At 50.7% G+C, this 115,343-nt stretch carries 106 protein-coding genes and 1 tRNA gene (2 of these 107 cut by a window edge); 52 read left to right on the top strand and 55 right to left on the bottom strand.

Annotated features, from left to right (window positions below):
• A protein-coding gene (locus ACEVG1_RS05585; protein ID WP_374742590.1) for a mechanosensitive ion channel family protein crosses the window boundary here: on the top strand, window positions 1–1,110 show its 3' portion. Its footprint begins 750 nt before the window's first position; the window shows 1,110 of its 1,860 coding nt (coding positions 751–1,860); its start codon lies beyond the left edge, outside the window; it ends in the stop codon at window positions 1,108–1,110.
• An 11-nt stretch (window positions 1,111–1,121) separates the two neighbouring features.
• Here the strand turns inward: ACEVG1_RS05585 and ACEVG1_RS05580 are convergent, their stop codons facing one another.
• Together ACEVG1_RS05580 and fsa are read right to left on the bottom strand one after the other, a co-directional pair.
• Window positions 1,122–1,583 (bottom strand): Fur family transcriptional regulator, encoded by a 462-nt coding sequence (locus ACEVG1_RS05580; protein WP_374742589.1) that lies wholly within the window; start codon window positions 1,581–1,583, stop codon window positions 1,122–1,124.
• Between the two features lie 52 nt (window positions 1,584–1,635).
• Window positions 1,636–2,295, bottom strand: a complete 660-nt coding sequence (fsa, locus tag ACEVG1_RS05575; RefSeq protein ID WP_374742588.1) for a fructose-6-phosphate aldolase — start codon at window positions 2,293–2,295, stop codon at window positions 1,636–1,638.
• 84 nt (window positions 2,296–2,379) lie between these two features.
• Between fsa and ACEVG1_RS05570 the strand changes: the two genes are divergently transcribed.
• From ACEVG1_RS05570 to ACEVG1_RS05530, 9 genes are all read left to right on the top strand, one after another.
• On the top strand, window positions 2,380–3,657 hold the full coding sequence (locus ACEVG1_RS05570) for an MFS transporter (protein ID WP_374742587.1): 1,278 nt from the start codon (window positions 2,380–2,382) through the stop codon (window positions 3,655–3,657).
• A 136-nt stretch (window positions 3,658–3,793) separates the two neighbouring features.
• Window positions 3,794–5,116 (top strand): Gfo/Idh/MocA family protein, encoded by a 1,323-nt coding sequence (locus tag ACEVG1_RS05565; protein ID WP_374742586.1) that lies wholly within the window; start codon window positions 3,794–3,796, stop codon window positions 5,114–5,116.
• A 1-nt stretch (window position 5,117) separates the two neighbouring features.
• On the top strand, window positions 5,118–6,035 hold the full coding sequence (locus ACEVG1_RS05560) for a sugar phosphate isomerase/epimerase family protein (RefSeq protein ID WP_374742585.1): 918 nt from the start codon (window positions 5,118–5,120) through the stop codon (window positions 6,033–6,035).
• An 834-nt stretch (window positions 6,036–6,869) separates the two neighbouring features.
• Window positions 6,870–7,148, top strand: coding sequence for a YdeI family protein (locus ACEVG1_RS05555; RefSeq protein WP_374742584.1), 279 nt, complete (start codon window positions 6,870–6,872; stop codon window positions 7,146–7,148).
• Window positions 7,149–7,285: 137 nt separating this feature from the next.
• Entirely contained in the window at window positions 7,286–7,810 is a 525-nt protein-coding gene (locus tag ACEVG1_RS05550; RefSeq protein ID WP_374742583.1) for a GNAT family N-acetyltransferase, read from the top strand.
• Window positions 7,811–7,853: 43 nt separating this feature from the next.
• Window positions 7,854–8,663 carry a class I SAM-dependent methyltransferase gene (locus ACEVG1_RS05545; protein ID WP_374742582.1) on the top strand — a complete coding sequence of 270 codons (810 nt, stop codon included), beginning with the start codon at window positions 7,854–7,856 and terminating at the stop codon, window positions 8,661–8,663.
• A 20-nt stretch (window positions 8,664–8,683) separates the two neighbouring features.
• Window positions 8,684–9,400 (top strand): class I SAM-dependent methyltransferase, encoded by a 717-nt coding sequence (locus ACEVG1_RS05540; protein WP_374742581.1) that lies wholly within the window; start codon window positions 8,684–8,686, stop codon window positions 9,398–9,400.
• Between the two features lie 20 nt (window positions 9,401–9,420).
• Complete coding sequence (locus ACEVG1_RS05535; protein ID WP_374742580.1) at window positions 9,421–9,984, top strand: pentapeptide repeat-containing protein; 564 nt, start codon at window positions 9,421–9,423, stop codon at window positions 9,982–9,984.
• Between the two features lie 21 nt (window positions 9,985–10,005).
• Complete coding sequence (locus tag ACEVG1_RS05530; RefSeq protein ID WP_374742579.1) at window positions 10,006–10,500, top strand: DUF1801 domain-containing protein; 495 nt, start codon at window positions 10,006–10,008, stop codon at window positions 10,498–10,500.
• Between the two features lie 4 nt (window positions 10,501–10,504).
• Here the strand turns inward: ACEVG1_RS05530 and ACEVG1_RS05525 are convergent, their stop codons facing one another.
• Window positions 10,505–12,145, bottom strand: coding sequence for a right-handed parallel beta-helix repeat-containing protein (locus tag ACEVG1_RS05525; protein ID WP_374742578.1), 1,641 nt, complete (start codon window positions 12,143–12,145; stop codon window positions 10,505–10,507).
• A 117-nt stretch (window positions 12,146–12,262) separates the two neighbouring features.
• Between ACEVG1_RS05525 and ACEVG1_RS05520 the strand changes: the two genes are divergently transcribed.
• The 4 genes from ACEVG1_RS05520 to ACEVG1_RS05505 all read left to right on the top strand — a co-directional run bounded on the left by ACEVG1_RS05520 (window position 12,263) and on the right by ACEVG1_RS05505 (window position 14,660).
• Complete coding sequence (locus ACEVG1_RS05520) at window positions 12,263–12,736, top strand: MarR family winged helix-turn-helix transcriptional regulator (protein ID WP_374742577.1); 474 nt, start codon at window positions 12,263–12,265, stop codon at window positions 12,734–12,736.
• 17 nt (window positions 12,737–12,753) lie between these two features.
• Complete coding sequence (gene arr / locus ACEVG1_RS05515) at window positions 12,754–13,179, top strand: NAD(+)--rifampin ADP-ribosyltransferase (RefSeq protein ID WP_374742576.1); 426 nt, start codon at window positions 12,754–12,756, stop codon at window positions 13,177–13,179.
• Window positions 13,180–13,282: 103 nt separating this feature from the next.
• Entirely contained in the window at window positions 13,283–13,810 is a 528-nt protein-coding gene (locus tag ACEVG1_RS05510) for a DNA-3-methyladenine glycosylase I (RefSeq protein ID WP_374742575.1), read from the top strand.
• Window positions 13,811–14,195: 385 nt separating this feature from the next.
• Window positions 14,196–14,660, top strand: a complete 465-nt coding sequence (locus tag ACEVG1_RS05505) for a DUF1572 domain-containing protein (protein ID WP_374742574.1) — start codon at window positions 14,196–14,198, stop codon at window positions 14,658–14,660.
• Window positions 14,661–14,918: 258 nt separating this feature from the next.
• On the opposite strand, the gene ACEVG1_RS05500 is transcribed toward ACEVG1_RS05505, so the two are convergent.
• Window positions 14,919–15,009: transfer RNA gene (locus tag ACEVG1_RS05500), tRNA-Ser, on the bottom strand.
• Window positions 15,010–15,082: 73 nt separating this feature from the next.
• On the bottom strand, window positions 15,083–16,474 hold the full coding sequence (locus ACEVG1_RS05495; protein ID WP_374742573.1) for an arginine decarboxylase: 1,392 nt from the start codon (window positions 16,472–16,474) through the stop codon (window positions 15,083–15,085).
• 208 nt (window positions 16,475–16,682) lie between these two features.
• Between ACEVG1_RS05495 and argS the strand changes: the two genes are divergently transcribed.
• From argS to ACEVG1_RS05455, 8 genes are all read left to right on the top strand, one after another.
• Window positions 16,683–18,467 carry an arginine--tRNA ligase gene (argS, locus tag ACEVG1_RS05490; protein ID WP_374742572.1) on the top strand — a complete coding sequence of 595 codons (1,785 nt, stop codon included), beginning with the start codon at window positions 16,683–16,685 and terminating at the stop codon, window positions 18,465–18,467.
• Between the two features lie 16 nt (window positions 18,468–18,483).
• Window positions 18,484–19,548, top strand: a complete 1,065-nt coding sequence (locus ACEVG1_RS05485) for an oxidoreductase (protein ID WP_374742571.1) — start codon at window positions 18,484–18,486, stop codon at window positions 19,546–19,548.
• Between the two features lie 52 nt (window positions 19,549–19,600).
• Window positions 19,601–20,794, top strand: a complete 1,194-nt coding sequence (locus ACEVG1_RS05480) for an NAD(P)/FAD-dependent oxidoreductase (RefSeq protein ID WP_374742570.1) — start codon at window positions 19,601–19,603, stop codon at window positions 20,792–20,794.
• 435 nt (window positions 20,795–21,229) lie between these two features.
• Window positions 21,230–22,810 carry a replicative DNA helicase gene (dnaB, locus tag ACEVG1_RS05475; RefSeq protein WP_374742569.1) on the top strand — a complete coding sequence of 527 codons (1,581 nt, stop codon included), beginning with the start codon at window positions 21,230–21,232 and terminating at the stop codon, window positions 22,808–22,810.
• 56 nt (window positions 22,811–22,866) lie between these two features.
• Window positions 22,867–25,137: an ATP-dependent helicase gene (locus ACEVG1_RS05470; RefSeq protein WP_374742568.1), complete on the top strand. Its 2,271-nt coding sequence runs from the start codon at window positions 22,867–22,869 to the stop codon at window positions 25,135–25,137.
• 28 nt (window positions 25,138–25,165) lie between these two features.
• Window positions 25,166–25,822, top strand: a complete 657-nt coding sequence (locus tag ACEVG1_RS05465) for a DUF4290 domain-containing protein (RefSeq protein WP_374742647.1) — start codon at window positions 25,166–25,168, stop codon at window positions 25,820–25,822.
• A complete protein-coding gene (gene murA / locus ACEVG1_RS05460; protein ID WP_374742567.1) occupies window positions 25,819–27,144 on the top strand; it encodes a UDP-N-acetylglucosamine 1-carboxyvinyltransferase in 1,326 nt (441 codons plus the stop codon). The genes ACEVG1_RS05465 and murA overlap by 4 nt, the downstream gene beginning before the upstream one ends.
• Window positions 27,145–27,261: 117 nt before the next feature.
• Complete coding sequence (locus ACEVG1_RS05455; protein ID WP_374742566.1) at window positions 27,262–27,894, top strand: YceI family protein; 633 nt, start codon at window positions 27,262–27,264, stop codon at window positions 27,892–27,894.
• Window positions 27,895–27,956: 62 nt separating this feature from the next.
• Here the strand turns inward: ACEVG1_RS05455 and ACEVG1_RS05450 are convergent, their stop codons facing one another.
• The 5 genes from ACEVG1_RS05450 to ACEVG1_RS05430 form a co-directional block, all read right to left on the bottom strand.
• Window positions 27,957–29,318, bottom strand: a complete 1,362-nt coding sequence (locus ACEVG1_RS05450; protein WP_374742565.1) for a pyridoxal-phosphate dependent enzyme — start codon at window positions 29,316–29,318, stop codon at window positions 27,957–27,959.
• 20 nt (window positions 29,319–29,338) lie between these two features.
• Entirely contained in the window at window positions 29,339–30,160 is an 822-nt protein-coding gene (locus tag ACEVG1_RS05445) for an AMP nucleosidase (protein WP_374742564.1), read from the bottom strand.
• Between the two features lie 45 nt (window positions 30,161–30,205).
• Entirely contained in the window at window positions 30,206–31,447 is a 1,242-nt protein-coding gene (gene clpX, locus ACEVG1_RS05440) for an ATP-dependent Clp protease ATP-binding subunit ClpX (protein WP_374742563.1), read from the bottom strand.
• A gap of 2 nt (window positions 31,448–31,449) precedes the next feature.
• A complete protein-coding gene (locus tag ACEVG1_RS05435; protein WP_374742562.1) occupies window positions 31,450–32,145 on the bottom strand; it encodes an ATP-dependent Clp protease proteolytic subunit in 696 nt (231 codons plus the stop codon).
• Between the two features lie 179 nt (window positions 32,146–32,324).
• A complete protein-coding gene (locus ACEVG1_RS05430; RefSeq protein ID WP_374742561.1) occupies window positions 32,325–32,780 on the bottom strand; it encodes a type I restriction enzyme HsdR N-terminal domain-containing protein in 456 nt (151 codons plus the stop codon).
• A gap of 37 nt (window positions 32,781–32,817) precedes the next feature.
• On the opposite strand from ACEVG1_RS05430, the gene holA reads away from it, so the two are divergent.
• Both holA and ACEVG1_RS05420 read left to right on the top strand, forming a co-directional pair.
• Entirely contained in the window at window positions 32,818–33,822 is a 1,005-nt protein-coding gene (gene holA / locus ACEVG1_RS05425; RefSeq protein WP_374742560.1) for a DNA polymerase III subunit delta, read from the top strand.
• A gap of 9 nt (window positions 33,823–33,831) precedes the next feature.
• Entirely contained in the window at window positions 33,832–34,389 is a 558-nt protein-coding gene (locus ACEVG1_RS05420) for a hypothetical protein (protein ID WP_374742559.1), read from the top strand.
• 10 nt (window positions 34,390–34,399) lie between these two features.
• Here ACEVG1_RS05420 and ACEVG1_RS05415 read toward each other — a convergent pair whose 3' ends face one another.
• From ACEVG1_RS05415 to rsmI, 3 genes are all read right to left on the bottom strand, one after another.
• On the bottom strand, window positions 34,400–36,022 hold the full coding sequence (locus tag ACEVG1_RS05415) for an ABC-F family ATP-binding cassette domain-containing protein (RefSeq protein WP_374742558.1): 1,623 nt from the start codon (window positions 36,020–36,022) through the stop codon (window positions 34,400–34,402).
• Between the two features lie 230 nt (window positions 36,023–36,252).
• A complete protein-coding gene (locus tag ACEVG1_RS05410) occupies window positions 36,253–37,260 on the bottom strand; it encodes a LacI family DNA-binding transcriptional regulator (RefSeq protein ID WP_374742557.1) in 1,008 nt (335 codons plus the stop codon).
• A gap of 28 nt (window positions 37,261–37,288) precedes the next feature.
• Window positions 37,289–37,954 (bottom strand): 16S rRNA (cytidine(1402)-2'-O)-methyltransferase, encoded by a 666-nt coding sequence (gene rsmI, locus ACEVG1_RS05405; protein WP_374742556.1) that lies wholly within the window; start codon window positions 37,952–37,954, stop codon window positions 37,289–37,291.
• A gap of 35 nt (window positions 37,955–37,989) precedes the next feature.
• On the opposite strand from rsmI, the gene serS reads away from it, so the two are divergent.
• Complete coding sequence (gene serS, locus ACEVG1_RS05400) at window positions 37,990–39,261, top strand: serine--tRNA ligase (RefSeq protein ID WP_374742555.1); 1,272 nt, start codon at window positions 37,990–37,992, stop codon at window positions 39,259–39,261.
• On the opposite strand, the gene ACEVG1_RS05395 is transcribed toward serS, so the two are convergent.
• A complete protein-coding gene (locus ACEVG1_RS05395) occupies window positions 39,258–39,623 on the bottom strand; it encodes a hypothetical protein (protein ID WP_374742554.1) in 366 nt (121 codons plus the stop codon). The two genes, serS and ACEVG1_RS05395, sit on opposite strands and share 4 nt — an antisense overlap.
• Window positions 39,624–40,164: 541 nt before the next feature.
• Here ACEVG1_RS05395 and ACEVG1_RS05390 point away from each other — a divergent pair.
• Genes ACEVG1_RS05390 through ACEVG1_RS05380 form a run of 3 tightly spaced genes read left to right on the top strand, consistent with a single transcriptional unit; the run spans window position 40,165 to window position 45,791 of the window.
• Window positions 40,165–43,431, top strand: coding sequence for a SusC/RagA family TonB-linked outer membrane protein (locus ACEVG1_RS05390; protein ID WP_374742553.1), 3,267 nt, complete (start codon window positions 40,165–40,167; stop codon window positions 43,429–43,431).
• A 20-nt stretch (window positions 43,432–43,451) separates the two neighbouring features.
• Window positions 43,452–44,891, top strand: a complete 1,440-nt coding sequence (locus ACEVG1_RS05385; protein WP_374742552.1) for a SusD/RagB family nutrient-binding outer membrane lipoprotein — start codon at window positions 43,452–43,454, stop codon at window positions 44,889–44,891.
• 30 nt (window positions 44,892–44,921) lie between these two features.
• A complete protein-coding gene (locus ACEVG1_RS05380; RefSeq protein WP_374742551.1) occupies window positions 44,922–45,791 on the top strand; it encodes a DUF1735 domain-containing protein in 870 nt (289 codons plus the stop codon).
• Between the two features lie 102 nt (window positions 45,792–45,893).
• On the opposite strand, the gene ACEVG1_RS05375 is transcribed toward ACEVG1_RS05380, so the two are convergent.
• The 4 genes from ACEVG1_RS05375 to ACEVG1_RS05360 form a co-directional block, all read right to left on the bottom strand.
• Window positions 45,894–46,592 carry a class I SAM-dependent methyltransferase gene (locus tag ACEVG1_RS05375; protein WP_374742550.1) on the bottom strand — a complete coding sequence of 233 codons (699 nt, stop codon included), beginning with the start codon at window positions 46,590–46,592 and terminating at the stop codon, window positions 45,894–45,896.
• Window positions 46,593–46,598: 6 nt separating this feature from the next.
• Window positions 46,599–47,762, bottom strand: a complete 1,164-nt coding sequence (pncB, locus tag ACEVG1_RS05370) for a nicotinate phosphoribosyltransferase (RefSeq protein WP_374742548.1) — start codon at window positions 47,760–47,762, stop codon at window positions 46,599–46,601.
• 100 nt (window positions 47,763–47,862) lie between these two features.
• The gene (locus ACEVG1_RS05365) at window positions 47,863–48,618 is read right to left on the bottom strand and encodes an SGNH/GDSL hydrolase family protein (protein ID WP_374742547.1); all 756 of its coding nucleotides are present in this window, start codon (window positions 48,616–48,618) and stop codon (window positions 47,863–47,865) included.
• A 139-nt stretch (window positions 48,619–48,757) separates the two neighbouring features.
• Window positions 48,758–50,134, bottom strand: coding sequence for a DUF6600 domain-containing protein (locus ACEVG1_RS05360; protein ID WP_374742545.1), 1,377 nt, complete (start codon window positions 50,132–50,134; stop codon window positions 48,758–48,760).
• Window positions 50,135–50,336: 202 nt separating this feature from the next.
• On the opposite strand from ACEVG1_RS05360, the gene ACEVG1_RS05355 reads away from it, so the two are divergent.
• Genes ACEVG1_RS05355 through ACEVG1_RS05345 form a run of 3 tightly spaced genes read left to right on the top strand, consistent with a single transcriptional unit; the run spans window position 50,337 to window position 52,863 of the window.
• Window positions 50,337–51,101 (top strand): MlaE family ABC transporter permease, encoded by a 765-nt coding sequence (locus ACEVG1_RS05355; RefSeq protein ID WP_374742544.1) that lies wholly within the window; start codon window positions 50,337–50,339, stop codon window positions 51,099–51,101.
• A complete protein-coding gene (locus ACEVG1_RS05350; RefSeq protein ID WP_374742543.1) occupies window positions 51,101–51,874 on the top strand; it encodes an ABC transporter ATP-binding protein in 774 nt (257 codons plus the stop codon). Before ACEVG1_RS05355 ends, ACEVG1_RS05350 begins: the two co-directional genes overlap by 1 nt.
• A gap of 2 nt (window positions 51,875–51,876) precedes the next feature.
• Window positions 51,877–52,863 carry an MlaD family protein gene (locus ACEVG1_RS05345; protein WP_374742542.1) on the top strand — a complete coding sequence of 329 codons (987 nt, stop codon included), beginning with the start codon at window positions 51,877–51,879 and terminating at the stop codon, window positions 52,861–52,863.
• Between the two features lie 20 nt (window positions 52,864–52,883).
• Here the strand turns inward: ACEVG1_RS05345 and ACEVG1_RS05340 are convergent, their stop codons facing one another.
• The 3 genes from ACEVG1_RS05340 to ACEVG1_RS05330 form a co-directional block, all read right to left on the bottom strand.
• Complete coding sequence (locus ACEVG1_RS05340; RefSeq protein ID WP_374742541.1) at window positions 52,884–55,325, bottom strand: TonB-dependent receptor domain-containing protein; 2,442 nt, start codon at window positions 55,323–55,325, stop codon at window positions 52,884–52,886.
• A 120-nt stretch (window positions 55,326–55,445) separates the two neighbouring features.
• Window positions 55,446–55,937, bottom strand: coding sequence for a helix-turn-helix transcriptional regulator (locus ACEVG1_RS05335; protein WP_374742540.1), 492 nt, complete (start codon window positions 55,935–55,937; stop codon window positions 55,446–55,448).
• 106 nt (window positions 55,938–56,043) lie between these two features.
• Window positions 56,044–56,256 (bottom strand): hypothetical protein, encoded by a 213-nt coding sequence (locus ACEVG1_RS05330; protein ID WP_374742539.1) that lies wholly within the window; start codon window positions 56,254–56,256, stop codon window positions 56,044–56,046.
• A gap of 146 nt (window positions 56,257–56,402) precedes the next feature.
• Here ACEVG1_RS05330 and ACEVG1_RS05325 point away from each other — a divergent pair, with 146 nt between their 5' ends.
• Window positions 56,403–58,340 (top strand): tetratricopeptide repeat protein, encoded by a 1,938-nt coding sequence (locus ACEVG1_RS05325; protein ID WP_374742538.1) that lies wholly within the window; start codon window positions 56,403–56,405, stop codon window positions 58,338–58,340.
• Window positions 58,324–58,986, top strand: a complete 663-nt coding sequence (locus ACEVG1_RS05320; RefSeq protein WP_374742537.1) for a response regulator — start codon at window positions 58,324–58,326, stop codon at window positions 58,984–58,986. Before ACEVG1_RS05325 ends, ACEVG1_RS05320 begins: the two co-directional genes overlap by 17 nt.
• Here ACEVG1_RS05320 and ACEVG1_RS05315 read toward each other — a convergent pair.
• The 17 genes from ACEVG1_RS05315 to ACEVG1_RS05235 all read right to left on the bottom strand — a co-directional run bounded on the left by ACEVG1_RS05315 (window position 58,969) and on the right by ACEVG1_RS05235 (window position 79,714).
• Window positions 58,969–60,936: a tetratricopeptide repeat protein gene (locus ACEVG1_RS05315; RefSeq protein WP_374742536.1), complete on the bottom strand. Its 1,968-nt coding sequence runs from the start codon at window positions 60,934–60,936 to the stop codon at window positions 58,969–58,971. The two genes, ACEVG1_RS05320 and ACEVG1_RS05315, sit on opposite strands and share 18 nt — an antisense overlap.
• 43 nt (window positions 60,937–60,979) lie before the next feature.
• Window positions 60,980–61,321: a hypothetical protein gene (locus ACEVG1_RS05310; RefSeq protein WP_374742535.1), complete on the bottom strand. Its 342-nt coding sequence runs from the start codon at window positions 61,319–61,321 to the stop codon at window positions 60,980–60,982.
• A 1-nt stretch (window position 61,322) separates the two neighbouring features.
• Window positions 61,323–62,393, bottom strand: a complete 1,071-nt coding sequence (locus ACEVG1_RS05305) for a hypothetical protein (RefSeq protein WP_374742534.1) — start codon at window positions 62,391–62,393, stop codon at window positions 61,323–61,325.
• A gap of 11 nt (window positions 62,394–62,404) precedes the next feature.
• The gene (locus ACEVG1_RS05300) at window positions 62,405–65,251 is read right to left on the bottom strand and encodes a CHAT domain-containing protein (protein WP_374742533.1); all 2,847 of its coding nucleotides are present in this window, start codon (window positions 65,249–65,251) and stop codon (window positions 62,405–62,407) included.
• A gap of 12 nt (window positions 65,252–65,263) precedes the next feature.
• Window positions 65,264–66,013, bottom strand: coding sequence for a hypothetical protein (locus ACEVG1_RS05295; RefSeq protein ID WP_374742532.1), 750 nt, complete (start codon window positions 66,011–66,013; stop codon window positions 65,264–65,266).
• Window positions 66,014–66,043: 30 nt separating this feature from the next.
• Window positions 66,044–66,982: a hypothetical protein gene (locus ACEVG1_RS05290; RefSeq protein WP_374742531.1), complete on the bottom strand. Its 939-nt coding sequence runs from the start codon at window positions 66,980–66,982 to the stop codon at window positions 66,044–66,046.
• A 79-nt stretch (window positions 66,983–67,061) separates the two neighbouring features.
• Window positions 67,062–68,111, bottom strand: a complete 1,050-nt coding sequence (locus ACEVG1_RS05285) for a hypothetical protein (protein WP_374742530.1) — start codon at window positions 68,109–68,111, stop codon at window positions 67,062–67,064.
• A 78-nt stretch (window positions 68,112–68,189) separates the two neighbouring features.
• Window positions 68,190–69,653 carry a hypothetical protein gene (locus ACEVG1_RS05280; RefSeq protein ID WP_374742528.1) on the bottom strand — a complete coding sequence of 488 codons (1,464 nt, stop codon included), beginning with the start codon at window positions 69,651–69,653 and terminating at the stop codon, window positions 68,190–68,192.
• Between the two features lie 94 nt (window positions 69,654–69,747).
• Window positions 69,748–70,758, bottom strand: coding sequence for a hypothetical protein (locus ACEVG1_RS05275; protein WP_374742527.1), 1,011 nt, complete (start codon window positions 70,756–70,758; stop codon window positions 69,748–69,750).
• An 18-nt stretch (window positions 70,759–70,776) separates the two neighbouring features.
• A complete protein-coding gene (locus tag ACEVG1_RS05270; protein ID WP_374742526.1) occupies window positions 70,777–72,306 on the bottom strand; it encodes a hypothetical protein in 1,530 nt (509 codons plus the stop codon).
• An 11-nt stretch (window positions 72,307–72,317) separates the two neighbouring features.
• On the bottom strand, window positions 72,318–72,998 hold the full coding sequence (locus tag ACEVG1_RS05265; protein ID WP_374742524.1) for a hypothetical protein: 681 nt from the start codon (window positions 72,996–72,998) through the stop codon (window positions 72,318–72,320).
• A 7-nt stretch (window positions 72,999–73,005) separates the two neighbouring features.
• Complete coding sequence (locus tag ACEVG1_RS05260) at window positions 73,006–74,205, bottom strand: tetratricopeptide repeat protein (RefSeq protein ID WP_374742523.1); 1,200 nt, start codon at window positions 74,203–74,205, stop codon at window positions 73,006–73,008.
• A gap of 107 nt (window positions 74,206–74,312) precedes the next feature.
• Window positions 74,313–74,801, bottom strand: coding sequence for a hypothetical protein (locus tag ACEVG1_RS05255; RefSeq protein WP_374742521.1), 489 nt, complete (start codon window positions 74,799–74,801; stop codon window positions 74,313–74,315).
• A gap of 1 nt (window position 74,802) precedes the next feature.
• Complete coding sequence (locus tag ACEVG1_RS05250; RefSeq protein ID WP_374742520.1) at window positions 74,803–75,642, bottom strand: hypothetical protein; 840 nt, start codon at window positions 75,640–75,642, stop codon at window positions 74,803–74,805.
• Between the two features lie 4 nt (window positions 75,643–75,646).
• On the bottom strand, window positions 75,647–76,384 hold the full coding sequence (locus tag ACEVG1_RS05245; protein WP_374742519.1) for a hypothetical protein: 738 nt from the start codon (window positions 76,382–76,384) through the stop codon (window positions 75,647–75,649).
• 3 nt (window positions 76,385–76,387) lie between these two features.
• The gene (locus tag ACEVG1_RS05240; RefSeq protein ID WP_374742518.1) at window positions 76,388–77,512 is read right to left on the bottom strand and encodes a hypothetical protein; all 1,125 of its coding nucleotides are present in this window, start codon (window positions 77,510–77,512) and stop codon (window positions 76,388–76,390) included.
• Between the two features lie 33 nt (window positions 77,513–77,545).
• A complete protein-coding gene (locus tag ACEVG1_RS05235) occupies window positions 77,546–79,714 on the bottom strand; it encodes an IPT/TIG domain-containing protein (RefSeq protein ID WP_374742517.1) in 2,169 nt (722 codons plus the stop codon).
• 142 nt (window positions 79,715–79,856) lie between these two features.
• Between ACEVG1_RS05235 and ACEVG1_RS05230 the strand changes: the two genes are divergently transcribed.
• Both ACEVG1_RS05230 and ACEVG1_RS05225 read left to right on the top strand, forming a co-directional pair.
• A complete protein-coding gene (locus tag ACEVG1_RS05230; RefSeq protein ID WP_374742516.1) occupies window positions 79,857–81,050 on the top strand; it encodes a hypothetical protein in 1,194 nt (397 codons plus the stop codon).
• Between the two features lie 82 nt (window positions 81,051–81,132).
• Window positions 81,133–81,570 carry a hypothetical protein gene (locus tag ACEVG1_RS05225; protein WP_374742515.1) on the top strand — a complete coding sequence of 146 codons (438 nt, stop codon included), beginning with the start codon at window positions 81,133–81,135 and terminating at the stop codon, window positions 81,568–81,570.
• 115 nt (window positions 81,571–81,685) lie between these two features.
• Here ACEVG1_RS05225 and mtaB read toward each other — a convergent pair whose 3' ends face one another.
• Entirely contained in the window at window positions 81,686–83,005 is a 1,320-nt protein-coding gene (gene mtaB / locus ACEVG1_RS05220; RefSeq protein WP_374742514.1) for a tRNA (N(6)-L-threonylcarbamoyladenosine(37)-C(2))-methylthiotransferase MtaB, read from the bottom strand.
• A gap of 38 nt (window positions 83,006–83,043) precedes the next feature.
• Window positions 83,044–85,671 carry a valine--tRNA ligase gene (locus tag ACEVG1_RS05215; protein ID WP_374742513.1) on the bottom strand — a complete coding sequence of 876 codons (2,628 nt, stop codon included), beginning with the start codon at window positions 85,669–85,671 and terminating at the stop codon, window positions 83,044–83,046.
• A gap of 580 nt (window positions 85,672–86,251) precedes the next feature.
• Between ACEVG1_RS05215 and ACEVG1_RS05210 the strand changes: the two genes are divergently transcribed.
• From ACEVG1_RS05210 to ACEVG1_RS05175, 8 genes are all read left to right on the top strand, one after another.
• Entirely contained in the window at window positions 86,252–87,115 is an 864-nt protein-coding gene (locus tag ACEVG1_RS05210) for an EamA/RhaT family transporter (protein ID WP_374742511.1), read from the top strand.
• On the top strand, window positions 87,112–87,729 hold the full coding sequence (locus ACEVG1_RS05205; RefSeq protein WP_374742510.1) for a YigZ family protein: 618 nt from the start codon (window positions 87,112–87,114) through the stop codon (window positions 87,727–87,729). The genes ACEVG1_RS05210 and ACEVG1_RS05205 overlap by 4 nt, the downstream gene beginning before the upstream one ends.
• A gap of 120 nt (window positions 87,730–87,849) precedes the next feature.
• On the top strand, window positions 87,850–89,202 hold the full coding sequence (locus tag ACEVG1_RS05200) for a family 16 glycoside hydrolase (protein ID WP_374742509.1): 1,353 nt from the start codon (window positions 87,850–87,852) through the stop codon (window positions 89,200–89,202).
• Window positions 89,203–89,211: 9 nt separating this feature from the next.
• Window positions 89,212–91,197, top strand: a complete 1,986-nt coding sequence (locus ACEVG1_RS05195; RefSeq protein WP_374742508.1) for a c-type cytochrome — start codon at window positions 89,212–89,214, stop codon at window positions 91,195–91,197.
• Between the two features lie 156 nt (window positions 91,198–91,353).
• Window positions 91,354–93,810, top strand: a complete 2,457-nt coding sequence (locus ACEVG1_RS05190) for a penicillin acylase family protein (RefSeq protein ID WP_374742507.1) — start codon at window positions 91,354–91,356, stop codon at window positions 93,808–93,810.
• 6 nt (window positions 93,811–93,816) lie between these two features.
• Entirely contained in the window at window positions 93,817–94,194 is a 378-nt protein-coding gene (locus tag ACEVG1_RS05185) for a hypothetical protein (protein ID WP_374742506.1), read from the top strand.
• A gap of 86 nt (window positions 94,195–94,280) precedes the next feature.
• Window positions 94,281–95,162: a DUF4412 domain-containing protein gene (locus tag ACEVG1_RS05180; RefSeq protein WP_374742505.1), complete on the top strand. Its 882-nt coding sequence runs from the start codon at window positions 94,281–94,283 to the stop codon at window positions 95,160–95,162.
• Window positions 95,163–95,275: 113 nt separating this feature from the next.
• Window positions 95,276–95,614, top strand: coding sequence for a hypothetical protein (locus tag ACEVG1_RS05175; RefSeq protein WP_374742504.1), 339 nt, complete (start codon window positions 95,276–95,278; stop codon window positions 95,612–95,614).
• 27 nt (window positions 95,615–95,641) lie between these two features.
• On the opposite strand, the gene ACEVG1_RS05170 is transcribed toward ACEVG1_RS05175, so the two are convergent.
• Complete coding sequence (locus ACEVG1_RS05170; protein ID WP_374742503.1) at window positions 95,642–96,577, bottom strand: sugar phosphate isomerase/epimerase family protein; 936 nt, start codon at window positions 96,575–96,577, stop codon at window positions 95,642–95,644.
• Between the two features lie 74 nt (window positions 96,578–96,651).
• Here ACEVG1_RS05170 and ACEVG1_RS05165 point away from each other — a divergent pair, with 74 nt between their 5' ends.
• Window positions 96,652–96,990 (top strand): tetratricopeptide repeat protein, encoded by a 339-nt coding sequence (locus ACEVG1_RS05165; RefSeq protein ID WP_374742502.1) that lies wholly within the window; start codon window positions 96,652–96,654, stop codon window positions 96,988–96,990.
• 48 nt (window positions 96,991–97,038) lie between these two features.
• Here ACEVG1_RS05165 and ACEVG1_RS05160 read toward each other — a convergent pair whose 3' ends face one another.
• The 7 genes from ACEVG1_RS05160 to ACEVG1_RS05130 form a co-directional block, all read right to left on the bottom strand.
• Window positions 97,039–98,175 (bottom strand): cysteine desulfurase family protein, encoded by a 1,137-nt coding sequence (locus tag ACEVG1_RS05160; protein ID WP_374742501.1) that lies wholly within the window; start codon window positions 98,173–98,175, stop codon window positions 97,039–97,041.
• Window positions 98,176–98,248: 73 nt separating this feature from the next.
• Window positions 98,249–98,824, bottom strand: a complete 576-nt coding sequence (locus tag ACEVG1_RS05155) for a hypothetical protein (RefSeq protein WP_374742500.1) — start codon at window positions 98,822–98,824, stop codon at window positions 98,249–98,251.
• A 102-nt stretch (window positions 98,825–98,926) separates the two neighbouring features.
• Entirely contained in the window at window positions 98,927–99,640 is a 714-nt protein-coding gene (locus ACEVG1_RS05150; protein WP_374742499.1) for an ATP-binding cassette domain-containing protein, read from the bottom strand.
• A gap of 7 nt (window positions 99,641–99,647) precedes the next feature.
• Complete coding sequence (locus ACEVG1_RS05145) at window positions 99,648–100,589, bottom strand: glycerophosphodiester phosphodiesterase family protein (RefSeq protein ID WP_374742498.1); 942 nt, start codon at window positions 100,587–100,589, stop codon at window positions 99,648–99,650.
• Between the two features lie 58 nt (window positions 100,590–100,647).
• Entirely contained in the window at window positions 100,648–101,160 is a 513-nt protein-coding gene (locus tag ACEVG1_RS05140) for a shikimate kinase (protein ID WP_374742497.1), read from the bottom strand.
• On the bottom strand, window positions 101,153–102,346 hold the full coding sequence (locus ACEVG1_RS05135; RefSeq protein WP_374742496.1) for a BT_3928 family protein: 1,194 nt from the start codon (window positions 102,344–102,346) through the stop codon (window positions 101,153–101,155). The genes ACEVG1_RS05140 and ACEVG1_RS05135 overlap by 8 nt, the downstream gene beginning before the upstream one ends.
• 10 nt (window positions 102,347–102,356) lie before the next feature.
• Window positions 102,357–102,905: a DUF1599 domain-containing protein gene (locus ACEVG1_RS05130; RefSeq protein WP_374742495.1), complete on the bottom strand. Its 549-nt coding sequence runs from the start codon at window positions 102,903–102,905 to the stop codon at window positions 102,357–102,359.
• A gap of 124 nt (window positions 102,906–103,029) precedes the next feature.
• Between ACEVG1_RS05130 and ACEVG1_RS05125 the strand changes: the two genes are divergently transcribed.
• Genes ACEVG1_RS05125 through ACEVG1_RS05115 form a run of 3 tightly spaced genes read left to right on the top strand, consistent with a single transcriptional unit; the run spans window position 103,030 to window position 104,569 of the window.
• A complete protein-coding gene (locus ACEVG1_RS05125) occupies window positions 103,030–103,473 on the top strand; it encodes a transposase (protein ID WP_374742494.1) in 444 nt (147 codons plus the stop codon).
• Between the two features lie 5 nt (window positions 103,474–103,478).
• A complete protein-coding gene (locus ACEVG1_RS05120) occupies window positions 103,479–104,123 on the top strand; it encodes an SCO family protein (RefSeq protein ID WP_374742493.1) in 645 nt (214 codons plus the stop codon).
• Window positions 104,123–104,569, top strand: coding sequence for a cytochrome c (locus ACEVG1_RS05115; RefSeq protein WP_374742492.1), 447 nt, complete (start codon window positions 104,123–104,125; stop codon window positions 104,567–104,569). Before ACEVG1_RS05120 ends, ACEVG1_RS05115 begins: the two co-directional genes overlap by 1 nt.
• 3 nt (window positions 104,570–104,572) lie before the next feature.
• Here the strand turns inward: ACEVG1_RS05115 and ACEVG1_RS05110 are convergent, their stop codons facing one another.
• From ACEVG1_RS05110 to ACEVG1_RS05100, 3 genes are all read right to left on the bottom strand, one after another.
• Window positions 104,573–104,956: a DUF3037 domain-containing protein gene (locus ACEVG1_RS05110; protein WP_374742491.1), complete on the bottom strand. Its 384-nt coding sequence runs from the start codon at window positions 104,954–104,956 to the stop codon at window positions 104,573–104,575.
• Window positions 104,934–105,722, bottom strand: a complete 789-nt coding sequence (locus ACEVG1_RS05105) for a HipA family kinase (RefSeq protein WP_374742489.1) — start codon at window positions 105,720–105,722, stop codon at window positions 104,934–104,936. Before ACEVG1_RS05105 ends, ACEVG1_RS05110 begins: the two co-directional genes overlap by 23 nt.
• A 69-nt stretch (window positions 105,723–105,791) precedes the next feature.
• The gene (locus tag ACEVG1_RS05100) at window positions 105,792–106,421 is read right to left on the bottom strand and encodes a helix-turn-helix domain-containing protein (RefSeq protein WP_374742488.1); all 630 of its coding nucleotides are present in this window, start codon (window positions 106,419–106,421) and stop codon (window positions 105,792–105,794) included.
• Window positions 106,422–106,645: 224 nt separating this feature from the next.
• On the opposite strand from ACEVG1_RS05100, the gene ACEVG1_RS05095 reads away from it, so the two are divergent.
• The 3 genes from ACEVG1_RS05095 (at window position 106,646) to ACEVG1_RS05085 (ending at window position 109,555) form a co-directional block, all read left to right on the top strand.
• On the top strand, window positions 106,646–107,875 hold the full coding sequence (locus tag ACEVG1_RS05095) for an MFS transporter (protein WP_374742487.1): 1,230 nt from the start codon (window positions 106,646–106,648) through the stop codon (window positions 107,873–107,875).
• A gap of 313 nt (window positions 107,876–108,188) precedes the next feature.
• Window positions 108,189–108,893, top strand: a complete 705-nt coding sequence (locus ACEVG1_RS05090; RefSeq protein WP_374742486.1) for a CoA transferase subunit A — start codon at window positions 108,189–108,191, stop codon at window positions 108,891–108,893.
• Between the two features lie 2 nt (window positions 108,894–108,895).
• The gene (locus ACEVG1_RS05085; protein ID WP_374742485.1) at window positions 108,896–109,555 is read left to right on the top strand and encodes a 3-oxoacid CoA-transferase subunit B; all 660 of its coding nucleotides are present in this window, start codon (window positions 108,896–108,898) and stop codon (window positions 109,553–109,555) included.
• On the opposite strand, the gene ACEVG1_RS05080 is transcribed toward ACEVG1_RS05085, so the two are convergent.
• Genes ACEVG1_RS05080 through ACEVG1_RS05070 form a run of 3 tightly spaced genes read right to left on the bottom strand, consistent with a single transcriptional unit; the run spans window position 109,550 to window position 111,830 of the window.
• Entirely contained in the window at window positions 109,550–110,206 is a 657-nt protein-coding gene (locus tag ACEVG1_RS05080; RefSeq protein ID WP_374742483.1) for a uridine kinase, read from the bottom strand. The two genes, ACEVG1_RS05085 and ACEVG1_RS05080, sit on opposite strands and share 6 nt — an antisense overlap.
• Window positions 110,193–111,104, bottom strand: a complete 912-nt coding sequence (locus tag ACEVG1_RS05075; protein ID WP_374742482.1) for a LysM peptidoglycan-binding domain-containing protein — start codon at window positions 111,102–111,104, stop codon at window positions 110,193–110,195. The genes ACEVG1_RS05080 and ACEVG1_RS05075 overlap by 14 nt, the downstream gene beginning before the upstream one ends.
• 18 nt (window positions 111,105–111,122) lie before the next feature.
• A complete protein-coding gene (locus tag ACEVG1_RS05070; RefSeq protein WP_374742481.1) occupies window positions 111,123–111,830 on the bottom strand; it encodes a DUF4905 domain-containing protein in 708 nt (235 codons plus the stop codon).
• A 205-nt stretch (window positions 111,831–112,035) separates the two neighbouring features.
• Between ACEVG1_RS05070 and ACEVG1_RS05065 the strand changes: the two genes are divergently transcribed.
• Window positions 112,036–113,394, top strand: coding sequence for a nodulation protein NfeD (locus ACEVG1_RS05065; RefSeq protein ID WP_374742480.1), 1,359 nt, complete (start codon window positions 112,036–112,038; stop codon window positions 113,392–113,394).
• A gap of 64 nt (window positions 113,395–113,458) precedes the next feature.
• Window positions 113,459–113,938 (top strand): Dps family protein, encoded by a 480-nt coding sequence (locus tag ACEVG1_RS05060; RefSeq protein ID WP_374742479.1) that lies wholly within the window; start codon window positions 113,459–113,461, stop codon window positions 113,936–113,938.
• An 85-nt stretch (window positions 113,939–114,023) separates the two neighbouring features.
• On the opposite strand, the gene ACEVG1_RS05055 is transcribed toward ACEVG1_RS05060, so the two are convergent.
• Window positions 114,024–115,343 carry the 3' portion of an OmpP1/FadL family transporter gene (locus ACEVG1_RS05055; RefSeq protein WP_374742478.1) on the bottom strand. It continues 237 nt past the right edge of the window, so the window shows 1,320 of its 1,557 coding nt (coding positions 238–1,557); its start codon lies off the right edge, out of view; it ends in the stop codon at window positions 114,024–114,026.

The following is a 115,343-nucleotide window of genomic DNA, read 5'->3' as shown; positions in this document are numbered from 1 at the left end:
GGAACTGTATTCAAAGGTATTAAGATAAGGGGTTATGAGCTCATTTCGGCCCAACGGCAGGTGAAAGCCGTATGGTTGGCCATTGATTTATTGAAGTGGGTGTTTATCCTGACGTTGATCTATCTTGCCTTGCCGCTGTTGCTGAATATTTTCCCGATGACGCGGGGATATGCTCCGGTACTGTTGGGTTATTTCCTGTCGCCTTTGAAAGAGATTGGCCTTGCCGTGATTGATTACTTCCCGAAGCTGATCACCATCGTGGTTATAGGGGTATTGTTCCGTTACCTGCTCAAGGTATTGAAATTTTTTGCTCATGAGTTACAGAGCGGTGCACTGAACTTGCCGGGGTTTTTCCCCGATTGGGCGTTGCCGACGTACCAGATACTACGCGTGTTGCTGCTCGCATTCATGGTGATCGTTATCTTCCCTTATCTGCCGGGTTCGGAGTCGCCTATTTTCAAAGGGGTTTCCGTGTTCATCGGTGTGTTGTTCACGTTCGGGTCGGCTGGTGCGTTGGGCAATATCGTGGCCGGGCTGGTGCTTACCTACATGCGGTCGTTTACGGTGGGCGACCGGGTGAAGATCGGCGATGTGGCGGGTGATATCATCGAGAAGTCGCTACTGGTTACACGCATACGGACCGTCAAGAACGAAGTGATTTCCGTGCCCAATGCGCAGGTGATGAACAGCCATACCATAAACTACAGTATGGATGCGCCTGAGAAGGGACTGATTATCCACACCAATATCACGATGGGGTACGATGTGCCGTGGCAGCGTGTTCACGAACTAGCGACGGCTGCCGCGCGGAAAGTGGAGTGGCTGGAGTCTGAACCGCCTCCCTTCGTACTACAAAACAGTTTGGACGACTTTTATGTGACCTATCAGGTGAATGCGTACACGAAAAGCCCGAATAAGCAAGCACTGATTTATTCGGAGCTGCATAAGCATCTGCTTGACGAATTCCATGCCGCAGGCATCGAATTATTGTCGCCCCATTTCAGGGCTGTGCGCGATGGTAGCGGACGGGAAATGCCCGCAGACAGCCGGAAAGATGAAGACAGGGTGCCGCCAATCCGAGTGGATATCCGCGACTCCACGGGCGCGTGAGCGGTGGGAAGTTATACCTTCCGGACCCTGCACTGCGCACAGAGCCCCACGGCATTGACGCCTATAGACTGAAGCTGGTAGCCTTCGGGCAGGTTGATTTTGGGCATCTTGAAATCTTCTAAGCAGTAGATGCGGTTGCATGCCGAGCAGATGAAATGCACATGCTCATCATGGTGGTGATGTTCGTCGCAATCCGTTGAGCAAAGGGCGTAGGTTGCCGTGCCGTGCAGGTCGAATATTTTGTGGAGGATGCCCTTCTCCTCAAAAGTGGCCAATACCCGGTAAAGCGTTACCCGGTCCACCGAGTCGCCGAGGAGTTTCTCCAGATCGGGTTGGGAAATGGCGGTTTCCTTTTCAGAGACAATTTGCAATACCCGTAGGCGGGGCTGCGTTACCTTGAGCTTGTTGCGGCGCAATAGCGGGGCGAAACGCTCGTTGGCTTCCTGTTCCTGTGTATGTGCGATGGCAGTCAATCGTGTATCGGATGAAAAGGCCCACACGTATTTGTATGGGCCTCAAAAGCATTTATTTGCCTGCAGCCTTGGCGTGGTCGGCCAAGAACTGTGCAAGTCCGTTATCGGTAAGCGGGTGCTTGAGCAGTCCCAATATGGCTGACAGCGGGCCGGTCATCACATCGGCGCCGATTTTGGCGCACTCCACGATGTGCATCACGTGGCGGATGGAAGCGGCCAATATCTGTGTTTCGTAACCGTAATTGTCATAGATCAACCGAATATCCTCAATCAATGCCAGTCCATCGGTCGAAATATCGTCCAAGCGGCCCAGGAAAGGGGATACGTAAGTGGCACCTGCCTTTGCCGCCAACAGGGCTTGGCCCGAAGAGAATACCAGGGTGCAGTTGGTTTTGATGCCGTTGCTGCTGAAATATTTGATGGCTTTTACACCTTCCTTGATCATGGGCACCTTCACCACGATGCGGTCATGGAGTTTGGCGAGTGCCTCGCCCTCTTTGATGATATTGTCGTAATCCGTGGATATGACCTCCGCGCTCACATCGCCTTCGACGATTTCGCAGATGGCTTTGTAGTGGTTGATGATATTCTGTTCGCCCGTGATGCCTTCTTTGGCCATCAAACTCGGATTGGTGGTTACGCCATCCAGCACGCCCAGGTCTTGGGCTTCTTTAATCTGTTGCAGATTGGCGGTGTCAATAAAAAACTTCATGTTTTTGAATGATATAAAATGATGTATTTGTAAACAGCTATAAATGTTAATATACAGCCTGTAAAATTAACGATAATAACCCGGATGACGAAAAATTATAGGTATGACTTTTGCGCGAATCGTAGGGTGAACATCTTCCGGGCACTCACGCATCGCAATTACCGGCTCCACTTCACCGGCCAAGCCATATCCCTGATGGGTACATGGATGCAACGCATTGCGGTGAGCTGGCTGGTTTACCGCCTTACCGAATCGGCATTGGTGCTGGGTGTTATTTCGTTCGTGTCGCTGATTCCTTCGTTGGTTTTATCGCCTTTTATCGGGAGTTTCGTAGATAAGCACCAGAAATACCGCATCGTATTGCTTACCCAAATCGGTTTGATGCTCCAAGCCGGGGCACTCGCTACAATGGTTTTTCTCGGCTATTACAATGTGTGGTGGATCGGCGCGCTCAGCCTGGTGCAGGGCGTCATCAATACGTTCGATGTAACTGCACGGCAGTCGCTCATGGTCGAACTGGTAGATAACAAGGCCGACCTGCCCAATGCCATTGCGCTCAACTCGTCGGCCTTCAATGCCGCACGCATGTTGGGGCCGGCTTTGGGCGGCATCTTGCTTAGCACGTATGGCGAAGCGGTGTGCTTCGGCATCAATTTCATCAGCTTCTTCGCAGTTATCGGGTCGTTGCTGCTCATGCAGTTGAAACCGCAGCGGGCCATTGCACGTAAGGAGAGTACGTGGCAAGGTCTTAAGGAAGGCTTCAGCTACCTGCGGCACTCGCCGCACCTGTCGTCGTTAATCATGCTGCTCACTGCATCCAGCCTGCTGGTGATACCCTACACCACGCTTCTGCCCGTCATTGCGCGCGAGATGTTCAATGGCGATGCCACCACCTTCAGCTGGTTTGAGAGTGCTGCCGGGCTGGGGGCCATGGTCGGTGCCATTTACATGGCCAAAACGCGCATGGGCACCAACCTGCGATTCCGGGTAATGAAAGCTTCGGGCTTATTGGCCGCGGGCATTCTTGCCCTTTCCTTTGCCTCGTGGTTACCGCTGGCGTTACTAAGTACACTGTTAGCTGCTATGGGCATGATGGTGCAGAATTCGAGCATCAATACCTACATACAAACCCACGCCATGCCGGCCTACCGCGCGCGGGCCATCAGCTATTATATCATGGCTTTCCAGGGAATATTCCCGCTGGGGAGCCTGTTGGTGGGGGCTATGGCCAGTGCCTGGGGTATCCATTACACGTTGCTTTTGCAGGGTGTGGCCGGAGCGCTTGTTGCCGTAGGGTTCATGGCGTATATCTGGCAGCACATCAACCGGAAATACGTGCCGGCACAGCGGGGCAATAAATAGAACAACCGATTGATTAAGCTCCAAAATAGGTTTATGCCGTTTTGTCCTTGTCGTCCAGTTTTATTTTTTTAATATTTGTGGTTGTGCCAATGGTTAGCAACTAACCAATAATCAATTATCTATTTAATTATTCATAATGAACTATTCAAGAAGACGGTTTTTAAAAACAGCAGGATTGACGACCATCGCCGGCGCGGTTGCCGCTGATTACGCGCTTGGATCCAATTCCATCTGGTCACTCAACTCAAACACCTTGAAGGTGGGCCTTATTGGTTGCGGTGGCCGGGGCACCGCCGCGGCCATGGAAGCGCTCAATGCCGACCCCAACGTAATCCTTTATGCGATGGCCGATGCGTTTGAGGACCAGCTGGAGCAGTCGCTTACAGCGTTGAAAGAGCAGTTCGGCAACAAGGTGAAGGTCCCCGGGCGGCGTCAACTGGTGGGGCTGGATGCCTACCAGCAATTGGTCGATCTCGACGTGGACGTGGTGCTGCTGGCAGCGCCACCGGCCTTCCGTGCGGACCACCTGGAGGCTGCCGTAAATGCCGGTAAGCATATTTTCTGCGAAAAGCCGTTTGCCGTTGACGGCCCGGGCATGCGCCGGGTCATCGCGGCTGCGAACCAGGCGAAGGCCAAGAACCTGTCGCTGGTATCGGGGTTCTGCTGGCGTTACCATGCTCCCAAACGCGAGACCTTCGGCCGTGTGCTCGACGGCCAGATCGGCCGGGTACTCACTGCCGAATGCAGCTACAACACCGGTGAACTGTGGCACAAAGAGCGGCAGCCCCAGTGGACGGACTTCGAATACCAGCTGCGCAACTGGTTGTATTACAATTGGATTTCGGGCGACCACATCATCGAGCAGGCCATCCATAGTCTAGATATGATGCAATGGGCGCTGGGTGATAAGCTACCGGTGAGCGTAACGGGCAGCGGCGGCCGACAGAAGCGGGTGGACCCCAAGTTTGGCAACGTGTACGACCATTTTGCCATGGTGTACCAGTACGACGACGGTACGAAGGCTTACTTCTCCTGCCGGCAGCAGAACGATACCGCGCCGGCCTATGCCGTAGAACTGGTAGGAGATCAGGGCCGGTGTGTGGTGGATTGCCGCACGGGTGGGCATGACATCACGGGAAAGAACCCGTGGAAATACGACGATACTACCAAGTTCACAGATGAGAATGCATATAAAGAGAGCAGTTCAAGAAGTATGTACCAACAGGAACATGATGAACTTTTTGCATCCATCAGGGCGAACAAGCCGATGAACGACGGTGACTGGATGGTGAAATCGAACCTCGTTGCCCTTGCAGGCCGGATGGCGGGCTATACCGGCCAGACCGTTTCATTGGAGGCCGCATTGGCTTCCAATGAGGTGCTTTTCCCCGGCAATGTATCGTGGGATATGAAATATGATTTACCCATCGCCATCCCCGGCGAAAAAACGACGATCTGATATGATGGATAGGAAAAACTTTATAAAATCGGCATCGCTGTTGGCGGGTGGCGCCGTGGTGGCCCCCGCGCTCGGTAGCAACAATCCGCTGATGGCCAAACCGATGGAAAACACATTGAAGTTGAAGAAAGGCGTCAGCTTTTACATGATCAAGGAGGAGCTTTCGTTGGTCGACAAGTGTAAGCTGGTGAAGGACCTGGGTTTCGACGGGATCGAGTTCAACAGTCCGGTCGACTTCGGTTTGGACGAATTACTTGAAGCCAAGGAGAAATCGGGCATCGAGATACCCAGCGTGGTCAATAAAGACCATTGGAGCAAGCCGTTATCCGATCCCGATCCAGAAGTACGGCAGTTTACCATCGATTCGGTGGCCAAGTCGCTGGCCGATGTAAAGGTACTCGGTGGCGACACGGTGCTGGTGGTGCCGGGCGTAGTCAACGAAAAGATTCCCTATGGCGTGGCCTACCGGAATGCACTGGATTCTGTGCGGAAGTTGATTCCCCATGCCGAAAAGACCGGGATGAAGATCGGCTTGGAGAACGTGTGGAGCAACTTCATTCTGAGCCCAGTGGAAGCACGGCAATTTGTGGACGAGATTAACCACCCTTTGGTGGGCTGGTATTTCGATATCGGGAACATCTTGCGGTACGGCTGGCCCGAACATTGGATAGCCGAACTCAACAGGCGTATTGTGAAGCTCCACGCCAAGGAATTCAGTCGCAGAAAGATGAACGACGAGGGGCTATGGAAAGGGTTTGGCGTTGACCTGTTGGCGGGCGACAATAACTGGCCGGTAGTGATGCAGGCACTCCGAGATATCGATTACCGAGGCGGGTGGCTCACCGTTGAGCTGGGCGACGGCGATCGCGAGTACCTGCAAAAGGTATCGAAACAGGTGGATGCTATCTTGGGACTTTAGGCTCCAAAATTGATGCGTGAATATACAGCCGACCCCATCGGGGTCGGTTTTCTGTTGTAATTACCCCCCCCAATTTATCTTACGTTTAGGGCTATTGAAAACCATCTGCCAATGAAAACCTCGCATTCTTCCGCAATTTGGGTAGCCGTGTTCGACGCCTCTACGCGACTAGTTTACGATTCAGAAGATGTGTACAGAAGCGCAGAAGCGGTGCTTGGCCAAGAAGCAGATTACTTGGTTGTTGAAACAATCCAAACCCTAAATAATTCGAAAATTTTGCGCCTCACAATACGACTTCGCAAGCGTATTTTTGGCAACTATCATTAATTCATGTTGACCCTTGACAAAGGATTGTCACCGAACAGGCTTACGTTTGCATCGTATTGGCTTTTAAGCAAAACAGATGGAAAATGTAATTAGCACTGAATTTATCCGCCCGAATTTCCAAAGCCTATTATGATTTGGTCTATTCAATAAGAACTTCCAATTGAAACAAATCAAGCGATTTTAAAATGGTTAGACCGAATATAATGCGTAGAAAGGGAAATAGAAACATACTGCCCTAAAAGTAGAACAGATTGGCGAAACTGGTTAGAAAAAAACCATTGTTCAAAACAGTCTGTTTGGCTTATTTATTCTAAGTCGTCAACCAACAATGCTTCCGTAAGTTGGAGTGAAGCCGTTGATGAGGCGCTTTGCTTTGGGTGGATAGATAGCACTAGAAAGACGATTGATGAAGAAAGGTATATACAATATTTCACTAAAAGAAAGCCTAATAGCATATGGTCAAAAATAAATAAGGATAAAGTAGATCACTTAATTTCAAATGGCCTTATGCAAAAAGCTGGTTATAAGTCTGTTGAGATTGCTAAGAAAAATGGATCTTGGTCTATTTTAGATGAAGCAGAAGCGCTTGTTGTTCCAGAAGATTTGAGAAAAGAATTTGACAAGAGAGCTGGCTCCTTCGAATATTACCAGCGTTTAAGTAAATCAGCAAGGAAAATCCTATTAAGTTGGGTTGTTCTTGCTAGAAGACCTGAAACCAGACAAAAAAGAATTGTTGAGATAGCAGAAAATGCAAGTAGAAAACTGAAACCGAAACAATTCAGATAGCGTAAAATGGGATACAACATTGTATAAGCATTGGCTTTTTTTATAAATTTAGCCATTGGCAGAAAAGTATTGGCTTTATACATCAATGGCGAGATGAGGTATAAAGCGGAATGACGATAGGTAATTGACAAATATGCATGAATATCAGAAGGGAAGACGCCAGCGACTACGAAGCTGTCTTTAACGTTGTCGAAAAGGCTTTTGAAAACGAAGAACACAGCGACCATCAAGAGCAATTGCTGGTAGAACGCTTAAGAAAATCAGCTGCATTTGTGCCAGAACTGGCACTGGTAGCCGAGCTGTATGGGGAGGTAGTGGGGTATATCTTGCTCACCAAGATCCGGATTGTAAATGAGCATGCCAACACCACGTCGCTGGCGTTGGCCCCGGTTGCGGTTTTACCCGCACATCAGGGGAAAGGAATAGGTGGTCGACTGATCGAAGCTGCCCACGTAAAAGCAACCGAATTGGGTTTCGGGTCTGTGGTTCTGCTGGGGCATGAAAATTACTACCCACGGTTTGGCTACGAGCCCGCCGGTAAATTTGGCATCATGCTGCCATTTGATGTTCCTGTCGAAAATTGCATGGCCATCGAACTGGCTGAAGGCGCGTTGACCAATGTGAGCGGAGTAGTGGAATACCCGCATGAGTTTAATGGCTAGAGGCGAATCACTGTTTTTTTTAATACGACAAAACCATCAGGAAATGAGCATAGAATCGAACTATCTGGCAATAAACCGCCAATCCTGGAACAGCAGGACTGACTCACATCTGAAATCGGAATTTTATGATGTGGCGGGTTTCATTAAAGGTAAAACTTCTTTAAATGATATTGAGCTGGCGTTGCTTGGCGATGTCAACGGAAAAACGATCTTACATTTGCAATGCCATTTTGGACAGGATACAATTTCGTTAAATAGGTTGGGGGCAGAAGTGACCGGTGTCGATTTGTCAGACAAAGCCATCGAAAGCGCGAAACAACTTGCAGCTGAAACAAACTCGACCGCAGATTTCATTTGCTGTGACGTCTATGATTTACCCAATCACGTAACCGGGCAATTTGATATTGTTTATACGAGCTATGGGACCATCGGTTGGTTGCCCGACTTGGAAAAGTGGGCGAAGGTGGTCTCAACGCATTTGAAAGCAGGCGGTCGGTTCGTATTTGTGGAGTTTCATCCGGTCGTTTGGATGTTTGACGATAACTTTGAGAAAATCGGGTATAGCTATTTCAATTCGGGAGCTATCCTCCAGTCGGAAAGTGGAACATATGCAGACAAAACTGCAGCTATCATGTTGGAAAATGTAACGTGGAATCACAGCCTGAGCGAAGTGGTGGGCAGTTTGATGAACAATGGACTAGAAATCTCGTCATTCGAAGAGTTCGATTATTCGCCTTACAACTGTTTTAACAACGCGATTGAATATGAACCAAGAAAATATAGAATAGCCCATTTGGACAACAAAATCCCCATGGTTTACTCTCTTGTTGCACAGAAGAAGGATAACAGTTGATGGCTTAAAAAGACCATGCAATGAATCGAATGAATAAATCAACGATAGAAGAGATTAAAACGCGGTTTGACAATGATGTGGAACGATTTTCCAACTTGGATACCGGCCAACGTTCAACAATAGATGCCAAAATTTCCCTGGAACTTATTACGGAAGCCGCGAAGCGGATTGTTCCTGAGGCTGAAAATTTACTGGATATCGGTTGTGGGGCGGGTAACTATTCGTTGACCATGCTTTCAAAGATGCCCGACCTAAATTGTACGCTGGTTGATCTAAGTAAGCCAATGCTGGATAAGGCTTGGGAGAGGGTGTCGCCGCAGACAATTGGTAAAGTGACTGTTTTACAGGGTGATGTCAGGGAGGTGGAGCTGGCCGAAAATCATTTCGACATCATGCTGGCAGGCGCTGTTTTGCATCATTTAAGGGATGACAACGACTGGAAAGTGACCTTTCAGAAACTTTTTAGGTTACTGCGGCCGGGAGGCTGCCTGATGATAGCCGACCTAATCGCACAAAATACCGGCGTGCTAAACGACTATACGTGGGAACGGTACGGCGACTACCTGGAAGGGCTGGGCGGAAAGGAATATCGTCAACACGTGCTGGACTATGTGGCCAAAGAAGATTCACCTCGGTCTATCAACTACCAACTGGATCTGATGAAAGAAGTTGGCTTTAGCGAGGTAGAAATATTGCACAAGAATATGTGCTTCGGGGCTTTTGGAGGCATAAAATAAAATTTCAACGGAACAGCTAGATGCAAGACACATATATACAGGACCAGACGTTTGACCGGAATGCCGCGCTGCAAAGTGGTGAGTACGACAATTGCATTTTCAACAGTTGCGACTTTGCCGAGCACGACCTTTCGGCGTTTAAATTTGTGGAATGTACATTCAACGAGTGCAATCTCAGTTTGGCAAAACTCAGTGGAACGGCATTCCGTGATGTTCAATTCAAAGACTGTAAAATGCTTGGCCTCCGGTTTGATAACTGTAACCCGTTCGGTCTTTCGTTTTCTTTCGATGGTTGCCAATTGGACCATTCCTCATTTTATAAAACGAAAATAAAGATGACCATTTTCAAAGATTCGCAGTTGCAAGAAGCCGACTTCGCGGAAGCTGACCTGACCAGTGCCGTATTTGATGATTGCAACCTGATGAATGCCGTTTTTGACAGTACCGTGCTTGAAAAAGCTGATTTACGCACCTCTTACAACTTTGCCATTGATCCAGAAACCAATCGTATTAGAAAAGCACGGTTTTCGGTTTCGGGTATCGCGGGGCTGCTCGGTAAATACGGTATTGTCATTGAAAAGTAAAGCCGAGCATGAAAACATCAAATGGAACGGGGCGGAGACAACGGCCTGATTTCAGAAGAAGAAAGAAGGAATTTCAATCCAAGTACGTTATTTTTGTTTGAATTTCATAAGGCGACATGTAAAATGGACAACGATGTGCTGACATACAATCAATCGCAAACGGATGTGAGCGGTGAAATCTGCCATGCATTGGTAAAGCTCATTGACGAGCACCTTGCCGGTGCGGAAAGCAAAATCTGGCACGCGCACCCGGTTTGGTTTTTGGATGGGAACCCCATTGTGGGATACAGCAAGTTGAAAGCGGGTGTTCGCCTTATGTTCTGGAGCGGCGCAAGTTTTGAAGAGGATAAACTCACATCCGGCAACGGTAAATTTAAAGATGCATCCGTTCTTTATACAGCTGTTGAAGAAATCAATGCTCCCGATGTAATACGCTGGCTCGACAAAGCAACCAAAATACAATGGGATTATAAGAACCTCGTGAAACGGAAGGGGAAATTGGAGCGGTTAAAGTGATGGCTCAACGTTCGTTGTGCAATACTTTCACATCTTTGAACATAAACACGTTGTCACTTATTCTTAGCGGTTTACCGGAGGCTGCCTTTACATTGCGGAGGATGACTTCTTTGGTCTTTACATAGGGGAACTGCTCTTGGTAGGACTCGTCTTTCATCTGGGGGTTGAAATCGGCAAAAATGGCCGGACCACCATACCCCGCTGGGATATTGGAGTCGTCAATCTCCAGGTTTTCGATGGTAATGCGTTCAGGCATATAGCAAATGTACCCGAAATCGTGCAGGCCGGTTTGGCTTCCGGTGATAAGCGACACGTGGGAAAGTTTTTTGGCGGAGGGCCTCAAAACGCAGTTTCGGATGATCAGCTCGCCTTGCCACGTGCTGCCGTAGTCGGGACGCAGGTTGATGATGCTTCTACCTAGGATAGTACAGTTTGCTACGGTGAACGTTCCGGAGCCAATGGCGTTAATTCCCATGTGGCCGAGTGTGGAATTACGTACCGTGGCGTTGGCTACCCCTTGGTGGGCATCGAAACGGGATAGGGTACAACCGTCGTACAACAGGTTCTTGCCGAAATTGGACCCCATGATACCCCAATAGGTGGGGTCCGTAATGTCATTGGTTTGGGTACAGTTGATAAACGATACGTTGACCGCCCGATTGACCGAGATATCATACGTTCCCATCGATACGGGCCTGCCTGCCGAACCGATGGTGGTGTAGGTTTTCCGCCCCGTAAGCACGGTATTTTTCACCGTCACATAGGCGCAATTGCCCACGTCAATGAAACCACTATACGGTGCGCCGTGGTCCCCTTCGCCCGTAACATGGTGTACCAGCCCTTCTACGGTCACGTTAGACCGCCGTATGGCAATATTTCGGCCGTAGTAGGTGTATTTCGATTCCGCTTGGTTGGCGATAGTGGTAAAAATCCCACCGGTGATTTCCAGCGGGGTTTCGTCGATGGGAAGTGCCGTGATGCTGGTAATCTGATCAAAATCCCATATGATCGGAGCGTCCATGTCTACATTCCCGTTCCCATCCACCACAAAAATATCGGTTTGCGGCGAGCCGCTGTTCTGGTTCGGACCGAACCGGATATACTGCTTTACGTTGGCGTTGGTAACGGTGATCAGGCAAGGGCCGGGAAGTGTAAGCTGAAGTTTTGCCTGGTTTTTCCGGAGCGACGTAATCCCAGTCGGCATATAGGGCTGCTTGCCCGAACGAACCACGAAAACCGCTGCACCCCGGCGTTCAACGTCGGTATCGTCGATGATGAAGGAAGCTTTTCCAAAATGGGTGTCGGTTTTTATGGTGGCTGTGCGCGCTTTTCCACTGATGTAGTAGGTCGCCTTATCATCTGCCCTTACGGTGAGCCCGTAGGCATTGGCAAACGCATGGGTGGCCGCAATGGCATCGATGTCGTCTGCTTTTCCGTCGCCTTTAGCACCGAAGTCGCTATACCATATCTTGCCCGTTGCTTTGAATTTACGTGTGCTTTTGGGCGGTACATTGATATGCAGCCGCCCGTCTTCGTGGTTGCGTACGTGTATATTCCCTTTATAAGAGGTGATGACCGCATCATCCTGGGCTCGGCTAACAACCGTAAAACCGAGTAAGCAAATTATCAGTAGCGTATGTTTCATAATCTTTCCGGTGTGGACGGGAGGCCAAGTTAACTAAAAAAAACCTTTCCCTGCCGCGAATGGATTTTTCTTTTTGGAAGACATTCCTGTTTTGTTTATCTTTACGGCTAAGATATTTTGTTTGTAAGAGTTATGGGGGTCAACGAAGGGATTGTCGGGCTGAGAAAATTGAGCCAACAATACGCCTATACATCCATCCAGATGCACGAAAGTATTGGCAGGAAGGTTGGGCTTACGGGTACCGACCACAAATACCTAGGGTTTCTGATCCAAAAAGGACAAATGACGGCAGGAGAGCTCGCCGTTCTTACGGGGTTGACAACGGGCGCGGTAACGGGCTTGATAGACCGCTTTGAAAGCAAGAAACTTGTCAAAAGGCAAGCCGATAAAAAGGACAGGCGGCGCATCATCATCGTCCCTAATGTTGATAGGATAACGAAATTGGTCACGCCGTTTTACAAGGATTATCAGGACGATACGGATGAATTTTTTGGCTCTTTTTCCATGGAAGAACAGAAAACGTTGGAGAAATACTTCGCGGGTTCTTTGGAAATATTGAATCGGAAAATTGAAAAAATAAATAAAAAGTAAGGGCCATGATAAACAAAATGATTTCACCAAACGCTGCTGATGGTCTAATGAACGGCCCCTTTTATCACGGCACGAAAGCGGATTTGCACGTTGGAGACCAGCTGACGGCGGGATTCGCTTCAAATTACCACCCCCATGTAATCATGAACCATATTTATTTCACCGCTTTGGTCAATGGTGCCGGTCTTGCCGCTGAGCTGGCGCCGGGCGATGGGCAACCCCGCGTATACATCGTCGAGCCGACGGGAGCTTTTGAAGATGACCCGAACGTTACGGATAAAAAATTCCCGGGGAATCCGACCCGTTCGTATCGAAGCAAGGAACCCTTGAAAATTGTGGGAGAGGTGGCCGATTGGGTACGGTTGACACCAGCGGAACTTCAACGATGGCGGCAGAACCTCGCTAGCATAAGAGCCAATCCGAATGCGGAAATTATCAATTGATAAAAATTGCTAACTTATGTCGCTCCTTTTACGGAGGAAAAAGTCTGGAACGTATAAAATGATAAAGCAATAACATATGTCCTATTGTTCTGCTATAGAAGCAATGCAAACCGGAGAAAGAAAGGCATTGCACAAAAACTACCACGATAATCATTATGGTTTTCCGATTTACGATGACAACGAACTGTTTGGCCGATTGGTTATGGAAATCAACCAGGCGGGGTTGAGTTGGGAAACGATCCTGAAGAAAGAAACTTCGTTTCGCAACGCATACAGTAATTTCGATATCGAAAAAGTCGCGGCATACGCCGAAGCGGATAGGGAAAGGCTATTGGCCGACGCAGGTATTATCCGCAACAAACTAAAAGTAAATGCGGCGATAGAAAACGCAAAGGCCATCCTGGTTTTGCAAAAAGAGTTTGGCTCTTTCGCTCAATGGCTGGAACACCACCACCCGAAGACAAAGGACGAATGGGTTAAGCTGTTCAAGAAAACATTTCGCTTTACGGGTGGTGAAATCGTAAATGAGTTCTTAATGAGTATCGGCTATTTGCCCGGGGCACATTCCGAGGGCTGCCCGGTTCGCGCGCAAATCTTAAAAGAGAAGCCTATGTGGGCGAAGCAGCTTTGAAAAAGCGACCGGATTTTACACGGGCCATTCGCTGCGCTCATTCAGCCCTCTGGCTTGTTGTTAGAAGACCGTTCCTTACAATTCCACAGTAAAGCAAGGCTTTGGGCAAAAAATACTCGGGAACGAAGCGAGCAGGGAAGATTTTTTTGAACAAACCCCCTTGGGGCTTGGCCTTGACGACCGGGGGATTGGGGGATTTGCTAACGAAAAGGCCAAAGGAAATTCGCCTACCGCTGATAACAAAGGGCTACGCAAGCAGAGTTTAGATAGAGGGAAGAAAAGCAGACGGAAATTTAGTTGGGCAATGGATAGGTGCAATGACGAAAGTCTTGGAAATAGACAGATTGAGAAATCATGTAACTTTATAGCTTAAACAATTATAATAATGGGACTTAGTTACGAATTGGCACGGAGATTCAGAGAAGTGGTTTTGAATGGGACTTTTATAGCAAACACCAATTACAAAGACCAATTAGACGGACTTGACTGGAAATTGGCAACGAAAGAATTGGGCAATCTAAATTCAATTGCTACCCTCTCACAACACATTCATTACTACGTAAAAGGAGTTAAAAATGCTTTTAAGGAAGAAACTTTAACCATAAGTGATAAGTATAGCTTTGATTTTCCAGCTATAACGTCGAGTGACCAATGGGGAGCTTTCTTAAGTGTTTTTTGGAGCGATTCCGAAGAATTTGCTCAAATTATTGAACAAATGCCGGAAGAACGCCTTCAAGAGATTTTTATCGTTGAGAAATATGGTACCTATCTCCTAAATATAGAGTCGATGATCGAGCACTGCTATTATCACTTGGGGCAAATAGTATTATTGAAGAAGCATTTTGTTTAGTTTAGTTACCTAAATTGATTGCTTGATTTTGTGGTATATCAAAGATGAATTAAAAGTTGCCGTGAAAGTCCGTAAAAAGGAATTGGAAAGCAAGAAAGCATTGTTGGTAATAGTCATCCCGTGCGGGGAGGCTTCACCCGCAATGAAGCCATTCGCTGCGCTCATTCCTTTTTCTGTTTAACTGGCTTAGCTCAAGCACACTTGGCTCGTCTATTAAACAAAAAGCCCCTCGTTTAAAACGAGGGGCTTTATTTGGGCTGGCGGAAAGGGAGGGATTCGAACCCTCGAGCCGGTTACCCCGACTACAGTCTTTCCAGGACTGCTCATTCGACCACTCTGACACCTTTCCGAACGGGTTGCAAAAGTAAGGGTTTATTTTAGCATTTCAAATGTAAAAATGAACGCAACGATTGCCGTGCAACCTATTGGTATCCCAGCAACCGGAGCACTTGCTTGCTGTTCTGCTCCTCACCGAATACCTCGAAGTTGAATGTTTCGTCGCGGTTACGCCGGATCAGCACATGCTTGGGCGAGGGGAGTAGGCAATGGTGGATGCCTCCGTAGCCACTGAGCACTTCCTGGTAGGCCCCGGTATGGAAAAAGCCCAGGTATTGCAGCTTGCGCGTTTTGGGCATGAATACACTGTTGATATGCGCTTCCTGGCTGTAATAATCCTGCCCGTCGCAGGTAATCCCGCCTAGGTTTACACGCTCGTACTCCGCATCCCAATTGTTGATGGGCGCCAGGATGTACTTCTGGTTAAGCGCCCACACATCGGGTAGGTTGGTGATGAACGACCCATCGAGCATCAGCCACTTTTCGCGGTCATTCTGCTGCTTGCGGCCAATTACCTTGTAGAGGATGCCCGACGCTTCGGCCACCGTGTATTTGCCAAACTCGGTGATGATATCCGGCTCCATCACTTCGTGCACCGCACAGATCTGTTTGATGCGGTTGACGATTTCGTTGACCATGTATTCGTAATCGAAATCGTGCACCAAGGAATCCTTGAAAGGCATGCCGCCGCCGATATCCAGTGTGTCGAGGTCCGGATTGATTTTCTTGAACTTGCAATACAACGTGACGTATTTTTCCAACTCATTCCAATAGTAAGGCGTGTCGGAAATACCCGAATTGATGAAGAAATGCAAGAGTTTTACCCTGAAATTCGGATTGGGTACCACCTTGCTGTTATAGAAATCGAGGATATCTTCCAGCCGGATGCCTAAGCGCGAGGTGTAGAAGGGCGAGTCCGGTTGCTCTTCCGCAGCGATCCGGATACCTAAATTACAGGGTTCGTCCAGCTCCACCTCGTCGTCATAGATGTTGAACTCTTCCTTATTGTCCAGCACCGGGATGATGTTCTTGAAACCATCGTGTAGCATATCGACGATGTACTGCTTGTATTGGTAGGTCTTGAAACCGTTACAGATTACGGTAATCTCCTTGTTTACCACCCCTTTCTTTTCGAGCGCATCGATCATCGGCATATCGAATGCCGATGAGGTCTCCAAGTGGATGTCGTTTTTCAGCGCTTCTTCTACCACATGCCTGAAATGCGAACTCTTCGTGCAGTAACAGTATTTGTAAGACCCCCGGTAATTGTGCTTCAGGATCGCTGTTTGGAACAATATCTTGGCTTGCTGAATCTTCTTGCTGATGATGGGCAGATAGGTGAACCGTAGGGGTGTACCATACGTCTCAATCATCTCCATTAGGTTGAGGTCGTGGAAGTACAATTCGTCATCGATGATTTCAAACCCATCCTGTGGAAACCCCACACTGAGGTCAAGAAATTCCTGATAGCTCTGCATTTTTTTTATATTTTTATTCTAAACAATCATTCCGTCTCTTCAGCGGTAGAAGAGAATTAGACAAACATCCGCTTGCATATAATAGGGTGTTTGTCTAAGTTTGGCAAAGATATGTTTTCGGTATGAATACGTCGCTATAAAAATAGTTACTATTGTAAATTCGTTATTTACGACATCGACGCTAAGAATTTAATGCTTAAACACTTACATGGCAAGTACGATACAACAACAACTCATCTACCATACGAAACAGGCAATTAGGGAATTATACGATGCCGACTTACCCGACCATCAGCTAGCCATCCAGGAAACGCGGAAGGAATTTGAAGGACAACTTACCATCGTTGTTTTCCCGATGACCCGGTTTTCCAAGAAGTCGCCAGAAGCCACCGGAAATGATATCGGGGTTTACCTGCTGGAGCACTTGCCCGAGCTTACGGCCTTCAACACCATCAAAGGGTTCCTGAACCTGAGCCTGTCTGACGCCTATTGGACCTCGTTGTTTACAACAGTGATCAGGCAGGAAAGGTTTGGTCGATTTCCCGCCAACGGCAGGAAGCTCATGGTTGAATACTCGTCGCCAAACACCAACAAACCCCTGCATTTGGGCCACATACGCAACAACCTACTGGGCTATTCGGTAGCATCCATCTTAACGGCATACGGCTATGAGGTAATCAAGGCCAACCTGGTGAACGACCGTGGCATCCATATCTGCAAATCGATGCTGGCATGGCAGCGGTGGGGCAATGGCGAAACGCCCGCGACCAGCGGCCTCAAAGGCGACCACCTGGTGGGGAAGTATTACGTGCTCTTTGACAAAGTGTACAAACAGGAAATAGACCAGCTCAAAGCGGAAGGCCATACGGAGGAAGAAGCGAAAAAGCAGGCACCCATTATCCGCGAGGCCCAGCAGATGCTCCAGCAATGGGAGGCGGGCGATGAAGCCGTCATCGGTCTCTGGAAAACGATGAATAGCTGGGTGTACAGCGGTTTTGAGCAGACCTACACGCGCCTCGGCGTCGACTTCGATAAATACTATTATGAATCGGATACCTACCTGCTCGGTAAAGACATCATCAATGAAGGGCTGGAGAAGGGCGTGTTTTTCAGGAAGGAAGACAACTCCGTATGGATAGATCTTACCAATGATGGGCTGGACGAGAAGCTGGTACTGCGTGGCGATGGCACCTCCGTGTACATAACGCAGGATATGGGTACCGCCCAGCTGAAATACGACGATTTCGGCATGGACGAATCGATTTACGTGGTGGGCAACGAGCAGGATTACCACTTCAAAGTGCTGTTCCTCATCCTTGAAAAGCTGGGCAAACCCTGGGCGAAGGGGCTCTTCCACCTGTCGTATGGGATGGTAGACCTGCCCTCGGGCAAAATGAAATCACGTGAAGGTACGGTGGTGGATGCCGACGACTTGATGGATGAGATGGTAGCGACCGCGAAAAAACGCACGGAAGAGCTGGGGAAAACCGAAGGGCTGCCCGAAGCTGAAAAGGCACAGCTGTACGATATCATCGGTATGGGCGCACTCAAGTACTTCCTGCTTAAGGTTGAGCCCAAAAAGCGGCTCCTCTTCGACCCCAACGAGTCCATCGATTTCCAAGGGCATACCGGACCGTTTATCCAGTACACCCATGCGCGCATCCAATCGGTGCTCTCAAAGGGTGGTTACACCTCCCTGTTGGCCGTGGTTGTACCGGCTGTGCTGGCGGAGAGCGAGCGCGATTTGATCCAACTGCTTGGTAATTTCCCGGCAACCATCGCAGCGGCTGCCAAGGAATTCAGTCCGGCACAGGTGGCCAACTACGGCTATGAGGTGGCTAAGCAATACAACAAATTCTATCACGAGGAGACCATCCTCAAAGCGGAAGATGAGGCGGTCCGTCATTTCAGGCTGCATCTCTCGGCCGCCACGGCCCGCATCATCGCCAACAGCATGCAACTGCTGGGTATTGAGGTGCCGGACCGCATGTAAAACGTAGCTGATTATTATGAATAAAGTGATCAATGTAGGGCTGATCGGCTTTGGTGTAGCCGGCCAGGTATTCCATGCCCCTGTCATCGCCTCGGTAGATGGTTTGCGGCTGCACCGCGTTACCGCCCGCAAACCGGACCAGCAAAAGTTGCTGCGAGAACGGTACCCCGATGCCTTACCGGTGGGTAGTGCAGAAGCACTCATCCAAGCCGATGATATCGATCTGGTTGTCGTGGCCACTTCAAATGATGTGCACCATTCGCTCACCAAAGCCGCGCTTTTAGCAGGCAAGCATGTGGTGGTCGAAAAGCCGTTTACCAATACATCGGCCCAGGCCGATGAACTTATCGCGTTGGCGCAACAGCGCGACCGCTTACTCACCGTGCACCACAATTCGCGGTGGCACAGTGACTACCTCACGGTGAAGAAAGTGATTGGAAGCGGACAACTGGGGCGGCTGGTGGCATTCGAAGCCCGGTATGACCGCTTCCGCAATACGCTCCGGGAAAACGCATGGCGCGAGGAAGACCTGCCCGGATCGGGTATCCTCTACGACCTCGGTGCCCATCTCATCGACCAGTCCATACAGCTGTTCGGTTTGCCGCAGGCGGTCAATGCCGACCTGCGCAAGCAGCGTACCGGCGTGCAGGCGGTGGATGATTTTGAAGTGATTTTGCATTACCCCGCGCTGAAAGTGTCGCTCAAAGGAGCCATGCTCGTCAAAGAGCCCTCGCCAAGGTACGCCCTGTATGGTGTAGATGGCGCATTCGTTAAATATGGGGTCGATCCGCAGGAAGCAGCGCTCAGAGCAGGGAAAATGCCCAAGGATGATCCGGATTGGGGAAAGGAGCCCGAAGAAATATGGGGCAAACTGAATGTGCTGGAGGATGGCCGGGACCGCATCGAATACCTGCCCAGCCAAAGGGGAGACAACCCGGCGTTTTACCGGAACGTGTATGAAGCAATTACCGGGCAAAGTGAATTGCAGGTGAAGCCGGAACAGGCGCGGGACGTGATCAGGGTCATCGAATTGGCAGAGCGTAGCTGGGCGGAAAGACGGACACTGGATATAAGTCACTAGTCATAAGACTTATGACTAGTGACTTACGACTAAAAAAGACTTACGACTAAAAATGACTTATGACGCCATCATCATCGGCGGTGGGGCCTGCGGCCTCATGTGCGCGGTCCAGGCGGGCATGCGCGGCCGGCATACGCTCGTGTTGGAAAACAACGGCCGACCGGGAGCCAAAATCCTGATTTCGGGTGGTGGTCGGTGCAATTATACCAACCTGTACACGGCCGTGGAAAACTTCATATCGGCCGATCCTGCATTTGCCCAGGCCGTGTTTGCACAATGGACAGTAGCGGACACGGTTCGGTTTTTCGAACAAAACGGCATCTTGGGGAAGGAGAAGACACTGGGCCAACTGTTCCCCATAAGTGATAAGGCAAGGGACGTAGTAAACGTATTTGTTAAGCTGATGCAGCAATACGGTCAGGAAATGGCGCTGAATAGCAGGGCAGTCGCCGTGGATAAACCGGCCAATGGCCATTTCGAGGTGTCATACGACCGGGATGGCGAAGTACGGCGCGTTAGTGGGCGCTCGGTAGTGGTGGCCAGTGGCGGATTGCCGGTGGCGAAGCTGGGTGCCAGCGATTTTGCGGTGCGCACCGCACGCCGGTTTGGGCTTGAAGTGGTGCCCACGGCGCCGGCATTGGTTCCGTTGGCCATCACGGGTAAGGATGCCGATTGGTTCGCAGCACTTTCGGGCAACAGCGTGTACTGCCGGGTGTCCAATGCGCGGGCTGCTTTCGAAGAGAACATCCTCTTTACCCATTGGGGGCTCAGCGGTCCGGCGGTCCTGCAACTGTCGTCCTACTGGCGACCAGGCGAAGCCATCACCATCGACCTGCTTCCGCACCACGACATGGAACAGCTTATCAAGCAGCAACGCCAGGCGGGGGGAGCACGGCTGGTGCGGCAACTGCTGGGCGACTTCTATTCGCGCCGGTTTGTTGAATCCCTCGGCAAATTCCTCCCTATCGATACCAAGATCGCTTCGCTGAGCAAAGCCGATGCGAAACTGATGGGAACGACGATACACCGCTTTACGGTAACGCCTGCAGGCGATAAGGGCTATGACAAGGCCGAAGTGATGCGCGGCGGCGTAGCCACCCATGAATTGGTAGCGCAGACATTGGAGGCGAAGCGCGTACCGGGATTGTATTTCGGCGGCGAGGGGGTGGACATGACCGGGTGGCTGGGCGGTTACAATTTCCAGTGGGCATGGGCCAGTGGCTATGCGATTGCCCAGGTAATCTGATCTGATTCCGGCGGCTGCCGATCGCGCTGGATTTACGTTATTTTCGACCCTTAAAATTTCTAATCAACTGGTACTCATTTGTTCCCTATCGCGGTGGTTTGAAACGCACTTCATTGGCGTGGTTTTTGGCGCATTAACAATTGGTAAAGTTATTAACAAAGTTGTATCTTGTTGTTTTCCAGTGTCTGCTGGCTTTTATTAACATTTTTTGCACATTGGGCGTTGATAAACTGTCCTGTTAATTGCACTTGTTTCCAGCGGAAACACGGTAGGGAAAAAGGGGGTGTGAAAAGGTTGTTTAGAACTTGTCGGAAAGCGGCCCGTAAATTTCCCTAGTTTTGTTACGCTGTTTTTGAAATGGCAACCGGTGATAAACCACCGTATCGATGCTGCTTTATTATAGATAAACTGAAATAAAACGTTGTTGTAAATAAGATGACAAACCAAAATGAATATGCTTCCAATCCATCGAGTCCATCAGGGCGGGGTTCGTTTGCCGAGCGCCGTACGCGGCTGAATAATTTGGTGAGCGGATTGGGCAAGCTGCCTCCGCAGGCCGGAGACTTGGAAGAGGCCGTGCTGGGGGCACTCATGCTGGAGAAAAATGCGCTCAGCGAAGTCATCGATATTCTGAAGCCCGAAACGTTTTATGTGGAGGCGCACCAAAAGATATTCGAAGCCATTTACAACCTGTTCCAGAAAACATCGCCCATCGATCTGCTCACGGTAACGGCCGAATTGCGCAAGATGGGTGCCCTGGAACTGGTAGGGGGGGCTTATTATATCACGCAACTTACAGACAGGGTGGTTTCGGCTGCGAATATCGAATACCATGCGCGTATCATTTCGCAGAAGTACATCCAGCGCGAGCTGATAAAGATATCGACCGAAATCATCAACAACGCCTACGAAGATACCACCGATATCTTCGACCTGTTGGACCATGCCGAAAAAAGCCTGTTCGATATCGCCCAAAACAACCTGCGGCGGGACACACGCAAGATGGACGACATCATGCGGGAGGCCGTGGAGGCGTTGGAGACGCTGCGCGACCGTACCGATGGACTCACCGGCGTACCATCGGGTTTTACCGAGCTGGACCGGATGACGTCGGGGTGGCAACCGTCTGACCTAGTGATCGTGGCCGCGCGGCCAGCCATGGGAAAGACGGCTTTCGTACTGAGCTGCGCGCGCAATGCGGCAGTTGACCATGATAAACCCGTAGCGGTATTCTCCCTCGAAATGTCGTCCGTGCAATTGGTCAACCGCCTTATTGCCGGCGAGACCGAAATCGAGCAGGAAAAGCTGCGGAAGGGCAACCTGGCCGACCATGAGTGGACCCAACTGCATTCGCGCATCGGCAGGCTTACGCAGGCTCCCTTGCTCATCGATGATACCCCGGCACTGAATATTTTCGAGTTCCGCGCCAAATGCCGGCGATTGAAAGCGCAATACGACATCCAGATGGTCATCGTCGACTACCTGCAACTGATGCACGGCAAGAGCGATGGCAAGGGGGGCAACCGCGAGCAGGAAATCGGTAGCATCTCGCGGTCGCTTAAATCGGTCGCCAAAGAATTGAATATCCCCGTCATTGCCCTTTCACAGTTGAGCCGGGCGGTGGAAAGCCGGCCTGGTGGAAGTAAGCGGCCCATGCTATCCGACCTGCGCGAATCGGGCTCCATTGAACAGGATGCTGATATGGTGCTGTTCCTCTACCGTCCCGAATATTACGGCCTTACCGAAGACGAGGCAGGGCGGCCCACGGCGGGTGTTGGCGAGGTCATCATCGCCAAGCACCGGAACGGTGAAACCGGAACGGTGCAGCTCAGGTTCATTGGCAAGTATGTGAAATTTGCCGACCTCGAAGACGACTTCTCATTCGGCGGTGGCGCACCCTTCGGCGATTCGGGTTCGTTTTCGTCGGGCATGGCCCCATCTGCGTCGTTCGATCAACCGGGAAGCATCACCCGGCAGTCGCGCATGAACGACATGAACGACGATTCGCCTTTTTAGGCTGAAATTTTATATCTTTACACCGCAATCGAGGAAGATATTTAGCGTAGACGATTTTGGATTATTTAGCTGGTTTAAACCCGTCGCAACGGGCCGCCGTGGAACAGACCGAAGGGCCTGTGATGATCGTAGCGGGTGCTGGCTCGGGTAAAACCCGGGTAATCACTTACCGCGTGGCCCACTTGGTCCGCAACGGCGTAGACCCGTTCCATATTTTAGTGCTCACCTTTACCAACAAGGCCGCCAAGGAAATGCGCCAACGGATTATGAGCGTGGTGGGCAACGAGGCCAAGAATATTTGGATGGGGACCTTCCACTCGGTGTTTGCCAAGATACTGCGGGTCGAAGCCGAGCATATCGGCTACCCGCGCAATTTTACCATCTACGATACGGACGATAGCAAAAGCCTTATCCGCAGCATCCTTAAAGAGATGCAGCTCGACGATAAGCTGTACAATGCAAACTTCGTTTACAACCGGATATCATCGGCCAAAAACAACTTGATTTCGGCACAGGAATATAACAGCAACGAGCAGCTGCAGGCCGATGACTTCGCCAATGGCCGTGGGCAACTGGGCCAGATTTACCTCACGTATGCCCAGCGGTGCTATAAGGCCGGTGCGATGGATTTCGATGACCTGCTCTTCAAAACCAACGTGCTGTTCCGCGAATATCCCGAAGTGCTCCACAAGTACCAGCATAAGTTTAAATACTTGATGGTGGATGAGTACCAGGATACCAATTTCTCGCAATACCTAATCGTGCGCAAGCTCGCCGCCATCAACGAAAATATTTGTGTGGTAGGCGACGATGCACAGAGCATCTATGCCTTCCGCGGGGCAAACATCCAAAATATCCTCAATTTCGAGAAGGATTATCCCGACCTGAAGGTCTTTAAGCTAGAGCAGAACTACCGCTCCACACAGAATATCGTCAACGCTGCCAACAGCGTGATCGCCAACAACAAGGACCAGTTGAAGAAGCATGTGTTTTCGGAGAACGAGGCCGGCGATAAAATCAAGGTACACCGGGCATTCAGCGATAACGAGGAAGGAAAGATCGTAGCCGAAGCGATTGCCCAGGAACGTGCCCTCCACGGAGGTCATTACCGGAATTTTGCCATCCTGTACCGTACCAACGCGCAGTCGCGCGCCATGGAAGAAGCCCTGCGGAAAATCAATATCCCCTATAAAATCTATGGCGGAACCTCTTTCTACCAGCGTAAGGAAATCAAGGATCTGATTGCCTATTTCCGGCTTACGTTCAATCCGAACGATGAAGAGGCCATCAAACGGGTGATCAACTACCCGCGCCGCGGTATCGGCGACACCACCTTGGATCGCATACGCGTTGCTGCCGACCAGCGCCAGCTCACCCTTTGGGAGGTCATCAGCAACGCGGCCACCCATCTCGATGGGCGCAGCGCGGGCGCTGTCGGCCTATTTGCCACCATGATACAGGGCTTCCAAGCAGAAGCTAAAAAGCATACGGCTTACGATGCGGCTATGCACATTGCACAGCACTCGGGGATATTGAAAGACCTGTATGCGGATAAATCCGTGGAAGGCCTCAGCCGTTACGAAAACATCCAGGAGCTGCTCAACGGTATCAAGGAGTTTAGCGAGCGTGAGGATATCGAAGACAGGGGGCTCGACGTGTTCATGCAAGACATCGCCCTGCTCACCAATGACGACAACGACAAAGACCCCAACGCGGATACCGTTTCGCTGATGACCATCCATTCGTCGAAAGGGCTGGAATTCCCCCACGTGTTTATCGTGGGGCTGGAAGAAAATCTGTTTCCCTCGCAGTTGTCGCTCAACTCACGCAGCGACCTGGAAGAAGAACGACGGCTTTTCTACGTGGCGGTGACCCGTGCCGAGAAAAAGCTAACGCTCAGCTATGCAACGTCGCGCTACCGCTGGGGTACGCTCAATAACTGCGAGCCAAGCCGGTTTCTCGACGAACTGAACCCGGCCTACCTGGAGCTCGATTTCAAGCCGCGGTCGGCTCCCGAAGGCTCCGCATCGTTTGCCGAGGAACGGTCTGCGTGGGGCGATCGGGATGTGTTTACCAAACCCAAGCCGAAGGTGGTGCCCAAAACAAGGACACTGCTGCTCAAAGCGCATACGCCAACACCGGGGTTTGAACCGTCCGATACCAGCGGCCTGCAAGTGGGCATGGAGGTCGAACACGAACGCTTTGGTTTTGGAAAAGTGATCCAACTGGAAGGCAACAAAAGTGACGTGAAAGCAACTATTTTCTTCAAAGAATTGGGGCAGAAACAATTGTTGCTTAAATTTGCGAAATTACGCATCGTAGGATGAGCGGAATAACAACGAAACAACAATGGAAATAGACTTTGATTACAATAGCACGCGGCCGAAACTGATTTTGGCAGAATATGGCCGTAACGTGCAGAATATGGTGGATTACATTTGCACCCTGCCTAGCAAGGAAGAACGCAACCGCCATGCCCAGGTTGTGATAGACATGATGGGATTCCTCAATCCACACCTACGTGATGTGGCCGATTTCAAGCACAAGCTGTGGGATCACCTGCACATCATATCCGATTTCAAAATAGATGTGGATTCACCCTATCCTATACCCGATCAGGATTCGATCCATCCCAAGCCCGATCTGCTCGACTATCCGCAACATCGCATCCGGTTCAAGCATTACGGCCATACCATCGAACAAATGATTGAGCGGGCCAGGATAATCAATGACCCGGAGAAGAAGCAAAGTATGACGCTCGCCATTGCCAATTTCATGAAAATGGCCTACCTCACGTGGAATAAGGATTCGGTAGAGGACGATTCGATCATCGCCGATCTCCGCGATCTTTCGGGCGGTGAACTGCAGCTTCCACCAGACGCGACCTTGACCAAGCTCGACTTCAAAAGCCCGCCCCCGGGCAGCCGTACAAAAGGCGGGGCAGTCCAGCAAAACAATAACAACGGAAAGAATAAAAAACAGCAGCTGCAAAAGAAAAAGAAGAAGCATTGAATGCATTCGAAATACACGGTGGAAAGCCGCTGAAGGGCGAGATCGTACCGCAAGGGGCTAAAAACGAGGCGCTCCAGATTCTGTCGGCGGTGTTGCTTACCGATGAGCCGATGACCATCAGTAACATCCCCGACATCAAGGATGTGAATAAGCTGATTGAATTGTTGGTCGATCTGGGGGTGGAGGTGCACCGGCTCGGGAAAGATACCTACACGTTCCGGGCAACCGATATCAATCTCGATTATTTCAAGTCGGCAGCCTTTAAGGCGAAAGGTAGTGGCTTGCGCGGATCGATTATGATCGTCGGACCGTTGTTGGCCCGATTCGGTAAGGCAGCTATCCCCAAACCGGGCGGCGACAAAATAGGCCGCCGCCGGCTTGACACCCACTTCCTCGGGTTTGAGAAATTGGGTGCCCGCTTCCGTTACGATGCCGATACGCATTTTTTCAACGTCGATGCCACCAACCTCACCGGCACGTATATCCTCATGGAAGAGGCGTCCGTAACAGGTACCGCCAATATCGTGATGGCCGCCGTGCTCGCCAAGGGCACTACGACTATCTATAATGCGGCCTGCGAGCCCTATCTCCAGCAACTGTGTAAGATGCTGAACCGCATGGGGGCAAATATTTCCGGCATCGGATCAAACCTGCTTACCATTGAGGGGGTAGACCAGCTAGGGGGCACGGAACATCGCATGTTGCCCGATATGATCGAGGTCGGCTCTTTTATCGGGTTGGCAGCGATGACGGGTTCGGAGTTGACCATCAAAGATGTACACTTCCATGAGTTGGGGGTTATCCCCACGGTATTTTCCAAGTTGGGGATACAGTTCGAGCTCCGCGGGGATGACATTTACATACCTGCCCAAAGCAGCTACGAAATCGATACGTTTATTGATGGTTCTATCCTTACCATTTCGGATGCACCGTGGCCCGGCTTCACACCCGATTTGCTGAGCATCGTACTGGTGGTGGCCACGCAGGCCAAGGGTAACGTGCTTATCCACCAGAAAATGTTTGAAAGCAGGTTGTTCTTTGTCGACAAGCTGATTGACATGGGGGCACAGATTATCCTCTGCGATCCGCACCGGGCAACCGTGATCGGTCTCAATAACGCGTTCCGGCTGCGAGGGATTGAAATGACCTCACCGGATATCCGGGCGGGTGTATCGCTGCTGATTGCAGCACTCTCTGCCCAAGGGAAATCCATTATCCACAACATTGAGCAGATTGAACGTGGCTACCAGGATATCGAGCATCGGTTGCAGGCATTGGGTGCCGATATCAAACGCATCCAGGCCGACCCGAAACTTCACTGAAAACATTTTTGTCTATAAATTGTTAATTTGCCTGTATGCATTAGGGAAAAACAGGCCCGTTCTATATTTTTGCAAAATAAATGTTTAACCATATAATTACTTAATCGTCAAAAAAGCATGGGAAAAGTAGTATTATCAATGGTCGCGGGCGCACTGGTGCTGGCATCATGCGTGAGCAACCCCGAAGGAAAGCGAGCGGAAACATCAGACAATGTGGAAGCCGCGACATTATCGCAAGCGGGCAATGACCTTGCTGTGGATACCGAACAGTCTTCGGTACACTGGACCGGCCGGAAGGTGAGCGGTCAGCACCACGGTGATGTCCAGATCAAGTCAGGCACGCTGACAGTGGAAGAGGGCAAGCTGGTGGGCGGCAATTTCGTCATCGACCTAACCACCATTACCAACCACGATCTGGATGGCGAATACAAAGGAAAATTGGAAGGCCACTTGAAGTCTGCGGACTTCTTCGATGTGGATAACCACCCGGAGGCTAGTTTCGAGATCACGAATGTGCAAGACGGAGCAGCCGCAGGTACCGTTGCCATTTCGGGCAATCTGACCATCCGCGGTGTCACCAAGAACATCACCTTTGATGCGCAGGTGCAAGAAGCAACGGATACCGCTGTGAAGGCGACGGCCGATTTCAATATTGCCCGCGAAGACTGGGGCGTAAACTACGCTGGCCAGGCCGATGACCTCATCAGCAAAGAAATCAATTTTAAAGTGACGCTCGTAGCTGGTGCATAAGCAGTAGCTGATACGGCTGCGTTAGAAAGTCCGCCTCGTTTAAAAGAACGAGGCGGATTTTTTTATCCCGAAATGGCATTGATGATATCGTATTGGGTGATGATGGCTATTTTGCCATATTCATCTTCTACCAGCACCGCTTGGTTATCCTTGTGGATGAGGGACGATATCTTGTCGATGGAAGTACGCAGGTCGACAAAAGGAAACGGCGGTGTGCATATTTCCATAACGTCGGCCGACTTCAACGCTGGATTTTCCAACAGCGCATGGAGGATGTCCGATTCGGTCACCTTGCCGATGATCATTCCCTGCTGGGTGACGGGTATCTGCGAGATGTTGAGTGCCTTCATGCTGTTGAATGTTTCAATGACCGATTGCTCCACATCGGCCATGATGAGCGGCACGTCGCCCCGTTTCCTCAGGATGGTCTGGGCCGTCAGTTTTTCGTCTTCGAGGAATCCCCGTTCGCGGAGCCAATCCTCGTTGTACATCTTGCCCATGTAGCGCGAGCCATGGTCGTGCAGGATAACCACCACCACCGAGTCGTCGTGAAGCCGTTCGCCGAGCTGGAGCAGGCCGGCTACGGCTGCCCCCGCTGAATTGCCGGCGAAGATGCCTTCGGCGCGCGCCAACTCCCTTGTCATCAGTGCCGCATCTTTGTCGGTTACTTTCTCGAAGTGGTCGATGACGTCGAAATCTACATTTTTAGGAAGGAAGTCTTCGCCGATGCCCTCGGTAATATAGGGGTATATTTCATTCTTGTCGAAGATGCCGGTCTCTTTGTATTTTTTGAATACCGATCCGTACGAATCAATGCCCCATACGATGACGTCGGGGTTCTGCTCCTTGAGGTATCTGCCAGCCCCACTGATGGTGCCGCCGGTGCCTACGCCGGCAACCAGGTGGGTGATTTTCCCTTCGGTCTGTTCCCATATTTCCGGGCCCGTCTGTTCATAGTGGGCCTGCGTATTGGAGAGGTTGTCATACTGATTGGCTTTCCATGAACGGGGAATCTCGCGTTCCAGTCGGCTGGAAACCGAGTAATAGGAGCGGGGGTCTTCCGGATCCACATTGGTGGGGCATACGATGACTTCAGCACCGAATGCGCGCAAAGCATCGATCTTTTCCTTCGATTGCTTGTCCGTTGTCGTGAAAATACAGCGGTAACCCTTTATCACGGCGGCCATGGCCAGCCCCATACCGGTGTTGCCGGAGGTGCCCTCGATAATGGTGCCTCCCGGTTTAAGCAGTCCGGCCGCCTCTGCGTCTTCGATCATCTTCACCGCCATACGGTCTTTGATGGAGTTGCCAGGATTGGTGGTTTCTATTTTTGCCAATATCGTCCCTTTCAGCTGGTTAGTGATCCTATTCAACTTAACGATTGGCGTATTTCCGATCGTTTCCAATATGTTGTCATGCCACATGGTCGTGAGGTTTTGAGCGGTTAGAATTGCAGGTGTTTTACCGTTAGTCCGTTGTTGATCAGCTGTCGGAGCGATTCGATACCGATCGTGAGGTGGGTTTCCACAAATTCGGCGGTCACGCTCGAGTCACTTTCCACCGTTTTCACCCCTTCGGGGATCATTGGTTGGTCCGATACGAGCAACAATGCACCTGTAGGAATCTTGTTGGCAAAGCCAACGGAAAAAATCGTTGCCGTTTCCATGTCCACGAGCATGGCACGGATGCTTTTCAGGTATTTCTTGAAATCTTTGTCGTGCTCCCATACCCGTCTGTTGGTGGTATAGACGGTGCCCGTCCAGTAATCGAGGGAGTGGTCGCGTATGGTCGTGGAAATAGCCTTTTGCAAAGCAAAGGCCGGTAGCGCAGGCACCTCGGGCGGAAAATAGTCGTTGGACGTGCCCTCACCCCGGATGGCAGCGATGGGCAGCACGAGGTCGCCGATCTTGTTTTTCTTTTTCAGTCCGCCCGCCTTGCCCAGAAAAAGTACCGCCTTGGGCGATATCGCAGACAACAGGTCCATGATGGTGGCCGCCATGGGGCTCCCCATCCCGAAATTAATGATGGTGATCCCCCCGGCCGTCACGCTTTGCATCGGCTTATCCAGCCCCAGGATGGGCGCATTGCCGTGCATCTCCGAAAAGAGCTTTACGTAGTTGGAAAAGTTAGTGAGCAGGATGTAGTCGCCGAATTCGCCCAATGGCCGGTTGGTATACCGGGGTAGCCAGTTGTTTACAATGTCTTCCTTGGTTTTCAAGCCCGGTTTGATGGGTGTCTGTGCGGGTATGTCTTTCTTTTTTGCCATGGCCATAAAATGAAAATCCCCCCGTTTTCGGCGGGGGGAGAAACGTTACGCTGCTTTCAGCTTCTTTAAATCGGATTTCTCGAATTTATGCTTGGCATATTCGAGCGATATATACAGGGTTTTCTGTTCACCCTTATCAGACGGGATTTCAAACATGGCATCCAGCATGATGGCCTCGCAAATGGATCGGAGCCCCCGCGCCCCGAGCTTAAATTCATTCGCTTTATCCACGATGAACTGGAAAACATCGTCATCGAACTTAAGTTCCACATCCTCATATTCAAACAATTTCCGGTATTGCTTGATCAGCGCATTCTTCGGCTCGGTAAGGATGTTCAGCAGCGTTTCTCTATCGAGCGGATTGAGGTAGGTAAGTACCGGCAGTCGGCCGATCAGTTCTGGAATAAGACCGAAGCTTTTCAAATCCTGCGGTGTAATGTATTTGTACAGGTTGTTCACATCGATTTCTGCCTCATCCTGGTTTACCTTATACCCGATGGTCTGCGTGCGCAGGCGGTTGGCTATCTTTTTCTGTATGCCATCAAATGCGCCACCGCACATGAAGAGGATATTGTTGGTGTTCACGGCTATCATCTTCTGGTCGGGGTGTTTACGTCCACCCTGGGGTGGTACGTTTACAATGGTTCCCTCTAGGATTTTCAATAACGCTTGCTGTACACCCTCACCAGACACGTCGCGTGTGATGGAAGGGTTGTCGCTTTTGCGGGCTATCTTATCGATTTCGTCAATGTAGATGATTCCGCGCTCGGCAGCGGTAACGTCGTAATCCGCAGCCTGCAGCAGCCTCGTGAGTATGCTTTCCACGTCTTCGCCCACGTAGCCCGCCTCCGTCAATACGGTAGCGTCACAGATACAGAATGGAACGTTCAGGATCTTTGCGACTGTTTTGGCAAGCAACGTCTTTCCCGTGCCCGTTTCGCCCACGAGGATGATGTTCGATTTTTCCAATTCGATTTCGTCCTTGTCCGCTTTCTGGTTCAGGCGTTTATAGTGATTGTACACCGCTACAGCCATCACTTTCTTGGCATCGTCCTGGCCGATAACGTACTGGTCGAGATGCTCCTTGATTTCGATGGGGCGTATGAGTTTCAGTGTGGTTTGGAGGGCCTTGCTCTTGCGGAGGTTCATCTCCTCGGTCAATATCTCACCAGCTTGGGCAATGCAGCGGTCACAGATATGCGCACCGTCGCCCGCAATGAGCATCAGCGCGTCCTGCTTCCGGATGCCACAGAATGAGCAAGTAACTTCCTTTGTGTTTTTCGCCATGGTTATTTTCCCTTTTTGGACGCCAGCACTTCATCCACCATGCCGTGTTCTTTGGCTTCTTCAGCAATCATCCAATAGTCGCGGTCCGACGATTTTTCGACCCATTCGTAGCTTTTGCCCGAATGGTGTGCGATGATATCGTATAGTTCTTTCTTTATTTTCAGCATTTCGCGGAGGTTGATCTCCATATCGGCAGCCACCCCCTGTGCGCCGCCCGAAGGCTGGTGTATCATCACCCGCGAATGGGTTAGTGCGGCCCGTTTCCCCTTGGCACCGGCACACAGCAGTACGGCAGCCATCGATGCCGCCATGCCCGTACAGATGGTGGCCACATCGGGCGTAATGTATTGCATGGTGTCATAGATGCCCAATCCGGCATAAACACTGCCTCCGGGGGAGTTGATGTAAATCTGGATGTCGCGTTGTGCATCGGCTGATTGTAGGAACAGGAGCTGTGCCTGGATGATATTGGCCACTTGGTCGCCTACGGGGTCGCCCATAAAAATGATGCGGTCCATCATCAGCCGCGAAAAGACATCCATCTGCGCAACGTTCATCTGCCGTTCCTCGATGATGTAGGGGGTGAGGGATGTCGGCATTTTCCGCTCCACGCGGCCGATGAATCCATCTACATGGTGACTACCAATGCGGTGGTGCTTGATGGCATATTTCCTGAATTCGTTTTTATCAATACTCATGGTTTCTGTTCTATTTTATCTTGCTAATATAGGTGATTTCGTCCAATTATTAAATACCTGCGCGGTATTTGTGGTTGAACAAACATCGCGCCATCGGGCGGCAGGGATCGTAGCCTGCCAAAATGCCGCGCTTGTCTACTGCCAGCCTGTCGGTTTACCTTGGTGGATGCGGGAGCGCATCACTGCCCGTAGTTGGGTAGGTCCGCGAGAAATTCGAAACGGGCTTCGTCGAAATGGATGCGGCAATAGTGGTGCTGCATCCCATTACTTACCAAGAGGAGCGGCACGCGGTGAACCATGTTGTACCGAGCAATCTGCTCGAACGTGGCCTGGGTGATTTTGACGGAAGGGGCCTTGAACTCTGCCAGCAGCACCTTGTTTCCCTGCGTGTCGTAGACCATCAGATCGCTCCGCCGGGGCATGCCGTTGAGCGTTAACCCGCCTTCTATCTTGATAAGCGACCGGGGGTACCGTTTTCCGTGGATGAGGTGGTGTATCCAATGCTGACGCACCCACTCTTCGGGTGTCAGCACAAGTTGTTTCTTCCTCAATTCATCAAATATGAGTAGCTTCGTGCCATCCTGCTGGATGTGGGCCGCATACGCAGGCAGATTGAGGGGTATGGGGGTGAACATCTTGCAAAAGTAGGGTATAAATGTGGTTAGTAAATAAATGGATACCAATAAAATCATTTCCGATATAAAGGGCAAGAAGCTCCTGCCCGTATACCTGCTCCATGGCGAAGAGTCGTATGGTATCGATTTGGTGAGCGACTGTATAGAGACAACGGTGTTGGATGATGCGCAGAAAGGCTTCGACCAAACGGTGCTCTACGGCAAAGACACCGATTTCACCACGATTGTGGGTGCAGCTAAACGCTATCCGATGATGAGCGATTACCAAGTCATCATCGTGAAGGAAGCGCAAAACCTGAAATGGAAGGAAGACGAATTACTGTTGGCTTACCTTGAGAATCCGATGAAGAGCACGGTGCTCGTAATCGCCTATAAATATGGTAAATTCGATAAGCGACGGAAAATCTATAAAGTGGCGGAGAAAGCCGGTGCCGTACTGGAATCGCCGAAGCTGTACGACGACAAGGTGGCTCCTTGGATAACGAATTATGTGAAGGACCGTGGCTGGGGTATCCACCCGCAGGCGGCAGCCATGATGGCGGAGTACCTGGGCACCGATTTGTCCAAGGTGGTCAATGAGCTCGATAAGCTGATGCTCAATGTGCCCAAAGAGCAGGAAATATCGGTTCAGGACATTGAGCGAAATATTGGCATCAGCAAAGATTTCAACGTTTTTGAGCTCACCACTGCGTTGGCAAAAAAGGACGCGGTCAAGGCTTTCCGTATCGTAGACTATTTCGGTGCCAACCCGCGCAGTAATCCCATGCCGGTAGTGTTGGGGGCTATTGGGGGTTATTTCACCAAGGTGTTGAAGTACCATTACCTTACCGACCGGTCGCCCCAGGCAGTCGCCCGCGAGCTGGGTGTGCATCCGTTTTTCACGCGGGAGTACGACATTGCTGCCCGCAGTTTCAATAGGCGCAAAACGTTCGATATCATGGCCCACCTACGTGAATATGACCTGAAGTCAAAGGGATTGAATGCGGTGAACCTGGAACAGGGCGATTTACTGAAAGAATTGATATATAAAATACTTTATTAGCGAAACACGATGAATAAATACACATTGGTAACCGTACTCGTCTTGGTCTGTACATGTTTTTCTACCCACGCCCAACGCCGGGGCACGTATACGCTTTTGCAAGCGGGTGGGATTTTCGGTGTAGCCACCTCGGCCGATCAATCCGTGATGCATGGCTATCAATTCCAGTTTGCATTTGGACGTAATTTTTACGACCGGATGTATCTCGGTTTGGGCGTTGGCAACGATGTGTACCGCGGATCGGCGACCTTGGGCGATGGTAGCCGGTCTACGCGCCGTGTAAATACGTTGCCGATCTACGCCGATTTCAGGGTGCCGGTAGCCGAGGTATCCGCGTTGGGCGCATTCGGTGTGCTGGCCAATGCGGGCTATGCGCCCAGTATCGGTGCCGACTTCTTTAGGGGTTTCACGGCGCGGGCAGGCATCACGTACGGCCACATGTTAATAGGTGGCTCGGATTTGTTGTTTAGTACCGGTTACGGCTTCCAGCAGTTTGATTCACGCTTTGCTGGCAATAGCTTTTACCAGCACAGTGTCTTTCTTACCGTGGGGTTGTTTGTGCACTGAAACGACGGGTTTATGCGTACATCGCTTCCCGTTGTTCTTTCACCGACTCACTGTTGATGTAATCGTCGTAGCTCATCAGTTTATCGATGATGCCGTTCGGTGTCAGTTCGATAATGCGGTTGGCCACGGTCTGTGTCAGCTCATGGTCGCGCGAGGTAAACAGGATGCTACCCCGGAAATCGACCATGCCGTTGTTCAACGCCGTGATCGATTCGAGGTCGAGGTGGTTCGTCGGCTCGTCGAACAGCAACATGTTGGCCTGTTGGAGCATCATCCGCGAAAACATGCAACGCATTTTTTCGCCGCCCGATAGTACCGAGCATTTCTTGAGCACCTCTTCACCCGAGAACAGCATCTTGCCCAGGAAGCCGCGGATGAACTGCTCGTCTTGGCCAGGCTGTCCATATTCCCGCAACCAGTCGATGAGGTTTTCTGATTTGCCTTCGAAATAGTCGCTGTTATCCATCGGAATGTCGGCAATGCTGATGGTGACGCCCCATTTGAAATTACCGGTATGGTCTTTATCTCGCCCCGTCAACACGTCATAGAAGGCAGAGGTGGCCAAGCTGTTCTGCGAAAGGATAGCGATTTTGTCGCCCTTGCTGACCATGAAATTCACGTTGTTGAACAGCAGCTCACCATTCAGCGTTTTGCCCAGTTTCTCTACCTGCAAAATCTGGTCGCCGGCTTCGCGTGCCATTGTGTTGAACATGATGGCCGGGTATTTCCGGTTCGAAGGTTTAATCTCTTCCAGGTTGATTTTTTCGAGTGCTTTCTTCCGGCTGGTGGCCTGTTTGGATTTGGAGGCGTTGGCACTGAACCGACGGATAAATTCCTGAAGTTCCTTGACCTTGTCTTCCATTTTCTTATTCTGGTCGGCACGCTGTTTCAACGCCAGCTGGCTCGATTCGTACCAGAAGGAGTAGTTGCCGGTATAAATGGTCATCTTGCCGAAGTCGATATCGACCACATGGGTACATACCGAGTCGAGGAAGTGCCGGTCGTGCGATACGACCAAGACGATGGCCTCATAGCTGGCTAGGAAATCCTCCAGCCAAGCGATGGTATGGATGTCGAGGTCGTTGGTAGGTTCGTCTAGCAGCAGGATATCGGGACTGCCGAAAAGCGCCTGCGCGAGGAGCACGCGGACCTTTTGGTTACCGTCCAGTTCCTTTACCAATTTATAATGGAGCGCCTCATCGATGCCGAGGTTGCTCAGCAGCGTGGCGGCGTCGCTTTCGGCATTCCATCCATCCATTTCAGCGAATCTAGCCTCCAGCTCGCCTGCCCGTTCACCGTCGGCATCCGAAAAATCTTCCTTGGCATAAATAGCATCCTTCTCTTTCATGATGTCATACAGCTCCTGGTGGCCCATCATTACCGTTTCGATAACGGGGTACTCGTCAAACGCGTAGTGGTCCTGCTTGAGTACCGCCATCCGCTCGCCCGGCGTGAAACTTACCGAGCCGGTCGTTGGGTCCACATCGCCCGAGATGATTTTGAGGAACGTGGATTTACCGGCACCGTTGGCACCGATGATGCCGTAGCAGTTGCCCGGGGTGAATTTAAGGTTGACATCTTCAAACAAAACCCGCTTGCCATAGCGGAGTGAAAGGTTGGATACATTAATCATGGGCGCAAAGGTACGGTTTAAACCCAGAATATTCATTAGCACTTCTATTGCGTGCTGAAACTGCTTCAAATTCAGTCGCTTCGCTGATGTTTTCGGCCTCACATAGCGCTGCTATGCCTCAGCCTCCAAACAGCCTGACTTTATTGCAGTTACAGCCCTCATCACGAAAGCTAATGAATAATCTGGGTTAAAAAGCGAAATTGCGAGGCGGGCCCAACAGCATGGATCGCTTACCGGGCGATGAGCTTCGTTTCCAGTACGGTGTTCTCGAAATCGTATACCGGATATCGGCTCTCTATCAGTTGGATGAGCATTTCCATGGCTACGCGGCCCATTTCAAACGCCGGTTGGCGAACGCAGGTAAAGCCAGGCTGGAAAAGATCCAGCACATCCGAGTTGGAAAAACCCGCTATGGCAGGGTGGGTTTCCTTGGGTGCCAGCTTGTTGTATGCGCTTAGGCAACCCATGCTCAGCCGGTCGCTCGCCACAAAGATGGCATCCGGCTGTTCGTCCAGGTTTAGGAAATATCGCACGGCATCCTCCACTTCCTGTTGTACGCGCCCCCCGTGGTGGCAGTAGCGGATAAGTGACTCGTCGAGGTGTATCCCGCTGCTTTCCAAAACCTCCTGGTATCCCTCCATCCGTTCTGCGGTAATAGAAAGGTGCGGCGCATTGGCCAGGTGGGCGATTTTTCTGAAACCACGGCCAACGAGCGACTGCGTAGCGTTCGCCGCGCCCGCCCGGTTATTGGAAGTAACCGTATGGGTTTCAAAAGCATCGATAATGCGGTCAAAAAACACAATGGGCAGCCCCTGCTCGTGCAATTTTACGATGTGGGAGAAATCCTTCGTTTCGGCCGACATCGAAATCAGTAGGCCATCCACCGCGCGGTTGGCCAAATGCTGGATGTTTACCACCTCGCGTTCGTACGCGTCGTGGCTCTGCGAGATGATGACGTGGTACCCCTTGCCGTAGGCCACCGATTCGATGCCGTCTATCGCTTGGGAGAAGAAGCTGTTGGCTACCTCGCATACCACCACACCGATGGAGTAGCTGCGCCCGTGGCGTAGGCTGGAGGCGATGGGGTTGCGGCGGTAATTGTGCTGCTCGGCGTAGTCCAGTACGCGTTTCTTGGTTTCCTCGTTGATTTCGTAGCTATCGCTCAATGCGCGCGACACGGTGGACGGCGAAAGGTCCAATGCCTGCGCAATATCCTTGATGGTGATGGGCTTAAACACGGTTCGTATCTCGTTTATACAAACTTAGCTAAAGTTGGGGGGATATGCAAACCACGAACTCGCCTTTGAGCGTATGTGTGTTGAAATGATCCTTGAGTTCTGCCAGGGTGCCGCGCACGGTTTCTTCATATACCTTGCTGATTTCGCGCGAGATGGAAGCCGGACGCTCCGTTCCAAATACCGCGATGAATTCGTCGAGTGTTTTGAGCAGCCGGTGGGGCGACTCGTAAAAAATCAGTGTGCGGGTTTCCGCGGCGAGGGATTTCAATCGCGTTTGCCGTCCTTTCTTTACCGGGAGGAACCCTTCGAAGCAGAACCGGTCGCAAGGAAGGCCCGAGGCCACCAATGCGGGTACAAAGGCCGTGGCGCCCGGCAGGCATTGTACCGCGATGCCGTGTTTGATGGCTTCCCGAACCAGCAGGAACCCGGGGTCGGAAATCGCCGGTGTGCCTGCGTCGGATATCAAGGCCACGGTTTTGCCTTCTTCAAGAAAGCGTATGATTTCTGCCACGGCTTTGTGCTCGTTATGCTGATGGTGGGCAAAGACTTTCCCGGCGATGCCGAAATGCTTAAGGAGGGGGGCGCTCGTGCGCGTATCCTCGGCAAGGATGAAATCCGCTTCTTTAAGGATGCGGACGGCACGCAGGGTCATATCTTCAAGGTTGCCGATGGGAGTGGGGACGAGGTAAAGCATTTTTATTATTTTTGCGACACAAAATAAAGAAATATATGTTGCAAGTTAATTATATCCGCGAAAACAGAGACGAAGTGGTTGAGCGGTTGGCCATCCGGAATTTTCAGGCGCTTGAACTGGTAGATGAGGTAATAGCGCTGGATGAGCGCCGCAGGCAGGTACAGACCGAAGCCGATGCCCTTGCCGCATCGGCGAATGCCGCGGCACGCCAAATCGGCGAACTGATGCGCCAGGGAAAACGTGACGAAGCCGAGGTGGCGAAAGCGCAATCGGGTGGATATAAGGACCAACAGAAGAAATTCGCCGATGAGCTGGCGGCCGTTGAAGCCGATTTATACGAGAAGCTGGTGTTGCTGCCCAACCTGCCGCACCAGTCGGTGCCCAAAGGCATAGGTGCCGAAGACAACGAGGTGGTACTGGAGCATGGCGTACCGCCGGCACTCCCGGCGGGAGCGTTGCCCCATTGGGAACTCGCCGCCAAATACGACATCATAGACTTCGAGCTTGGCACCAAAATAACCGGGGCGGGTTTTCCCGTATATAAAGGTAAAGGAGCACGGTTGCAACGCGCCATGATCAACTTCTTTTTGGACCAGGCAGAAAAAGCCGGCTATAAGGAAGTGCAGCCGCCCATATTGATCAACGAAGCTTCCGGTTTCGGAACGGGGCAGCTTCCCGATAAGGAAGGGCAGATGTACCATGTGGGTGTCGATGACCTCTATCTCATCCCCACGGCGGAGGTGCCCGTTACCAACCTGTACCGCGATACCATTGTGAAAGAAAGCGATTTCCCCATTAAGCATACAGCTTATACCCCGTGTTTTCGCCGGGAAGCCGGATCATACGGTGCGCATGTGCGCGGCTTGAACCGCCTGCATCAGTTCGACAAGGTGGAAGTGGTGCAGCTGGTGCATCCTGACAAGTCCTACGCCGTGCTGGAAGAAATGAGCGCTTATGTGCAGTCGCTGTTGCAAGCCCTGCAACTGCCTTACCGGGTGCTTCGGCTTTGCGGCGGCGATATGAGCTTCACCTCGGCGCTTACTTATGACATGGAAGTATGGAGTGCCGCCCAGCAACGCTGGCTAGAAGTTTCGTCCGTGTCTAATTTCGAGACATACCAAGCCAACCGGCTCAAAGTGCGTTTCAAAGGAGAAGGCGGCAAAACACAGTTGGCCCATACTCTCAATGGTAGTGCCCTGGCGTTGCCGCGAATCGTGGCGTCCATTTTGGAAAATTACCAGACAGATAAAGGCATAAAAATCCCCGACGCATTGGTGCCATACACCGGTTTCGAATGGGTGGATTAGGTTAGTTCGAATCCATACCGTTTACCCGACGCCTCCACTTCTTCAATAAAAGAAGGCAGGTTGTCCAGCTTATCTTTGTCTTTCGTGGTCACCCTGATGTTGATGGTGATGCCCTGGGGTAAGTCGACCGGCTGTTCGTCATGGGGGTAGGTGCGGCCGATTTTTTCGTAGGCGATGGCGGTGAAATCTAATCCCGATGCCTCTTTGAGGCGTTGAAGGAAATCAAGATCGAATTTCTTACGTACGTCGATTTGGCTGATAGCCTGTCGGGATACATTCATCTTGCGGGCCACCATGGAACTCTTGATGCCTTTTTCTTTCATCGTCTCCTTGATGATTTCACCCAACGTCTTTTTTATCATGATTTCTCAGCATTTACTAGCACTCATAAGACGCGTGGTACATCCGAAATGTTGCATGTAAATTTTATTTTAACATAATTTTGTTTTTGTCAATTAAAAATTTACATTTGTCTCAAGCAATGCTATGAAGAGCTGATTTCTGCCGGCTTTTTTCAAGAAACTAACTCGAAAAGACAGCTGCCTGGTAATGTGATAGCCAGGGGGGTTAAATATATCACAGGAAAAGACAAACAAAGCACACGGGAGTACAATTTTTAACGCAAACTTTTACAAACACAAAAGCAGATTTATTAAGAACGTTTACTAGCACACAAGACATTTACTAGCTAAAAAATGGCGGTATCAAAGAGTCTCTTGATATCGCGAACTAGCTATCAGGCCGATAGGCAATCCATACCTGTTTAAGATGGTCGTATAGTTTTTACTGCAATTCGCGGTGAGTTTTACTTTGTCTCTTGACAATCGTGTATCGGCCTGCATTGAAAAAATCCGGGTTTCCGGAAGGTAGTCTATTAATTAATTTAACCAAATTCAAAAACACATGAAACAAAAGTTACTTGGTTTTTTCGTGTTGGGGATATTGCTGATCGGATCAGCGTATGCCCAAGAAAAAAGGATCAGTGGTAAGGTGATTTCTTCGGAGGACTCAAGTCCGCTACCGGGCGTAACCGTTACCGCAGTAGGATCGCAGGCTGTTACACAAACGAACTTGCAAGGAGATTATACGCTTGTTGTACCTGCGTCTGCTACCCAATTGCAATTTACGTTTATAGGTTTTGAGACACAGGTTGTTGCTTTGGGATCTGGCGCAATCATCAATGTAACATTAAGTCCCGGGGCGGCAACGCTCGAGGAGGTTGTGGTTACCGGCGCCTATGGTACGCAACAGACAGCGCGTTCCATTTCTTATAGCGCACAAGTATTACAAGGTGATGACGTGAATGTGACCCGCCAACCGAATGTCAACAATGCCTTGGCGGGTAAAGTCGCTGGTTTGCAAGTACGGAGTCAATCGGCTGCCGCATTGGGGAGGGAAACTGCTGTGCGTCTCCGTGGGGCCTCTGGTTTTGGGGGCGGTCAAGGAGCTATTTATGTTGTCGACGGAACTATCCTTCCGAATTCTGATGACCTCAATCTGGATGATATTGCCAGCATTTCCGTATTGCAAGGCCCAGCGGCATCTGCCCAGTTTGGATCGCAGGGAGCTAATGGAGCAATTGTAATAACGCTTAAACGGGGAAGAAAGTCGTCCGGTATGGGAATCGTCATGAATTTGGGCGCTCAATTTGAGAATCCTTATATCATGCCGAATTACCAGAATTCCTATGCAGGAGGTGGGGCCAGTTCACTCATAAAGTATACCTGGCAACCTGGTCAACCGGAAGAATGGAAAGCGCTTGATGGAAAGTTTTATCATGACTATAATGACGATGCGAGCTGGGGCCCACGAATGGTAGGTCAAGAGTATATTCCTTGGTACGCTTGGTATGGCGGGCACAGCCGGTCCTTCCAAACAGCTAAATTGACGCCACAGCCGGATAATGCACGTGACTTCTATGAGACGGGGGTATTGCTGAATAACAGTATTTCATTTAGCACCGCCACTGATAATGTAAATCTTAAACTGACTTACGGCAATCAAAGTATCAATGGTTTGATTCCTACATCCAAGCTCGGTAGGAATAACATTAACATGATTCTCGATTATGATATTAATAAGTATTTAACATTGTCAACCAATGTTAATTACATCAATCAGCGGCTTTACGGAGAGATAGACGACGACTACTCAAACCAATCGACCGGTGCCTTTAGTCAATGGTTCCATCGAAATCTCGATATGGGTATTTTGAAGGAGCTCCGCGGATTGACCACCCCCGATGGTATTTACGCGAGTTGGAATAAAACCGCGCCCACGTCATACAATCCAGCCAATGAACGTAATTTCTATGCCGGGAACTATTGGTATAATCCCTACGTGTATTACGATTTGATTGATATGATCAATCAACGTGATCGGTTGTTTGGCCATCTTAGTCTGACATACCATATCATGGAAGGGCTCAACGTTTCTGCGACCTACCGTAAGCAGCAAAACACCACTTTCTGGGAAGACAAATACAGCAGCCGATTGAATGAGAGTGGATTGCAGACCCAAGGTAACAACGCGCAGGCGCGGGGGTATTATGGTACCGGCACTTCGTACTCGAACAGACAGAACCTAGAGTTTCTGGCTAACTATAGTAAAACGATTAATGATTTTTCCATCGAAGGACACCTTGGAAGCGACTTCTTCCATTGGGTCAGTAAATCGAATTCGGCAAATACCAACCAAGGACTCAACGTTCCGGATTTATTTACCATTGCCAACTCGGTTAATGATGCCACGATTTCGAACGGGAGAACCGAAGAGCGTTATAATGCCATATTTGGTTCGGGGGTATTCGGGTACCAGAATATGGTGTTCGTGAATTTCAGCTTGCGTAATGACTGGTTTTCAACATTACCGGCAGATAACAACAGTGTGTTGTCTAAATCGGTGGGCGGATCGTTTATATTCAGTGATTTGCTTCCGACCTCTTCTTGGTTTGGTTACGGAAAGCTACGTGCCGGTTGGGGGGAAATTCCCAAAGCACTCGGTGTCCGGTCAACGGAGTTCGGAGCATACCGCTATCCAGGTTTTGCGTATGGCGTTGGGCAGTTTAAATGGGGTAGCAACTTCCTGATGGGTACTCCGGATCAATTGGTGGATCCGAATATACGGGGGTCGGTTGTTAGCCAAATGGATGTTGGTTTAGACCTAGGTTTCTTCCGGGGTAGTCGGGGCCGCGATCGTTTAGGCTTATCATTTACCTATTGGGATGGTAGCGAAATTGACTTCCCTCAATCGTTAAGCTTAAACGGGGCAAGTGGGTTTACGTCCATTCTTACAAATATCGGTAAGGTCACGAAAAAAGGTATCGATTTACAGCTATCAGCAATACCTGTTGCCACATCAAATTTCGAATGGAATATCGGAGCAACTTACTCTAGGTTGGTAGAAAATGACGTGGTGGAAATCAGCAAAGAGTATGAGGTCGACCGCATTGATGTTGGCGGACCTTGGGGTACGGTGATGCCATATATGGTGCATAAAGAGGGAGAGCGTTGGGGACAGCTTTATGGGAATGGTATTTTGCGCAATGACGACGGGATTCCAATCCTTTCGAGCTCAGGTTTCTATCAAAACGACCCGAATGTTTTCTTTGGTAGTGTGCTCCCATTGGTTACCGGGGGTATACAGAATGGCTTTGTCTTCTTTAAAGATTTTGATCTGGCCGTAAATATTGACTATCAGTTTGGTGGTAAGTTCGCTTCCCTGTCCAACATGTGGGGCTCCTATAGCGGCTTGACTGCGAGAACCGCAGTCTTAAATGACAAAGGGAACCCAGTACGTGATGCGGTAGCCGATGGCGGTGGTGTTCGCGTGGATGGGGTCGATGAAGATAACAATTCGGTCTTCTTCTATGTGGAGGCCCAAGATTACTATCATAATATGTTTAATAATCGGACCTTTGATGATTTTATCTACGATTTGACATTTGTAAAACTGCGCGAAATATCGTTGGGTTATCAAGTACCCGTAAGCCGGCTGAATTTGGGTGATTATGTAAAAGGGGCCTATGTGTCAGTGGTGGCAAGAAACCCTTGGTTGCTATATGCCAAGACGAAAGATTTCGACCCATCTGAAGTGAGTGCCGTTTATGGTGAACGAGGCCAATTACCGGGCACTCGTGGCATAGGGTTTAATATCAGGTTAACGTTTTAATAAACTGAAAGGCTAGAAAGATGAAAAAGAACTATATATTATATCCCGTTATCGCCGCTTTCTTGGCAACGGCTGCGGGATGTGAAAAATTAAGCGATTTCGGAGACACGAATGTCAATCCCGGAGCTACAAACGATCCGATCATCGGTGCATTGTTGACCAATGTGGGAGCAGGCTTGGGAGGATATGCGAGCCAAACCCGTGGCGGATTGTATGCGCAATATTTTTCTGAAACACAGTATACCGACGTTTCGCTTTATGCATTGCCGCAATTGGCTTTCGCGGGCGAATATACGGGCATACTCTACGATTTGCAGAATATCATCAACACCGAGCAAAGCAACAACATGAGTGCGATTGCGAAGATATTGAAGCAGTATATTTTTTGGTCGGTAACTGATCGTTGGGGCGATGTGCCATACAGCGAAGCATTGCAAGGGGTAACCCCCAAGTACGATACCCAAGAAGAGATTTACAAAGGTATGATACAAGCGCTTAGCGAAGCGGTGAATGAATTTGACGGAAGCCTGATTACCGGTGATGTCATTAATGATGGAGATATCGCTGGGTGGAAACGTTTTGCAAACTCGTTGCGGATGATGATGGCCCTGCAGCTTTCAAAGCGTTACCCCAATGCCGGCGATTATGCGGCGAGCCAATTCACTGCGGCTTTGAATGATCCAGCAGGTTACATCAGTGATAATTCCCAAAATATCAAGATAGTGTATCCGGGGGGGAATTTCCGGAGCAATTGGTGGAACCTATATAATGGTCGTAAGGATTTCGCCGAAAGCAAAACGCTGACGGATTTGATGGGATCGTTGGGAGATGGCAGGCAGGCGGCGTTTGGCGGTGCGTCTGAAGTAGAAAGTGACCCTAACGCATTGGAAACCTCGAATGTCGGCGTACCATACGGCCTTGCGCGCGCATCGGCCGAAGCCTTTACGGCAGCGAATCCCACTTGGGCACGTATCTTACGGGGCGATAAACGAGAGGAAAATGGCGAGGTAATCATTTTGAGCGCCGGCCAAGTAGCCTTAGCGCGTGCGGAAGCTGCCGATTACGGGTGGACGTCGGAAGATTTGACAACAGTGTATCGTACCGGAATTGAACTCTCGTTCGAACAGTGGGGTATCGCTGCACCTTCGGCTTCATATTTTACGCAGAGCGGTGTGAATTTGACTGCGGCAGCCGGATCCGGAGCCAACTTACAGAAAATAGCAACCCAACGCTATATCGCACATTATCCCGATGGTCAGCAGGGTTGGAATATTTGGCGTAAAACGGGCTATCCGGCATTGCAGCCCGCTCCTGACGCAACGAATGCCTCGGGCGAAATCGTACGACGTTACGTATATGCTACCAGCGAGTATTCTACGAACGAGACTGGTGTCAAGGAAGCGGTCGAACGTCTGCAGGGTGGAGATAGTCAGGATTCCCGTATTTGGTGGGATCAATAATCTATAAACGATTTGTTAAAAGCGAATATTATGAAAACAATATATGGTTATTTAATCGGGTTCTTTGCGGCGACGCTTCTCTTAGCGGGCTGCGTTAAGGACTCATTTGATGGAGAGCCGATGGGTGACGCGGGGACTACGTTCGTTTCTTTTTCGGAAGCACCTGAACGTATTATCTATTTGAGTCCGTTTACTGATGTGCGTAATGTCGGCATTTTCACTATTACTAAATTTGCCAATTCCAATGCGAGTTTGAATAATCCATTGCAAGTGTCAATCAAAGCTGCCCCTGAGGTTATCGATGACTATAACGAAGAACACGAAGCGGACTATGAGTTTCTTCCCGAAGATATATTTACCGTCGTCAATCCTGCTTTTTCTGCAACGGCGGATGGATTTAATATTGAATTTAAGTCGGGAGATTTTGCTCAGGAATATACCATTGCATTGGATGGCAGCAAGTTTGATTTAACAAAGAAATATGCTGTTGCATATATTCTGACAAATAGTGGTGGACTTCCGGCAAACGCGGGAAAGGACACGATTTTTGCCATAGTCAGTGTGAAGAATGACTATGATGGGATTTATAAGTATACCACTTCTGCAAACACTTCGGTTATCCCTAATCAAGAAACAGAAGTTGAGTTACAGACAACAGGCCCAAATTCCGTCCAAGTTTATCCTGGTTTATTAGGTGCTTATAGTAACGAAGTGTTCTATACGATTGATCCTGAAACATTTGCGGTTACGGTAAGCTGTCCGTCTTTGGGTGTCCAAGAACCGCAGGATGCTCGTAGCGTCTGGAATCCGGATACCAAGACGCTTAAGGTATATTGGAATAACGCAAGTGGAGCTTATACTTTTGAAGAGACCTACGAATACATAGGGCCAAGACCTTAATTTTAAACTAAGCGGTTTCCTGGAATTGTTCCGCTTCTTTTTCATGTGTTTGTGAAACCAAAACAATTCTATCGCTAAAAAAGGGGCTCCCAGCCCCTTTTTTTATGCCATCAACTCCATCCGCACCAGGTACTGGTCGTGCCCGTCTTCATACAGAATCTGCACCACCCAGCCCATCGGCCGCGCGACGCTGATCAGGGTGTCCTGGTCGATGAATAACCAATCGAAAGATGCGCTGCGTTTACCTTTATAGGCATATTGGTATCGGATTTCACCATAATAGCCCGCGGGCTTATCCACGGTGCCGTCGGCATAGAGGTAAGCGATATCCGACGAGTCGAAAAGGAGCTGGCCGCCCGGGTTCAGTAACGTTTTGCAATGATTGAGTAGCGACGTCAGTCCATCGAGGGTGCCGGCCACGCCGATGCCATTCATCAAAAAAAGGAGTGTATCATACTGACCGCCCGAGTACTCGAAAATGTCAGCTGTTATTACCTGTTTTACGCCCCGTCCGCGCATCACCGTACCGGCCAACGGCGAACGTTCCAATGCGGTAACATCCATCCCGCGTTTTTGCAGGAACAGGGCATGGCTCCCCGCGCCGGCGCCGACATCGAGCACACGCCCGTCGCATAGCGACAAAGCGATGTGCTCCAGTTCGGGAAAATCAACGGGCGACCGGAAAAATTCGGCCACAGGCATCTCTTCCACGCCACCGAAGCTCGTGTGTGTGAGCAGCTGGTCGCCGCGATGTCCTTGTAAGTAGTCATGAAGGGCGTGGCCCAGCACATCAGGTGGCATAGCTTGTTAAGGAATGTCAAGGATTTGTTTGGCCAAGGCAATCATCTTTCCGTCACCCGTATGCTTGCCGGGTTCATCGGAAAGTTTGATGACGGGTGTCCAGTGGCCGTCCGTTGGATATGCTTCCGTCATTTTAATCACGATATTCATCGGTGGTAAGCCCACATCGTTGGTGAAATTGGTTCCGATGCCGAACGAAATGCCGATGCGGCCACGGCAGTATCCGGCAATACGGGTCACCTTCTCGGTATCCAGTCCGTCCGAGAAGATGATGGTTTTCGAGCGCGGGTCAATACCGTGGTGCTCGTAGTGTGCAATGGTTTTGTCGGCAAAAACCAGCGGATCTCCGCTGTCGTGCCGTACACCGTCGAATAATTTGGAGAGCTTCTTGTCGAACTGCGTAAAGAACACATCGGTCGTGTACGTATCGGACAAGGCAATGCCGAGATCGCCACGGTACACCTCAGACCAATGCTCCAAACCCAGTAGGTTGGCCATCTTGAATCCGTATTTGGCGGCATGGAACATGAACCATTCGTGCGCATGTGTGCCGATGGGCCTCGTTTGGTTACGCATGGCCATATGGACATTGCTGGTGCCGATAAAGGTGCCTTCACCCGCCGCACGGAGCGCCTGTACCACCAGCCGGTGCACCGTGTAGGAGTGCCGGCGGCGGGTGCCAAATTCAGCGATGGTAACCCCCAACTGCCCATACTGCTCGATTTTCTGCGTGGCGGTTGCGATTACCTGCTCGTCCGGTTGCCGTATCTGGCCGGTAAGTTGATAATAAAGCTCGCATATCAACGACATAATGGGCACTTCCCACAGGATAGTCCGGTACCAGTACCCCTCGATGGCCACTGTGAGTTCGCCGTCCTGTTGTTCAACACGCACTTCCGTTGGGTCGTATCGATAACCCTGCAGGAAGTCGAAATACGTGGGGTCGATGTATGGACAGGTGGTAGCGAAATAACTCTTCTCGCGGTCGGTAAGCTGTAGTTTTGCCAACGCTGCGATGGCATCCTGCAATGCCGGAGCGAAACCGGGGGGGAACACATGCTTACCACGGTTGATGAACTGGTACTTCGCCCGCGCCTTCGGGAAAAGTTTCATCACCGCATGTTGCATGGTGAACTTATAGAAATCGTTATCCAGTATGGAGACAATCATTTTTAGGCGCTTTGCATATTGCCGTTTGCTTTTTTGCTATTTGCAATCGGTGGCAATCCGCTCAATCTGCGGTATCTGTGTTCTAATTGTCAACTATCACCTATTTAACCGCTTGCAACCATGCCTCTGCCATCAATTGTGAGCCTGCCAACGTCGTATGCACGCCATCGCCCGTCCAATAGGAGGCCGGTGTTTTTTTGGAGGCTTCATCAAATACCCGCTGATAGGGGATGAATACGGCACGGTACTCATCGGCTATTTCGCGGGCCGCGGCGCGGTATTCGTCAAATGCCGGGAACCAGTCGTTGGTAACCGCTTTCACATTATTGACGGCAAAGGGTTCGCCGATGATGAGTTTCACATGGGGAAGTGCTTTCATCGTGCGGTCGAGCAGCTTCCGGTAGTCGTCGCGGTACACCTGGATCGTGCCGTCATAGTTGCCCGACAGCGTGTGCCAGTAGTCGTTCACCCCGATCAGTATACTCAGGATGTTGGGTTTCAGCGAAACGCAATCTTCCTCCCAGCGGGCAGCTAACTGGTGTACCTTATTCCCGCTGATCCCCTTGTTGTAAACGAGAGGCTGTTTTGTCGCATGTGTGTGCAACAGGTTGGCTGCCGCCAATAAGGCATAACCGTGGCCCAGCGCACCGCTGTTGTTGGGCGAGTCGCTTTTCTTATCCCTGCCAGCATCCGTTATCGAGTCGCCCTGAAACAGGATGACATCGTTTTCCGTTATCCGGATTTTCGGTGCGGCTGTGGCCGGTGCAATGGCCGCTTTTACGATTTCGGGGAGGCTGACCGCCAGCGCTGCACCCGCCAATGAGGTTCCTAAAAATTTTCTTCTACCGTTATCCATGGTTATTCTTTGGTTCTGACAGTTTCAAAGGTAGGTATAAAAACGGAAAAAATAACCCGTCTCGTTTTCAGCGAGACGGGCTACCGTTTCTTTGATTCCTATTAGTCGTCAGGATTCCATCGCCGTTCGGGCAATCGGGCTATCCACGGCCCCTTCCGGACGAGCTTTTCCGTTCAGCAGTTTTACTGGGCGTAGCGCTGCTCCGGCTGCTTTGCGAACGGCTGCTCGTCGAAACACTCGGCCGCGAAGACGACTGGCTTTTCACCGTGGTGCTACGGCTCGGGCGGCTGGCCCTTTGCGCAGGTGCGTTCGTGCTGCTATTCCGTACCGGTGTTGCACGCTGCGCCTGCGTAGACGTTCGGCTGCTTTGGCTTACCGTAGGTTTGGTAGCCCGTTGTTGTACGCTGGTTGTTAACCGATTTCGAGACGCCGGTGTGGTTGCACGGTTTGTCGTACTGCTGGAAGTACTTTCCGCACTGCGCACGGAGTTCGTTCTCGGGGCAGTTGTACGTGCCGCCGGTGTAGCTGCCTCGCGGGTCCGGTTAGCGCTGTTTGTGCGCACTGCTTCACGTGTGCTGTTTGTACGGGTAGCTTCCGTATTGTTGCCGGTGGCCGACCGCACATTGCGGCTATCGGTCGTCCGCGTAGTGGTGCCACGTGTAGCCGCCGTTGCGTTCCGGTTGTTGGCCGGTGTCGTTGCCGTCCGTGCATTGGCAGCCCGGCTGCTGGTCCTTGCCGTTGCCGCATCGGCTACCCGGGCGGGGCGTGCCGATGTACGGCTGTTGCGGTCTACCTCCGGCCGGTAGAGACTTACCGAACGGCTATTTACGGCGGCCCTTCCAGGGCGGGTAGCATGGCTTATTTCGCGTACCGCCACCCGGCCGCCCGTAGCCCGCTCAAGTTCGCTGCGGCGTGGACCGCTTACATACGTACGATTGTTGTACACGTATGTGTTATTGATAATCGTAGTGCGGTTATATATACTTACGCGGTTGCGGTACGGCGTGTAGTAGCTATAGAGCCGCGGACTGCAAATATACCGTTGTGGTACAAACACCCAGTGGTGGTGGGGGATACCGATGTGTACATCGATGCTCATGCGCGGACCTAGCGGCGCCCAGCCGTAATAACCACCGCCACTCCGCCAGCTTACCCAAGCGGGACCCCACTCATAGCCCGGCACCCATGCCCAACCGTAGTAATCGGTATAGGTCCACCGGCCATAATGGAACGGTGCCCAGCCCCAAGCATAGTTCGATACCCAGGTGTTTCCGTAGCTGGTCATTACCCAATAACCATTCGTAGCATAAGGCTGGAAGTTCTGATCAGCGTCCGGAAGCCAAATATATCCGTATTCGGGGTCATTTATCCATTCACCATAAGGAGCCAGTTCGTCGTAAAATAATTGGAACGAAACGCTCATGCCGGGTTGGGCTTTCACGGCATTGGTTGCCACAATAGCCACAAAGGCGATTGCTGTAAGTAGCGTAAGTGCGGTCTTCTTTATCGTTTTCATGACTTGCTAATTTAAAGGTGCAACACTTTTGTTTGTTCTGTCGGTATGACTAGCGTGGCGACCCGATGGTTTAATCCGGCTAGCTGAAACGCCCTCTGCACTACTGGTAACATTGTAGAACAATTTCCCGAAATGTGCGTTTATATAGGGAAATTAATGGCATTTTAGCTAAGTTTGCAGCCTTAACTGCGGAAATCCACGGATGGTAAAGAAGAAGATACAGCGTACACTCGTCGAACTAGCCAATATCCATCGGTTTGTCATGCGTTTCTTCCGCGAGGTGTTCAGGCCACCTTATGAGTTCAAGGAGATCGTCCGGCAGTGTTATGAAATCGGTTGGAAATCACTGCCTCTTATTTCGCTAACAGGCTTCATTACCGGTATTGTATTTACCAACCAATCGCGTCCCTCGCTAGCCGAATTTGGTGCTACGTCGTGGCTGCCCGCGCTGATATCCATTGCTATTATCCGGGCGTTGGCCCCGCTGGTTACGGCGCTGATCGCCTCGGGCAAGGTCGGTTCGCAGATCGGTGCCGAGCTGGGTTCCATGAAAGTGACCGAGCAGATCGACGCCATGGAGGTTTCGGGCACCAATCCATTCAAATTCCTCGTGGTGAGCCGCGTATTGGCCACCACCATAGGTATTCCCATCCTGTCTTTCTATACAGCGGCTGTTGGCCTGCTTGGGGCCTTCCTAAGTGTCAATCAAGTCGAGGATACGAGTTTCCGGGTGTATTTCGACCAGGTGTTTGACGCGGTAACGTTCCTCGATGTATTTTCGCTGGTGTTGAAAGCCATCGTATTTGGCTTCACCATCGGTATCGTGGGCTGCTATCAAGGTTACCATTCATCGAAAGGAACGGAAGGCGTGGGGCGTGCTGCCAACTGGGCCGTGGTTATGTCGATGTTTCTGGTATTCATTGAAGAAATACTGATCGTGCAGATTATTCAAGCAATGCGCGCATAATGTTAAAGACGGGCGGACATATCGACTATGGCAAGCGGGTCATCACCGTGCGAAACGTGAGCAAGTCATTCGGTGAGCTGGATGTGCTGCGCGGAGTCGACCTCGATTTGTTCGAGGGCGAGAACCTCGTGGTCTTGGGGCGTTCCGGCACCGGCAAGTCGGTGCTTATCAAACTGATATCGGGCCTGCTGAAACCCGATACAGGTACCGTCGAGGTACTTGGTGAGCATGTGGATGAACTTGGAGAGAAGGAACTGCAGCAACTTCGGCTGAAAATCGGTTTTTCTTTCCAGAACAGTGCGCTATACGATAGTATGACCGTGCGTGAGAACCTGGAGTTCCCGCTTGTCCGGAACAAACGGCATCTTTCCCGTAAGCAAATCAACCATGAGGTGGAAGATGTGCTGGATGCGGTAGGGCTCTTGCACACCCTTCATCAGATGCCTTCGGAGCTATCGGGTGGACAACGGAAGCGCATCGGCATCGCCCGAACGCTGATCTTGCGGCCCGAAATCATGCTGTATGACGAGCCGACAGCCGGCCTTGACCCGATTACCTGCATCGAGATCAACGGCCTGATTAACGAAGTTCAGGAAAAATACAAAACCTCATCGATTATCATTACACATGATTTGGCCTGCGCCAAGAGCGTGGGCGACCGGATCGTGATGCTCTTGGATGGCCGGTTTGAGCGGGAAGGGAGCTTCGATGAAATTTTTGATACAGACGACGGCCGCGTGAAGCCGTTTCATGACTACAATTTTATTCAGTAATTATGAGTGCTAACGAAAATAAACGTTCAGTAATCGTAGGATTGTTTGTGCTGATCGGCATCATCATACTCGTTGCGGGTATCTTGGTGCTTGGAGGGCAGCAAAACCGCTTTTCGAAGACCGTTAGGGTCACCGCGGTATTCGGTGATGTGAGCGGCCTGAAGCCCGGCAACAATGTGTGGTTCTCGGGGGTTAAAATCGGTACCATTAAGAGTATCAGCTTCAAAAACCTACAAGATGTTGAAATAGCGATGGATATTGAATCTTCCTCGCGCGAGTACATCCGTAAGGATGCCGTTGCCGAAATTGGATCGGAGAGCTTTATTGGAAACAAGCTGATCGTCCTTAAAGGTGGCAGCAGCGATGTGCCTGCCATTGAAGATGGCGATGTTTTGCAAGCAGCCGAAGCCGGTGGTCTGGATGCGATGATGGCTACCTTGCAAACCAATAACGAAAACCTGGTGGAGATTACCCGCAATTTCGGCGAAATAAGTAGCCGTATCGCGCGTGGTGAGGGTACCATGGGTGCGGTGTTGACCGATTCGCTGATGGCGGTGCAGATTAAGCAGATGATCAGCAACCTGAACCAAACGGCTGCCAATACGGCCAAAGCATCCAATGCGCTCAACCAGCTGACCACTAAGCTGAACGCCGAGGGAACGCTAATCAACGATCTGCTTACCGACACGGTCGTTTATGGAAACCTACGTAGCGCCGTGGCCGAGCTGCAAGGCATTACCCAAACGGCGTCTGCGCTGGTAACCAACCTCCATCAAACGGCTGGTAAACTGGATGATAAGGACAATGCCGTAGGAGTGCTGCTCAACGACCCGGAAGCGGCCGAAAGCATCAAACAGACCTTGATGAATCTCGAAGCAAGTACCGAAAAACTGGACCAGAACATGGAAGCGCTACAGCACAATTTCCTGTTCCGCGGTTTTTTTAGGAAGCAGGCGAAAAAAGCCGAAAAGGAGGCCTCTCAGCAGTAAAGGCAAGCTCGCCGTCCATACTACAGCCGCCCTGCCTCATTCTCCGTACTGGAAGAAGGCGCTTTGGTTTGTGGCCTCTGACCCGTGCCAAAGCGGTAGGTGAACGATAAACCGAACCGACGGGTGAAACCGTTCTGGTAAGATTTGGAATCCAGTGCTTTCTGGCGTGAGTATGTTTTATACTGGTCGGTGCCAAAAATATCTGCTGCAAGAAAGCGGATACTACCCTTATCACCAAACACCCTTTTAACCACCGTAACGTTGACTTGCCCGTATGGGTCGCCGATGGCAAGCGGGCCATCCTGGTAGCTGCTCATGAACATTCCAGTCACCTCCGCTGCCCACCCACCATTAAACCGCAGCTGGTTTAGTAACTGGGCGTACGCGAAACCGGCGCCGTTATCCGTATAATCCTCCGAAAGCATGCCTTGGTAGCTGTCATAACCCGTTGTCGCATTGACTATCACCACATACCATGAAGCGAGCTGGTCCGTGTAGTCAATCGTCATACTGTACGTGTCCATCCGATCGATGTTGCCGAAGCCATAGACGAGGGCCTGACTGCCGTCTTCGCGGCTGTAGGTCCAGATGATCACGTCGTTCAATCGAGAATATGCAGCGGAGGTGGTTAGTTTACCCGCGAACGTATGGCTTAGCTGGATGGAGTTGTCCACTTCCGGAGCGATCCGCGGGTTTCCTTGCTGGTAATACAGTAAATCGGTGTAGAATGAATACGGGATCAATTGGCTGTATTCCGGCCGGTTGATCCGCTGTGAAAAACTCGCGGTGAACGAGTGGTTTTCGTTCGCCTGCAGCGTAAGGCTAACCGACGGGAAGAGCTTGGTATGCCTACGATTAAAGCGCTCTTTCCTATCGATATTCTCCCCATCGCTACGGTTGTTTTCTAACCGTAAGCCTACCTGCAATTGCCATGTATCATCAAGTCGTTGGTCGAAATCTACGTACGCTGCATGGATGTTTTCGTCGAATAGGTAATGTGAACTTCGTTCGCTATCCTTTACATAATCGTCCGATTGCGCGCTATAAATTTCGAAAGCCGCATCATTGTCCATTTTCATGAGCGTTGTTTTCACGCCCGCCGTAACCGTGGCTTTTTCCGAAATCGGGTAGGTCAGGTCAGCCTTGCCGCCATAGATGTCTATATTGCTGGAAATGCGCTGGCGGATGCGTAGGTGCTCACCCAGCTCCGGCTGCCCGGATACGGAAAAGTCGTTGGTGAGGAAATACGTCAGCGGCCGGTTATAGGCTAGGTAATCAGCGACTACCGAAAAAGTAGCACCGCGTTTACCCAACTGCTGCGTAAGATAAGCATTGAAGGTCTGGACAGGATTGCGGATCTCCCGCTTACGGGTGGATGTATTGACGGCTGTCAGCGCTTGTTGTGGAAATGAGATATCGCTTCGGCTGCGGTTTTGCTGGTCCGGGTATCGTTTGAAATTGCCGTTATAAGTGGCACCGATGGTCGTTTTTCCCAATGTATAGTCCAACCCTGTACGCAGATTGTGTGTGGCCGTGCTGCTTTCTGATAGAAACGTTTTGTCCTCAATGGATTCTGTCCGCCCGTCTTTATCACGCATCACGTTGTGGTACTTCAACTCGATGACTGGGTTGGACAGCGTGTACCCGTAATTGAAGAGCACGTTGAAGCTGTTTTGCTTCCAGTTGATGTCTATGTTGTTTGCCGAGCTGAATGTCCGGCCCTGGTGTCCGCTGACACTGAAATTCCCATTGAAGCCGTTGGTCAACCCTTGCTTGGTTTTCAGGTTGATGACGCCGCCGGTTCCCTGTGCATCGTATTTGGCCGATGGGCGGGTGATCACTTCAACTTGGTGCAACTGATCGGCGGGCATTCCCTGTAGGTAGTCGGTTAGTTCCGAGCCACTCAGGTGGGTAGGCCTGCCGTCAATCAGCACGGTGATGTTGGCTTTACCCCGTATGGAAAGGCCACCTTCCGAACTTGTGGAAACACCGGGCGACTGTTTCAGCACGTCTAGCACGGTACCTCCCGCCGCCGATAGCAACTGGCCAACGTTAACGATTGTCCGGTCGGGATGAGGGGTTACTATGGGGCGGGAGGTAGTCACCTCAGCCTCGTCAAGTTCAATGTAGTCGGGTGCTAATGTGATACTTCCTGCATTGAAGGTAATTCCAGGGGTAAGGGTAATAGGCGTGGATGTATAAGGAACCAGCCCTGTCGACGTGACACCGATCATGTAAGTGCCTGCTGCCACCTCATCGAATTGAAAGGAGCCCCCATCGTCAGTTAATTCCACCTTCAATAGTGTCGAATCGGTATAGCGAAAGAGCGAAAGCGTTGCCGCGGCAAGCGGTTCCCTTTCAATATCCATCACCTTTCCAATGATAACAGACGGATTCGTTTGCTGCGCCAGCAAATGGAAGCTAAGAAGCAACGATACAGCGGCAAAATAGATATTCTTCATCTTTTTTTGGTAACAGCGTTCTGATATCCCCATGCTAGGACACTTGGCAATATTACTTGCTGTAAAGGAAGCAAGCAATAGTACGGCGTACTATAAAATGAACCCGGAAACTGATTGGAGTTAGGACGTTGTGTCGAGTAACCCAGCGAGGAGGGAGAGTTGAACAAGCGATGTGTTGTCGCGTGCAAACAACCGATTTCGTACGGTATTCAGTTGGTTTTTGGCTGTTTGTCTACTTACAGATACCATCTCGGCTATCTCACCGATGGCGTGGCCCTTTTGACAAAGGCCGATCAACAGCTTTTCGCGCGGTGATAAGATGTCTTTCCTTACCGTCTTCCGGCGGTCCGAATGCCAGTGCGCAGGCTGGCCATTTAAGTTGAACCGCATCCAGTACCCATTTGCAGTAGTCATCAATGTGGTGATGTCTTCCATGTAATCGAAGCTCAGCACGACGTTACCGGACGCATCAGACACTAAAGGCGTGCATTTGTAATGCATGCGCATGTGCTTGTTCTTCAAGTTCAAGATAGACCCACCGCATACGGACGATACCGGTAGCGGACGGATGCCGTCCGGTAATCCAGCGATGAGCCGTTTACGAACCGACAAAAAATCAACGATGCTCCTGTGGTCCTGGACGATTGATAGATACCTTGGATCCCATCCCGTAGGGCTCGAATGCCCGATCGTATCGCCTACTAATTGAGGCAGGTTACTACTGCAATAGAGAAAGTTGAAAAAGGGAGTACCACCTGTTGCTATGCCATGCAATCTGGTCGAGCACGGCCAATTGCTGCTTGATTTCAAAAGGGAGCTGCCAGTTGCTGTCGGGAGCGTAGGATTGCCGTAATTTACGGCCGATATCAGCCAGAAGGTGATAATCGCCGGAAGTGTTTTCTATCGCCGTTGGGCGAGATTTTGCATCCATGATTCAGTTGCGAGTATAATCCAGCATCGTACGAAGTTACTTTTTTTTGCCAAGATTGACTAAAAAAATACACTTCATAAAAATTCATTGCTATAAATCTTGTATGTTTGGCGTAATCAATTGCTTCAAACGAGCCGATATACCGCATGAAAAGTCTAGTTTTTGTAGCGTTAATATTTATTGTCGGCGAGACAGCCTTTGGAAAGGTACGTTCGCCAACCGACAGCCTGAAACAACTGGTTTCATCGCGGCACGGAGATGAGCGATCGAAATTGCTGATTCAACTGAGTTATCAGTATGCGGGCAACAATCCGGATACGGCGCTCGTATTGCTTGAACAGGCGTTAGCGGGAGCGAAAACACCCGAAATACGGGGAAAGGTTCTTTTCGAGCGAGCCATGCTCCATCGCTTTCTGGAAAACGACAAGCGGCAGGCCGAGGCGTTGGACTCGGCCTATCAAACGCTCAAAGGCGTAAACGATTCCATTGCGGCAAATGCGCTGCATTATAAAGTAGTATTGCTGCAGCTCCAGGGACAATACGAGAAGGCTTTGCAAACGGGGCACCTCCTGATTGATACCCGCAAAGCGCTGCCCAGCAGGAACCACGAACTGAATGCCGTATTGCAGACCGGTTATACGTACGACCGGATGGGAGACTATCGTAAAGCGATAGTGTGGTATAAAAAAGGGCTGGAGATTCAAGGGGTTACCAACGAGAATTTTATCGGACGGGCTTACGGGTTGATCGGTATCGCGTATGATGGGCTCGCCGAATATGAGGAGGCGATTGCGTATAACCTTCAAGCTGTCGAGCATTTCAAGAAAGCACCTAATTCCAGCTTCCTGCATACGTGGTATTCGAACCTGGGAAATACGTATACCAAGATGGGAAAACTCGACTTGGCGGAGAAATATACCCTGCTGGCGCTCGAAGACGCCAAAGAACAGCGCTATATAGCCCGCGTCAATTTGGGCAAGATCTATATGGAACAGGGGTTGCTGGCCGAATCGCAAGCCGTGTTGGAGAAGGTGACGCAAGAGTTGGAAAACACGGGGCAGACGAATTACCTGTCGCAAGCGTATAACCGCATGCACGAGCTATATCGGAAAAAGGGGGATTACAAGACCGCACTCGCTTACTTCGAAAAGTATAAAGCCAATGAGGACAAGCGGCTTTCGGAAGCGAAGATTAAGCAGGTCAATGAGCTGGCCGTTGAGTACGAAACAGCCGAGAAAGAGCGTTTGCTGGCCGAACAACGCGCACAATTGGCCGAAGGTGAGCTGCTCGTAAAAAATAGGAACCAATGGATTTTCGGGCTTTCGTTCCTGGCAATAGGTCTCGCCGCCATTGGGACGTTGCTGTACAAGCAGGAACAGCTGAAAAGCCAGCAGGTACAACGGGAAGCTGCGCTGAAATTGACCCTCAATGACATTGAACACCGAAACCGGTTGCAGGAACAACGGCTAGCTATCTCCCGCGATTTGCACGACAACATCGGCTCACAGCTCACCTTTATCATATCGGCGATCGATACGCTTAAACAATTCGTCGGCGACCAGAACACCCGCTTTACCGAACGGCTCGCGCACATGGGGGCCTTTGCAAAAGATACCATCCAGGAACTGCGCGATACGATATGGGCCATGAATAAAGATCAAATTGCCCTGGAAGACCTGGAGACCCGCGTTTCTGACTTTATCGAAAAGGCCAACCTGGTAGCAGGGGAGGTGGGGCTGGTTTTCCGCACGGATGTGGAAGGTGACACCATTATATTCGATTCAAGGACCGGTATGTGGCTGTACCGGATTTTGCAGGAAGCGGTAAATAATGCCATCAAGTATGCGGAAGCTAAGACGATTGCCGTGACGTTTGGACGAGATGCCGGTCTGTTCCTGTTGACGGTGGAAGACGATGGGAAGGGATTCGACGTTGAACGCGCCGAGCGGGGAAATGGCCTCGAAAACATGCGTAGGCGCGCTCAAGTGCTGCATGGCGAGCTGGAGCTTGTTTCAGAAAAAGGAAAAACCGTCGTTTCCTGCCGCATACCCATCAAACACCAGAAAGATGAAGAAATTGCTTAGACTGTCCATTGTAGACGACAACCCGTTCCTCATCAACGCGGTTGCCGATAAACTTTCATTTTACGATGATATCCGGATCGTATTTACCGCCCATTCGGGTGTGCAAGCGTTGAGCAAGATTGCATTTGAAGGGAAGCCGATTGATCTCATATTGATGGATATCGAGATGCCTGAAATGGATGGTATCGAAGCGACAGGGCTGATCAAGGCAAAATATCCCCAAATAAAGATCTTGATGCTGACGGTATTTGACGATGAGTCTCGTATTTTCCGGGCTATTCAAAACGGTGCGGATGGCTATTTGTTGAAGGATACGGCCCCCGAAGACTTGTACCAAGCTGTTATCCAAACCATGGCAGGAGGGGCTGCCATGACGCCCTCCATTGCCAGGAAGGCGCTGAATTTGCTGCGGAACCCGCTGGAGCCATCGGCTGCTGCAGACCAATGTGATCAAGTGAAGCTCTCCGGTAGAGAGGTGGAGGTACTGGAGCAGCTCGCCAAGGGACTGCCTTACACGCGCATTGCAGAAAACCTGTTTTTGTCGCCCTCCACGGTGCGGAAGCACATCGAAAACATTTATCAAAAATTGCAGGTACATTCCAAGCTGGATGCGGTGCAGGAAGCCCGCTTACGAAGGCTCATTTGACTGTATTGGAAAACGGCATTCCACTCGTGTTAGGCCATTTTCTGTGGATATGTGTAGGGTGCCGCCGAGTGCACCGGCCCTGTTTTTCATGTTTTGCAACCCGTTTCCGTCCTGTGTTTCCAGTGTGTCGAAGCCCTTTCCGTTGTCATCTATCCGTATCTGCAATAAGTCGCTTTGCCGGGCAAAACTGATATCGATACGGGTCGCATCGGCGTGTTTCAGTGCATTGTTCACGGCTTCCTGCAGTATGCGGTAGACGTTCATTCCCGCTTTCGAGTTAAAGAGCAGATCTTTTTCGTCTTTGACTTCGTCTACAAAAGACAGCGAGACGTTCATGGTTGTCTGATTGGCGCCTTCGATAAAGTTGGCAATCCGTGATTTCAAGTCCTCGATGCTGATGGCAGGTCTGTTCATCGCCCAGATGGTGTCCCGTAATTCCCGTATGGTATCTTTGGCAAATGAACCCATATCGCCAAGCCTTTCGAATAGTTTTGGTTCGCGATGACCCACAAGTTGTTTTGCCGTGTCTATGGCGGAGATAATGAATGTAAGGTGCGCTCCGATATTATCATGTAAATCTCTCGATATGGATAGTTGCTGTTCCTTCAACCGATTTTGTGTCTCTATTTTCTCCAAAGCAAGTTGCATTTCGTTGTCTTTTTGTTGCCTGATGTTTTTGAGCACTTGTTGTTTGTACAGCAGAAAGCCTATCAACCCGATGATGATTGCCAACGCTAGTAGCCCGAAAATCCATAACCCCCTGTTTTTGAGGGTGAGTTGGTGGTCTGCTATTTTTGCCCGTTGTTGGAGGATGAGGTTTTCTTTTTCGGCGGCTTCATATTTTTCTCTTAAATTGAGCATTTCACGGGCTTTTTCCGAAAAATAAAGACTATCCTTGCCATCTATGTGCTTTTTAAGGTAAGCTAAGGCTTTTTTGTAATTCGGCATCTTCTCATAAATCTGTGACAGTGTTTTTGAAAATGTTTCAATGCCTGGAACAAAATTCATTTGTTCAGCTTCTGCCAGAATAGCCAAGGCCAATGTTTCGGCCTTGCTCACCTTCCCTTGCGCCAGGTGTATGTTCGCAAGATCATTCTTCAAAAACAAAATCGCCAACCGCTCCCCTCTTTCCTCTTGTATGGCCATGGACTGTATAAGATATTTTTCCGCTTCTGCCAACTTTCCCATCCCCCAACTTGACAGCGCCATATTCGTCAGCGGATAGGCTTTTTCCAATCTTGCTCCAATTGCCTCGTACCCGTCCGCCGATTTCTTGGCAAATTCAAACGTCTTATCGAACTGCTTTTTCTGCAAATATGCGGCAGCCACACTGTTATAGCTCATCGCTACATAATAATCGTTCCTTATTTTCTTATATATATCCAATGCCTTTAGATAGTATTCCAAGGACAGGTCTGTTTCTTGGATAATCTTGTATCTATTTCCCAAATTCAGGTATGCTCCCGCAATCCAAACGCTGTCTTTTCCTGCTATAAAATTTTCAAGTGCCTTGAACTGATATTTAACAGCGGTGTCAAATTCAGCTAGGGATTCATACGCATTGGCTAAGTTTGTGTAGAGGCTGCCGAGCACGTAGTGTTCTTTTGATGTTTCCAAAATGGGTTTTGCCCTTAGATGATAGTTAAGGGCTTCCTTGGGTTTGCCCGCATCCCAGGACAAAATACCGTAGGTCATCCATATCCTTGCACGGTAATAGTCACTGTCCATGGCTTCAGCTTCCCTAAATGCCATATCCGTATAATACATGGCACTATCCACATTCACGGAGCGGAATTTCATCCCGATGTCCTTATATAGCATCACTTTATCGCCTCCTTTTTTTTCGGGCAACGAAGCTTTGAGTGCCGCAATATCTTCTGCTAACGTTTGGGCAGCGGTTACGTTAGCGGCTATCACGAATAGGATGCATGATGCCAGGAATTTAGCCATAGGGGTTATTGGAGACATGTGCTAAAAATAGGTAAAATTTTCTTTAATGTCCGGAATCCCTTTTCTCTTCTTTTAGTATGCTCAATGCATTGTTTATCATATTTTTAAAGGCAGTCATGAACATTTCCGTTGGTTCGTTTGCTGATTGTTGAGACGGGAATCTTTTTTCCATTTCAGATAGCCGTTCGTCAATTACCGAATTGATATCCGTCTTCCTTTTCCTGTAGGTGTCAATTTCCTTCTCTTCCTGAAGATGCTGCTGCAACCTGTCGTCATCATCTGCACGATTCAAGTATGCATACGCATCGAAATAGCGTTGCAGCAATCGTGCGATCAACCAAAGCAAGCCGATGATAACGGCAAATAGCAACGCTAAAGCCAACATATTATACGCCTCTGTTTTTTTCCTTCTTGATGCGTATCCACTTGACCACGGCCCAAATGGCAATGGCCACCGCAAGGACGACGATCAGCAGCGGTGCGAAGCTGACGAAGAGCGTGAGCAGTCCGGGCAAGCCCCCCAAAAAGGTCTTTTCCACGTCGTAAGGGTCGCCGATTTTTGTTTCGGTATACGAAAGGTTATCCAGTGTTTCAGCGCTCAGTTCGCCTATTTCTGAAAATAGTTCTTCACTGTGGACGAGGATGCGGTCAAACGAAAAGGTGTCGTTGCGGTCGTGGTAAGTGACCACTAGGTTATCTTTTGGGGTAGGCGAAAAATTCGTTTTTTCACCAACGAGGAGCCGGTGTGTTTCATTGTGCCGGAAGCCAAAACCCGGCGAGATGCCATGGATGTCTTCCGGCATCAGGCCATCCATCAGCTGGATGTAGAAACTTCCCTTCCCGATGGGCTGGTGCCATACGCTTCCGCTTTCCAACAGATAAATGAAGGCGTTTTTACGCTCGCTGTTATAACCGTTGCGGATGCCCGCCTCGTTGGTGTTCACGATGAAATACACGTCGACCGACTGGCTTTCTTGGGGGCTAAAGGCCATCTGCCACACCATCCAGTTATCACCCGATGGTATGGTTTTACGGTTGTCGTGGTTCAGTTCGGGGTGCGCTTCTTTCAGCAGGGGCAACCACCTGTTTCCGGCTTTTATTTTGAAGCGGCTCAGGGAGTCGAGTGTGACCTGGTTGAGGTCGATACCGCCACCGGCATACATGCCGTTGATGGGGTATCCCATCTTGAAATCCAGCTTTTCTTCCGTTGTGTTGCGGAACACGTACGTGCCTTTTACCACCGCATAACCTTTGTACAGCTGGATGTAGATGCGTTCTTGCTGCATCTGCACTTTTTTGAACGTCAGGCTGTCTTCGGGGTACAGCATGGTGAATACCGTTCCGCCGGCGTTCCATACGCCGGGCTGCGCCACATTGGCATGGACCCGCATTTGGGTCAAAACCAGTAGCAACGAAATGCCAACGGTACATACGGTATGGATGAAGTGCTTCATCATGGGACGAGCTGCTAAATGCCGTTATAAATAAATGGCGCCCAGTACTTCGGTTGTTTGTACCGGTCGCCGAAATCCCCCTTCACAAAAGCACGCTTGATGGCGTGGAGTGTTTTTCCGGCGGCGGCCTGTTCCTGCACCACTTTTCTGAACAGGTTCTGCATGGTCAGCGCGGTGCCGGCATCGTCTACCGGCCACAGCGACAGTAGCGTCGCGTTCGATCCGGCAATCAGGAAAGCCGTGTTCAACCCATTGATGCCCTCGCCGCCGTAAAGTTTGCCCACGCCGGTATCGCACGCGCTCAATACCACCAGGTCGGTATTCAGGTGCAGCCTGGCGATTTCCGGGGCGAGCAGATAGGTGTCTTCGTTCGCGTCCCCGCCATCGGGCTGCGAGAACATCACGCCACTGAATTCGGGGATGATGTCGGTGGTAAAGCCGTGGGTCGAGATCAGCAGGTTTCTGTATTGCGTCAATTCACCCGTCGCATCGAGTGCCTTGAAACGGCTTTCGCTCATTTCGTACCCGGTAAACACGGTTACGTCATCAGCCAACGAACCGATATATTGCACCTCGTTCAAGGTGCCTGCTAAGTAGTTGGCCCCGCCAAATCCGACGGCTTCAAGTTCCTGCTTGAAGTTGTAATCGCCTAGGCTGATCTTTCTATTGATCGCATCAGACACGTGGTAAAAATCTTCGATTCCGCGTGCCGTCGGCTCGATGTTGCCCGACGGCTGGTAGAAGGCGCCACCAAAGGCGATGGCCGGTTTCCGGTCGGCGGTGTAACGCCTGGCGGCCAATATTTTCCAGACGGTGGTGCTGGGGATGTAACGGACGTCGTGGCGCTCGATGAAGTGGGCATTGTTCGGTGTGAGGAATGCCTCGAACGGGAGATAGTTCAGTTCCTGCGCAGGACTGATGATCACCGTTCGGTATTGAGCCAGGATGTCCTGTACGGGTGCCAGCGCCAGGTCATACCAAAACCGCAGGAAATCCCGTTGCATGGGTTGGAGATCCGGTCTGTCCGACTCCAGCAGCTGACGTGTCCACTCCACCAACAGCACGAAGTCGGCTTTTTTGTATGCCGCTTCCTTGGTGGCGTATTGTACCAATTGCCCATCGTGGTAGTCGACGTTCAGGTCGTTCAGGTAGGGGTTCAATGGCGCCGGGATTTTCTTTACCCGGTCGGTATAGGCTTTTTTGAACCGCAGCAAGTCGTCAATCGGGTAATGGTAGCGCAGCTCGGCCTGTTCGTTGGTAATGGCGGTGATAATGAGTTCGCCGGGGCGACCGATGCTGTAGGTGAGGAGCACCTCGTCGGGTTTCAGCAACGATTGGGCGTCGGCAATGGTGGCCGTGGCCACATCGTGTTGCAGCATTTCCTTCAGGTAGCCGCTCCGGCTTTGTTCCTGCGCGGTGAATAGTTTTCCGATTTCTCCAGTATGCCGGTAGCTCATGGCCAACCCGCCGTACACGCCGGCAACTTCGTTCATGTACGCCAGTTTCTGTTTGGCATCGAGCCCGCTTTTGACCTGCTCCACCAACGCTGTGCTTTTTTCGAACTGCGTGATGGCCTCGGGGTACGATTTGTTGTTGAAATAAATGAACCCGAGGTTGTTGTACAGGTTTTGTGCCTGGTCGTAGATGCTGTCCTGGAGATATCCCTGGGCCGTTTCTTCGGTAATCCGTGCGGCCTCGCCGTATAGGCCTTGCTTGGCTTTGACGATGATGTAGTTGCCGTTGACTTCGCGTGTGAGGTTGGGGTCGTTTACCTGCTGCGCCAGCTGGTAAGCCTTGGTGAGGTAGCTGCTGCTTTTGCCCAGGTCGGGCACGGCGCCATTGAGCAGGTGATGGGCGCCGATCGAGTTGTATGCCTTCGCTTTGAAGTAGTCGCTGTTCAACCCGTTGGCCGTTTGTTCCAGCTGATGGGCCACTTGCAGTTTTTCTTCCTGTTTGTCACCGATGCCGTCCAGCACATGGATTTTATGCAGCTGCATGCTGGCCAGCTGGTACGAAGGGAACCCGATGGGCTGATAGCCTTCCAACGCGTGGTTGATGGTCAGGAGCGCTCCCCGCGCGTCGTACCGGTCGTTTTTGAGTATGGACAGGAACCAGCCCGCATAACTCCGTTTCCAGGCCATGGACGGGTCGCCTGCCGTGAGGGTCAGGAACGCCTCGAATTGTTTCTCCGATTCCAACCGGTTGCCGAGGCTATAGTAATTGATGGCTTTGGTAAGCGGTACGATTTGCTGGATGTGGGGGTTGGCGTATTTCATGGCATTGAACTGCGCAGCCAATGCGTCGATGTTGTCGCATGGCGTTCCCTTGCTGGCACCGACGAAACATTGGTCGAATGCGAGGGCCAGCGCCGGGTTCATGACACCGTCGCGAACCACTTCGGCGAGCGCATCACCAAAATGTGAGAAGTCGGCTTCGGTAAAGTGCGCAAGCACGTCGATGTCGGTATGCACATCGTCCATGGTTTTATGCGAACGCAGCTGCACGGCATAATGCAATTGGTTGGTTGCCTGGTCGGGTTCCCCCTTGATGAATGCGATGTACGACTTGACCAGATAGGGGTAGGGGGAGATGGGGTCGATGCGGAAGGCCTTTTCCGCATCCTGTGCGGCTTGGCCCGCATCGCCCGCGCACAGCTGATAGAACGCGTGTAGGTAGTAACCGGCAAACTCGTCCGGGAAGTCGCGCATGAGCTGTTCGCTCCCCGCCTTCATTTTGGACAGGTCGCGTGCGGCGTAGCCTTCCATGTACATGGCGTAATGGTCGTTGAATGCATTCGGTTGAGCCTGGACAACCGAAAGTACCGCCCAAAGGATACCTGCGAAAACGATGCTGGACTTCATCGGGTGGATGGGTTAAAGTGCCGTTTTCAGTTTGCCGCCATCGTAGTAGCCCTTTTCGACCACGTTGCCGTCTTTATCCACTAGGAAACCCAGTCCCTCACGGTAGCTGTCGTTCCATATGCCTACGTACTTTTCCCCGTTGGGATAGAACATCACGCCGAACCCGTTCCTGCCACCACCAAGGTATTGGCCATAATAGGAGTGGCCATCGTCCCACACATGGATCATCGGGAAGTACCGGTAGCCCCACTTGAAATACCCGATGGCATAGGCTTTGTCATACTTTTCCATGGTAAACCCGGAGGTCCCGTCGCCTTTCACCTGCGCGTATTGTCCGGGGGCATCCACTTGGAATCCGTTGATGTCTTCGACGTCGTTCTTGAATTGTTTCTGCCACGCCACCTTGCCGTTGGCCATTTTAAAGGCGGGTCCGTTTTTCTTGTTTTTGCGGTAGGTGTACAGCTCGATGGTGCCTTGTTGCTTATCCATGCTGATAAGCGGTCCGTCGAGGTGCTGGTCCAGGTTATACGTGGTATAGGTAGTGCCATCGGTACGTAACACCATGCTGGGCCCTACGTCGAGGCCGTTCAATTTGAAGCCGTAGTGCACGGATCCATCGTCTGCCGTCATGGTTTCGAAGCTGACCAAGCCTTTTTTCACTTCTTTCTTGCCCGCTTGGTTTTTGGTGTTATCCTGTGCGTAGCCCGCCATACCTATCATGGAGAGGAAGAGCAATGCGATAAATCCTGTCGTTTTGTTCATGTCTTTTTTGTTATCCGTTCAGATTCGTTATTATTTATTAGGCTGTTGCGTGTAGTTGGCGTATACCTGTTTGAAGAAATCCAATACGTGCTGCTCATTCGTCGCCGTATGCATCTTTTCGGGTGTTTTGATGCGTCGCAGGGTTACGTTCAAGGTCTTTTCCGGCTTATAGGTCCAATCGCTATGGGTAACCGATGCCACCCACACCTCCCCGTCATACAGGTATTCGGTGGTATAGGTGGTCATCACCTTCGGTGTCTCGCCGCTTTTAACGGGGTAGTGCACCCGTTTTTTTATCACGTCTCCCTGATTGTTATATACGAAAGTGGTCAGTTGTTCTGTTGAGTTTTTGAGGCCAGGTTCGGTGTTCACGATGGCTTTCTCGATGTTCCCCGCTTCGTTCAGGAAGAAAACCGTGTCAGTCACCACCTTGTTGTCCTGATACGTTTTGACACGGTAGCCCTCTTTTCCGCCGTATTCGATGTAGCTGGTTTTGTTGCCGTGCTTGTCGAAGAACGTTTCCCCGCGCAATTCGCCCATGTCGTTGCGGAAGGCGACGGTCTGTTGCTGGTCGCCATTGGGATCCTTGCGGGTGCAGGTGGTCTTATTGCCATCGGTTTCATACGTGTAGGTCGTCGCGCTTGCCATCGGACCGGATTCGGAAGCGAAGAGGTGGGTCATTTTCACCAGGTTGCCGGCATCGTCGTATTGGTACGTCCGTTGGCTACCGATGGTCTCGGTAATCATTTCCTTTACTTCCGAAAGCTTGCCGCTGCCGTCGAATACGAATTGCCGGGCGCCGGTCTGCTTGAATTGGTTTGTTTCACCGGTATAGTATCCCGTGATTTCCAAGGCCTGTTGGGTGTTTTGGCGAAAGCCGAAATCTGCTGTGCCAGTTTCCTGTGCCGAGGCCGGTGAGGCAAGGGCAAGGACGCAAAGGACGGCACACGTGTTGATGGTTCGATGCATTTGTTTTTTTCTCCATAGCAAAAAAGGCCAATTTAAAGATGGCGAACAATAGGGCATTTGTCCCATTTTGCTGTAAATCTTACGGCAGCGCTATTTGCTGTAGTGTCGCTTCAACTATATGTAGCCGTTTATGCCTGAAATCTGTTGTTCCAGTGGTTGTTCCGTTAGCAAATGCTGTTTTGAAAAGCCCAATACCGGCAATGTTTTTCGCTTTCAAATCTACTTCGGCTTCGGCCACGACGTCGTTGTTCTCGTCACGTAAGTACAGCACCATTCGGTAAGGCTTTAGCTCTTTTTGGTTTTTCTTGTATGCCTGTAAAGTTTGTTCAGAATACGCTTGTAAATCAAAAGGCAAATGATCATTTGGTGCCTCTTTGTCGAAGCGTGAAATGCCTTTCAGCAGTTTGTCCTGTGCGGTACTGTCTTCGATGAGCTTAAATTTAATTTCGCCGGAATGATAACCCGTCGCATCTTTGAGGTAAGCCGTGGCGTAGAAATAGCTTTGCGGCTCTACGAAAGAGAGAATCTCTTTGTCTTCGAGGTAGAAATAATTGGTTACGATGTCGGCTTCGTCGGGTGTTTTCTGGCGGTGGATTTCTTTGTACAGCTTGTCTTTGGAAGAATAGTAACGTTCGGTAACGGATTGCGTACCGTCTATATCGGCTTCTATTTTACGCAATAAATTTTCTTTGTAACGAAATTTGATATGGCTTTTGCTTCCGTCTTTGAAACGGATTTTTTCCTCGGTAATTTTCCCATGCTTGTCGTAAACGTAGGTATAAGTCCTGTTCAGGTAGGGGTTGGTGTGCGTCCACACTTGTTTATGCAAACGCCCGTGTTTGTAGGTGCTTTGTGACTTTGCCCAACTGTCGTCCAGGAAACTTTGGTTTTCGTAGCTTTCGATGTTGCCGTCGGCATTGAAAGTCTGGGTTACTTTTTCTACTTCTTCGACATTTTTCACGCTACCGTCATTGTCGTAGTCTATGCTGTAATACATTTGTGTTACTTTTTTAACCGGCTTGGTATAACCGTAATCCCGATAGCTGATATCGGGAAGCGACTGGGCGTTGCTTCCCGAAGCAGCGAGAATCACCGAACCTGTGAATAGCATTTTGTGGATCGACTTCATGAGCAATTTTTATTTGAGCTTAAAGTTGAATCTAAGTGCCAGGCAAAAAATTGGCGTTCCCATAACTTGCCAGCGTCACTAGTTGTTGCAATAGATGGTATATTGTCTGTTCCTTTTTTCGCCCATATAATTTTCGACAACATGAATCGTAGTCTTATTATATGAGGTAGAAATAGAAAATTCATCCATTTGGGTATAACCCAGGTTGCTAGCAACGGACCTGGCGATAATCTGATATTGCAGCCTATTGCCATAATGGTCTGTTTTTAAAACAGCAAACACAGATTCGGTTCCTTCGGCCTGCGGTCCCCTCAACATCACCAAGAAGGTTTTCGAATCATCACATTCAGAAATTTTCCCGATAGCATAAGTAGTAGTATTTGGCGTACGAAACAGCCTTTTCGACATTTTATAATTGGTAACATCTCTGCCTTTTACATGATTATAATTGTGGGTGTACTCATTCGGAAGCCAATCAAAATTCACTTCCCATTCTTTCAATTCTGCAATTTGACCGGCATATTTTTCATTTAAAATATCGTTGGCTTTATTAAGCCTTTGCTCTTCAATAGCATCTATTCTGGTGCTAACTAGTTCGATTTGCTCTTTATCAGACGTGGTAATCCTGATGGTTTTACGGTCTCCGTTTTCTTTGTTATTGATTATCAAATCTACATCATAATCCTGATCTACGTTCTTGGAGCCTTCAAGCCTAACGTGATATTTGCGCATTTCTCCACTATAGTAATCTAAGTAATTACTTGATGGAGCTTTTTGAAATCGGCCTGCCTGAAGTGTATTTGGATTGACCGGAGCAATTCTGTCTACTCCTTCCTTATGTATAGCGGCGTATACCTTTCCGTCTGTATAATAGGTAACGAGGGCATCGTATGCATTACTTGTGTGTTTGAGGAAAGAAAGCGTATTTAAATCCAAAAATTTCACTTTATTCCCATCTTTAAATATCGCTACACTGCGGGAATCGATAATGTCTTTTATCTCGAATGGATATGTATGTAATCTCCATTTTTGAGTTTTCCAGTTATAAAACTGAACAAAACTCTCTTCAATTTTATTGAAATTGGTTTTACCTTTTTTGTCTTTCGCAAACTTTGGAAATGCATAAACAATTTCATCACCAATAATATCGTGAACTATTCCGTGATTTGTCGGCAGGTCTTTTCCTGCATGGAATTTCCCGGAAGCTTCATCCCATAAGAAAATATGTTCTGACTGATTTCCGGATTGGTCAAATCCGGCGATAAGGGCCTTGTCATTTTTGTAATCAAAAAAATGCGTTTTAAACCCACTGTCCTTTGTAAAGCCATAAAATACGACCTCCTTCACTTGCTTGCCGGTTTGCAAATCATAAATTAAACCATAAGCGCCCCCTTTGTGTAAAAAACAATGGGTCTCGTCTTTGTTAATAAGTAATTTTATGTCTCTTAGGCTGTTTACATTATAAAGACGACCTTCTTGGTTGTTTTGCGCAAAAACAGCTATACTATTTAGGGTTATGAAAAATAGAATCAGCTTTTTCATTTTTTGTTTGTTAAATTCGTTTTACTTGTCGTTCAGAGTAGCATATCGAATTCGGCACTTCTGCTTTCGATACCGATGTTCCGTTTTTGTGTTGTTACATTAAGTACAATTCCTCCTTGGTAGCAGTCAGCACGCTCAAAACCTGTTTACCTTTTGCCGGTGTAAACAGGGTAACCTTATCGCCGGTATTTAATTTTCCATATACATGGTCGTTCACTTTCAGATTTCCGTGGGTGGTTCTGACATTGTTGGAAGCCCTGCCATTGTAAGCGTATTTGGACTTGTCTTCAACAATGGCCGGAATACCCTCTTTGTAGGCATACTGCTTATTACTGTTGTATCGGCGAAGTTCCCGCACGAATTTCCAGAGCTGATAGGCGGGAATAAGCACCAATGGAAACAAAAAGACCAAAAAAGCCTGGTTACCACTCCATACAAGCGATAAGGCCATCAACATAGGTGGTGCAAACCATAGCAATCTTACTTTCATCTTCGACTGAAAGCCTCTTTTCAGGGCTTTGAAATCGTCCTGCTTAAAATATACTTTTCGTGGTGAGCTGTTTGAAAATTGGCTGTTGCGCTCATCGTCTTCTGTTGGTGGTACAGATGACAATCCATCAGCATCGTCTACCTCCAACAGTAGGGTCAGGTGCGACAAGGGCGCTTTTTCCAAAATGACCCTGTTGCCCACTTTGACTTTTCCGTAATGTTGTTGCTCAATTGAATATTGTACATCGTCTATATACACATAATAATGCCGTGAAGTGCTGGTTGTATTATTGCCTGATTTTGAAGTAGTGGTTCTGCTGGTCGTAACGCTCAGTTTTTTATCGGTTATTTTTCCTTGAATCCGATACTTGAAGCCCCGCCGCAAGTCGATGACGAATGTAGAGATCATATAGGCGATGATGCCAAAGAAGAACACGCTAAAGCCCACCAGCATATACAACCCGGTTTTATCTTGCAGGAATGTGCTGTCGTTTAAAAAAAGCGAATAAAAGCCATAGAACATTCCTGCGGCCAAAAATGGGAAGGCCAATATCGGAAGCAGGTGTTTTCTGATCTTTTTGATGTCCCGCGTGTTAAGCGGCAATTTTTCTTTCATCGGAGGAATCAACGACGGTTATTTTTCGAGCCAATAACGGACAGCGTCACCACCTACAACAAACATGGTATTGCCTACCGGCGTAAATTGTCTTCCGTTATGTCTCTTGCCACCGGCAATAAAATTGGCAACTCCGGCGCTACCGTTCTTGTTTTTCTTATATAATACGAAAGCATTATCCTGCGCTACGCCACCAAGCACCTCATTGGCTAAGAAGTAGTAATCTCCATCATGCACAAATCCACCCGTCGGACGCTTATCCAAATCAACATATTTATAGTCTGAATTTTCAGCCGAGAGTGATTTTGTGCTCAAATCGCAAGTCACTTCCCTGTTTCCTTCAAAAACCAATTTTAATTGATTGTCAAGTGCATAAAACAGCTGGAAATAGATGCGGGCTTCATAATTCGGGTTTCCTATAATAGTTAGGGGAGGAACTAATTCACTTGTCGGTACCTGTATCTCATCGCTCCATTGGTTGGTGTTTAAATCAAATACACCTATATACGTTTTCCCTAAGAGCTTATCCTTACGTAAGGGGAAATAGTAGATTTTATTATCCCAAAGTGTCATCTTTCCGGCAAACTCGTAACCGCCAGCTACCCCGTCATAAACCGTCCGGTCGATACTGGCTAATTTGGATAATTGCAATGTTTCCAAATCATATTCCCATAAAATATCCTCTCGACCAGTAACCTCGGTAGGCATAGCGAAATAGATTTTAGCGTCCTGTTGCGCATAGGTCGTAAACGGGCCATGCCATTTAGTTCCGCTATATAAAGAATTTTCCAGTCTTGATTTGGTGACAGGATTATTCATGTCAACCCCATGTTGGCTGAAATCTATTGGAGGAAGCGGCGTCAGTTTTCTCGTAGCTATATCGTAGGAGTAATTCTCTGTTCCTCCGCGACCAAATAGGAGGTATAGTTTATTGTTATGGAAAGCCTGGATGTGTCCGGTTCGGGCAAAGCCCGAAAGCTCGTGTAAGTATTGCATGACATTTCCACTATTTAATATTTTTACCTGCGCCGTAATCGGATTTGTCTCGCCACATTTATTGGTGATAATCGCTTGAAATGACGTGATAATATCTCCTTTCTGGATCTGGTCATCCGGAAGATCGGTGATAATTCCTTTAGAAAAATTGAACTGAAAAGAAGGCATTTGTACTACTTCTTCTTTTGGGTAGTACTTTCCGGTTTCGGGGTTCATTAAAATATTGTCATGTTCAAATTTCCAGCGAACTTGCATGTAGCTTAAGTCCCGTTCAAGTCCGCCTGCACCCACACCTTTGTAATTGGCACTCGATCGTTGGCCCGGATAGAGTTCAATCATATCTTTTATGACCGGGTTGGTAATATTGGGGTCTATGGGTTCGGTGAATAGCGTTCCTTCAGGAATTTCCGGGAGTTTCATCTCTGCACTTTTGCAAGGGAGATCGTCGTCGTTATTAAAAAGTTTCTTGCAAGATGCCAACGTAAATATACTTCCTGCGAAGAACAGACTTGCCGATAAAACAGCCCACTTGTTGTTGAATTTCTTTTGCATTCGATTTGAATTTATTGATGACCGTTGTTTTTTTGTTTCATTACCGTGTTTGGTTTATTAATCGTCCCATCCGGAGCCGTCAGGTACTGCATGCCCATTTTCAGCAACAGAAAGGGCAAAGCGATCAGTGCCGAGCCCCAGCGGTTCTCGGGCGTGAAGATTTTCGGATATTCTTTGACAATGAAAAACATCAGTGCCGCACCGAGTATGATGGCAATGTGCAACACCATCGTATTGGGATTGAATGCCCCAAAGTAAATTTCCAGCGGTTGCTGTGTCTTGTGTAGGTACAGCCGTTCGAGCAATACGAAAATAAGGTTGAGGTTAAAAAACCAATTGTGAAAAAATAGCACCGCCATATTCGCAATGATAATGTCCGTACCCTCTGTATCCGTCGCCGCAATAAATCCGAAAAGCACCACAATGAACACCCAATAAATGCCCATCAGAAACAAACTTTCGCCGAAGCCTTTTGAGAGTCCGTCTTCATATACCGCATTGGGGTTTCGCTTGTAGCACAGCCTATCTACCACCAAACGGATCAGCTCATTCCACCAAAAGAAGTAAATGAGGTAAAAAACGGTGGTCTGTCCGTTCAAGACCGACAATAGTGTCATTACCGCAAACAGGAGGAAATCCCATGGGCGGTAGTATCGTGCCTGTCTTTCGATGGAGGATAAAAGCGATTTCATTAGGGCATCATAGCGTATCCAGCTCCTGTTGTGCTTCTTCGTCGCCCTGTTCTGCGGCGAGTTTAAGCCAATGCTTTGCCCTTTCCAAATCGGGCGTTACACCGATACCGGTTTTGTAGATCAGTCCCAGATTGAATTGTGCACCCGCTTGTCCGCCGTTGGCGGCATGGGTGTAACAATCTATGGCTTTGGTGTAATCCTTTTCCACGCCCCGTCCCTCGAAATACATGTTGCCGATGTTAAACCAGGCTCTCGCGAACCCTTGGCCAGCTGCCATCTGGTAGTATTTTAGCGCTTTGTCCAAGTTGTGTTCAACTCCCTGCCCGGCCTCGTACAGATTGGCCATATTGAATTGGGCAAGGTCATAACCGAGATCCGCTGCACGGAGGTAATATTCGGTTGCCAGTGGGATGTTTTGCGTTACCCCATAACCTTTGTCGTAGAAAACACCGATGTTGTAGATGGCGGGTAGGTAATCTACAGCGGCCGCTTTTTCAAACCAATGTAAGGACAGCTTGTAGTCTATCGCGGTGCCGGTACCTTTGAAGTAGCATTGGGCCAGGTTATAAGCGGCCAGGTAATAGGTGTCGGCCGCTTTTCGGTAATGGGTGAATGCCTGGTGGCCATTTTGCTGCACACCGTTGCCGAACTCGTAAAGCACGCCCAGCTCGTTATTCGCCCTCGGGTCGTTTCCGTTTGCGGCGGCTTCGAGATAGTATAGCGCGGTATCCATGTTCTTCACTACGCCAAAGCCGTTCATATACGCTGCGCCGGTGAAATATTGGGAGGGAACGTCGCCCATGTCGGCCGCCTTCTTCAGCAGCGCGGTTCCTGTGGTTTGGTTGGCCGCTGTGCCCCGGCCATTGAAATAAGACAGGCCGAGGTTGTGGATGGCTTGCACATGGTGCTGATTGGCCGAAGCGGTGTACAGTTCGAATGCCTTGGCAGGGTCGGGTGTTCCGTCCACCAGGCCGCGTTCGTAATAGACGCCTAAAATGTTTTGCGCTTCGGGGTGCCCGTTTTTGGCAGATCGTTTCAACCAATGCAGGGTTTGTACGTGGTCATCCTGTTCCATGTAAAGCCTTACCAATTGGAATTGGGCGGATGCGTCACCATTATTCGCCAAAACGGTCAGGCTGTCTACATGTTGTGCCGATACGTTGGCAGCGGCAAGAAATAGGCAGATAAGAAGCATTGAAGGGTTCATAGGACGTCCGTGTTATTTCTCCATGGCAAAAAAGGTCAATTTACACATCGGGAACAATAGGGCATTTGTCCCATTTTCATAAGTAGCGGTTTCGGGGTTCTGTAAAATCACCCTCCATTTTCTTCGATGATGTCTACTGTAGGCGCATCGCAGCTGCATTTTTCCAACGTCATCTCCACCACGTTGTTTTGCGTAACATTCCGCCATACCTGGTGTTTTGCTTTATTTTCGAGCACCGTCCACGAACCGGCATAGCGTGGGTGTACAAGAAAAACCCGTTCGTCTTCGGCTTCGATTTTACTTGTTTCCCTGTTGGCACCCTGATAGTAGTTCGCGGCGGGGTAGGTGATGAACCCGGCGTCGATGGCCGTAAGGTATTCCGTCCGGAAGTAGAATTCATAGTATTCGTCGCTGGCAGGGGTGGTGACCGGCGCATCGCTGCCGCCGATCGTGTATTGTTTGTACGATACGATTTTCCAAACGCCGTTGCCCCGCTCCAATACACGGAACAGCTCGTTCTCGCCGAGGTGGTCGTCTTCTTTGTTGCACGCAATCAGTGAACATGCGCAGCATAGCAATAGGATTATCCGTTGCATCTCATTTCGATTGGAAGTTGAACAGAACCGACATAGCGAAATAATGGCGGCTGAAATTGGGGACGATGTAGTTGTCCAGTTGATTGAGCGGTTGGCGTGTGTAGTCTGCCGGAAACTCATTGGATTTTGTGATGTCGCGGCTATCGGCATTGTCCGAAAGTCCGGGGTCACGTCCGATTTTGGCTTCTTTGCTGGCCTTGCCGTAGATATAGCGGAGGTCCAGTGCAATGTATTTGTAGGGGCGGATTTTGATGCCACCACCGAATGAAATACCACCGGTATATAGGTTACGGAAAACCCCATTGAAAGGATACTCGGCGTTGACACTGTACACGCCGCCCGGATATAGTTGGTAGCTTACCATCTTGTAGGTGTTGCCATTGATGCCGAAGCTACCGAAGATATCCACCAATCGGCCGCCATATCCCACATCGAACAACCACTCACGGCGTCGTTCTTTCCAGTCGAAACGCCGGCCGTAGCCGCTTGCGCGCAAGACACTCCGGCTTTGGTCAATACCGAAGCGGAAATGCGTGACGGAAAAATAGGCGCCCATGCCCGATGCACCCAGGTGGAAAGACAACCCCGGATGCAGTTGCCCCGACTGCCAATTGCCCGGATTGGTTAGTGCGTCGCCCGCGTAGACTGCTTCCGCATAGTGGAGATAGCTGTCGAAACTACTTTGCAGCTTGCCGAGATTGGCGGTGGAATAGCCGTAGGTATAGCCGGGTGACAACCAGATATTGATTTTCTTGTTTTCCTTTTTCACTTTTTCGGATTGACTGTACAGCGGCCCGATAGCGGATACAGCCAATAGGAGGAATACGATGTGCTTGTTCATGTGCCTAGAAATTGCACGTTAGTTTTAAACCGAAATTGTTTATTTCCAACAGCGTCCGTTTGTTGAGTTCGTTGTACGACGAGGGGTTGATTTCCCGGTTGAGGTAGGCGAGGTCATATTCCTGCGATGGGCCGATGGTGTAAAAGAGCTGCAGGTGCAGCCCGGATCCGTTGCCGCCCACATAGGTTACATCTACGTGGGGTACATGGTACACATGCCCCAACGGTATCCCCAGAAAATAATCGTTCCCCGGGTTGTGGCTCGTCGCGATCTTCGTTTTTTTGCCGTTGTATTTGGTGGACATATTGATGGTGGCTGTTCCCGCGGGCATGATGCCGAAGCCGAAATTGAACCGCTTGATGTGCAATGGCGTCCACCAGACATCCAGCCAGTCAACACCGACTTGCGAAATACGGACTTTACGGGTGAAGTCTTCGCCACTGGGGCTCGTGCCGCCCGCCTTTTTATTCATCCAGACGTAGTGTACCTTAGCGAGCGACCAGCCCCATGTTGGTCCAGAATATTCCAACCCGATTTCAAACCCGGTCATGGATGTCCCCGTGCCCATGTCGTCCTGCAGCCAAGGCCGGTTCCGGTTGTAATATTCGGTTACGTGATTTACCACTTGCATACCACCGAAGTGCGTGCGCAGGCCGATGCCGATTTTGATGTCGGAAAATGATTGGGCCGACGATAGCAAAGGCAGGGCCAGGATGGCGAAACTGAAGATTAACGTTCTCACGGATCAGTCGAAAAACTTGTCTTTAAATTCTTGTGCGTGGTGTTTCAGGAATGTCGTCAGCGCCAGTTCCACGCCTTGTTGGTATTTGCTGGCATCGGCTCTTATTAGTGCCGCATCTTTTGCAGATCTGTTTTCGGCGGTGTAGAGCCTGCCGAAAGCTGTGCTTGTACCCCAGTTATCGTAATCTGCTTCTACCTCAGTTACTATTTTTTCTTCGTTTATTACACCTTCTATTTCTAAATCCTTCTTCAAAGCACCTACATAGGTACCCAAAGGCGAGCCGCCTATTTTATTTTTGCCGGCGATGAAATGAATTTTCGACTCACAGTCCACAATTACTTCTTTTGATCCTGGCGCAGTAAGCCCCACTTTGTTGGTCCATTTACTTTTGTCTGTATTGGTGGCAACGCGGCTCTTCATCCCTTCATCGGCAGCAAGCATTAAATTGGTTTTAGCAGTTAAGCTGGAACGGCCTCCAAATTTTCCACCTTGTTCTTCATCGTTCATAAAAAGAATATAAAGGTTTACATCAATAATAGCAGCATCATTGAGCTGAGAAGAAATGGTGTTGAAGCGTTCTACTTCGCTTTTCCACTGAAAAGTGCCCAAGCCTACGCCGTCTTTCTTTTTGCCAGATTTGTCAAATCCTTTAATGTAAAAAACGGCATCGGAAGGGTAGGCTGTTAAAAATCCTGCTGCTTCTGCTGAACTCATTTCTAATCCTTGATGGCGCTCATACGCTTTATAGTAGTCGATATTTTTCGCTGCATCGCCAGGAAGTACATTGAAGCCTTTGGCTTTCAGGTCATTTACAAATTTGGCATACGCGTCGTTCGTAATCTGTTGAATGGTCGTTGCGGGAATATCCAAACCTACGGCAAGCTCTGCCTGAGTTTTACCAATTACCCCACCCATCAAACCTCCGCCTCCTTTCGAGCTCACCTTACGGTAGTTAAAGACTTGATAGTTTACCGAAAAATTGGCGATGTACACGTCTTTGGACGGGAATTTCCTTGGTCCCATTGCTCCCCGGTCTTCTTTCGGCTTGAAATCGCCGAGAGTCTGAGCGGATACCGCGGTTGAGAAGCCGATGATTAACGCAGCGGCGATGACTAGTCCTGTTTTCATTTTTTTATTGTTGATTGTGAGCGATTATTCGGGTTAAAAACTGATTCTGTAGATACCTCCTGCGCCGGGCAGTACCTCATTGTATTGTCCGTCAATAGGGGTCTGTACCAGTATATAAATACTGCCGCTTTTATCGGTCGCAAAAATGTTGAAGTTATTGTAAAGCGAGTTCAAATAATAAATGTCACCATCATATTCAAACGACTTCTTGATAGTAAAAACGCCTTTTTTGACGAATGTGCCGTTTCCTGTAGCAGTCCCTATGGTGTAGTTTGCCTGTCTCTTTTCGCCACCTGTTACAGATTGGTTAAACAATGCGTAGAAATTACCATTACTATGATCCATGCCGACAAGTGTACCCGGCAGTAATGGAGCAAGAGCTTCGTTCCAATCGGTCTCTTCTCCGATGTTGCCATTGGTTACATCACGATAGAACCTTTTGCCCGAACGTATCCCCACCGTTCTGAAACTGTTTGCTCCGGTGGGTATCAATTGTTTGAAATCAGCAGTAGAAGGAAAAATCTTATCCGCCATATTGTTGCGGTTATTCATGTTTTCGTCATAAGATGCCAGCCCGTAAGTACTGCCCGAGCCGGAGAAACTGCCAAATTCGGGAATATAGAGCCTCTTGTCTGAGCTAAAAAACAGGGCCTGCCCACTTGCACCATTATATACCTTGGCACTCCCAAGAAAACTGTGCTCTTTGCTTTGCAGGTTCAGCTTGAATACATTGTTGGCAGACAGCACTGCGGCAAAGATATTTCTTGCACCGTACAAATATCCGTCGCCGGCGGGGTATATAGCCTGAAGAATACCGGCCGGATTGTTTTGTGCCACAAGGTCATTCTTCATGATGGCATGTGTAGGTCCTAAAATATGTGTGACAGACTTGTTTGACAGGTTGATGGAAATAAGGTTGTCGACTGTTACAGCATAGAGCGTATGGTTGGCTTCATCTATCTGCATCGACCATACAGTACCATATTCGTTATTATTCGGCAATATCTCCTCGATGGTCAGGTTGCCTTCCACAATTTCAAAAAGTTCTTCGATGGGGATGCCCGCGGTGGGTGCCGTGGCGGTAATCTCCAATTCGGGCCCCTCAACAGGGTCTTTGTCCTTCCGGGCAACGGTAATCTTACCGCTTTCTGTACCATCTACCACCTTGAATTTGATTTCGGTGAGCGTGGCGCTGGTGATTTCCATCACCTTGTCGCCCACTTTTACTTCCAGCAACTGCGGGTCGGTGTCGAAATGTTTCCCCGTCAACGTGATTTCATCGCCCACCTTGGCGCTTTCCTTGTCGGCACTAGCCACGATGGGCTCGTAATGGAATGTTGTGGTGCTTTCGGCAGTAGCCCCCAAAACTGCTACGGAAATACGGTTATGCGCGCCATCTTCGGGTATGGTAACTTTCAGTTCTGTGGCACTGGCCGAGACGATATCCAACGGTACATCGCCCAGCTTCACCGTGTTTTCTTCTTTCAAAGCGCTGAATCCAGTTCCTTTGATGATTACCTCGGTGCCGGCTTTACCGTAATCGGGCGCGATTTCCGTGATGGATAGGTTGGCGCCCGGATTGTTGATCTGCGACCTCGGCTTGAGGTTCGCTTTGTAGTCTTTGATGGTGGCCGACCCTTTTGACGTAAACGTTTTTCCGTCTGCATCCTTAAAGGTGATGTCCCAATCGAACGTCAGGTCATCGCCGTCTATCTTCACGGTGATGGTACCCGAGACGGCAAAAAGCTGGTTGGTTTTGGTGACATATTTGACGTATACCGGGACCGTAAAAGCTCCCTGTGTGGTGGTGGCTGCTGTTTTTGTCGTAGCGAGTTTATTCGGTATCCCGCCCTTATCTTCGCTGACCGACTCTGATAGCGGGTTAGCGCCATTGAAAGACAGGGCAATCACGGCTGGGAAGTGTTGGCTGAGGCTGATGGTCTGTGCTTTGGTTTCATCCAGGAAGAAGACAATACGTTCATCTTCGGGTAGCTGTCCGCTGACTTCCAGCGCTCCGGAAACTTCACCCTCGTCGGCATAATACAGCGCTTGGAGGGCCTTTTCATCTAGGCTCAGGTCCCGTCCGTCCATTTTCATCTCCAATGAGGAGGTGGCCATGTCTTTCGGGTCGGGACCGGGATTGTCTTTTTTACAGCTGGCGAAAGCGCAGAATGCCAGGAGGAGGGGTAAATGCTTGTTCATAACGTCGTAAAGATTTATTACGCTGCAATATTACCTAGTTGATGCGCGCCGAGAAATAGGGCAGATGCCCCATTTTTTTCAATAGGGAGGGGTTATACCTTTGAAAGCAATGAAAGCAATGGAAATAAGGTACTATATCTATATGGCATTCGCACTAACGGTAACACTGGCCGGATGCAGTAAGCAGAGCCCCGTAGCCGATGGTCCCGTCACGGAAGAGGACGGCGGTGTTGTCCGCAACGGCGGGTCGGTAAAGACGCATGTATTCGGCGATGAGCTGACCTGGACCATAACGAAAACGTATCCGCTTGCGCAAAACCATCACCACCACGTCAGCTCCATCATGGAAATAGGCGATAAGCTCTACATGGTCCGGACATACAACACCGGCTATCAGGCTACGCGGACGCTATCTTTGCTAGAAGGTGCCGAATTTGTGAAAATCGAAAATTATTGGATTTACGAACCGCTGTACACCCAGGACTATATCCTGACGGCCGGTGCAGAATACACCAAGAAAACCGGTGTTTCTAACATTATCACCGCTTATTACGATGTGAAAAGCGGAAAATCATCGGTTTACGAGCAGGAGCATACGGACCTTGAATCGCCTGTATCTTTGACCTACGGGGTACAAGCTGATAACGACCTATTCTTGATTACCAAATACAACTTGGACGACCCCGCATACCTTTGGAAGTGGGACGACGCAACGAAAAAATGGATGAAGATTCTTGACCGGATACCCGATTCGGAGAACTGGACAATCGCTGTCGGTTGGGCGAAGGGCCTCGACGGTGAATTTATCCTACAGACCCAGAATCGCAACATCAGCACCCCCGAAGAAAACTTCTACGTGTTCCGCGATAATTCATTCCAATTGCTTTATAAACGCACAGGTCAGGAACATTATATGGGTATAGATGGCGCGAGGATAGTGGCTTTCGATAATCGGTACCTGTTTGTGGGAGATGGCGCCATAAAAGAAATCACATCGCCTACTACGACAAAGGTCTATAAAGCAGCGCTGACAGAAGACGGGTTAACCATGCTATCCGCACAGGTACATGGCAATTTTCTGTTCATTGTTGAAGGAAACATCCAGTCGAATGTGCCTATCGTGACTCATACCAAAGCCTACAACCTTGAAACGAATACGCTATATACGTTCAGCGGCTTGCCCACCGGGCCGGAGCAGCCCGGAGGGTGGTACTTTATACCAACAGACGGAGGGTTGGATATTATCCTGAACAAGAATGTGGGGGTGTATGCGACCGTCGGTGGAAATATGGCTTTTGATACCTACCGGTACACCAGCAATTTTGATTGGGAATAAGCTTATAATTTAGTGTTAATTTTGGAGTTGAAAAAATGTGATTACTTTCTGTACATTTGTGGTCTAACAAATTTTATATCTTATGAAAAAGACGATCAATCCATTCGTGTGGTATTGCATGGCATTACTTTTTACTGTTTTTGTCGGCTGCAAGAAAAGCAGCGTAGATGACGAAACAGCTACCGTCTACCTTCGCGTCATGAACGATACCGATAATAACGTACCCAACAACATACTTTCTGGTCCCTTTTCAGTAAAGGCCCTGCCAAACACATCCAACACTAATTTTGACGGGGTGGAGCGGGTGGCTGATTTCGGGACCATTGAAGTGGGTGAGACTTCCGCATATAAAGCCGTAAGCAATATGTTCTTGATTGAAATCAATGGAGATTCGTTCAGAGAAGACGGTTTCGGTATCAGTGCACCGCCATCTACTAAATGGACGATGAAAATAAGGAGTATACAAGAATCGGAAGGGGGGAATTACATATACGGTTGGGATTTGTCTGCCGATTTGTAGCCGTTAACCGCAGTTTCTGGGAATTTAGGTCGTATTTATAATCGTATTGGTTAAACTGATGTGTATTGCTAGCCCCAGATCGTTACCGCAAAGCGTATAACTTGCAACTCCCCGACTATTGCTCCAGCATTTCGGATAACTCTTCGATATCCATTTCACCTTGTTCGGTGATTTCGGTAAACTTCACCGTGACGGTTTCATTTACCAGTAATGGATCATACGGTGTGCGTACTTTTACATAATTCCGGCTGAATCCGTGCATGTACCCGTCTTTGATGTCACTTTCGAACAGCACGTCGCCTTCCTTTCCCAACTGGGTTTGGTAAAAGGCACGCCGTTTCTTTTCCGATAGGATATGCAGCATCTTGCTGCGGTCGCCACGCTGTGCGCCGGGCACGGCACCCTCCATCTGGGCGGCAATGGTGTTTTCGCGTTCGGAGTAAGTAAATACGTGCAGGTAGGAAATATCCAGCTCATTGAGGAACTGGTAGGTATCGAGGAAGTCTTCGCGCGTCTCGCCGGGGAAACCCACAATCACGTCTACGCCGATGCAGCAGTGGGGCATCAAGGACTTGATTTTCGCCACCCGGTCGGCATACAGCGCTCGCTTGTACCGCCTTCGCATGAGCCCAAGTATCCTGTCGGAACCCGACTGCAGGGGGATATGGAAATGGGGCACAAACCGTTTGGACTGTGCCACGAAAGCAATGATCTCGTCGGTAAGCAGGTTGGGCTCGATGGAGGATATGCGGAACCGCGACACCGACTCCACGTTATCTAGCGCCCGTACCAGATCGATGAACCGCTCTTGGCGCTCGCTACCGCGAATGCCGAAGTCGCCTATGTTCACGCCCGTCAGCACAATCTCCTTGATGCCCGAAGCGCCGATGTCTTCAGCCTGGCTCACGATGTCGGCGATGGTGCCGCTACGGCTGGCGCCGCGCGCCAGCGGGATGGTGCAGAACGTACACGAATAGTCACATCCATCCTGTACTTTCAGGAACGTGCGGGTACGGTCGCCCATCGAAAACGCGGGAACGAATACGTTCGTTTCGGCTATCGGTGCGTTATGTATAACCGGTTTAGTTGGCTTTGTTAAGTCACTGATATGTTCAATGATATTGAATTTCTCAGCAGCTCCAAGTACCATGTCTACGCCCGGTATTTCCGTGATTTCGCGCGGTTTCAGCTGGGCGTAGCAGCCCACTACCACGATGTAGGCATTGGGCGAATGGCTAAGGGCTTCGCGGACCACCTTGCGGCATTTCCGGTCGGCGTTCTCCGTTACCGAGCAAGTGTTGATCACGTAAATGTCCGCAGGGGTGTGGAACGGCGTGGGCGTGTACCCCGCATCTTGGAAAACACGGCCAATAGCAGACGTTTCCGAAAAATTCAGCTTACATCCCAAGGTATAAAACGCAACTCGTTTGCTCATGATTCGACGGGCAAAGGTACGGAGAAAACCGTAAATAACTAAAGGCTAGCCAAATTCTCCGTCAACAATTGCAGCTTTGCCTCCGCGTCGGCTTGCTTGTTCCGTTCGTTGGCCACGATTTCCGGTTTTGCATTCTGTACGAACCGCTCGTTGCTCAGCTTGGCATTCACGGATTTCAGGAAACCGTTGAGGTAGGCTATCTCTTTGGTAATCCGTTCCTTTTCGGCTTCCACATCGATCTGCTCGGCAATATCCACATAGCATTCGTCCTTACCCACGAGGAAACTTGTCGAACCAGCCGGTTTCTCCGTAGTAAAGCGGATGTTGGCCACGTTGGCCATTTTTTCCAGTGCCTCGGTGTACCGCTTGTAGTCCACATCCGATGTGGCGTTGATGGCCAAGGGCAAGGTGGTTTTGGGCGACAGCTGCTTCGCATTGCGGAGGTTGCGTATTTCCGATACCACCTGCTGCACCACGGCGAAGTCAGTTAGTACGTTGCTGTCGTATCCATCACTTTCCGGGTATGGAGCTACGATGCAGCAGTCGTGCGCGTCGCGTTCACCGAAAAGCTCGTCGTGCCACAGTTCCTCGCTGATAAACGGCATGAAGGGGTGGATGAGTTTGAGTACCGACTCGAAGAAACCCACGGTGGCATCAAAGGCCTCCCGGGCGATGGGTTGCTGGTAGGCCGGTTTCGCCAGCTCGAGGTACCACGAGCAGAAATCGTCCCACACCAATTTGTAGGTAGTCATCAGCGCGTCGGATATCCGGTAGCTGGCAAAGTGGCCCTCGATTTCGGCGAGTGCCTGGTTGAACCGATGGCCGAACCAAACGGCAGCTTCCCGCTGGGCGGATGAAGCCGTGCTACCGTCTACTTCCCAGCCCTTCACCAGCCGGAAGGCGTTCCATATCTTATTGGCAAAATTACGCCCCTGCTCGCAATATGCCACGTCAAACATCAGGTCGTTGCCGGCGGGTGAGGAGAGGAGCATGCCCACGCGCACGCCGTCGGTGCCGTATTGTTGCATTAACTCGATGGGGTCGGGTGAGTTGCCGAGCGATTTGGACATCTTGCGGCCCAGTTTGTCGCGTACAATACCGGTGAGGTATACGTTTTTGAAAGGGGGCGCGCCGCGGAACTCGTGGCCGAAGATGATCATGCGGGCCACCCAGAAAAACAGGATTTCGGGTGCGGTGACAAGGTCGTTGGTGGGGTAGTAGTAGCGGATATCCTCGTTGTCGGGGTACCGCGTGCCATCGAATACCGACATGGGCCATAGGCCCGATGAGAACCAGGTATCCAGTACGTCGTCTTCCTGGCGGATACCCACCGTGGTTTTGCCCTCGGTGGTGAACAGCGCGGAGGCTTCTTCTTCCGTTTTGGCAACCACCCATTCACCCTGTTCATTGTACCACGCGGGGATACGCTGGCCCCACCACAGTTGCCTACTGATGGTCCAGTCCTTGATGTTTTCCATCCAGTGGCGGTAGGTGTTGACGAACTTGTCGGGAATCAGTTTCACGTCGCCGTTCAACACATAATCAAGCGCGGGTTTCGCCAGTTCCTGCATCCGGCAGAACCACTGCATGGAAAGCCTGGGCTCGATGGCCGCGTCCGTACGCTCGGAAAAGCCAACCTGTGAGGTGTAAGGCTCTGTTTTTTCCAGCAGGCCGGCCTCGTCGAGTAGCCTGGCCACTTCCTTGCGTGCTTTGAAGCGGTCTTCGCCCACCAGGATTTCTGCTTTTTCATTGAGCGTACCGTCGTCGTTCAGGATATCGATGACGGCTAGGTTATGCTTTTGCCCCAGTTCGTAGTCGTTCAGGTCGTGCGCGGGGGTTACCTTTAAGCAGCCCGTGCCGAAAGCGATGTCTACATATTCGTCTTCGATGATGGGGATTTCGCGGTTGATGAGCGGAACGATGGCCGTTTTACCCTTCAGGTGTGCCCAACGCTCGTCGTTCGGATGGATGCAGATGGCACTATCCGCCATAATCGTTTCCGGCCGCGTGGTGGCGATGGTGAGGTAGGTGGGGGCACCGCCCGGCACATTTTTCACCGCATAGCGCACGTAGTAGAGCGTTTGGTTTACCTCGCGACGGATGACTTCTTCGTCCGATACGGCCGTGCGGCCCTGCGGGTCCCAATTGACCATCCGTATGCCCCGGTAGATGTACCCTTCGCGGTACAGCCGGATGAACGTGTCGATCACCGCATCGGAGAGGTCGGGGTCCATGGTGAATCGGGTCCTGTCCCAATCGCACGAAGCCCCCAGTTTTTCCAGTTGCTTCAGGATGATGCCGCCGTACTTCTCCTTCCACTCCCATGCATAGTCAAGGAACTGTTCACGTGTGAGGTCTTTTTTATTGATATCCTGTTCCTTAAGCATCGCTACCACCTTGGCTTCGGTGGCGATGGAAGCGTGGTCGGTTCCCGGTACCCAGCAGGCGTTTTTGCCCTGCATGCGGGCGCGCCGGATGAGCACATCCTGGATAGTGTTGTTGAGCATATGACCCATGTGGAGTACGCCCGTCACGTTCGGTGGTGGCATCACGATGGTGTAGGGTTCCCGTTCATCGGGTACCGAGCGGAAAAAGCCATTGTCTTTCCAATATGAGTACCATTTGTTTTCGGCTTCCTTGGGGTTGTATGTCTTGGATATGCTCATGGACCTTCTGCGTTACAGTACTTATATAGTACTTATTTAGGGGTGCGAAATTAGTGAAAGATAAGGCGTAAAGCAAATCCGATTCATGCTAGGATCAGTTTGGTCAAACAAGGTTCTTTGTTGTACAACAAAGGCTTGTTGTTATACAACATGGACTCCTTAGGTATACAACATAAGTCCGTTGCTATACAACATAAGTCCGTTGTTATACAACATAAGTCCGTTGTTATACAACATGGGTTCGTTGTTATATAACATAAGTCCGTTGCTATACAACATGGGTTCGTTGTTATATAACATAAGTCCGTTGTTATACAACAAAGGTCTGTCGTTATACAACAAAGGTCTGTTGTTAATCAACAAAGTTTCGTTGTTATACAACAAAGGTCTGTCGTTATACAACAAAGGTCTGTTGTTAATCAACAAAGGCTCGTTGTTAATCAACAAAGTTTCGTTGTTATACAACAAAGGCTCGTTGCTATACAACAAAGTTTCGTTGTTAATCAACAAAGGTTTCATGTTATACAACATAGGTTGCTTTGCAAAGTATTATTAACTTAGCCGGCGTCAGATCAGGCTCATGATATACGTTTTGTTCAGTGTCTTCTGTAGTGTCACGGTGTCGGTTATCCTTAAACTGGCCCGGCAGTATCAAGTGGATACCACGCAGTTAATTGCGTGGAATTATCCCATGACGGTAGGTTGCACGTGGCTTTTTCTGCGACCACAAATGTCGATTGAATTGCTCCGGGGTGCCCCCATATGGCAATATGCAGCTTTGGCCGTTTTGCTTCCAGGTATTTTCTTTGCGCTCAGCGCTTCCATCCGCCATGCGGGTATCGTGCGTACGGAGGTAGCCCAGCGTCTATCACTGTTTATTGCCCTCATTGCTGCCTTTTGGCTGTTCAATGAATCGCCGCAGGCAGGCAAGCTGATCGGTGTTGCCGTAGGTATCGGCGGTATCCTATGCAGCATCGGTTGGCACAAGGGTAAAAACCAATACGGACGCAACCACCGGACGTGGCTTTTCCCCCTAGTCGTTTTTTTCGGTTACGGCGTCATCGATATCCTATTCAAGCAAATAGCCCAGCACACCGGGGTGCCTTACACCACATCGATGCTGGTGGTTTTCTGCCTGGCTATGTTGATTGCATTTGCCTTCTTGGTATATCACCTCACGGTGGCGCACAAAAAATTCTCCGTGCATGCCATCTTTTGGGGAGTGGTGTTGGGTGGGTTCAATTTCGCCAATATCCTTTTTTACATGAAGGCCCACCGGGCGCTTCCGGACAATCCATCCATTGTTTTTACCGGTATGAACGTGGGGGTGATTGCGTTGGGTGCCCTTGTGGGTATATATTTATTCCGCGAAAAACTGTCGAAAGTCAATAAAATCGGGATCATCTTGGCCGTGATATCCGTACTGATAATTGCTTATCTGTGAGTTTATTTGAAGATACGTATAAAACCATAGCTGCGCCATCGGAGGGGCAGTTCAAAGACCGTGGTAGTAAGTTTATCGCTTATGCCTACCCATTGAAGGGGGAGGCGGCGGCAAGGGAGCTGGTAAGCGCGCTGAAGGCGCTGCACCCCAAAGCACGGCACCACTGCTGGGCGTACCGGCTCACGCCCGACCGCTCTGTTTTCCGCATCAACGATGACGGCGAGCCGTCGGGTACGGCGGGCAGGCCCATCCTCAACGCCTTGCTTTCGGCCGATGTAACCAACGTGCTTTTGGTGGTGGTGCGTTATTTCGGTGGCACGCTACTGGGCGTCCCGGGCCTTATCCATGCCTATAAGGCTGCAGCGCAGGACGCGCTGCAGGCGGCGGATGTCATAGAGCTAACGGTCAATGACGTGTATAGCGTAGCGTTCACCTATGAGCAGCTCAACGAGGTGATGCGCATCGTGAAGGATGAAGACGTAACGGTTCGGAAGCAAGATTTCGACAATCGCTGTGTGATGGAGCTGGAAATCCGGCAGACGCACGTGGGGAAGGTGTTGGGCCGACTGGAGAAAGTGGAAGGGATTGCTGTTGATTTTGTCGGAACGGCTTAATTGAATCAATCTACCGGCACATGCCCCTGAAAAAACTAAATCGCTTTATTGGGAATAACAGATTTAAATTTATCTTAGCGACCAAATTTTAAGATACAAGATACAAAAGCAAACCGATTCATGAACTTATTGAAGTTTTTTTCGAAATCATTTGCATTCACTGCTCATGCCACGTTACTGTTGTGCCTGGCAGCGAATGCGCAAACGCAAGTTTTTACCACGCCTGCCAAAGGCTGGGAGTCCGTGGGTAGCGCTACCGTACCGTTGTCCAAACAACAGGTATTGATGACGTCGCCGGGCGACGGTATTTTAGTCCATGCATCCGACCGGAAAGGGCGCCCCGAAGACCTGGTCACCGCTACCGCTTATGGCGATATCGAACTTGCGTTCAACTACCTGCTGGCCGAAGGGGCCGAAGCAACGTTGTATTTGCACGGCGTTTATCCTGTTACCTTGGCCGATAGCCGGGGCGTGGCCACCCCTACAGCCCTGACCAACGGCGGGGCAGCGGGCTATCCACCAAGACAGCAGGTTGGGCGCGCACCGGGGCTTTGGCAGCGGATGCATATCCAATTCAGGGCACCCCGATTTGATGGCAATGGACAGCAAATCGCCCCCGCGCGGCTCCTTCGGGCGGAACTCAATGGTGTGATTATCCATGAGGACGTACAATTACAGGCTCCCGAAAAGGCCAACGGAAATGGAAAAGCAGCGGAACCTGTACGCCTTGCGGTATCCCGTGGAGCCGTGGCGTTGAAGGATGTCACGATCAATAAACTGGCCGAAGCCGCAGATTCGCGGGATCGGAACGGCGCTGACCCGATCTTGGTTTCCGCGCAGGTAAACACCACCCTACGTAGCTTTATGGATGTTCCCGATGGACCGCGGGTGGTGCATGCGATTTCCGTTGGGCACCCGGCACAGGTCCATTATACGTATGACCTCGATAAGGGCAACCTGTTCCAAGTATGGCGGGGCGGCTTCCTGGATGCTACCCCCATGTGGAACAACCGCGGAAACGGTACGTCAAGGGTGTTGGGAAGCCCCGTCCATTTTGGGGTGCCGAGTCTTGCCGTAGGAAAACTGGTAGCCGCGGATAATCCATGGCCTGCGGATACGGCGGGTACGGGCTACAAACCCAATGGATACGTGCTGGATGCCCACGACCTCCCGACGTTCCGATACGTGATATACGGCCAGCAGGCAACGGATGCTATCCGTCCACTGACCAACGGCGAAGGATTTACCAGGACCATAACGGTCAACGGTAATACCGATGGCCTGTACCTACGGTTGGCCGTGGCACCTACCATCGTTGACCAAGGGAAAGGTGTATTCCTGATCGGTGACAATCGTTGGTACCTTCGGATAGAAGAGACCGGAAAGGCCAAGCCTTTCGTTCGGGACCAACCAACCGGCAAGGAATTGCTGGTGCCCGTAACCAGTATAACCCGTTATTCCATTATCTTCTAACTGTTGACCATGACTACGAATACTAAACATACATCTTATTTTAAACGAATCGCAGTGATGGCGATGGCGCTTACGGCGGTATTCAGCCTTTCTGCCCAAGAGAGCCCCAAAGAGGAAGATTATTTCCGGATCCGGAAGGTACGCACACCGGAGGGCATTATCCTGGAGGTGGGTGGCTTGGCCATGCTTCCCAACGGCAACCTTGGTGTCAGCACGCGGCGTGGCGATGTCTATATCATCGAAAACCCCACCAGTGGCAACCCCTACTTCCGTAAGTTCGCCTCGGGCCTGCACGAAATCCTAGGCCTCGCCTATAAAGATGGGGCCTTGTACTGTGCCCAGCGCGGCGAACTTACCAAGCTCGTTGATACGGACAACGACGGCAAGGCCGACGTATATGAAACGATATATGCGTGGCCACTGTCGGGTCACTACCACGAATACTCCTTCGGCCCAATCATTGCACCCGACGGGTCTTTCTTCGTGACGGGTAATGTGGCTTTTGGCGACGAGGAGTGGTGGCGCGGTGAAAGCCGCGTGCCTTGGCGCGGTTGGGCGGTGAATATCACCGAGGAAGGCAAGCTCACCCCCTGGGCTACCGGTATGCGCTCACCCGCTGGTCCGGGCCTGCTCAACGGGCAGTTTTTCTATACCGAGAACCAAGGTGACTGGATGGGATCCGGCGGCCTGTGGCAGGTGAACAAGGGTGATTTTATGGGGCATCCAGCCGGACTACGTTGGGCTGGTCTCCCGGGGTCTCCCGTTAAACTGACCACGGAGCAATTTGTCTCGAAAATGGATGAGCGCCGTGTCAAGAATGACCAGGGCCGGTTTATCAAGCCGGAAAACATCATCAACGAGCAATATAAGACAGCGTTCGATGCCAAGCAGGAATTTGCCGAATTCCGGTTGCCTGCCGTATGGCTACCACACGGTATACTGGGCATTTCCTCGTCACAGCCGACGGTTATCCCCGATGGGGTATTCGGTCCCTTTTCGGGACAAGTGTTGGTGGGCGACCAGGGGATGAGCATGTTATCGCGGGTGATGCTGGAGGAGGTAAACGGCGAACTACAGGGAGCGGCCATTGGATTCCGTAGCGGATTCCGGTCGGGCGTGCTGCGCATAACGTGGGCTCCGGATGGTTCGTTGTTCGTCGGTGAGACCAACCGCGGGTGGGGTTCTGCAGGCGACGCCAACGAAGGGCTTGAACGGTTGGAATGGAACGGTGAGATCCCTTTTGAAATGCAGACGGTGAAAGCGATGCCCGATGGGTTTGAAATCACCTTTACGCTGCCGGTAAATACGGCTTCTGCCAATGACCTTGCCTCTTACCATGTGGAAAGTTATACCTATAAATACCACCCGGTTTATGGCAGTCCGCCTGTAGACATGCAGTCGAATCGGATAAAAGGGGTGAAGGTTTCCGCAGACGGATTGCGCGCGCGGATCATTGTGGATAGCCTCAAGGAACACTATATCCATACCATCACACTGGATGGAATCCGGGAAAAAGACAGGTTTTATTCGCTGATCCACCCAACTGCCTATTATACATTACACAGCATCCCCCAAGGGCCGAAGTTGTCGATGAATGAGGTAAGCACCAAAGACAGCTCCATCCCCGTGGCGGAACCCGAACCGATACCAGCCCCCGCGGGGCCTTCATCGAAGCCCGCAGCCGGGTCGGCAGCGCCTGTAAAGGCCCCATCGGTAAAAGCTGTGGCCGCCAAAGCACCCACTTTCAAGGAGATCGAAGGGTTACTCGCAAAATATACGTGCATCGCCTGCCACAATCCCGATAAGAAGCAGATCGGACCTTCGTATAAGGATATCGCCAAACGGAAGTATTCAAACGAGAAAATCGTGGAGTTGATTTACAGCCCGCAACCCGCAAACTGGCCCGGCTATGCCACCGAGATGCCGCCCATGCCCCATGTGCCAAAGGCAGATGCACTCCGGATTGCGGCCTATATCAATTCGCTGGCCAACTGATTAACGACAGGTACATCGCCTGTTATTTCCTAATCCAGCTCCCGTACCCACGGGGCTGGATTTTTTTTGTGGCCAGCATTGCATTTGCATGTTCCGTATGGTTTAGCTATGTTTGAATGGATTAGATAACCTTTATAAGAAAACAACCCCTCACTAATGACGAAACTCATCAAGCATATCTGGCCATTGGCGATTGCTTTGCTGCTGATTTACGTTTTCCATCACGCTTGGGGAGTGTTGCCTCCGCTGGGTAAGTTGCTCAGTCCGTTCCACGGCTACTTCCAGAATACGGACACCGGCAGGGCGGGCGGCGGCAGCGAGATCACGCTGCGGGGTGTAACCGACGAAGTGGTGGTACGGTATGACGATAATGCCGTGCCGCACATCTTTGCCCAAAACGACGAGGACCTTTATTTTGCACAAGGGTATGTCATCGCGCGCGACCGCCTGTGGCAGATGGAATTTTATACGCTCGTGGCCGCTGGCCGCCTCACGGAAGTGGTGGGCGGGGCGGCACTTGAATACGACCGTTTCAACAGACGGATGGGCATGGCCCGCTCCGCGGAGGCTATTGCCGAGCGGCTGGCGGCCGATACGGTGGCTAAGAAGGTGCTGGATGCCTATGCGGCAGGCGTGAATGCGTACATCGCACAGTTGGACTACAAGGACCTTCCAGTCGAATATAAGCTGTTGAACTATGCCCCTGAACCGTGGTCGCCCTATAAATCGATCCTGATGCTGATGAACATGCGCAACACGCTCAACGGAGGCAGCAATGATGTGCGGCTTACCCACGTGCTGGCGAAGTACGGCCCCGAGGTGGTGGCCGACCTTTTCCCGAACTACCCGGCTATGGAATCGCCCATCGTGCCAGAAGGAACGGTGTGGGATTTTAATCCAATGGCGGTTCCGCCGGTGCCCCAGGAGGTCACTGTCAGCCCCGATAGCGGCTTGCTGGCGTTTTCGGTGCCGGCACCACGGCCCGAAGTGGGCAGCAACAACTGGGCCGTAGGGGGCAGTCGATCTGCGACGGGCCTCCCCATACTGGCCAACGACCCACACCTGCAACTTACCTTGCCTTCCATCTGGTACCAGATGCAGCTTTCATCGCCCAGTGTAAATGTGTATGGCGTAGCCCTGCCCGGTACGCCGGCCATCATCATTGGCTTCAACAAAGATGTGGCTTGGGGCGTTACAAACGTCGGTTCCGACGTGATGGATTTTTACCGTACGCGCTTCCGCGACAGCACATGCCGCGAATATTGGCACGATGGGCAATGGAAGCCTACGACCATGTATGTGGAAACCTTCACCGTGAAAGGGGGGGACGAATTGCAGGATACCCTGTATTATACCCACCAAGGGCCGGTGGTATACCATAAGCCATCCACAACCGGCTATACCGATAGGGTGCCCGTGGGCTATGCCATGCGGTGGGTAACGAATGAAACCGACGGAGCCGATGTGCTGACGTTCCACTACCTCAACCGTGCCAAAGACTACAGCGATTACCGCGCGGCGTTGGCGTATTTCACTGCGCCGGCGCAGAATTTCGTGTTTTCGAGCAACGATGGAGATATCGCCATCACCTCGAACGGCAAGCTACCGCTCAAGTGGGAAGGGCAGGGGAAGTACCTCCTTGATGGCACGCTGGCAGCACATGACTGGCAAGGCTGGATTCCGCGGGAACAGAACCCCGCGGTGAGGAACCCACCGCGGGGATTCGTGAGTTCGGCCAACCAATTCCCGGCCGATACAACCTACCCTTATTACCTCGATTGGAGGTTTGCCCACGCCAGCCGTGCCTTGCGTATCAATGAGCGCCTGGAAGCGATGACGACCGCTACAGCCGATAGCTTGCGAGATCTGCAGAACGATAATTTCAATGTGGATGCCCGGCGGATATTGCCGCGGTTGCTACGCGGACTGGCGACCGACGATTCCATCAGGCGCTCAGCGGAGTACGATGCCCTCGAACGGTGGGACTACCGCAACGACGCCGATGCCGTGGGCGCGACGATTTTCGAGAGCTGGCTGGATAAGCTGTGCGACGCGGTCTGGGCGGATGAGTTCCCGGGGAACGAACAGCTGCTATATCCAAGTCTGGACCGTACCTACCAGCTCATCAACCACGAGCCAGATGCGAAGTGGTTTGACAACGTGCTTACCGCCGATACCGTGGAAACCATCGATGCCATCATTTGCGGGAGCTTCCGGCGGACGGTAAGTGCCTTGCGCGAGCGGTTCGGTGAACTCTCAGCGGATGGGTGGGCATGGAGCAGTGTGAAAAATACCCGCATCATGCACTTGGTGCCGAATTTCACGTCATTTGGCCGCACGGGTATTGTAAACGGCGGGGGAAGCAGCATCGTCAATGCCACGTCGGGCACGCATGGTCCCTCGTGGCGGATGGTAGTGCAACTGGATAGTGAATGGCCGCAGGCGTACGGATTATATCCCGGAGGGCAATCGGGCAATCCCGGCAGTGTGTATTACGATAACATGATCGGCCGGTGGGCCCATGGTGAGTTGGATACGCTGCTGTTCCTGAAAACAGTGGATGAACAATCGCCGCGGTTACGCCGGCAGGTGGTGTTGAAACCGAAAAAATAAATCGATATGCTTTTCCTATTTATACTCGTTGCGGGCGCGGTATTGTCTTACGTAGGACCTTGGTGGGTCATTGCGCCGGTTTGCTTTGCAGGGTGCTGGTGGTTACCGCGGCATGCCGCAAGTGCCTTTTGGCAATCGGCAGGGGCCGGTGCCCTGCTGTGGGTGGGGTATTCCGTTTACCTGCATCTGGCTACCGGGTCGGGGTTGGCTGCGCAGGTCGCGGGTATCTTCACCGGGGGTGCACCGTTTGCCGCCGGTACGGGGGGGATGGTGCTTATGCTGGTGGTTTCCGCGTTAGTGGTGGCCTTGGTAAGCGGCTTTTCCGGTCTGGCCGGCCTGCGCATGCGGCAGCTTGCGCGGCCGGGACGTAGGCGAGGGGAATAAATACCTAATTTGGTGTATTGGACGGCTATCTATTTGTGGCGACCTTTGTTTCCTGAATCGATTAGGTAAGAAGAAATGTAGCTGCCATGAATTATAGAACCACTTTACTGATTTTAGCGGTAACCACTGGAAGTATCGGGGTCGCCAACGGCCAGTTTCTGGAGAAGCTGGCAAAGAAAGCGGAAAAAGCTGCCGAACGTACCGTAGAGCGTCGGGTAGAGCGCGAAGCGGAGAAAAAGACGGACAAGGCGCTGGACAAAGTTTTCGAGGAAGGCGCTAAAGAAGATACGAAGAAAGACAAAGGTGTGGGGTCATCTGCGCTGGCTACGATGCTTGGCGGCGGCAATATGGAAGATGTGCCCGATACCTATACCTTCTCTTACCGGGCCACGATGAACGTTGTGGACGACACCGAAACGGAAGAAGCCAATGTGTTGTATTGGCTGGAACCGGACGCCACGTATTTCGGTACGGAAGTGCAGGCCGGAGAGGCTTCCGGCCAGGTCGCCGTGATGGATATGGCTATCAAAAGCATGGTGATGTTTATGGATGACGGCAAGCAAAAGACGGTCATTCGACTCGACGGCAACCAGCAGATCCTCGACCAATACATGAAAGAGGCTGCCGAAGAAGCGACCGAGGAGGTAGCAGTCACACCGATTGAAAGCAAGACCATTCTCGGTTATCGCTGCAAGGGTTTCCAGGTGGAAACAGACGACGGGATTTCAAAGGTATGGATGACCGATGAAGCGCCGGTAGGGATGATAGGCGGCATGATGAAGTCTGAGTACCTTCCCAAGGGTTTACCGGACCTGGGCCCCAACGCGTTATTCATGGAGATGGAGTATGTACCCAAAACGGGGAAGAAGGGGAATGTGAGGATGGTTTGCACGGAACTGAAACCCGTTTCGATGGCCATCCATAAAAAGGAATACCAGGGATTGTATCCCCCTCGGGATACTAACTAAACCTACTTATTGATAGCATAAGACAAAATACCCCCTTTGGGGGGGTGCGTAGCCCGTAAAAGGTCTATACTTTTACACTCTATTGATTATTAACTATTTAAATCGAATACACGATGAATTATTTGAGTAAACACACCTTGCGTAGAACGCTGGTATTGACGATTACGTCGGTCGCCGTGATTGCGACGTCTATGAGCGGCTGTAAAAAAGCAAACCCGCTCGGGGTCGGCGGTTGTGATGATGTCCTAAAGCTAAGTGAATCTTTTTCAAACGCGATAAAGGCTTTTTCTGACGACCCTAGCGTGGCCAATTGCGATAAAATGAAAAAAATTGGCGTGGATTACCTGAAAGCCGCCCAAAATTGCAACTTGTATCCGGAGTATAAAAAGGCCGCGGAAGATGCGATTGCAGACTGGAAAGATATGGATTGCAGCGAATTTGCCGACAACTAAGTTTCGGCAAATTCGCTGGTCAGCGTCTTAAACACCGGCCTCTCGGATAACCGCGAGGGTTTTCCGGAGCCCCGTTTCGGCCACTTGTTGTAGGTCTTGCTTCCAATATTCGGGGTTATACAGTTCCAATGATACACATTTTTCGAAACCGGTGGCCTTGAGGTCGCGAAGTACCTTGGTCAATGGCAGGATCCCGTCACCGGGATATACCCGGTGGCTATCCTCCAACTGGCCGATCGCCGGTGTGGCGGGTGCATCAGCAAACTGGAAGATGGCAATGCTTTTCCCACTGATGAGCGGTAGCCCCTCAAAGCCCCCTTCCGAAATATGCATGTGGTAGGTGTCGGGTATGACCATGGCATCGGGGTGGTTGGCATCGAGTGCCACGGCCATCGCTTGGCCCAACGTTTTCAGGGGGAAATATTTGACGAAGACCAGTGCGGCATGTAGGCCGTAGTCGTTTTTTGCCAGTTCGATCAGGTCACGGTAGCGACGGGATACCCATTGTTGGTTATAGTTATCGCCAACCGTGTTCGGGATGGTCTGGATATGCTCGGATCCGATGTCGGCGGCCATCCGCATGCGCCGCCGGGTATCGGTGAGGGACTCCTCAAATAGTTCCCGCGTTGGCGGCAGTGCATTCCACAGGCCGATCACACTCGGCACGAAAAGCCCAAGGTCCCTGATTTCCTTTCCCAGATCCTTGAGATTACCCCCGCCCGCCTCAAATTCCGCCAGCTCGCCATCCCACGGCTCGATGGCATCATAACCCGCCGTGGCCGCAATCTTTACTTTCTCACGTAGGGACGCAGGTCGTACCGTTGCGGTGTCCAAGCAAATGGGCCATGGGCTGGTACCGTTCTGGTAGCGTTTTTTTATGACGGGTTGTGCGGCTTGTACGGCAGGGCTGGCCAATAGGGCGCCGGAAGCCGCTCCTAATGCGATGAAAGTTCTGCGATCCATGGATATCGTTTTATGAGTTGTTTAAGGCAATAAAGATAGGAATTAAAAATAAGTAAAATTGCTATGTTTGCAACATGAGCAACCGGTTACAACAGTTGATCGAATTTCTGAAGGAAAGCCCGGGGGATGCCTTTCTGGCGTATGCACTGGCTACGGAACACCTCAAGTTGGGGCATACGGAAGATGCGTTGCGGCACTACGAAGCGTTGGTGAACGACCACCCCGATTATGTAGGCACGTATTACCACCTCGGTAAGCTGTATGAGGCCCTGGGGCGGAAAGCGGATGCGGAGGCCATCTATGAAAGTGGTATGCAGGCTGCCCGTAACAAGCGCGATATGCACGCCCTATCGGAATTGCAAGGAGCGTACCGCCTGGTTACAGGCAGCGATGATGACGATGGCGACCTGTAACCTGAGTTCGATAACTCAGGTTGTAAATGGCAGGATGTCAGTGCCGGATTACGCTTTTTCCAAACAGATTTCGCGCAGTTTTCCCACAACGAAATCAATCTCTTCCCGTGTATTGTTTTTAGAGAACGAGAACCGCACGCAGGGCCGTTCGGTATCAGCGTGGATGGCACGTAGCACGTGCGACCCGATATCCGATCCGGAGCTGCACGCACTGCCTCCCGACGCCGAAATGCCCGAAATATCCAAGTTGAACAGCAGCATATCGGCCATGTCGGTACACGGGAAAGACGCATTGAGCACCGTGTATAGGCTGTTTTCGGGCGTAGTGTCGCCGTTGAACCGGATATCGTGGATGTGTGTTTTCAGTTGGGTAATCATGTAGTCTTTGAGACCCTGGATGTATTGCTGGTGGTCGGCCATCTGCGCGTAGCAGATTTCGAGTGCTTTGGCCAGCCCCACGATGCCATATACATTTTCGGTGCCGCCGCGCATATTGCGTTCCTGGGCGCCGCCATAGATAAAGGGTTTTATCTTCGTGTGGTGGTTTACATATAGGAATCCCACGCCTTTGGGGCCGTGGAATTTGTGGGCCGCACCGGTCACAAAGTCAATTTGCAGCTTGTTGAGATCATGTATATAATGTCCCATGGTCTGCACGGTATCGGAGTGGAACAACGCTTGGTACTGTTTGCACAGTGCCGATGCGTATTCGATATCGGTGATGGTGCCGATTTCGTTGTTGGCGTGCATCAACGATACGAATGAACGCGGGTTGTCTTTCAGCAATTGTTCAAGCTGTTGCAGGTCCACATTGCCTTTGTCATCCACCGCTAGCAGGCTAAGCCGGATGGTGCCGTTTTTCTCAAGTTCTTCAAGCGTATGCAATACGGCGTGGTGTTCCAGGGGCGAGGTGATGGCATGGCTGATGCCGTGGTCGATGATGCCCCTTACGATCGCCGTATTGTCGGCTTCGGTGCCGCCCGAGGTGAAAAATATCTCTGCCGGCGATACGTTGAGCAGCCCAGCAACCGTTTTCCGGGCTTTCTCCACAATGGTTTTTACTTGCCTTCCATGTGCGTGGATGGAAGAGGGGTTGCCATAATTTTGTTCCATCGTGGCTACCATGGCGGCGATGACCTCGGGGTCGATCGGCGTGGTAGCCGCGTTATCCATGTAAATGTGCATGGAGGCAAAGGTATAAAAAAAGCACCGAATGCAATCCGATGCTTTTTTGAAATAATTAGTTCATGCGGATGGCTTAACGTTGGCCCGGCAGGTAAATCTGGAAACCGAGACCTACGTTGAGGCCACTTGCTTTCTCAGCTCCGGAAACGGTGGCCTTGCTGTAATTGTAACCCAACGTAGCTTCCAACGCCACACTTTGGGTAATGAAATGTGCATAGCCTACGTTAGCGCCCAATGCCAAGGTAGCACCCGATCCCAACGAACTCCCGGCAATGCCTACGTCCCCTTGTGCAAAGAACCGGCCCGAAGCGCTGGAACCTTGTGGGAAATAATAGCGGACGAACGGCGCTACGCCATAACCCCATACGGCATCGGCATCCGGTGCCGTATAAACCGACCCGGTCAGACCCAAACCAAGAGCTACCCCGTCCGAGATGAAATACCCTGCGCGGGGGTTAAGGCTTAAACTGAAACTTTCCCCCTCAAAACTGTACCCCAGGCTCCCTAAACTCCCACCTACGATCCAGTTCCCTTTTTGAACGGGAGTGATGCCTACATTGGCCGATGTCTGTGGCCTGTTGACCTCCTGTGCGGTTGCCGCGAATACGCCGGCTAGAAATAATGCTGAAAATAAAAATACACGTTTCATGGTCTTTCGTTTAATGTAACTAATTGTGATACATTGTTTTTTACTCGTTACGTAAATAACACAAAACGTGCCATATTGTTTAATAGCGCATGTAAACGGAGGTTAATTGTTGGTGGTCAGCCGGATAAATAGCGCTTCCAAGCTGTTGTCTGCGTATCTTTCCGCTCGCTCATCCATGGGGAAATCGGCCACGATCCGGCCTTCGTGGATGATGATGACATCGTCGCACACGGCGTCCACCTCCTGCATGATGTGGGTAGACAGCAACACGGTTTTCGTGCGGCCAAGGTCCCTGATCAGTGCGCGGATATCCTGCAGTTGGTTGGGGTCCAGCCCGGAGGTGGGCTCGTCGAGGATGAGGATGTCCGGATCGTGGAGGATTGCCTGCGCCAGTCCGACGCGCTGGCGGTATCCTTTTGATAATTGGTGGATTTTCTTGTGCTGTTCGGCGGCGAGTCCGGTAAGGGCGATTACTTCGGCTATCCGGGCCTGCCGGTTAGCAATGCGGTGCAAGCCTGCCACGAAGGCGAGCGCCTCACGTACGTACATATCGTGGTAAAGCGGATTGTCTTCGGGCAGGTAGCCGATATGGCGGCGCGCCGTGAGGCTGTCTTGTTGGATGTCTATGCCGTTTATGGCGACCTGCCCCGAGGTGGGGTCAAGGCTGCCGGAAAGGATCTTCATGGTGGTGGTCTTCCCAGCACCGTTGGGGCCGAGGAATCCCAATACACGTCCGGGCTGTGCTTCGAACGAAAGGCCTTTCAGGGCAGGGTGCTGGCCATAGCGTTTATGGAGCTCGGTTACTCGGATAGACATTGCCGGATCATTTGATGAAGGTGGACGTCAATTTATGGGCAGCGCGGTAGGTATGCAGTGCTTTGCCGGCTTCCCGGGGCCTATCCGTCGAAAGGATGTCGGCCCCGCCTTCCACCAAGCGGGTATACACCGTATCGCCCCGCGTAGCCGCTTGCTTGTCGATGTTACCGATGGTGCCCAATATACAGAGGATGCCGTGGTCGTGCAGCTGTTTGTATACCGCCGCGGGTACCGTGCTCGTTCCCACAAAGGCCACCAGCCGGTTGTCTGGAATGCTTCGGTCGTTGAGTCTGAGCAGGTCTTCGCGGGAACGGATGGAGGCCGAAATCATAAGGTCGGGTGCTAGCTGGTGTACCGTCTCCGCCTGGTCGGCATTGTAGGTGATCACGACGCTGTATGCCTGCGCTTGGTTGCGCCGTATGGCATCGATGACCATGGAGTAGGGTACGCCCCGCTTTACATCGATGGTGAAAACCACCTTGCCCGAACCCCATTTCAGGGCTTGGTCGAGGGTCGGGATGCGATAGGGGGTGGCCTTTCCGCCGGGGTCTTTCAGCCGTAGCTCCTTCAGGGCCGGAAAGGTCGAATCCACTACCTTCCCCGTACCGGAGGTGGTACGGTCGAGTGTCTCGTCGTGCATCAGTACGAGCACGGAGTCGGCGGTCATGCGGACGTCGCATTCGATGATGAGCGGCTGATAGCGATAACTGTTCTCGAATGTTTCCAAGGCATTTTCCGGAAACCCCGCTGCTGGGCCACCCCGGTGTGCACTGATCAAGGGGAAGCGGCGGTCGTTATAAGTCAGGAAACGATACAGTTCGTCGACCGAAGCCAGCCGGATGTCGCGCGCCACGTTCCTGTATTCGCCCGTACCCACATTGGCGGGTACACAGGCGGTGGCCAGGGCAATCAGTGCGAGAACCAGAAGCGGGAGTGGGCAACGAACCATAAAAGAGCCTGTTTTTGCAAGTAAAAACCGGATAAAGATAACGATTTGTAGCTAAAAATCACTTCGAGAGGCTAACCAGGTCATCCAGCCGTAGGGATAGCTGGTCGACGATGTGCGTGGCTTGCTGGTAGTGGGGTGTCCGTTCGGCTAGCTTAGCGGTAATATCGTCAAGCAGCGCTTTGCCCGTGAGCCCACCGAGGGCAGGCCGCGAAGCGATATCGGTCTGCATGAGCCGGCTCCACAAGGCTTTGGCGGGTAAGCAGAGGTAGATGGTTTTGCCGGTTTTGTTCATCCAGTCGATGTTGTCGAAATAACAGGGCGTGCCGCCGCCGGTGGCGACAATAGCGGGTTGATCGAGCGACAGGTTTTTGAGCATGCGGCTTTCCAATGTCCGGAAGGCGGTTTCGCCGTGTTGTGAAAAGTACGCGGGAATGGGCATACCCGCTTCGTTGGCGATTTCTTCGTCGAGATCGATGAACACCCGCCCGGTTTTGAGTGCGAGTTTGCGCCCCCAAGTAGTTTTTCCGCTCCCCATGAAGCCGATAAGGAAAATAGGTTTCGGTTTATTCATCGTGATAGGCTTTTGCAAAGTACCGGTTATCCAAACCGCTGAAATCGGGTAGGTTGTTGTAATGCCATTTATCGATAACCGTACCGTTGCGTAGCAGCAGCACACCGGGATTGGCGCGGACCATGCTTTTGAGGGGCACGGCATCGGCATAGAATATTTCGGTGAGTAGATTAAGCTCCCAGCTGATTTGCTCGGCTTGCTGCGTACCGCTGGCAGTGAGCAATATCGTGCGGATGTTGTACGCTTCGGTTACTTCGGTGACCAGTTCATTGATGCGGCGCAGCGCATCGAGGTCGGTCTTGTCCAGGTTCCATGCAACTACGACCATGCTGTAGTACGGGTTTTCGATCAGTTGATGGGTGAAGTCCTCGCCATTGGCATCACTGATCAGCAGGTCGGGGATGGGTACTTGGTACCCTTTTTTTACCAGCCTGCTCTCCGGGTCGCCGATGATTTCCCAGTTTTCGTCTTTCCAAAGCTCGTCAGCTAGGTAGACTTTGTCTGATACCTGTTTTTCCTCACCCGATGTTTTATGGCGTAGCGTGTAGATGATGTCATATTGATCGCCTACGGCACCTTCCGGCAGGGCCATCAATGCTGGAAGGTTATTGCCCTTTTTGTATGGTAGGAAGTCGATGAATGGCAGGTAGTTGACCGTATAGATACCGATACCGACCGATGCAATGACCAATACCGCGGTGAGGAATACCTGCATGCTTTTGCCGGTGATGAGGGGGCGGATGGCTTCGCGGTTGAAAAAGATAATCAATATCAACACCAATAACACAAGGTCTTTGCCAAACGACTGCCAGGGAGTGAGGGGGATGGCATCGCCGAAACAGCCGCACGACGTAACCACCTCAAAGAAGGCAGAATAAAAGGTGAGGAACGTGAAGAAAAGGATAAGCAACAGCAATCCCCATGCGACGGTACGCTTCCAGAAACCCAGTAAGAGCAATGCACCGAGCAGGATTTCCAATCCGCAGATGGCAATGGCCATCGTGGTGGCGTAATCGTTGAGGGAGTGGGTGCCGAATACATGGAAATATTCTTCGAGCTTATAGCCAAAACCGATCGGATCATTGGCCTTGATCAGTCCCGAAAAAATAAAAAGCAGTCCGGTGACCAGTCGTGCAAAGGCGAGCAGGTACATGTTCCGGGCGGGTAGGGGGGCTGGGGTATACATGGGCGGCTATTTACGATTTGCTATCGGCTATTCCAAGTTTGATCAGCGCAAAGACGGCATAATTGAGCATATCCTGGTAGTTGGCTTTCACCCCTTCGGAAGCTACGGTCTGCCCGTCATTGTCTTCAATCTGCTTTACGCGGTAGATTTTCGTGAGGATGAGGTCGGTGAGGGATGTGAGCCGCATGTCGCGCCACGCCTCGCCATAATCGTGGTTTTTGGCAAACATCAGTTCTTTGGTTTCGCGTACAGCCTGCCTATATTGTTGTTGAACGGCGTCGGGTGGTAGCTGTTCATTGATGCTCGTGCCCAATTGCAGTTGCAGGATACCGATAACGCAGTAGTTGACTATGCCGATGTATTCGTCGGTAGTCCCTTCACCCACTTTAGATACTTTTTTTTCCTCGAGGGTGCGGATGCGTTGCGCCTTGATGTATAGCTGGTCTGTAATGGAGGCTGGCCGCATGATGCGCCATGCCGTACCGTAGTCGGCCGTTTTCTTTGCGAATAGTTGCTGGCAATGCTCGATAATCCGGTCGTATTGTGCTGATGTATCCATGGTAGTGGCAAAGATAAAAGAATTTGCTGATTTGCCGATTGGATGATTGGATGATGTGACGAGGTGCCGATTGTTTATCAAATGAATTATAACTAAGTTTGTCATCAAACAACAAGATGAGATCATGAAGAAGACAATATTTCCGGCCGCTGCCGCGCTTTTAATACTGGCTGCTTGCAGGGGCGGCAATAGCGAAACTGTTGAGATCGACAGACTGCGTGACGAGGCCATCGCCGTCCATGACGAGATCATGCCCCAAATCAGTGCATTTGACCGAAATACGGTGAAAATCGACTCCCTTTTGTCGAGTTTGCCCGAGTTGAAAGCGGCAAATCCGGACATCGACACGGTGCAGGTACGTACCGACTTGACCGGCCTGAAAGACCGCCTTGATGAGGCAACTAACGCAATGATGGATTGGATGACCAATTTTGATGTTGATCCACAGGATAAATCGGCTGCCGAAATCAAGACCTATTATGAGAAAGAGGTCGAAAAGGTGAAGGAGATGAAGCAGCTGTTTGACGATGCATCCAAGGAAAGTGCAGAAAAGTTAGCACAATTTTAATGGGTATGCGTAGTAGCTTCTTATTGGTAGGCAGCTATGTGCTTAGTAGTGTGGTGGCCTGCCAGCAACCAACGGTGAAGACGTTGCCGATATTGGGGTCGCGCGAGCCGGTGACTGAAGTGGTGGATGGGCAGACCGTTACCGATACGGTATACCATACCATTGCCGATTTCCGGCTACTCAACCAGGACAGTGTTTTCATAGACAACCGTACGTTCGACAACGGCGTGTATATCGCCAATTTTTTCTTCACCCATTGCCCCAGTATCTGCCCCACGATGCAGCGCAACCTACTGAAAGTGTATGAGAAATACAAGGGCGACGAGCGGGTGCGTTTTCTTTCGCATAGCATCGATTTCCGCTATGACTCGCCCAGTGTGCTCAAAACCTATGCTGAAAAATTGGGTGTTACCAATGACCAATGGCAATTTGTAACCGGCAGCAAGGCAGAGATTTACGGCCTCTCTGATAGTTACATGGTCTATACCAAGGAAGATGCGGCTGTGCCCGGTGGCTACGACCATTCCGGCCATTTCCTGCTGGTAGACCAAAGCAGGCACATCCGCGGGGCCTATGATGGCACCGATGAAGTACAATTGGAGCTGCTCTTTGATGATTTGGCGACGCTGCTGAAAGAGACCCGAGATTGATGCGTAACCAGTGCTTGTATTTAAGCGCGGCATTACTGTCGGCGTATGTAGTGTTCCATTCGTGCCAGGGTGAGCAGGCCATCCGTAGGGCACAGTACACCGTAAACGGGCAGAAAGTGTACGCCGCCCATTGCCAAAATTGCCATGGGGCCCGGGGTGAAGGGCTTGGCAGCTTATACCCGCCGCTTACAGATAGTACCTTTCTGCTCAAACACCGCGACCAACTGGCGTGTGTGGTGAAGTATGGCTTAGCAGGCCCCGTGGAGGTAAACGGTATACCTTTCGATACCGGTATGCCTGCCAATCCGGCGCTTTCGCCTATTGAAATCGCTTACGTGCTTACGTATATCGGTAATTCGTTTGGCAATTCGATGGATATGTTTACACTGGAAGAGATCCAGGCGGGGCTCGCTGCGTGCCGGAGTGCCGGTGCTGAGGAAGAGTAAATTTCACATGACCAAGGCTTCGAATAAACGCTCTAAGGTCTCCGTTGCAGACTCGCACAACCCCGGATGTACGGGCGATGTTTGGATAACGGTACTTCGTTTGGCGGTGAGCCAGCGGAATCGTTCGGCCATCGGCAATGCGGCGATGGGCCCGCCCGCCTGGTCGCCGTTGCAGACCTGTTGAAATGCGCAAAGATAGGGCTCCAGCTCACCAACCGACATGGGCGGTTGAAACGCGTGTAACCTTGGCACATCCAGTACATAACGCATAGCCAACAGGTTCTGCCCACGACAATACAACACCACCCCGATATTGAGAAATTCTTCGCGCTCGACCTTGGGCACCAAGCGGATGATGGCGTACTCAAACAATTCTTTCCCGGGCATCTTTCGCTTCGTTAACAAAAACCTCCGATGCAGCCACGCGCATCGTTAAAAATTGCCGATACACTTCCCGCGCTGCCTCGGGCGATTGGCCATCTGCATCCGCTAGCCAAGCATCGGGTATCTGCTGTACGATGTGTTCAATTACAGGAAGTGTAAGTTTGTTTTTCAGTGTTTTATCCGCATCGTCAAGTGCGGAGGCCCGCGCGAGCAGCACGTGATCCTTTATCCGGACAAACGGCTTGATGGCCTGTGCCTCCCAATCATCCCAGGTATGGTGGAAGTAGAGGGAAGCGCCGTGATCGATAAGCCACAGGTCGTTGTGCCACATCAGCATATTGGTGTTTTTTGCTGTCCGATCCACATTGGTGAGCAGGCAATCCAGCCACACGATTTGGGAGGCGAGCAGCGCATCCGGTCGGGTCACCGCCGGATCGAATGTGATAGCACCCGATAGGTAGTGCAGCGCGAGGTTGAGACCGGTGCTGGCACGCAATAAATCTTGGATCTCTTCGTCCGGCTCTGTCCGGCCGAAGGCCTCATCGAGCTGGGCAAATACAATTTCAGGAACACGGAAGCCTAGGGCACGTGCGATTTCACCGCCCACTAATTCGGCAATGAGCGCCTTGCTCCCTTGCCCCGCACCCCGGAATTTGAGGGCGTATAGGAAACCGTCATCTGCCTCGGCGATGGCTGGCAATGATCCACCTTCCCGCAGGGGCGTCACGTAACGGGTTACCTGTACCGTTCGTAATGTTGAATGATCCACGTCCCAAACTTAGCTATTTTGCTTATATAAAGAGGGGTCAATTTGAAGATTGTTCGATCGGTAAATCGACTAATCGGCCCGCTCAGTGTAGTATTCTTCGCGTTCACCGCTGTGTACTTCAATAACCCCGGCTACGATGAGGTTTACGAGGATGCGCTGTGTACGTTTGCGCGACAGCTGGAGATGGTCGCATAGTTCGGTTAGGTATGACCGCGGGTGGGCGTGTACATAGGCAATCAGCGCTTTTTCGTTTTCGGTATAACTGAACTGCACACCCTCGGGGCGGCTACTTTGGTGCAGTACATCCACAACCACCTTACCGGCCAGGATACTCTTGTCTTTCACCCGCACATATACCCACCATTTTCCATGGTCGTCCAGGGCATAGTGCGGTTTCAGGTCGCTCTCCGTTATTTCGGCAATCAATACCAACTTGTCGTCAACGACAACTTCCGTGAAATGCGGTTCGATAGCAGGACGGCAATATCGTTGCCCCGCCTGTAGCAGCATGTATTTTTCTTCTTCCTCGCTTTTCACACCCCTAATCGTCCCATCGTCCGCCACACCCACCAGCAACTTGCCGCCCTTGGTGTTGGCAAAGGCCACCAGCGTCTTAGCGATTTTTCCACAGTTACTGATCCTGTTTTTGAAATCAAGCTGCTCGCCCTCGCCCTGGAATATCAATGTTTTGATGGTCACGTCTGTTTATCCGTTTATATCGTACTTGCTTGCTGTTTTGATGGTTGATGCCGGACATCCCGGATGTATGCCTCGTTGTGCATGATGGTGCAGGCGGGGGAGGCATTTTCCGATAACATATGTACTAAGGTAACCAGAAATTTTGAAAGACCGAAAATTTGTTGGGATAGCAAGGGATGGTTTTCCGCTAAAACATTATTTTAGCGCCATAAAATTGTTACGTAATGACCAACGAAAGCCTGACCAATTCCAAGAATGCTTGGTTGCTGGTTATTGTAGCCGCACTGGGCTACTTTGTGGATATCTATGATCTCGTTATTTTCTCCATCGTTCGGGTACAAAGTTTCCACGATATCGGTATCCCTGAGGCCGATATGCGGATGGACGGCGAGTATGTGCTGAATATGCAGATGGGCGGACTGTTGCTTGGCGGGCTACTGTGGGGCGTATTGGGCGATAAGGTAGGCCGCGTTAAGGTGCTCTTCGGGTCCATCCTGATGTATTCGGTTGCCAACATCGCAAATGGATTGGTACAGGATATCCACTCCTATGCGATTATCCGCTTCATTGCCGGGGTGGGGCTGGCTGGCGAGCTGGGGGCGGGTATTACGCTGGTGAGCGAGGCGATGGATAAGAGCAAGCGGGGATACGGAACGATGATTGTGGCGTCTGTGGGCGTGCTGGGAGCTATTGCGGCCTATTATGTTTCTGAGTTTTTCGATTGGCGCAATGCCTATTTCGTAGGTGGTGGCATGGGGCTGTTGTTGCTGATTTTGCGCGTAGGTACATTTGAATCGGGTATGTTCAAGAAAGTTTCGGCGAAGGCCGTTGAAAAAGGGAAGCTGAGTATGCTGTTTACGGATGCCAAGCGGCTCAAACGCTACCTATATTGCCTGCTCATCGGCTTACCGATCTGGTTTGTAGTGGGAATACTGATTACGCAAGCGCCCGAATTTGGGCGTGCATTGGGAGCCCCGGTAACCCTAAGTGCTGGCAAGGGAATCCTATTTACCTATTTGGGGCTCTCGTTGGGCGATATGGCCGCAGGTCTATTTGCCCAAATCACCAAATCACGTCGACTGGCCGTATTTATTTTCCAGCTGCTGATCATTGCATCGACGATATGGTACCTGAGCAGCGATGGCATCACCGAGGAACGCTTTCATTGGATCGCATTTTTCATGGGGATTGCCATCGGCTACTGGGCTACGTTCGTAACCATCGCATCGGAACAGTTCGGTACCAACCTCCGGGCCACCGTTACCACCACGGCGCCCAATTTCGTGCGCGGTGCGCTGATTCCCTCGACCTTTCTTTTCGAGTTTTTCGTAGGGCAAACGAACATCATCACCGCGGCTTACATCATGATTTTCTTGCTCACAGGTATCGCTATATTCGCCATCAGCCAATTGAAAGAGAGTTTTGACAGGGACCTGGATTTTGTCGAAGACTAGCGTTTAGGACACTTTTTGCAGCGTTTGCCGCGCTTGTATTTCTTGCAGCATTTTTTGAAATCGCAACCACATCCCTCATGGTAGGGATTCAATCCTTTAAAATGCTGCGGATCCGTAGCACTACAAGCCTCTTGGTAGGTGAAAAATGGACGCTCCTCGAACATGGCGGGGCAAAGGTATGGTTTATTTAGAAAAATTCCAATTAAGGTGCGCTGATTTTTGTGCCGGGAACCTTCTATTTGCAAGATGGCGGCAAGTTTCGTAACTTGTCGACATCCCGCATTGGAACGGGGTAACCAATTAACAGACGGATATGATCAATAAGGTAGTAACCGATGCCGAAGCAGCCATTGCGGGAATGACCGACGGAATGACGCTCATGCTGGGTGGGTTTGGTTTATGCGGCATTCCGGAAAACTGCATCCATGAAATTGCAAGGCGGGGGATTTCGGGGTTGACCTGTATTTCGAATAATGCAGGGGTGGATGATTTTGGAATCGGCCTATTGCTACGGAAACGGCAGGTACGGAAAATGATAGCCTCATACGTGGGCGAAAACGCGGAGTTTGAACGGCAGTTGCTCACCGGTGAGCTGGAGGTGGAGTTGGTACCTCAAGGTACACTGGCTACACGTTGCATGGCCGCCGGCTATGGGATGCCCGCGATTTTTACGCCTGCCGGGGTGGGTACCGAGGTGGCCGAAGGGAAGGAAGTGCGTAATTTCGGGGGAAAAGATTATCTGATGGAAATGGCCTTTGAAGCCGATTTTGCAATTGTGAAGGCTTGGAAAGGCGATACAGCGGGGAATTTAATGTACCGTATGACTGCCCGGAACTTTAATCCGATCATGGCCATGGCGGGTAAAATTACCATCGCCGAGGTAGAGGAGTTGGTGCCGGCGGGGGAACTGGATCCCGACCACATCCATACGCCGGGTATCTATGTGCACCGGATTTTCCAAGGGACGGGTTATGAAAAGCGCATTGAACAACGGACGGTGCAATCTTCACATCAATAGGTATGCTAGACAAGAACGGAATAGCGAAACGGATCGCAAAGGAAATAAAGGATGGATACTACGTGAATCTTGGGATCGGCATACCTACCTTGGTAGCGAACTATATACCCGAAACCATGCAGGTGGTCCTCCAATCCGAGAACGGTTTGCTGGGCATGGGCCCATTCCCCAAAGCGGGTGAAGAAGATGCAGATTTGATAAACGCCGGTAAACAAACCATCACCATGCTGCCGGGGTCGGCCATATTCGATTCGGCGATGAGTTTCGGCATGATCAGGGCGCAGAAGGTGGATCTGACCATTCTGGGGGCAATGGAGGTGTCAGAATACGGTGATATTGCCAGTTGGAAGATCCCCGGAAAACTTGTGAAGGGAATGGGTGGCGCGATGGACTTGGTGGCTTCGGCCAAAAATATCATTGTGGCGATGCAACAGACGAACAAAGCGGGCGAAAGCAAATTGCTTCCCGCCTGCAAACTTCCCCTTACCGGCGTACGATGCATCCGCAAAATAGTTACTGAAATGGCTGTTTTTGATGTCGATATCGAGCACGGTGGATTCTACTTGCGCGAGCGGGCCCCGGGAATGAGTGTGGAAGAGATCAGGAACGCAACAGCTGGTAAATTCATCGCCGAAGGAAACATCCCCGAAATGCAGTTATAAGCTGCGTGTGGCACAACCCGCCCGCTGCCGGAGGTCGGCCGATATCTCGTGGGTGATGGCAATGATGGGGCCGGGATCGTCGGCATTGTTGATGATAACGCGGTCGCACTGTTTGCGGAACGGCAGCAGGTATTCACGGTAGGCGGGCATCACATGGTGCATCCATTTATACCGAACGTCGTCGTCGTCGTAGCCCCGCTCGATGAGATCCCGTTTCAGCCGCCGCCGCAGGGCCACTTCTTCCTCGGCATGGAGGAATATCCGGTGGTTGAGTAAGGCGTTGATTTCCTCGTAATAAAAGATGAATAGTCCTTCAACGATGAGAATCGGTGCCGGCTTGGTTTCGATCATCTTCGGCTCCAGTGTCGGGTTGTTGAATGTGTATTCTTTGCGGTATACCGGTTGGCCTTCAAAAAGTAACCGGATGTCGTGGTAGAAAGCTGACCGGTCGATGGCTGTCGGCAAATCGAAATTATACAGCTTATTCTCTTCCTTCGTTTTGGTATTGGCGGGGATGTAGTAATCGTCTTGTGAGATGAGCGCTACTTCATCGGGTGCAAAGTGGTTGACAAACCCATTCAGGAAAAAAGTCTTCCCCGATCCACTGCTTCCGGCGATGCCGACCACGAATGGCGTACTAGTTTGGCTCATTGGGTGCACCGTATGCTATTTCCACCTGAAAGCGCCGATCCAAGACACCGATGAGCGAAGCAGCCGATTTAGAAATGACAATGATGGCATCCTTGGTGTCGGCGGTGTCGGCGAATTTACCGACGACTTTCGCAAATGTCGTACGCCGGGTCATGGGGTTGGTGATTTTAATCACCGTTCCCACCGGAGCTGTCTTGTGTAGCGCGAGCATGCTGCCGCCTTCTTGATTGAGGTCATCGATCCACACACCGACTCCCTTCTCGGTCATTTCCCGGATACCATACCTATTGGCGGGTATCTCCAATTCGGCTCCGTTGTCGGTAGCCATGTCGGTATCGTGTACGATGATTTCGTTGGCGGTAGGTGGGGGCGGGGGGAGCTCTTCGTGGGGTACTTTCAGGATGGTGCCTGCTTGTACGGATTCGCTCGTCAGTCCGTTTGCCCGTTTGATGCTTTCGATGGAGATGATAAAGCGTTTAGCGATGGTGAATAGCGTTTCGCCTTTGCCTACTTTATAGGCGGTATATTCATCCTCCGCTAATACCGGTACGGCTTCCGCCGGCTGCGAAACCGTGTCGTTAGCCGTCGTCGTATCGGGGGCGATGTCGACGGCTTCTTGTGGTATCCGTACCGTATCGCCTATTTTTAACGCCTTGTTATTGTTGGCCGCTATGATGTCTTTTACCGGAACTTGGTATCGCCGGCTTAATCCATAATAGGTCTCTTTGGCCTCCAGTTCATGGATGATGATTTTCCGGCCGTTTTTGTATTCAACCCCTACAGAATCAACCACAGATACTGCTGTCTTTGCAGACAGGCCGGTGTGGCCGATGAGGGTAGCCATTAAAAAGAAAAATGCGCGATATAGATGGGGGAGGTATGTACGTGTGATGCTCATGTTAAAATTCTGTTGCAATTATACTAAATACGATACAATTTCCCGTTTATTATCGCTGATTATGAAAACCTGCCGTTCGACCCCAAAGAATAATTCGGGCGTCATCTTCTCCAATCCCGTAAGGACCACCTGGTCTGCAACGATCGCCGGCCCGCTGGAGACAACCAATCGTACCTGGTAGGTCTCACCTGTTACTTCATGGAATGCCCACAGCTCCTTTGGTCCGATGGGGCAACGGAATAAATCCCCATATACCGAATAGGCAGTCAGGCATTCGGGTATACCATTTCCATACCGCTGGGGTAGGACAATCTCGGCGGCGGTTGGTTTACTGGCCGAATTGTTAAATTGTGTTAAATTTCCGGTATCGAGGTCGAGGTGTTGCTTGTAGCCGCTGGCGAAGTTACGGTGCCGCACCGTAAGCTGCCGGCGGCCTACCTGTACCAATACGTAGTTGAATTGCTCCCAAAGCAGGTCGCCCGTGTCGGCATCGATACATGCAATGCCTGCACCATCGGGGCTGTTCTGGCCAAATGCCTTGATCACCAATTTGCGGTCAGCGGTGCCTGCCAGTGCCCAGTTCCGGTCGCCATAGGGATTTTCATGGATAAGCGATATACCCGACTCGTAGTCGAATGCGGAAAACGATGGACGTCCCGTTTCTTGATCGCGCGTTTCGACAGCAAGCAAGCGGCCGTCCGTGTCGGCTTCAATACGCCATACCATGCCTAAAAAACTTTTTCTGAATGCGATTTTTAGTGTATATTTATCCATGCGCTCTCGTTGGCCCCAAACTTAGATAAAGTATTGATGTTTTGAATTGTTTTTTTTGCATCAATAAGGCTGCTACGCTACGTTTAATGTGATCGATCTCTCCTCCGCCGCTGAGAGAAAATTTTTATAGAAGAAGAATACAACGGTTTTGAATGATATGCGAAAAAAAATACGACAAAAGGGATTGCTGAACCCATTGTTGGTTGCCATCTGCTTGATACTGTCTGCGTTCACGGTGCAGGGCCAGCATGTTTACCGCTTTGATATCAAGGAAGACATCGGACCCAATGCATGGCGGCAGGTGAAAAATGCGTACTCGAAAGCGGAGGGGGCGAAGGTAGACCTTGTCCTCATCGAGATGAATACGTTTGGCGGGATGGTGAACTTTGCCGATTCCATCCGGAGCAGGATATTGGATTCACCGTTGGAGACGGTCGTTTTCATCAACCACAATGCGGCATCGGCGGGGGCTTTGATATCGTTGGCCACGGACCGTATCTATATGAGCAAGGGGTCCAGTATCGGTGCCGCGAGTGTGGTGGACCAAACAGGCCAGCCCATGTCCGAGAAGCACCAATCGTACATGCGGGGGCTGATGCGGGCTACAGCAGAGGCGAAAGGCCGCGACCCGAAGATTGCCGAAGCGTTTGTGGATGGCGACGTGGAGTTGCCGAACATCAAGCCGGCCGGCAAAATCCTCACGCTTACGTCGGCAGAAGCCGTGGATATCGGGCTGGCGGAGGCGGAAGTGTCGTCCGTGAGCGATGTGCTGTCCGCGGAGGGGATAGATTCCCCACAGCTGACCACGCACCAATTGACCACGATTGACCGGATTATAGCCTTCCTTATCAACCCGGCGGTAAGCGGGATACTGATCTTGCTGATCATCGGTGGCATCTACTTTGAGATGCAGACCCCCGGCATCGGGTTCGCATTGATTGTGGCGATTATCGCGGCAGCGCTGTTTTTCGCTCCGCTTTACATCCAGGGGTTGGCCGACAATTGGGAGATCGCCTTGTTCGTTGTGGGTGTCGTGCTGATCCTGTTGGAGCTATTTGTCATCCCGGGGTTTGGTGTAGCCGGTATACTGGGCATTATATTTTTGGTCTGCGGACTGGCTTTCAGCATGGTGGTGAATAATTATTTCGACTTTTCAATTGCAGAACCGGGCATGTTATTCAATTCATTCCTATTGGTGATCGCCTCGATGGTGATTGCTACCATCGTGATGGTTATTTTTGGCAAAAGCCTGTTGAATACACGGGCATTCAAGCGCTTGGTATTGCAAGATGAGCAACGTGCTACGGAAGGGTACACATCGTCGAAAGTGAATTTGGAAATGGTGAATAAGGAAGGGGTCGCGAAGACGGTGCTGCGCCCATCGGGCAAGGTGGAGATTGAAGGTAAATGGTATGATGCGGTGGCACTGGATGGTTTCATCGATATCGGCGAAGACGTCTACGTGGAGAAGCACGAAAACTATAATCTGTTTGTCAGAAAGAAGCGCACCTCCTGACGCTGCCGTAAACTTTTTGTAGCTTTCGCTGTTTTATCAACAAGACTATAAAAATTCGAGTATCATGAATCCAAAAGCAATCAGTTTAGAAGAAAAGAAACTAAGGCCCGTTGTTGACCACCTGAATGATTTGTTGGCCAATTACCATATCCATTACCAGAAATTGAGGGGGTGCCACTGGAACGTAAGGGGAAATCATTTCTTTACGCTGCATGCGAAATTTGAAGAGCTGTACACCAACGCATTGACCACCATCGATGAATTGGCCGAGCGTATCCTCACGTTGGGTAAAGCACCGTTCAGCACGTTTAAGGATTACGTGAAGAACGCGGACATCGAAGAGGTGGAAACCATCGGGATGAAAGACATCGACATGGTGAAGGCCATCATCGCCGATTTGGAGGCATTGATTGCCATGCAGCGCGATCTGTTGGAAATCACGTCGGAAGCGGAAGATGAGGGAACCAATGACATGATCAATGCCTTTATGCAATTCAATGAAAAACAAAACTGGATGCTCCGGGCGTTTGTAAACAAAGCTTAGTAACGCAAAAGATTGTTTTGCAACAGAAGGGGCGGCAACTAGCTATAGTTGCCGCTCTTTTTTGTGACCTTTAAAACTAGAACGTTTAGAATTTGAGCCCAAGTGTAAGGAACACGCTGTTGCGCGAGTTGCTGATATCTGCCACCGGGCTGTAGAATTCGTTGGCATCATCCAACTCATATACCTGCCAGCCGTATTTCTGCGTAAAGTTCTGGTAGGCCAAGTCGATGTACATATTATTTACCCGATATCCGATGCCGGCAGATACTTGTTGCGTGGTGGATTCGAAATCGTTATAAGGGCTGCCCGTGTGACCGTAGCCGGCACGGATGAGAAACGCTGGAGCAACAAGGTATTCCCCACCGATCCGGAAGTTGACGGCTTGGGTATAGTTGTCGCGAATTTGCTCGTTCATCACATTGTCGGTGCTTGAATTGACCGATGAAAACGTCATGCTGGCGTAATCTATGTACTCCACATCGGCGCTGATAAGCCCCTGGCCGAAGAGGGCGGCGATTCCGCCATTGATGCGGTACGGGGTACGTAGGTTATAGTCATAATAACTGGGTTCCCCTTCGCTGACGAAATCTGCTGAGGAACCATCTGTGAGGTAGTTGGTGATGCCGAAATAGTCTTCGTAATCGTTGGTCAATCTGTACCAAGTAGGCGAAGTGGCCGTAACGCCGATTTGCAGGTAATCTACCGGTTTATAAATGAGCCCCAACTTGGCATTGAAGCCATTGCCGGTAGTTTTTGACCAGTATTCGTTGTCGTATTCGTATTCGGATTCAAGGAGCGGATTGTACACATCGTAATCGCCATTTCCGGCATCGACAAACCTGGAATCGGGGTTCATGCTGTTGATATACCCAAATGTTTCCATGGAGCCATCCTCCATATAAAGATAGTTGATATCGTGATTGATATGCGTGAATCCGATACCAGCACCGATGTAAAGCCGATTGCTGTAATTGGCTCCGAAAGAGAGGTTCGTTTCCGATTGGAAGCCTGTTTCACGGTTGGTCACGGTTTGGATATTGTCGAGTGTCGTCATCGGCACGTATTCGTAGTTGCCTGAAACCAGACGCTCGTCGATCAGTCCGGCATCCCATCCGAAATCACCGTATACGTTTCCGGTCTGATATGCCTCGTACGTCATGAAGTCGGCGATGCTGCTCTCGGGGTTTACCCCCGTAAACCCTACGGTTGTATTGAAGTTGTTCGTTTTGCTATACCCCACACCGATATTGAAATTCAGCCATCCCGATGTAAGGTTGCTGCCACGTGCCCGGCGGGCCGGGATATGGAAAACGGCCCCGGCTTGGCTTAGCCCAAGTTTATCCACGTTATATCGGCTGTTTGTGCCGAAATAGCCCGACTTGTTGAGGTCGTTGGCATAGTCGAG

The sequence above is a fragment of the Parapedobacter sp. 2B3 genome (assembly GCF_041925275.1).
Lineage (GTDB): Bacteria > Bacteroidota > Bacteroidia > Sphingobacteriales > Sphingobacteriaceae > Parapedobacter > Parapedobacter pyrenivorans_A.
This window is presented reverse-complemented; position numbering and strand designations above follow the sequence as displayed.

What these genes read in the sequence shown, in the direction of transcription:
- fsa (WP_374742588.1), bottom strand. Translation starts at nt 2,295, where the DNA reads ATGAAGTTTTTTATTGACACCGCCAATCTGCAACAGATTAAAGAAGCC.
- ACEVG1_RS05570 (WP_374742587.1), top strand. Translation starts at nt 2,380, where the DNA reads ATGACGAAAAATTATAGGTATGACTTTTGCGCGAATCGTAGGGTGAAC.
- ACEVG1_RS05565 (WP_374742586.1), top strand. Translation starts at nt 3,794, where the DNA reads ATGAACTATTCAAGAAGACGGTTTTTAAAAACAGCAGGATTGACGACC.
- ACEVG1_RS05560 (WP_374742585.1), top strand. Translation starts at nt 5,118, where the DNA reads ATGATGGATAGGAAAAACTTTATAAAATCGGCATCGCTGTTGGCGGGT.
- ACEVG1_RS05555 (WP_374742584.1), top strand. Translation starts at nt 6,870, where the DNA reads ATGCAAAAAGCTGGTTATAAGTCTGTTGAGATTGCTAAGAAAAATGGA.
- ACEVG1_RS05550 (WP_374742583.1), top strand. Translation starts at nt 7,286, where the DNA reads ATGAATATCAGAAGGGAAGACGCCAGCGACTACGAAGCTGTCTTTAAC.
- ACEVG1_RS05545 (WP_374742582.1), top strand. Translation starts at nt 7,854, where the DNA reads ATGAGCATAGAATCGAACTATCTGGCAATAAACCGCCAATCCTGGAAC.
- ACEVG1_RS05540 (WP_374742581.1), top strand. Translation starts at nt 8,684, where the DNA reads ATGAATCGAATGAATAAATCAACGATAGAAGAGATTAAAACGCGGTTT.
- ACEVG1_RS05535 (WP_374742580.1), top strand. Translation starts at nt 9,421, where the DNA reads ATGCAAGACACATATATACAGGACCAGACGTTTGACCGGAATGCCGCG.
- ACEVG1_RS05530 (WP_374742579.1), top strand. Translation starts at nt 10,006, where the DNA reads ATGGAACGGGGCGGAGACAACGGCCTGATTTCAGAAGAAGAAAGAAGG.
- ACEVG1_RS05525 (WP_374742578.1), bottom strand. Translation starts at nt 12,145, where the DNA reads ATGAAACATACGCTACTGATAATTTGCTTACTCGGTTTTACGGTTGTT.
- arr (WP_374742576.1), top strand. Translation starts at nt 12,754, where the DNA reads ATGATTTCACCAAACGCTGCTGATGGTCTAATGAACGGCCCCTTTTAT.
- ACEVG1_RS05510 (WP_374742575.1), top strand. Translation starts at nt 13,283, where the DNA reads ATGCAAACCGGAGAAAGAAAGGCATTGCACAAAAACTACCACGATAAT.
- ACEVG1_RS05505 (WP_374742574.1), top strand. Translation starts at nt 14,196, where the DNA reads ATGGGACTTAGTTACGAATTGGCACGGAGATTCAGAGAAGTGGTTTTG.
- ACEVG1_RS05495 (WP_374742573.1), bottom strand. Translation starts at nt 16,474, where the DNA reads ATGCAGAGCTATCAGGAATTTCTTGACCTCAGTGTGGGGTTTCCACAG.
- argS (WP_374742572.1), top strand. Translation starts at nt 16,683, where the DNA reads ATGGCAAGTACGATACAACAACAACTCATCTACCATACGAAACAGGCA.
- ACEVG1_RS05485 (WP_374742571.1), top strand. Translation starts at nt 18,484, where the DNA reads ATGAATAAAGTGATCAATGTAGGGCTGATCGGCTTTGGTGTAGCCGGC.
- ACEVG1_RS05480 (WP_374742570.1), top strand. Translation starts at nt 19,601, where the DNA reads ATGACTTATGACGCCATCATCATCGGCGGTGGGGCCTGCGGCCTCATG.
- dnaB (WP_374742569.1), top strand. Translation starts at nt 21,230, where the DNA reads ATGACAAACCAAAATGAATATGCTTCCAATCCATCGAGTCCATCAGGG.
- ACEVG1_RS05455 (WP_374742566.1), top strand. Translation starts at nt 27,262, where the DNA reads ATGGGAAAAGTAGTATTATCAATGGTCGCGGGCGCACTGGTGCTGGCA.
- ACEVG1_RS05450 (WP_374742565.1), bottom strand. Translation starts at nt 29,318, where the DNA reads ATGTGGCATGACAACATATTGGAAACGATCGGAAATACGCCAATCGTT.
- ACEVG1_RS05445 (WP_374742564.1), bottom strand. Translation starts at nt 30,160, where the DNA reads ATGGCAAAAAAGAAAGACATACCCGCACAGACACCCATCAAACCGGGC.
- clpX (WP_374742563.1), bottom strand. Translation starts at nt 31,447, where the DNA reads ATGGCGAAAAACACAAAGGAAGTTACTTGCTCATTCTGTGGCATCCGG.
- ACEVG1_RS05435 (WP_374742562.1), bottom strand. Translation starts at nt 32,145, where the DNA reads ATGAGTATTGATAAAAACGAATTCAGGAAATATGCCATCAAGCACCAC.
- ACEVG1_RS05430 (WP_374742561.1), bottom strand. Translation starts at nt 32,780, where the DNA reads ATGTTCACCCCCATACCCCTCAATCTGCCTGCGTATGCGGCCCACATC.
- holA (WP_374742560.1), top strand. Translation starts at nt 32,818, where the DNA reads ATGGATACCAATAAAATCATTTCCGATATAAAGGGCAAGAAGCTCCTG.
- ACEVG1_RS05420 (WP_374742559.1), top strand. Translation starts at nt 33,832, where the DNA reads ATGAATAAATACACATTGGTAACCGTACTCGTCTTGGTCTGTACATGT.
- ACEVG1_RS05415 (WP_374742558.1), bottom strand. Translation starts at nt 36,022, where the DNA reads ATGATTAATGTATCCAACCTTTCACTCCGCTATGGCAAGCGGGTTTTG.
- rsmI (WP_374742556.1), bottom strand. Translation starts at nt 37,954, where the DNA reads ATGCTTTACCTCGTCCCCACTCCCATCGGCAACCTTGAAGATATGACC.
- serS (WP_374742555.1), top strand. Translation starts at nt 37,990, where the DNA reads ATGTTGCAAGTTAATTATATCCGCGAAAACAGAGACGAAGTGGTTGAG.
- ACEVG1_RS05395 (WP_374742554.1), bottom strand. Translation starts at nt 39,623, where the DNA reads ATGATAAAAAAGACGTTGGGTGAAATCATCAAGGAGACGATGAAAGAA.
- ACEVG1_RS05390 (WP_374742553.1), top strand. Translation starts at nt 40,165, where the DNA reads ATGAAACAAAAGTTACTTGGTTTTTTCGTGTTGGGGATATTGCTGATC.
- ACEVG1_RS05385 (WP_374742552.1), top strand. Translation starts at nt 43,452, where the DNA reads ATGAAAAAGAACTATATATTATATCCCGTTATCGCCGCTTTCTTGGCA.
- ACEVG1_RS05380 (WP_374742551.1), top strand. Translation starts at nt 44,922, where the DNA reads ATGAAAACAATATATGGTTATTTAATCGGGTTCTTTGCGGCGACGCTT.
- ACEVG1_RS05375 (WP_374742550.1), bottom strand. Translation starts at nt 46,592, where the DNA reads ATGCCACCTGATGTGCTGGGCCACGCCCTTCATGACTACTTACAAGGA.
- pncB (WP_374742548.1), bottom strand. Translation starts at nt 47,762, where the DNA reads ATGATTGTCTCCATACTGGATAACGATTTCTATAAGTTCACCATGCAA.
- ACEVG1_RS05365 (WP_374742547.1), bottom strand. Translation starts at nt 48,618, where the DNA reads ATGGATAACGGTAGAAGAAAATTTTTAGGAACCTCATTGGCGGGTGCA.
- ACEVG1_RS05360 (WP_374742545.1), bottom strand. Translation starts at nt 50,134, where the DNA reads ATGAAAACGATAAAGAAGACCGCACTTACGCTACTTACAGCAATCGCC.
- ACEVG1_RS05355 (WP_374742544.1), top strand. Translation starts at nt 50,337, where the DNA reads ATGGTAAAGAAGAAGATACAGCGTACACTCGTCGAACTAGCCAATATC.
- ACEVG1_RS05350 (WP_374742543.1), top strand. Translation starts at nt 51,101, where the DNA reads ATGTTAAAGACGGGCGGACATATCGACTATGGCAAGCGGGTCATCACC.
- ACEVG1_RS05345 (WP_374742542.1), top strand. Translation starts at nt 51,877, where the DNA reads ATGAGTGCTAACGAAAATAAACGTTCAGTAATCGTAGGATTGTTTGTG.
- ACEVG1_RS05340 (WP_374742541.1), bottom strand. Translation starts at nt 55,325, where the DNA reads ATGAAGAATATCTATTTTGCCGCTGTATCGTTGCTTCTTAGCTTCCAT.
- ACEVG1_RS05330 (WP_374742539.1), bottom strand. Translation starts at nt 56,256, where the DNA reads ATGGATGCAAAATCTCGCCCAACGGCGATAGAAAACACTTCCGGCGAT.
- ACEVG1_RS05325 (WP_374742538.1), top strand. Translation starts at nt 56,403, where the DNA reads ATGAAAAGTCTAGTTTTTGTAGCGTTAATATTTATTGTCGGCGAGACA.
- ACEVG1_RS05320 (WP_374742537.1), top strand. Translation starts at nt 58,324, where the DNA reads ATGAAGAAATTGCTTAGACTGTCCATTGTAGACGACAACCCGTTCCTC.
- ACEVG1_RS05315 (WP_374742536.1), bottom strand. Translation starts at nt 60,936, where the DNA reads ATGGCTAAATTCCTGGCATCATGCATCCTATTCGTGATAGCCGCTAAC.
- ACEVG1_RS05310 (WP_374742535.1), bottom strand. Translation starts at nt 61,321, where the DNA reads ATGTTGGCTTTAGCGTTGCTATTTGCCGTTATCATCGGCTTGCTTTGG.
- ACEVG1_RS05305 (WP_374742534.1), bottom strand. Translation starts at nt 62,393, where the DNA reads ATGATGAAGCACTTCATCCATACCGTATGTACCGTTGGCATTTCGTTG.
- ACEVG1_RS05300 (WP_374742533.1), bottom strand. Translation starts at nt 65,251, where the DNA reads ATGAAGTCCAGCATCGTTTTCGCAGGTATCCTTTGGGCGGTACTTTCG.
- ACEVG1_RS05295 (WP_374742532.1), bottom strand. Translation starts at nt 66,013, where the DNA reads ATGAACAAAACGACAGGATTTATCGCATTGCTCTTCCTCTCCATGATA.
- ACEVG1_RS05290 (WP_374742531.1), bottom strand. Translation starts at nt 66,982, where the DNA reads ATGCATCGAACCATCAACACGTGTGCCGTCCTTTGCGTCCTTGCCCTT.
- ACEVG1_RS05285 (WP_374742530.1), bottom strand. Translation starts at nt 68,111, where the DNA reads ATGAAGTCGATCCACAAAATGCTATTCACAGGTTCGGTGATTCTCGCT.
- ACEVG1_RS05280 (WP_374742528.1), bottom strand. Translation starts at nt 69,653, where the DNA reads ATGAAAAAGCTGATTCTATTTTTCATAACCCTAAATAGTATAGCTGTT.
- ACEVG1_RS05275 (WP_374742527.1), bottom strand. Translation starts at nt 70,758, where the DNA reads ATGAAAGAAAAATTGCCGCTTAACACGCGGGACATCAAAAAGATCAGA.
- ACEVG1_RS05270 (WP_374742526.1), bottom strand. Translation starts at nt 72,306, where the DNA reads ATGCAAAAGAAATTCAACAACAAGTGGGCTGTTTTATCGGCAAGTCTG.
- ACEVG1_RS05265 (WP_374742524.1), bottom strand. Translation starts at nt 72,998, where the DNA reads ATGAAATCGCTTTTATCCTCCATCGAAAGACAGGCACGATACTACCGC.
- ACEVG1_RS05260 (WP_374742523.1), bottom strand. Translation starts at nt 74,205, where the DNA reads ATGAACCCTTCAATGCTTCTTATCTGCCTATTTCTTGCCGCTGCCAAC.
- ACEVG1_RS05255 (WP_374742521.1), bottom strand. Translation starts at nt 74,801, where the DNA reads ATGCAACGGATAATCCTATTGCTATGCTGCGCATGTTCACTGATTGCG.
- ACEVG1_RS05250 (WP_374742520.1), bottom strand. Translation starts at nt 75,642, where the DNA reads ATGAACAAGCACATCGTATTCCTCCTATTGGCTGTATCCGCTATCGGG.
- ACEVG1_RS05240 (WP_374742518.1), bottom strand. Translation starts at nt 77,512, where the DNA reads ATGAAAACAGGACTAGTCATCGCCGCTGCGTTAATCATCGGCTTCTCA.
- ACEVG1_RS05235 (WP_374742517.1), bottom strand. Translation starts at nt 79,714, where the DNA reads ATGAACAAGCATTTACCCCTCCTCCTGGCATTCTGCGCTTTCGCCAGC.
- ACEVG1_RS05230 (WP_374742516.1), top strand. Translation starts at nt 79,857, where the DNA reads ATGGCATTCGCACTAACGGTAACACTGGCCGGATGCAGTAAGCAGAGC.
- ACEVG1_RS05225 (WP_374742515.1), top strand. Translation starts at nt 81,133, where the DNA reads ATGAAAAAGACGATCAATCCATTCGTGTGGTATTGCATGGCATTACTT.
- mtaB (WP_374742514.1), bottom strand. Translation starts at nt 83,005, where the DNA reads ATGAGCAAACGAGTTGCGTTTTATACCTTGGGATGTAAGCTGAATTTT.
- ACEVG1_RS05215 (WP_374742513.1), bottom strand. Translation starts at nt 85,671, where the DNA reads ATGAGCATATCCAAGACATACAACCCCAAGGAAGCCGAAAACAAATGG.
- ACEVG1_RS05210 (WP_374742511.1), top strand. Translation starts at nt 86,252, where the DNA reads ATGATATACGTTTTGTTCAGTGTCTTCTGTAGTGTCACGGTGTCGGTT.
- ACEVG1_RS05200 (WP_374742509.1), top strand. Translation starts at nt 87,850, where the DNA reads ATGAACTTATTGAAGTTTTTTTCGAAATCATTTGCATTCACTGCTCAT.
- ACEVG1_RS05195 (WP_374742508.1), top strand. Translation starts at nt 89,212, where the DNA reads ATGACTACGAATACTAAACATACATCTTATTTTAAACGAATCGCAGTG.
- ACEVG1_RS05190 (WP_374742507.1), top strand. Translation starts at nt 91,354, where the DNA reads ATGACGAAACTCATCAAGCATATCTGGCCATTGGCGATTGCTTTGCTG.
- ACEVG1_RS05185 (WP_374742506.1), top strand. Translation starts at nt 93,817, where the DNA reads ATGCTTTTCCTATTTATACTCGTTGCGGGCGCGGTATTGTCTTACGTA.
- ACEVG1_RS05180 (WP_374742505.1), top strand. Translation starts at nt 94,281, where the DNA reads ATGAATTATAGAACCACTTTACTGATTTTAGCGGTAACCACTGGAAGT.
- ACEVG1_RS05175 (WP_374742504.1), top strand. Translation starts at nt 95,276, where the DNA reads ATGAATTATTTGAGTAAACACACCTTGCGTAGAACGCTGGTATTGACG.
- ACEVG1_RS05170 (WP_374742503.1), bottom strand. Translation starts at nt 96,577, where the DNA reads ATGGATCGCAGAACTTTCATCGCATTAGGAGCGGCTTCCGGCGCCCTA.
- ACEVG1_RS05165 (WP_374742502.1), top strand. Translation starts at nt 96,652, where the DNA reads ATGAGCAACCGGTTACAACAGTTGATCGAATTTCTGAAGGAAAGCCCG.
- ACEVG1_RS05160 (WP_374742501.1), bottom strand. Translation starts at nt 98,175, where the DNA reads ATGCACATTTACATGGATAACGCGGCTACCACGCCGATCGACCCCGAG.
- ACEVG1_RS05155 (WP_374742500.1), bottom strand. Translation starts at nt 98,824, where the DNA reads ATGAAACGTGTATTTTTATTTTCAGCATTATTTCTAGCCGGCGTATTC.
- ACEVG1_RS05150 (WP_374742499.1), bottom strand. Translation starts at nt 99,640, where the DNA reads ATGTCTATCCGAGTAACCGAGCTCCATAAACGCTATGGCCAGCACCCT.
- ACEVG1_RS05145 (WP_374742498.1), bottom strand. Translation starts at nt 100,589, where the DNA reads ATGGTTCGTTGCCCACTCCCGCTTCTGGTTCTCGCACTGATTGCCCTG.
- ACEVG1_RS05140 (WP_374742497.1), bottom strand. Translation starts at nt 101,160, where the DNA reads ATGAATAAACCGAAACCTATTTTCCTTATCGGCTTCATGGGGAGCGGA.
- ACEVG1_RS05135 (WP_374742496.1), bottom strand. Translation starts at nt 102,346, where the DNA reads ATGTATACCCCAGCCCCCCTACCCGCCCGGAACATGTACCTGCTCGCC.
- ACEVG1_RS05130 (WP_374742495.1), bottom strand. Translation starts at nt 102,905, where the DNA reads ATGGATACATCAGCACAATACGACCGGATTATCGAGCATTGCCAGCAA.
- ACEVG1_RS05125 (WP_374742494.1), top strand. Translation starts at nt 103,030, where the DNA reads ATGAAGAAGACAATATTTCCGGCCGCTGCCGCGCTTTTAATACTGGCT.
- ACEVG1_RS05120 (WP_374742493.1), top strand. Translation starts at nt 103,479, where the DNA reads ATGCGTAGTAGCTTCTTATTGGTAGGCAGCTATGTGCTTAGTAGTGTG.
- ACEVG1_RS05115 (WP_374742492.1), top strand. Translation starts at nt 104,123, where the DNA reads ATGCGTAACCAGTGCTTGTATTTAAGCGCGGCATTACTGTCGGCGTAT.
- ACEVG1_RS05110 (WP_374742491.1), bottom strand. Translation starts at nt 104,956, where the DNA reads ATGCCCGGGAAAGAATTGTTTGAGTACGCCATCATCCGCTTGGTGCCC.
- ACEVG1_RS05095 (WP_374742487.1), top strand. Translation starts at nt 106,646, where the DNA reads ATGACCAACGAAAGCCTGACCAATTCCAAGAATGCTTGGTTGCTGGTT.
- ACEVG1_RS05090 (WP_374742486.1), top strand. Translation starts at nt 108,189, where the DNA reads ATGATCAATAAGGTAGTAACCGATGCCGAAGCAGCCATTGCGGGAATG.
- ACEVG1_RS05085 (WP_374742485.1), top strand. Translation starts at nt 108,896, where the DNA reads ATGCTAGACAAGAACGGAATAGCGAAACGGATCGCAAAGGAAATAAAG.
- ACEVG1_RS05080 (WP_374742483.1), bottom strand. Translation starts at nt 110,206, where the DNA reads ATGAGCCAAACTAGTACGCCATTCGTGGTCGGCATCGCCGGAAGCAGT.
- ACEVG1_RS05075 (WP_374742482.1), bottom strand. Translation starts at nt 111,104, where the DNA reads ATGAGCATCACACGTACATACCTCCCCCATCTATATCGCGCATTTTTC.
- ACEVG1_RS05070 (WP_374742481.1), bottom strand. Translation starts at nt 111,830, where the DNA reads ATGGTATGGCGTATTGAAGCCGACACGGACGGCCGCTTGCTTGCTGTC.
- ACEVG1_RS05065 (WP_374742480.1), top strand. Translation starts at nt 112,036, where the DNA reads ATGCGAAAAAAAATACGACAAAAGGGATTGCTGAACCCATTGTTGGTT.
- ACEVG1_RS05060 (WP_374742479.1), top strand. Translation starts at nt 113,459, where the DNA reads ATGAATCCAAAAGCAATCAGTTTAGAAGAAAAGAAACTAAGGCCCGTT.